Here is a 110,811-nt window from a genome sequence, read left to right as displayed (position 1 = left end):
AGACCGACAAGGCACAGGGTTATCGCGGCATCATCTGCCTCGCCATCGAGGCGGAGCGGCCGGGTTTCCATCGCGAGAAGCCGTTCGAGCTTCACGGTGGACACGCGATCGGCGTCGGCGGCTTCCGGCTGGTCGACTATTTCGCGCCGGACGAGGCGGTGCTGCATCCGCCCGGCAAGGCCTTCAAGGCCGCGCTGGCCGGCATCAACGGCGCCCGCGCCTATGTTGCGGCGATGTGCTGCAGCATGCTGCAGGCGTCGCTCGAGACGGCGGTGCGCTACACGCAGCAGCGCACGACCTTCGGCCAGCCGGTGATCGAGCATCAGGGTGTGCGCTGGAAGCTGGTCGATGCCGCGACCGACCTCGAAGCCGCGCGCCTCCTCTGCTACCGCGCCGCACGCCTGATCGACGAAGGCGCCGACGCCGTCCTGCCGGCGGCGCACGCCAAGAAGTTCGCGACCGACATGGCCGTGCAGCGCATCGCCGACTGCATCCAGGCGATGGGCGCCAACGGCCTGCGCGCCGACTATCCGCTGGCCCGCCATCTCGCGGGCGCCAAGATCGCGGCCTACACCGACGGCTCGATCGAGATGATGAACGAGCGTATCGGTGCGGGGCTGGGCGCGGTGTTCGGTACGCCGGCTTAAGTACGAGGAACGACGATCATCGGAGCGCGCCACTCCAGTGGCGCTCATGATCATGATTGCGCCACTGGAGTGGCGCGCTCCAATGAGGCTCCGTTAAGCGTTGTGGGCGCGCTTCAGCGCCTGGTCGAGATCGTCGAACAGGTCGCTGCTCTCCTCGACGCCGACCGATAGCCGCAGCAGGTCGGGCGGGCAGGGCGTGCCCGCTCCCTCGATGCTGGCGCGATGCTCGATCAGGCTCTCGACGCCGCCCAGCGACGTGGCGCGCTTCCACAGGCCGACCCTCGCCGCCGTGGCGATGGCTGCGCGCTCGCCGCCCTTGACCCGCACCGACAGCATGCCGCCGAAGCCGCCCTTCATCTGCTTCGCCGCCGCCGCGTGGCCCGCGAAGGAGGGCAGGCCGGGATAGAGGACCTCTTCCACCATCGGATGCTCGGCGAACTGCTCGGCTAGGTTCTGGGCCGACCTGCAGGCCCAGGCGACGCGCGGGAACAGCGTACGCATGCCGCGCATCAGCAGCCATGCCTCGGTCTGGCCGAGGATCGTGCCGAGCTGCGAGCGGATGGTCCGCAGCTTCGCCCAATAGGCATCGTCGCGCGCGCCGGTGAGCGCACCGGCGATGATGTCGGAATGGCCGTTGAGATACTTGGTGGCCGAATGCATGACGATGTCGGCGCCGTGCTCGATCGGTCGCGTCAGCACCGGTGTGGCCACCGTCGAATCGACGCCGAGCAGCGCGCCGGCCTTGTGCGCGATCTCGGCGATGGCGGCGATGTCGGAAACGCTCCAGGTCGGGTTCGCCGGGGTCTCGATCCAGACGAGCTTCGTGACCCCTGGCTTCACCGCCGCGGCCACCTGATCGGTCTTGTCGGTGTCGACGAACTCGATCTTGAGGCCCCACTGCGTGGCGAAGGTCATCAGCCAGTTGCGCAGGGCCCAGTACATGACTTTGGAAGTCACGACATGGTCACCGGGTGACAAGGCGAGGAAGCAGGCGGTCGCCGCACTCATGCCCGACGAAAAGATCAGCGACTTTGCGCCCCCTTCGAGGGCCGTGAGCGTTGCCTCGGCCTGGTCGAACGTGGGATTGTCGGCGCGCGCGTAGATGCGCCCAGAGCGATAGCCGTTGTCCTCGTCGCGGAGATAGGTGCTGGCCATGTGGATGGGCGGCACGACGGCCTTGGTGACCGGGTCGATCCATCCCATCGCCTGGGCTGCGAGGGAGGCGGAAGCATATGTTTTCTCGGACATCGGGGCACCATCGGCTTACGCGAATCTTACGCTGAACGCGCCCTTATAGCGCATCGCAGCTCTTGAAATGAGGATGCACTAGTAGCTTCATATCTAGTGATTTGCTTGCAATATCTTTAGAGTCGGCAAGGTTGCCGACGAGACGGCAAATACTCGCTGGGGAGTCAGGAATGGACGGTCAGACCCTGCACACGAAGCAGCTCAATACGGCCGGTCGCGGTGACCGCGTCGCCCGGACGCGCGAATCGATCGTGGCCTCGGCCTTGGCCCTTGCCGCGGCCGGGCAGGTCGCGCCGATCGTGCGCGACATCGCCCAGATGGCCGGTGTCTCGGCCCGCACCGTGTTCCAGCACTTCGCCGATACTGCCGAACTCTACGTCGCCGTCCTCGGCCGCGTCCTGGCCGCCCTGGTCGGGGAAGCGCCGGAACTCGCGTCCGCCGGTCCGGTCGAGCAGCGCGTCGCCAGCCTGATCAACCAGTGTGCGGACCGCTACGAGCAGCTCCGCCCGATGTGGACCTTCGTCGAGACGCTGCAGCGCCGGTCGCCGGAAGCGGCTGACATGATCTCGCAGATCTATAGCGCCAACACCGCGCAGCTCTCCCAGGCGTTCGGTCCCGAACTGGCGGCTCTGCCCGCGGAGTCGCGGCAGCGGACCCTGACCGCCCTGGCCCTGGCCATCGCACCGGAAAGCTGGGTCGTGCTGCGCCAGCGCCTGGGCCTGTCGGTCGAGCAGGCGCGGGAAGAGCTCGGCTTCGTCGTACAGTCGGTGTTCGCGACCGAGGCCGCGCGCCGCTAGCGGCTCGAGGGCCCTGCGCCGCTGCCGGCGGCGCGGGCCAGCCTTTCGAGTGCGCGGTCGTTGAGACCGAGCTCGCCGAGGTGGGCGACCGTATTCATCACGTAGTCGAGGCTGCTGCCCGTGGCACCGTGGCCCTGGCGGATGAGCCGAAGCGTTTCCGCCTCTGGCAGCTTCCCGGCGAACTGCCGGTGGGTGCGATCGGCGAGATAAACCAGCGATGGCACGACACGCCCATCGTCGAGCCGGATCGGTCGCACCGTCTCCACGTACACGCCGTCATTGTCGATCTCGCGGTGGATCAGGTATCGCCGCACGTCGTCATAGGCAGCGGCCGGCAACCGGTGGGCCAGCCCGCGGCAGGAGCCGCCCGGCAGCAGGCCGAGCATGAGCCCCGGCGTTTCCGGCGTGCCGCGATAGTGCTCCGAGTAGATGCAGAAGGCGCGATGCCAGCCCTGGAGCCGCGCCGCCTGTGTCTCCGGCGTCGCGAAGCCCGGGTTCCACATCAGCGAGCCGTAGCCGAAGACCCACCGTGGTTTGGCGGTGGGCTTTGCCATGGCCATGCTCGCGCTAGGCCTGGTGCAGGTGGATCAGGGCGCGCCGGATCTCGCGCGTGCGCGTGAACAGGTCGAACAGCTTGTCGCCCTCGCCCCAGCGGATGGCGCGCTGCAGGTAGAAGAGATCCTCCTGGAAGCGCTGGAGCACCTCGAGCACGGCCTCGCGGTTGTTCATGAACACGTCGCGCCACATGGTGGGATCGGAGGCGGCGATGCGCGTGAAGTCGCGGAAGCCACCGGCGGCGAACTTCAGAACCTCGCTGTTCAGATGGCCGCCGAGATCGTCGGCCGTGCCGACGATCGTGTAGGCGATCAGATGCGGCAGGTGCGAGGTGATGGCCAGGATGCGGTCGTGATCCTTGGGGTCGATCCGTTCGACCTGGCTGCCGAGTCCTTTCCAGAAGGCTTCCAGTTTGTCGACCGCCGCGGCGTCGCTGTCGGGCAGCGGCGTCAGAATGCACCAGCGGCCCTGGAACAGGTCGAGCAGCGCGGCTTCGGGGCCGGAATTCTCGGTGCCGGCAACCGGATGGGCCGGCACGAAGTGCACGCCCTTCGGGATGTGCGGCGCCATGTCGGTGATCACGGTCTGCTTCACCGAGCCGACGTCCGACACGATGCAGCCGGGCTTCAGGCTCGACGCGATGGCCTTGGCCGCCGGGCCGCAGGCGCCGACCGGCGTGCAGACGATCACGAGGTCGGCGTCCTTGCAGGCCTCGCCAAGGTCGGTGCCGCAATGGTCGGCCAGCTTCAGCTTGTTGGCGAGCGCGGCCGTCTCGGGGCTGCGCGTTGCCGCCACGATCGTTTTCGCGAGACCGCGCTTGCGCGCCTCCAGCGCGATCGAGCCGCCGATCAGCCCGATGCCGATCAGCGCGATCTTGTCGAACAGGGGTTCGCTCATTTGCCTGCCGCCACGAAGCGGGCGAGCGAGGCCTGTACCGCCTTCACTTCCGGCTCGGTGCCGACCGTGATGCGCAGATGCGCGGGCAGGCCGTAGCCCGCGACCAGGCGCGGGATCAGCCCGTCGTTCATCATCCAGTCGTTCGCCGCCACGGCGCGTTCCTTCGGACCGAAGCCGACCAGCACGAAGTTGCCCACGCTCGGCACCGGCTCGAGGCCGAGCTTCGTCAGTTCGGCGCTGAGCCACGGCAGCCAGATGTCATTGTTGGTGCGGCTGGCGTCGGTGTGGGCGATGTCGTCGAGCGCCGCGATGCCCGCGATCTGTGCGGCCGAGTTGACGTTGAACGGCTGGCGCAGCCGGCTCATCACGTCGACGATTCCAGCAGGCCCGTACATCCAGCCGAGGCGCAATCCGCCCAGGCCGTAGATCTTCGAGAAGGTGCGGGTCATCACCACGTTCTCGGCCTGATCGACCAGCTCGACGCCCGAGTCGTAGTCGTTCCTGCTGACATATTCGGCATAGGCCGCGTCGATGATCAGCAGCACGTTCTTCGGCAGGCCGGCGTGCAGGCGGCGCACATCGTCCTTGGTGACGTAGGTGCCGGTCGGATTGTTCGGATTGGCGAGGCAGACGATGCGGGTCTTGTCCGTCACCGCCGCCAGCATCGCATCGATGTCGCTGCCATAGTCCCTGGCCGGCGCCGCGACCGGGGTCGCACCGACGCCCAGCGCGTTGATCGCGTACATCAGGAAGCCGTACTGGCTGTAGAGCAGCTCGTCGCCCGGGCCGCAGTAGGCGCGGACCAGCAGGTTCAGGATCTCGTCGGAGCCCGCGCCGCAGACGATGCGCGCCGGATCGAGACCGTAGTGGCGGCCCAGTGCCGCGCGCAGCTTCGCGGTGTCGCCGTCAGGATAGCGGTGCAGCTCGGAAGCCGCCTTGGCATAGGCCGCCATCGCCTTGGGCGAGGGCCCCAGCGCGCCCTCGTTGGACGAGAGCTTGGCGATCGTCTCCTTGCCTTCGATCGAATCCTTGCCCGGCACATAGGGCGCGATCTTCATGATGCCCGGACGCGGGGTGAGCGCGCTCATGCCAGTCTCCTGCGAAAGTTCAGTTCACGGTTTGGCGTCGATCGGCACGGCGTAGGCGCCGATGGCCGCCACGCAGCCTTTTTCCAGTCCCAGGGCCACTTCGAGGTCGCGCAGGCGCGGATCGTCGTCGACGATCACACCCGGCATCTCGACGAGATAGTGATGCACTCCGGCCAGGACCTGGTCCAGCGCCGACGTGAAGGCGGGAAGTCCCGCCTTGGCCAGCGCCGCGGCGATGCGGTCGCGGCTCAGGCCGTTCCTGGCCTCGATCGCCACGAGGGCGCGATCCGAACCGCTCGGCTCCGCGTCGATGCGGGCCAGCACGAAGGCCGAGATGCCCCGCGCACGCGCATTGGGCATCGCGAGGAAAGGCAGCCGGGCGATGACGGTCGGCAGGGTCGCATCCTTGCCGGCAAGCATGGGCCACCACGGAGTCGAGTCCGCCTCGAGCGGGGCCGGCACGACGCCGATGGTGGTCGTGCTGGCGCGCACGGCGGCCAGCACGCCGGCCGGCGTGTCGTGGGCGACAAAGGGGATCTGGCAGCCGAAATGATCCCGGGCGAGATCCCAGTAACCGGGCTGATCGTCCGGCCGGCAGATCGCAATCTTCAGGCCGGGCGTCTGGATGAGCGTGAAGGCGCTCATCATTTCCCGCCACATGCGATAGACGGCGGCCGACGGGAACGTCCCATCGTGCGCCGCCAGCCGCTTGCGCAGGACCTGGGCCTCGCGGCCCGGACGCAGCGCGAGACCGCCCGCCGGCTTGGCGGCAGAGATATGCCCGACGACCTCCGCGCGGCGGCGGATCAGGCCGTGCAGTTCGGTATCGATGGCGTCGATTTCCTGCCGCAAGCTGTCGAGACTGGGAGCGTCCATTAGGCCGTTTTTTCCTGTGCGCAGCGGCGATACTACGTCCGCACCGCCCGCGTAAAGGCAAACAAGCCGCAAGAGGCTTGCCTCCCGCCGCTGGCGACCGTATAGAGCCTCTCCGTGGAATTTGAGCCGACCGGCTTGCGGCCACGTTAAACACCGCTAAAAGGTCGGAGTGCTCGAAAAAGCCCCCGCCCTTCCGGTCGGGGGCTTTTTCGTTGGCTCCTGCGGGGGCTTTTTCGCTGGAGAGGGCATTGCTGGACGACCTCACCGATGCTGAACGCAAGGCGCTCGCCCAGTGTCGCCACGCGGTCCTGGGCGTGGACCGGCCGCTGCGCCTCGACTGCGGCGTCGATCTCGGTCCCTACCGGGTGGCCTATCAGACCTATGGGACGCTGAACGCCGACAAGTCGAATGCCGTCCTCGTCTGCCATCCCCTGACCTGCGACCAGTTCGTCGCCGACCGCCATCCGGTCACCGGCAAGGATGGCTGGTGGGAGAGCCTGATCGGGGCGGGCAAGGTGCTCGATCCCGATCGCTACTTCATCATCTGCATCAACGTGCTCGGCCATTGCATGGGCACGACCGGCCCGCAGGCGCACGATCCCGCGACCGGCCGGCCGTGGAACCTGCTCTTTCCGGTGGTGACCATCGGCGACATGGTGCGGGCGCAGGCGGCGCTGCTCGACCATCTCGGCATTCCCGATCTCTTCTGCGTCATCGGCGGCTCGATGGGCGGCATGCAGGTGCTCGAATGGGCCGCGAGCTATCCGAAGCGCGTCTTCTCGGCGGTGCCGATCGCCTGCGCGGCGCATCACTCGGCGCAGAACATCGCGTTCCACGAGGTCGGTCGCCAGGCAATCATGGCCGACCCGGAATGGAAGGGCGGCGACTACCGGCTGCACCAGACCAACCCGGCGCGCGGCCTCGCGGTCGCCCGCATGACCGCGCACATCACCTACCTCTCGGAGCAGGCGCTGCAGCGCAAGTTCGGCCGCTCCCTGCAGAACCGCGATGCGCTGGGCTTCGGCTTCGATGCGGATTTCCAGGTCGAGAGCTACCTGCGCCACCAGGGGTCGACCTTCGTGGATCGTTTCGACGCCAACAGCTATCTCTACATCACCCGCGCGATGGACTATTTCGACCTCGCAGGCGCACATGGCGGCGTGCTGGCGAATGCCTTCAAGGGTACGGCGACGCGGTTCTGCCTGATGTCCTTCAACAGCGACTGGCTGTTTCCGACGCGCGAGAGCCGTGCCGTCGTCCATGCGCTGAATGCCGCGGCCGCCAACGTGTCGTTCGTCGAGGTCGACAGCGACAAGGGCCACGATGCTTTCCTGCTCGACGAGCCTGAAATGTTTCGCACGCTCTCGGGCTTCCTGAAGGGGGCTGCTACGGTGCGTGGCCTCGGGAGTGCGTCGTGATGGCCGCGCCGATCCGCGTCGACCTGCAGCTCATCGCCGACATGGTGGAGCCCGGCACGCGTGCGCTCGATGTCGGCTGCGGCGACGGTGCGCTGCTGGCCCATCTCATGAATGGCAAGCGCGTGGATGCGCGCGGCATGGAGCTCAGCCAGGCCGGCGTGAACGCCTGCGTCGCCAACGGCCTGTCGGTGGTGCAGGGCGACGCCGATACCGACCTGCGCGACTATCCCGATGCCGCCTTCGACTATGTGATCCTGAGCCAGACCCTTCAGGCCACGCGCGAGCCGCGCCGCGTGCTGGAGCAGATGCTGCGCGTCGGCAAGCACGCCATCGTCTCCTTTCCCAACTTCGCGCACTGGCAGGTGAGGCTCAGGCTCGTGTTCGGCGGCCGCATGCCGGAGACCGCGTCGCTGCCCTACAAGTGGTACGACACACCCAATATCCATCTCTGCAGCATCGACGATTTCCGCGCCCTCTGCCGCACCATGGGCGTGCGCATCGAACGCGCCATCGTGCTGAACAGCAAGAGCCGTCGCATCAACCTGCCGCCGTTGCTCGCCAACCTGATCGGCGAGCAGGCGGTGTTCATGCTGAGACGGGATTAGCCCTTACAGGTCGAGCGTCTCCGCTGAGACCGCGAGATCCCGGCCCAGGAAGGTGCGGTCGTCCGGGCCTTGCTGGCCGTGGCCGATGCTCCAGGCGTCCGGCCAGTCCAGGCGCTCGGCGCCCCAGGCGGAGGCGGCCGACAGCGATGACCAGGCGTCGTCATCGGATAGGCGATAGAGCAGGCCGCCCGGACCCATGCCGGGATGGACGAGCAGCTGGATGTCGAACGGTGCATCGGCCGTCAGCGAGGGGCCTACCCAATAGTGAGGACTGCGGCCGGGCTCCGGTTCCAGGATCGCCAGCAGGCGTTGCGCCGGCCCGCTGAGGCCGACCCAGAAGGGCGCGCGGCGGCCGGGGGTGAACGCCGACAGGAATGTCTGGAGGGTGCTCGTGCCTGCAGCGGCGGCGCGGCCGGTGAAGCGGAAGGCGGCGATCCTGTCCCTGCCGAACCGTGCTTCATCCAGAGCACGCCAGTGCTCGACCGGCGGCATCTCCAGCGGCCAGGACAGGCGCTCGCGGACCACGCCGTCGGCATCGAGCACCTGATAGCGCAGGCCATCGTCATCCAGTGCCGCCTGGACGGCGTGGAGATACTCGATTCCCTCGGGCATGCGGTGGGCCGTGCCGGCGCCCGCGGTACAGATCTGCAGCACACCGCGATGGACCTGGACGTCGAAGGCGAGGATGTGGCCGCACAGATAGGCCCGCACGCCGTTCTCGCTCAGGATGTCCCAGAAGGCGGTCGCGTGCTCCGGGCCGACATCGCGCTGATAGGCGCCGGCGAAGCCGTTGACCGGATGCACCGGATGATGGCCCGCGACGATCTTGTGACGGGCATCGGCATTCTGGCGCAGCACGTCGCGCAACCAATCCGTTTCGACATGTCCCTCGCCGCCGAGCCCGGTCCACAGCGTATGGACGAACACCAGCAGCAGGTCGCCGCGACGCACCCAGTAGGACAGGCCTTCCTGTCCGGGAGGCCCGTTGCGCGGCAGGTGGTCGTGCACCTCGCGGAACACGTCCTCGCTCATCGCGTCGTAGGTCGCGTGGTTACTGGTCGTGTGCCACATCGGAATCGCCCGACGCTCGAGCCAGCCCATCTCTTCGTCGAGCCAGTGCCGCCACTGGCGACGCAGCGAGTCCGCGTCGGCCGTGTAGCCCGCGATCTCGTCGCCCAGGAACAGGATGAACTCGGGCGAGGGCGCAAGACGCCGGACGGAAGCATTGACGCTGGCGAAGGTGCGTTCATGCAGGGCACCGGCCACGCCGGAACAAGCATCGCCGTAGAAGACGAACTGATGGCCCGGCCCGCGCGGCATCAGCGCGGCAATCGACCGGCCGGTGGCGGGGCGCTCGTAGAATCCCTCGATCTCGTCTTCCTTCAGCTTCACGAAGCCATGGCGCAGATAGAAGCGGTCGGCCGGACTGCCGGTCAGGACTTCGAGTCTCACGGGCAGGCCGGTCTCGTCGGCCTCGGCCAGCAGCACCTTCAGGATCGCCGTGCCGAGGCCCGAGCCGTGCAGGCGGCGTTCGAGATAGAACGAATCGATGCGTATCTCGTGATCGTGCCGTCGGAAGCCGACGCAGCCGACGCGGATGCCCTCCTGCAGGATGAGCCGCATTCCTGGCTCGTCGAAATGGCCTCGAAACATGCGGCGCGATCGCTCGGGCGTATAGCGCCCGACCCGTTCGAGATGCTCGCGCATGACATCGGTCCGGATCGCCAGCAGGGGTTCGAAGTCGGCTTCGCTGACGGCGCCGAAGCGCCAGATCTCAGGCACGGACGGCGATCCGGGCAACGCGCGGCCTGGCGATCGCCAGCCAGTCCTTGGTGTCGAGTTCCATCGAGCGGTCGAGCCGGCCGGCGTTGAAGAACAGCGTCTCGTTGGCCAGCAGGTCTTCCTCGACGACGATCGAGATCGCAGGATCCAAGGCAAACGGCGGCACGGCGCCCATGACGCAGCCGGTCAGTTCCTGCGCCGTGTCCGGCGAGGCGAAACCGCACTTGCGTGCCTCGAAGAGCGCGGCGACCGCCGCGAAGTCGAGCTTGCGGCTGCCCGGGAGGATGGCCAGCACATGACGCTTGCCACCGCCACCGCCGCGCACGTCCAGCACCATCGCCTTGGCGGCCTGGTCGGGCCGGTTGCCGCGAATGGCGCTGATGGCTTCCGACTTGCCCTCGTGCACATGCTCGATGATGCGGAAGTTCGCCTGGGCGTCGGTGAGAAGCGTTACCAGCCGGTCGAAGACTTCACCCGTCTTGATCTCAGCGTCCACGGATCACCTTCTCCGACAGGATCTTCAAGGCCTCCTCGAGGCTCGGCACCTGGCCGTCGGCCGGGGCGATGTGGGCATCGACGGTACGGCGATGGCTCTTCTCGATGGATTCGGTCATCAGCGGATCGACGCCGGTCTCGCGCAGGGTCTGGGCGACCAGCCCCATCTCTTCCCAGCGGCGGTGGGCATGAACGACATGCGTCTGCACCAGCATGGTGATGAAGCCGGCGAGGCCCATCGAATCGGCATCGCCCAGGCAACCCAGCACCTCGTCGAGGATGCCCTGTCGCTGCGCGGCGACCAGCGCCTCGACGCCCAGCGCCTCGATGCCCTTCACGAGCGTGCTGCGCAGCATCTTCACCGACGACGCGCTGCCGGGCTTCGGTCCCAGCAGGGTGGCGACGAAGCCGTTGTCGTTCATCCAGGCCACCGCCTCGGCGGCGTCCTCGCCCGCCACCAGCATCGGCGCCTTGATGCCCTGCTTGAAGAAGCCACCCATGACCGCGATGTCGATGTAACGGCCGGCGCCCTTCTCGATCTCGGCGCGATCCTCGTCCGACATCCTGCCGGTGACGGTGCAGAGGTCGAGATAGTGCGCGCCCCTTTTCAGCAGCGGGGCAGCGGACCGGGCGGCCGAGAGCGCGTGCTCGCCCTGGACGGCGCAGATCACGAGATCGGCTTCGCCCAGCGCCTCGGTGTAGCTGTCGCTGATCGCCACATCGAGGCCGCGCGCGACCCTGCCCAGCGCCGTGCCGCGCGGATCCTTGTCGAGAGCGGTATCGATCGCAATGACGCGGCGCGGGGCGTTGTCGCCGGGCTTCGATGGCCCGCGCCAGGCGCCCTCGGCCGTGAGGCCACGCGCGATGGCGGATCCCGCCTCGCCAAAACCCAGCAGCGCGATCACGCGCGGAGAAAATGCCATGTCGTTCTTTCTTCCCGGAAATCAGGAGGCGGGCTTGTCGCCTTCCTCGGCGTTGCGCGCGGCGCCGACGACCTGCGGGGTGTCGCGCGAGCTGGCGATCCGCAGCTTGGGTCGCACGGGGACGGCCTGCGGCTGGCTGCGCTCCGCAATGCCGGCATAGAGCTGCTTGCCGGATTCGATGACGTTCACGCCGCCGAAACGGCCGAGCCACCGCTGGCCGAAACGCTCCACCGTCGGCGCCATGCGCGTCATCAGGCGCGAGCGGGTCGGCGGCATGTAGAGCGCGCGCGTCTGGCGCAGCGGCGCGAACATGTTGGCGCGAAGCAGCGCGTTCAGCTGTCCCGCGGAATAGGGATGGCCCTGGTAGAAGGGCGAACGGTCGACCTGCGACCAGAAGCCCGTGCGTGTCGGCGCGACGACGACCATGCGGCCGCCATCGGCCATCACGCGCCAGATCTCGCGCAGCATCGGGCGCAGCTGCTCGGTGCATTCGATGGCATGGACCAGCACGACCCGGTCGACGGACCGGTCGGGCAGCGGCAGGTCGAGCTCGTCGACCAGGGTCGCGAGGTTGCGGCCCTCGCGCGGCCAGCGCGTGACGCCCTGCTGGGCGGGCATGAAGGCGAGCGTCCGGCCGGCTTCTTCCATGAAGGGGCGCAGCAGCGGTTGCGCGTAGCCCAGCCCGAGCACCGTCTCGCCGCGTACATTCGGCCAGATTTCGCGCAGGCGCGTGCGCAGGAGCCGCTGGGTCATCTGGCCCAGTGTGCTGCCGTAGAATTCCTCAAGGTCGAGGACGTCGCTCCACATGCTCGCCAGTGTAGCAGAAAGCCGGCCGGACGGACCATGGCCGGCGCAGGTCAGCTCTGCTAGCGTTGCATTATGAGCACAACGCTAGACATCATCCGTATCCCGGTCCTGAACGACAATTACGTGTGGTTGATGCGGGAACTGCAGAGCGGCGCCGTGGCCGTCGTCGATCCCGCCGTGGCCGGACCGGTCCTCGCGGAGGCCGAGAAGCGTCGCTGGAAGATCACGCATATCCTGAACACCCACCACCACGGCGATCATGTGGGCGGCAACCTCGAGATCAAGAAGGCAACCGGCTGCACCATCGTCGGCCTGCGCCAGGATCGCGCCCGCATCCCCGGCATCGACGTCGAGGTCGACGACGGCGACCGCTACCGGGTCGGCGAGGCCGAGGCCGAGATCTTCTTCGTGCCCGGCCACACGAGCGGCCACATCGCCTATGCGTTCCGCGAGCAGAAGGCGCTGTTCTGCGGCGACACGCTGTTCGCGCTCGGGTGCGGCCGGATGTTCGAGGGCACGCCGCAGCAGTTCTGGACATCGCTCAGCCGGCTGCGCGCCCTGCCCGACGACATGCGCGTCTATTGTGCGCATGAGTACACGCAGTCGAACGCCCGCTTCGCGCTGACCGTCGAGACTGGCAACCAGCAGCTCAAGGCGCGCTCCGCCGCGATCGATGCGGCGCGTTCCAGGGGCGAGGCGACGGTGCCCTCGTTGCTCGGCGAAGAGAAGGCCACCAACCCGTTCCTGCGCGTCGACGTGCCGGCGGTCCAGGCTGCGGTCGGCCTCGCCGGCGGCGATCCCGTCGCGGTGTTCGCCGAGGTGCGTCACCGCAAGGACGTGTTCCGCTAGGCCCCGATCCGCACGCCGTCGAGGGCCGACACTTCTTCCGGTGTCGGCGGTTGCCAGATCGTTTCGATGAAATCGAACATCGGGCGCGTGACCTTCACGCGGAAGGTCTCGCCCTGCCGGTCGTTGCGCCGCTCGACGCGACGCCAGCGTTCCGTGACATCGATGTCGAGGAAATGCAGGCGCACGCCGACGCCGGCCGCCATGGCCCGTTCGGCGATGCGACGACGCTGGTCGGTTCGCTGAAGGCCGAGATCGAGGATCGAGGGGACGCCGGTAGGGGCGAGTTCGAGGGCCGTCGCCAGGATCTGCTGCTCGCAGCGCAGCACACGTTCCTCGATCCATGGCCAGCTTACCTGCGGCGGCGTGTCGGGCGCGAACAGCGTCACCATCCAGTCGTCGATCGACAGGTGCAGTGCCCCGAGCTGCTGGCGCAGCTTATTCGCGTAAGTGGTCTTTCCGGCGCCGGTCGAGCCGCAGATGAGATGGATCACGACAAGTCTCCCGGCTGGCCGGCGGTGAGGCGGCCCAGCAGATCGGCCAGGGTCGCGATCTCCGCCTTGGCCCAGCGGTCGCGGAACAGGTCGGCCGCCATGCGCTCCAGCGTCGCCCGGGCCTCACCGACCAGCCGCTGGCCCGCCTCGGTCAGCACGACGTAGGCGAGGCGGGCGTCGCGCGGATCGGCCTCGCGGCCGACACAGCCCAGCTTCTCCAGGGGGGTGGTCATGCGGGTGACGGTCGAAGGGCTGACATGCAGGCGCTTGGCGAGGTCGATGCGGCTCAGCCGATGCAGGGGCGCCCGCTCCAGGTGCATCAGCAGCAGCACTTCCCTGAGGGCAAGTCCGTGCACGGAGCCGAGTTCGCCGGCGAAGCGCTCTTCGAGACGCGCGTTGGCGCGCAGCAGATTGAGTGTGGCGGAGAAGGAAGGCGTGTTCATCGGCCGAATATGGGCCGATATATTTCCATATGCAAGTATATTGGAATCAATATGCGCGTGATTGCCTCATCGGCGGACCAGACAGAAGTAGCCGCTGACCCCGAGCGCCAGGGCGAGCGCGGCGTAGAGCGGCCCCTGCGGGATGTTGAGGAAGAGCCACGGCGCGGTGAGGGGGCCGACGGCGGCGCCGAAGTCGCGCCAGGTCGAGTAGCTCGCCTGGCTGGAAAGGACGGTCCCGTGGCCACGTTCGATCACCAGCACCGGGATCAGCGTGTTGAACATGCCGCGAGTCATGACGATCATCAGCGCGCCCAGCAGCTCGTGATCCGCCGCGATCAGCACGAAACCGCCGACCAGGAGGGCCGCAGTCGCGATGGCGATGCGCCGCGCCCCGAACCGGTCGCCGATCCAGCCGCCGATCGGCCCGGTCGTGACTTCGACCAGCCAGCGCAGCGCCAGCAGCAGCGCCGTCGCCATCACCGCGGCGACGGAGGTGATCGAGTCCTTCATCAGGAAGGCGAGCGTCAGCAGGAACACGCCGTCGCCCGCGAAACCCATGACGAAACCCCACACTTCGAGGCGATGCGGGATCGGGAGCTTGAGGCCCTTCTTCGTGAGGGGTTCCCGCGGCAGGCGTGGCAGGACGATCGCCGCGCCGAGGGCGATCAGCGTCACCGCGCCATAGATCAGGAACACCGGGCGGGCGCCGAGCTCGAGCACGATCCAGGCGCCGCCGACCAGCGACAGGGCCTGGACGAGTCCGATCGCGGCGCGGCTGGCGCCGACCCGCTTGCCGGCATTGGCGCGATCGCTGACGGCATAGGCCAGCGTCGCGAGATTGAGCGAGGCGTAGGAGATGCCCCAGAGGATGCGCGCCAGGACCTGTGCCGTCGGATCGTCGATCAGCCCGTAGACCGTGGTCGAGATGGACGAGCCCAGCGCGCCCGCGATCATCAACGCGTGCGGACCGATGCGCTCGCCGAAATGGGCGACGCCGGAGTTGGCAAGGAGGCGGATCCAGCGGTTGAGCGACAGCAGCACGCCGACCATCGCCAGCGAGAGGCCGAACTCCTGATGGTAGAGGGGCAGCACGGCATAGAGCAGCGTGTCGCCAATCATGCAGACGGCGATCACCAGCCCCGGCAGCGCCATGCTGACCGGGGGAGCGCCGCGAGAGGCGGCCGCGCTCACGCTGCGAGGGTCATGGGGCGCGCAGCACCAGCGCCTCGTGCAGGGCCGCGGCGCAGAGGGTGGTGCCGCGCCGGGCGCCGTGCAGCAGCATCGGCGAGCTGAGGAAACCGTGCAGCATGCCGCCGAACTCGACCAGGTCGGCCTGCGTGCCTTCCTGCTGCAGCCGCCAGGCATAGGCGCGGCCTTCGTCGCGCAGCGGATCGTAGCCGGCGGTGACGACCAGCGCCGGCGGCAGGCCGGCGAGCGAGGCCGCGCGCAGCGGCGAGACGCGCCAGTCGCCGCGATCCGCCTTCTCGGGCGTGTAGTGATCGAAGAACCATTCCATGGTGATGGCGTTCAGCCCGTAGCCGTCCTCGAAATGCCGGTAGGATTCGGCGCGGGCCACGGCATCGGTCACCGGATAGGCGAGGAGCTGCATCAGCAGCTTCGGTCCGCCATGGTCGCGCGCCCAGATCGAGACGGCGGCCGCGAGATTGCCGCCGGCGCTGTCGCCGCCGATCGCGAGTCGCGTGGGATCGATGCCGACCGAGCCACCGTTGGCGGCCACCCATTGCAGCGCTGCCACGACATCGTCGAAGGCGCCGGGGAAACGCGCCTCCGGTGCGAGGCGGTAGTCGACATGCAGGACGGCGATGCCGGCCTCGATCGCGAGTTGGGCGCAGAGCACGTCGTGGCTGTCGAGATTGCCGAACACCCAGCCGCCGCCATGCGCATAGACCAGTGCCGGCAGTTTCGCATCGGCGGCCGCCGATGCCGGGCGATAGATCCGGACGGGCAGCTCTCCCGCCGGACCGGGGATGGTGCGATCCGCGACCGTCACCCCGGCGGGGCGCGGGCCCTGCGCACCGGGGCGCAGGGAAAGATAGAGATCGCGGGCCGCTTGCGGGCTCAGCGTGTTCCAGGCCGGCCGGTTCGCGGCCGCCATCAGGTCGATCAGCCGCTGGGATTCCGGATCGAGAGCCATTCCACCCACTCCATTGAAAACATTCGTTGCACTCTAGCAGCCCGCGCCCCTATTTCGTCACGAGGCGAATGGTAAGGTGTGCCATGACATTCGAACCGGACTACAGCGCACCCTCGTCGGCCAAGCCTCCCTGGTGGCGGCGAAGCTGGGATCGCGTGCGGGGATGGCGCCCGGGCCTTTCGACTTCCGTCCCATCGTCAGGCGGTCGCAAGGTCTGGGGATGGACATGGCGCATCGTCGTCCTGCTGCTCATCCTGTACTATCCGGTCGGCGCGCTGGTCACCGAGGATATCGACGACGATCCGCAGTTCACGGCACGCGGCGTTGCGCCAGGTGAAAGCAAGGCGGTCGCCACCGCGGCCGATCTCGTCACCCGCGAAGTCGACGTCCACACCTGGACGCCGATGATGCCCTTCTTCACGCCGGCCGGGCTGCTCGACAACATGCCGAACTTCCAGCGCGGCATCATGTCGGCGCTGGGCCGCTTCAGCACCGAGCTGATGGACCAGCTCGGCCGCACGCGCGGATCGAGCCAGACCGACCGTGACCTCGAACAGGCGCGTGGCTTCCTGAACGAACAGCCCAATATCTGGCTGTGGCAACCCAGCGTGTCGCTGCTGCCCTCGACGACCTCCGCCCAGAAGTATCGCGCCGGCCGCGACCGGCTGATGGCCTACAACAAGCGGTTGGGCACAGGGCAGGCGGTGTTCGAGCGACGCGCCGACAATCTGCAGGCGCTGCTCGACCGCATCGCCAACGACCTGGGCTCCGACTCGGCGGCGATCGACCAGCACGTCATCGAGAAGGCAGGGGACCTGTTCGACGCACGGTGCGACGACATCTTCTATTTCAACAAGGGCCGTCTCTACGTCTACTACCTGCTGCTGCGCGATCTCGGCGTGGATTTCCAGAACGTCATCCGCGACCGCGAACTCACCACCGCCTGGAACGGCACGGTCGATACCTTCCGCATCGCGGCCCAACTCGACCCCTGGATCGTCTGGAACGGCTATCCCGATGCCCTGCTGATCCCCAATCACCTGCTCGCGCAGGGCTTCTACCTGCTGCGCGCCCGCACGCAGCTGCGCGAGATCACCAACATTCTGCTGAAGTAGGCCTCAGCGTGGAGATCTATCTCCCCATTGCCGAGCTTTCGATGAACGTGTTCCTGCTGCTGGGCCTCGGCGCCGCAGCGGGCCTTCTGTCGGGCATGTTCGGCGTCGGTGGCGGCTTCCTCGCCACGCCGCTGCTGATCTTCGTCGGCATCCCGCCGGCAGTCGCGGTCGCCAGCCAGGCTAACCAGGTGGTGGCCAATTCGATCTCCTCGCTGCAGGTGCAGTGGCGGCGCGGCAACGTCGACCTGCGTATGGGGCTGGTGCTGCTGGCGGGCGGCATGCTCGGCTCGTCGGCCGGCGTCTGGCTGTTCACCTACCTGAAGCGCATCGGCCAGATCGATTTCGTCATTGCGGTGCTCTACGTCGTGATGCTGTCGACGATCGGCCTGCTGATGATGTTCGAGAGTCTCAGCACCTATTTCAAGCGCCGACGCAATCCCGACGCGCCGCGTGGCAAGCTCCATACCCACTATCTCGTGCACCGGCTGCCCCTGAAGCTGCGCTTCTACAAGTCGAAGCTCTACATCAGCGCCCTTCTGCCGATCGGGCTGGGCTTCCTCATCGGCGTCCTGTCGGCGATCCTGGGCGTCGGCGGCGGCTTCGTCCTGGTGCCGGCGATGATCTACCTGCTCGGCATGCCGACGGCGGTGGTGATCGGGACGTCGAATTTCCAGATCCTGTTCGTGGCGGCCAACGTCACCTTCCTGCAGGCCGCGACCAACGGCACCGTCGACGTGGTGCTGGCGCTGCTGTTGATCCTGGGCGGCGTCGTCGGCGCGCCGATCGGCGCGCGGCTGGCCGCGAAGCTGCCGGGCGTGGCGTTGCGCGCCCTGATGTCGCTCCTGATCCTGCTCGTGGCCGCCGAACTCCTGACCGAACTGCTGCGCACGCCCAGCTCGCTTTATTCGCTGGGCACCCGCGAGGTGTTGCCGTGAGGTCGTCGGGTCTCCTGGCCTGTCTTGCGATCCTCGTGGGCGCGACCGGCGCCCTGGCGCAGGGCCCGCGCCTGGAGCCGGCACCCGGAGCGCTGCCGGCGCCGACCATCGGCGGGCCGCCCGATGCCGTCGCGCCGCCTTCGGTGCCGAACGAGCCGACGACGCCCGACCTGATCATGGATCTCTCGCTGGCCCGCGTGTCGATCACCTCGGCCTTCCAGGGCGAGAGCATCCTGCTGTTCGGCATGTTCGACCCGCCCGGCGAGATCGTCGTGGTCGTGGCCGGCCCGCCCGCTCGCGAGACGGTGATGCGCAAGCAGCGGTTCCTCGGGATCTGGCTCAATACCGGACGGCAGGCGTTCGACGATGTGCCGGCCTATTACGCCATCGCGGCCAGCCAGCCGCTGCAGCGCCTGCTGGCGCGCGGCGCCGGCGGCGAGATCCTGTCGCTCGAGGACCGGTTGTCCAGCCTGAAGCCGGCGACGCCCCGCGACGCCGCGGAACTGGCCCGCTTCCGCGCCGGCCTCGTCGAGGTGAAGCGGCGCGAGGGCCTCTACCCGGCGGCCATCGGCCAGGTGACGGTGCAGGCCGGCCGGCTGTTTCGCGTCGACCTGCCCTTCCCGTCGCGGCTGCCGGAAGGCGTGTACGACATCCGGGTCTATCTGTTGCGGGAGGGGAAGATCGTTGCGGCCGTGTCGCGGCCGCTGCCGGTCGGCAAGGTCGGCTTCAGTGCCCAGCTCGCAGGCTGGTCGGCGCATGAGGGAGCCCTGTACGGCGTGGGCGCCATCCTGATGGCGCTGCTGGTCGGCTGGCTGGGCGGCGCTGTCATGCGACGTCTCTAGAAGGCGGCGTCTCTAGAAGATCGAAGGGAGAGGGCCATGAACGAGCAGCTCAAGACCGGCGAACGCGTCTTCCTGGTCGTCGTCGACGAGAGTCCGGAGATGCGCAATGCCCTGCGCTATGCCTGCCGTCGCGCCAAGCGCACCGGCGGCCGGGTGGCGATGCTGTACGTCATGGATCCGCCCGAGGGACAGCAATGGGGATCGGTGGTCGAGCTGATGCGCGAGGAAGCGCGCCAGCAGGCCGAGACCGTCGTGGCCCGACATGCCGACGTGGCGGTTTCGATGACCGGCCAACCCCCCTCGATCTACATTCGCGAAGGCAAGAGCCGTGACGAACTCGCGAAGCTCCTCGGCCAGGATCGTTCGATCTCGGTCCTGGTGCTCGGCAGTGCCTCGGGCAGCGACGGTCCGGGGCCGTTGGTGACGGCCTTCACGGGCAAGTCCGGAGGGCAGCTTCGCATCCCGTTGACCATCGTTCCGGGCGCTCTCACCGAGGCGGAGATCGACGCAATCTCATGAGCCGTGCGCGTGGTTTGTCGTCCGTGATGCGGCGATCTGCGCACAAATCTTCTTTGTGTACAATTGAAGCATAAAGGTTGCGTTGGGAATTTCGCAGTGTATTGCATTGATAAATATTAATAATATTTGATTATTCCATAATATTTATACAGAGCGTCTCAAGAATCGTCTTGATCGACTTGGCCCCGGTTCCTACGTCCGAAGCCATCGAGTGGGGATGGAGACGTCCTGATCCCCAGCCTGAGCGATGCCGAGGGGTTCGCCCCGAAGCATTCGAACCGGAGGTAGGTTTGTTTATCCAGACCGAGCAGACGCCCAATCCGTCGACCCTCAAGTTTCTTCCTGGCCGTGTGGTCATGGAGAAGGGGACCGCGGATTTTGCCAACGTCGAGGCCGCCACGCCGTCACCGCTTGCCAAGAGGCTGTTTGCGGTGGAAGGCGTTGAGCGCGTGTTCTTCGGCTCCGACTTCGTGACCGTCACCAAGTCGGCGGACCGGGATTGGCAGATCATGAAGCCGTCGATTCTCGGCGGCATCATGGAGCATTACACGTCCGGCGATCCCGTGATCGCCGATGAAGACGCGGCGGCTTCCGTCGCGGCGGACGACGACGAGGTCGTTGCCCAGATCAAGGAACTCCTCGACACGCGTGTCCGGCCCGCAGTGGCCCAGGACGGCGGCGATATCGTGTTTCACGACTTCCGCGATGGCATCGTCTACCTGCACATGCAGGGATCGTGCTCGGGATGCCCGAGTTCGACGGCCACGCTGAAGATGGGAATCGAGAATCTTCTGAAGCACTACGTGCCGGAAGTAGTGGAAGTCCAAGCGGCCCAGTAGGCCGCTTCAGCTCAAGCGTCGCGTTGAGATGGTGTTCGCGGGCCCCGCAGGGCCCGCGGGGCAACCCGTTCGTGCGCGCAAACGAAATGAAGAGTGTGGCATGCAGTTGACGTTACGGCCCGCGATCGAGCGCGGGCGCAATTATGCTTTTCCCGCCGCCTGGGCCGCCGTGCTGGCAACCGGTGTGGTCCTCTACAAGCCCCTGCCCTCGGTCGATGCGGCGCCTTATCTCTCGTTCGGCGTTGGCAGTGCCGAAGCTCGTGAAGTCGATCCGGCCAGCCTCTTCGTCCTCGAGGCCGAACCCGCCGCTCTCACCTTCGTGCGCCATGAACTGAGCGAGCCTGACGACGTCGCCCATCGCTCGGTGCGCGATTCGTCCGGCAGCCACGGTCGTTTCGCGGCGCCGGGCAATGCCGTCCGCCGCCAGGTGCAGGTGCGGGCGATCAGCCCGCGCACCGCCGACGAACTCGCCGGCTTCTTCCGCGACGTCTCCTATACGCTCACCGACATCCGCCAGGGCGAGGCCGTGCCGCCGTACAAGGTCGACCGCGTGCCGGCCGATCTCGGCAGCAAGGACGGCAACGAGCGCAAGATGCTGTTCATCACCGCGCTCCTCCCCGTGATCCTCGAGGTCAACCAGCGCGTCCTCGCCGATCGCGAGCAGCTTCTCTATCTGCGCGACAAGCTCTATTCGACGCCGCAGATGCTGACGGCGATCGAGCGCATCTGGCTCGACGATCTCGCCGACCGCTACGATACGTCACCCGACAAGATCGACGAGCTGATCCGGCGCGTCGACATCGTTCCGCCCTCGATGGCGATCGCCCAGGGCGGCGTCGAATCGGGTTGGGGCACGTCGTTCGCGGCGCGCACGGGCAACGCCCTGTACGGTCAGATCCAGGCCGTCGGCCGTCACAATGTCTCGGTACCGTGGAAGCCCGGGGCCGGCATGCCGCAGCCCTTCACCGACGTGGGCGAGGCGACCGACGCCTATGTCGCCAACCTCAACACCCATCCCGCCTATGCCGGTTTCCGCAGCGAGCGAGCGGCGATGCGCGAGCGCGGCGAGGATCCCGACGGCTTCCGCCTGATCGGCTCGCTGCTGCGCTATTCCGAGCGCGGCCAGGGATACGTGCAGTTCGTCCGCCAGATCATGCGCGAGAACGACCTGCGCGACTTCGACAGGGCCAAGCTCTCCGGATTCTGAGAAAGCCCGGCGCTGCATCATCGGTCACATCATGGGGCGGGGCAGGTCGGCATCGGCGACCAGCGGATAGCGCCGCGCGTCGAACAGCTGATAGTGCCACCATTCATTGCGATAGAAGTCCCAGCCTGCCGACGTCATCAGGCCCATGAGCAGCAGGCGATTGCGCTGCGCCTCGACGGAGATGTCGGTGCGTCCATGATGCGATAGCGGCGTGAAGGCATCGAACGCGGTGCCCATGTCGAGTTCGTTGCCGTCGGCGTCGAGCAGGCTGAGGTCGACGGCCACGCCGCGCGAATGGGGCGAGCCGCGGCGGGGATCGGCGATGAATTCGGGGTCGGGATTCACGTTCCACAGGGCCCACTGCGCTTCCACGGGCCGCAGCGCGTCGAAGATGCGCAGCCGATACCCGAGCGGCCGGGCGAGATCGATGGCGGCCGCGAGCTTGTCGGCCGCCTCCCTGTGCAGCCAGCATTCGGCGTTCCGATATACCGGCCGCCCCGTTAGATTTGCATCCGTCGCATAAGCCAGCGTCACGTCGACGTCGAAGTCGGGCGGAGCGATCGCAACAATGTCGAGCTTCATGACACTACAATGCCGAGCCGCCTCCCCCAGCGCCAGCGTCCCGCGCGGTCGCCGTCCGTGAGCACCGTGCTGGCCTTCGATTGCGCCGTGAGCGGGCAGGGCGTCGCGGTCGTGCGCGACGGCGTTTGCCTGGTAAGTCTGTTCGAGGAAGGGCGTGAGCAGGCGGCGCGACTTCTGCCGGCGATCGCCGCCGCGCTGGAGCAGGCCGGCGTGGCGCGGACCGGGCTCGACCTGATCGCGGTCACGACCGGGCCCGGCAGCTTCACCGGCGTGCGCGTGGGCTTGTCGGCCGCCCGCGGCCTCGCCGTCGGCCTCGGGATTCCCCTGGCCGGCATTCCCACCACTGCGGTGCTGCGAGCGCAGGCGCCGTCGACGGAACGGCTGGTGGTCGCGGCCGTCGACACGAAGCTCGGCGACTGGTTCGCGGCCGTTGGCGACGATCCAGCACCCTTCGCGGCGACGGCGGCGGACCTCGCGGTGCGTCTCGCCGGGCATGAATGCCTGATCGTTGGAAAGGATGTGGCGCCGCTCGCCGCCTCCCTGATGGCCGCCGGCGTCGACGCCGTTGCTCGGGACGGGCAGCCCGATCCCGCCGTGCTCGGCCGCCTGGCCCTCGTGGACGGCGTCGAGACCTGGCGGGGGCGGAACCTCGCCGATGGCCTGCCCCGGCCGCTCTACCTGCGCGGCGTCAACATCACCCTGCCGGACGGTGCCCGCCGCACGGTCGAGTGACGGGGTGAGCCGATGACTGCTGGGTTCGTCCTCAATCCCTTGCGCGCGGTCGACCTCGACCGGGCATCGCGCCTCCACCGCGAGGCATTCGAGCCCTTGGGTGAGCCCGGCTGGACGCGGCAGGACATCGCGGGCCTGCTGGCCTCGCCGGGTGTCGCGGGCTTCCTGCTGATGGCGGACAACCTCGACGTCGGCATGGCCATCTGCCGGACGGCTGCCGACGAGGCCGAGCTTCTCACCGTCGCGGTCGGCCGCGCCCATCGCCGCCGCGGCGCTGCCAGGCGGCTTCTCGGCGCGGTGATCGACCGGGTGCGGGGCGACGGTGCGCGGACGCTTTTCCTTGAAGTCGGTGCGGATAATCCCGCTGCCCTGACGCTCTACAATTCGTTGGGCTTCGAGACCGTCGGACGACGGACTGCCTACTATAGGCGCGGGGACGGGCCGCCGGCCGACGCCTTCGTCATGCGCCTCGATTTCAGCTGATCAGAGGCGGCGAATGGTGACGATGTGGATATCCCCGTCCGCCTCGATGCCCAGGATGGTGTGGCCTTCATCCCTTGCGGCACGCGGGACATTGCGCAGCGGCTCCTCGCCGCGCAGGCGTACGGCGAGGATTTCCCCGGGCTGCATGCGCTCGAGCCGCAGCTTGGTCCGCACGAAGGTCATGGGGCAGACCTCGCCGGTAATGTCGATGTCATCGTCGGCCTGTATGGACATGTCCAACTATACCCGGAACGCCTGCCAGTGTAGGGTAGGTGGGCATGCCAGACCGAAAGTCCAAACTCGAAGTCCTATGCGCAGAGCGCGGCCTCAAGATGACCGATCAGCGACGCGTGATCGCGCGTGTCCTCTCGGATGCGTCGGATCACCCCGACGTCGAGGCCGTGCATCGTCGTGCGACGGCGATCGATTCCAACATCTCCATCGCGACGGTGTACCGGACGGTGCGGCTGTTCGAGGAAGCGGGCATTCTCGCCAAGCACGATTTCGGCGACGGCCGGGCGCGCTACGAGGAGACGCCCGAGGAGCACCACGATCATCTGATCGACATCCAGAGTGGGAAGGTCGTGGAGTTCCACAACGACGAGATCGAGGAGCTTCAACGGAAGATCGCCGAGAAAGCCGGGTACCGGCTCGTCGGCCATCGTCTGGAACTCTACGGTGTTCCCCTGGATGGAAAATCCGAGCGCCAAAAATAAGTGGACGCGCCCCTCGCCAGCCCGATAATGGGCTCATGATCGGGGCGGCCCCCTTGCGGATTAATCATGCGCATCGACCGCGTTGACAGCGAAGCCGAGCTTCTTGGACCACCCGTCTCCAATGCGGAGATCGTGAAGGTCGTCGCTGGCGATTTCGAAGTTCGCCTCGCACAGACTGGGGCTGAAATCGAAGCCGCGCAGGCGCTGCGTTTTCGCGTTTTCTATGAAGAAATGACGGCGCATGCGTCGCCGGAGATGCAGGCGCTCCGCCGCGACTTCGATCCGTTCGACGACGTCTGCGATCACCTGCTGGTGCTCGACCGCCGCCGCGGCGAAGGACCTGAGGGGATCGTCGGCACCTATCGTCTGATCCGCCGCCCGGCGGCCGCGAAGATGGGCCGCTTCTATTCGTCGGCCGAATACGACATCCAGAAGATGATCGACTATCCGGGCGAGGTCCTGGAACTCGGCCGGTCCTGCATCGAGCGCGACGCCCGCAACACGGCGACCATGCAGATGCTCTGGCGGGGCATCGCCCTCTACGCCTACCACTACAACATCCAGGTGATGTTCGGCTGCGCCAGCCTGCCCGGCATCGATCCGGAGCAGCACGCCCAGGCGCTGTCCTATCTCTATCACCACCATCTCGCGCCGCCCGAGATCCGCGTGCGCGCGCTGCCGAGCCGCTACGTGAAGATGGATATGCTCGAGCCCGGCAGCTACGACCCGCGCAAGGCGATGGCGCGCGTGCCGCCGCTTATCAAGGGCTACCTGCGGCTGGGTGGTTTCGTCGGCGACGGCGCCGTGATCGATCACGAGTTCAACAGCACCGACGTCTTCATCATCGTGAAGACCGAGCTGGTGACGGAGAAATACATCCGCCACTACGAACGCGGGATGCGTGAGTAGCGCGGCGGACGTTCCTTTCGCCGTGACGTGGATCGGTTCCCCCCTGCGTGGCGCTTTTCGGCTCCTGAGCTATCTGCTGCTCACGCTGGTGATGCTGCCGTTCCATTTGCTGGCCCTGGCGTTCCGGGTCACGCCGGTCATCCGCTGGCTGCCGGTGATGTACCATCGCACGGTCTGCGTGATCCTCGGCATCAAGGTGAAGGTGAATGGCGAGCGGTCCACGGTCACGCCGACGCTGTTCGTCTGCAATCACGTCTCCTATCTCGACATCGAAGTGCTGGGCGGCCTCATCCCCGGCTGTTTCGTGGCGAAGGCCGAGGTGGCGACGTGGCCGTTCTTCAGCACCCTGGCCAAGGCCCAGCGCACCATCTTCGTCGAACGACGGTCCAACAAGACCAGCAGCAGTCGCGACGCGATGATGCAGCGGCTGAACACCGGCGACAATCTCATGCTGTTCCCCGAGGGGACCAGCAGTGACGGCACGCGCGTGCTGCCCTTCCGCAGTGCCCTGTTCGCCGTGGCGCAACTCAGGCGTGACGACAGGCCCATCGTCGTGCAGCCGGTGGCGATCTCCTACACCCGCCTCGATGGAATCCCGCTCGGCCGCTACTGGCGGCCGCTCTTTGCCTGGTTCGGCGATCTCGACCTGGTGCCGCACCTTTGGCAGATGGTCTGCCTCGGCGAAACGCAGGCGGTGGTGACCTTCTTTCCGCCGATCGACATCGACCGCCTGGGCGACCGCAAGAAGCTGGCGGAATACTGCCATCGCCAGGTCTCGTTCGGCGTGCAGTCGGCGAATTCCGGCCGGCCCGAATTGATGCCTTCCCTGACGGAGCCGGTGCCGACCGGCCCCCGGCCCTGAGGCCCCCAACCCTGAAGCCCGCGACCCTGCCCCCTCGACCCTCATGGTCGGCGGTGATAGAAACCGCCCGTTCCAGCACCGGAGACCGATGAAGGACGTCCGCACCGACGGGCAGCCCAAGCGCGTGTTCATCCGCACCTATGGCTGCCAGATGAATGTCTACGATTCCGACCGCATGGCCGACGTCCTGCGGCCGCTGGGCTATGCCCTGGCCGATGGGCCCGAGCAGGCCGATCTGGTCGTGCTGAACACCTGCCACATTCGCGAGCATGCCTCCGAAAAAGTCTATTCCGAATTGGGCCGGCTGCGTGCCGCGAAGACCGAGCGCCGGGCGGAGGGTCGCGACCTGACGATTGCCGTCGCCGGCTGTGTGGCCCAGGCCGAGGGCGAGGAGATCATCCGCCGTCAGCCCGCCGTCGACATCGTCGTCGGTTCACAGGCCTATCACCGCCTGCCCGAACTGCTGGCGCAGGTGGCGCGCAAGGCGGCGGGCAGCGATGCCGGCCGGCGCCAGCCGGGCGCGGGCATTCTCGACACGGAGTTTCCGCCCGAGAGCAAGTTCGATCACCTGCCGTCGCCGCAGGGCATCCGCGCGGGTTCGGCGTTCCTTTCCATCCAGGAAGGCTGCGACAAGTTCTGCACCTTCTGCGTCGTGCCTTACACGCGCGGCATGGAGTATTCGCGACCGGTTTCGGCCGTGCTCGCCGAGGCGCGGCAGCTCATCGAAGCGGGCGCGCTGGAGCTCACGTTGCTCGGGCAGAACGTCAACGCCTATCACGGCGAGGGCCCGGACGGCTCGACCTGGTCCCTCGCGCGCCTGATCCGCTCGATCGGCGAGATCCCGGGCCTGGCGCGCCTGCGATACACGACCTCCCATCCGCGGGACATGGACGACGACCTGATTGCGGCGCACGGCGACGTCCCGCAGCTCATGCCTTACCTGCACCTGCCGGTGCAGTCGGGGTCGAACCGCATCCTCGACGCGATGAATCGCCGGCATGATCGCGATCTCTATCTCCGCATCGTCGACCGTCTGCGCAACGCCCGTTCCGACCTCGCGTTGTCGTCCGACTTCATCGTTGGCTTTCCAGGTGAAAGCGATGCCGATTTCGACGACACGATGCGCCTGATCGAACAGGTGGGCTTCGCCTCGGCCTATGCCTTCAGATACAGCCGCCGGCCGGGCACACCCGGCGCGGCGCTGGGCGACCAGGTGCCGGAGAACGTGAAGGTGGCGCGGCTGGCCGCGCTGCAGGCGCTGATCGGCCGACAGGCGCGCGACTTCAACGAATCCAAGGCGGGTTCCACCGTGCCGGTGCTGTTCGCCGAGGCCGGCCGCAAGCCCGGGCAGATCATGGGCAAGACGCCATGGCTGCAGTCGGTCTATGCCCAGGGAGATCCGCGCCTGTTCGGCCACATCGTCGACGTTCGGCTGATCGAGGGTTACGCCAACAGCCTTCTCGGCGAGATCGTCGTTGGTCCCTACGAGGTGGCCGCGTGAGCGACCAGGTCACCGGCACGCGCGCCGCCGACGTCCGGCGCATGACCTTCGACGACAACGCGCTGCTGGCCGTGCTCTACGGCAATCACGACCGCAACCTTGTGCGTATCGAGCAGCTCGCCAACGTGCAGCTGGCTGCCCGCGGCAACCAGCTTGCCATCTCCGGGACACCGGACGATGCCGCGATCGCGCAGAAGGCGATCTCGGGTCTCTACGAGAGGCTGAAGCGCGGCCTGTCCATCGAGAGTGCCGACATTGACGCCGCGATGCGCTTCGCGCGCAGCGGCGCCGAGGGGGGCGACACGGAGAGCATCCGCACGCGCAAGCGCACGATCCAGGCGCGCACGCCCGGACAGCGCGGCTACCTCGCGGCCCTGCGCGAGCGCGACATGGTGTTCGCGCTGGGCCCCGCCGGCAGCGGCAAGACTTACCTGGCGGTCGCCATGGGTGTTTCGCTGCTGCTCGCGGGCAAGGTCGAGCGGATCGTGCTGTCGCGTCCCGCCGTGGAGGCTGGCGAGCGGCTGGGCTTCCTGCCCGGCGACATGAAGGAAAAGATCGATCCCTATCTGCGGCCGCTCTACGATGCGCTGCACGACATGATCCCGGCCGAGCAGATTGCGCATCGCATGGAGTCGGGCGAGATCGAGATCGCGCCGCTTGCGTTCATGCGCGGGCGCACGCTGGCGCACTGCTACGTCATTCTCGACGAGGCGCAGAACACGACACCGATGCAAATGCGCATGTTCCTGACGCGCCTCGGCGAAGGCTCGCGCATGGTCATCACCGGCGACCCGAGCCAGACCGACCTGCCCAACAACCAGAAGTCCGGCCTGAACGACGCGGTCGAGACGCTGTCGACTGTAGAGGGCGTGCGCTTCGTGCGGCTCACCTCCCAGGACGTCGTGCGGCATGACCTCGTGACCCGCATCGTGGATGCCTATGACGCCCGCGACAAGAAAACCAAAGGCTAGGCCGTCGCTCCGCTGCACGGTCGTCGTCCTCGACGAACGCTGGATCGAGGTGTTGCCGGAGGCGGAACGGCTTGCCCGGCGGGCGTCGCGGGCCGCCTTCGCCGGCGCGCGTCGCAGTGGCCGCCGCTCGCTCAACGTCGCGTTGGAAGCCGACAAGGGCGTGCGGGCGCTCAATGCGCGCGACCGCAAGAAGGACAAGCCGACCAACGTCCTGTCCTATCCGTCGGGCGAACGCGAGTTCCTCGGCGACATGGTGCTGGCGCGCCAGACCGTGTGGCGCGAGGCGCGCGAACAGCGCAAGTCGCCGGCCGACCATTTCACCCATCTGGTCGTGCATGGAACGCTGCATCTGCTCGGCTACGATCACGAAACCGGCGAGGACGATGCGGAGCGCATGGAGGCGCTCGAGCGCCGCATCCTGGCGAAGCTCGGGATCGCCGATCCCTATGCCTTGGATCGTCAGCCTGCCGAAAAAGCCGGGGTCGGGGCCGATAAACGAAATAACCGAAATAATCGGAACAAACGAAACCAAGGTCGCACCCCCTGATTCCCGGGGTGATGACCGCCGACTGCTTACATTGCCGTCAGTCCTTCTGAGAAACCCGCTTTGGTAGGCTGTCAGAGCATCTCGAGCGGCTGCTTCGTCCTGGGCGGCGGGAAGGCGCGATCGAGCTCGGCCAGGATCTGCGGCGTCAGCTTCACCTCGAGGGCCGCGAAGTTTTCCTTCAGCCGTTCGCGGCTGGCGGATTTCGGGATCGTGACGACGCCGGGCTGGGCGAGCAGCCAGGCCAGGGCCAGCTGGGCGGGCGTGCAGCCCGCTTCATCGGCAAGGTTCTTCAGCGCCGCCTTGCGCAGCAATCCGCCCTGGTCGAGCGGCGAATAGGCCATCAACGGGATGGCGCGCATGCGCATCCACGGCAGCAGGTCGAATTCCGGGCCGCGGCGCGACAGGCAGTAGAGAACCTGGTTCGTGGCGTTCAACCCCTTGTCGACTTCGGCAGCATCCTCCATGTCGTCGAGGTCGAAATTGCTCACGCCGAAATCGCCGATCTTCCCGGCGTCCTTCAGCCTGTGAAACGCCTCGAACGTCTCCTCGAGGCGCGCGCCGCCCCGCCAGTGCAGCAGATAGAGGTCGATGCGCTCTAGCCGCATGCGCTTCAGGCTGCGCTCGCAGGCCGCGATGGTGCCGGCGCGCGAGGCATTGTGCGGATAGACCTTGCTTACGATGAAGGGGCGGGCGCCGCGACCCGCCAGGGCGTCGCCCACGATCTCCTCGGCGCCGCCTTCACCGTACATTTCGGCGGTGTCGATCATGGGATAGCCGAGATCGAGGCCATATTTCAGGGCGTCGAGCTCCCCGGCGCTGCGGCGCGCACTCTCGCCCATGCGCCAGGTGCCGAGGCCCAGCACGGGCATTTCCGCTCCGGAAGGCAACTTGCAGGAACGCATCAGGAACTTCCAGTGATTGCAACGCGGGGCCGATAGCCTATCTTACGAGCCATGCCTGACTCCACAGCGCACAGTACCAGGCCGGGCATCAGCCCGGCCTCGTCGACTGAGCCACTGACGACCCCGGCTCCATCGCCGGTCGCCCCTGATGTCCCTTCGAGCGGCGGGCTGTTGCGCGCCATCCTGCGGCGCCTGCGCCGCAGGGAGAAGAACGAAGCTGTCCGCGAAGCTATCGAGGAGCTGATCGAGGAGACGCCCGAGAGCGATACGCCGATTAGCGAGGACCAGCGTGTCCTTCTCGCCAACATCCTGAAGCTGCGCGACAAGACCGTCGCGGACGTCATGGTGCCCAGGGTCGACATCGTGGGCATCGCCGCCGACACGCCGCTCGACGAGGTGGTGCGGCTGATCCAGGCCGAGGCGCATTCGCGGTATCCGATCTATCGTGAGTCGCTCGATGACGTGATCGGGATGATCCACATCAAGGACGTGCTGGCCTACTGGGGCACGTCGAAGAAGTTCAATCTCCGCGACATCCTGCGGCGCGTCGTGTTCGTGGCGCCGACGCTGCCGGTGCTCGACATGCTGCTCGACATGCGCCGCTCGCGCACGCACATGGCGCTGGTGGTCGACGAATTCGGAGGCACCGACGGACTCCTCACCATCGAGGATCTCGTCGAGGAGATCGTAGGCGAGATCGAGGACGAGCACGATGTCGCGCAGACGCCGGCAGTCGCGCGCCGCGTCGACGGCACGATCGACGTCAATGGGCGCACGCCGATCGAGCTGCTCGAAGAGGAGATCGGTAAGGTCCTGTCGGAGGACGAGCGACGCGAGATCGATACGGTGGGCGGACTGATCTTCTCGCTGCTCGGCCGCATTCCCGAACGCGGCGAGGTGGTTCGTCATCCGTCGGGCGTGGAGTTCGAGATTCTCGATGTCGATCCGAGGCGCATCCGCCGCCTGCGCGTCCGGCCGCCGGCCACGGCGCCGGCTGCCTGACCATCGAATGACGCGATGACCCTCAAAGGCTGGCGGGCCGCAGGTGCCGCCTTCGTGGCCGGCGCGCTCGCCGCTCTGGCAATGCCGCCGCTCCACTGGCTGCCGCTCGCGGTCCTGGGCGTCGTGGCCTTCGTCTGGCTTTGGGATACCGCATCCGGACCAAAGAGTGCCCTGCTGCGGGGATGGGCCTGGGGGACCGGCCATTTCGCCGTCGGCTCCTACTGGATCGTTGAAGCCTTCTTCGTGCCCCCGGCCGACTACGCACCGCTCGGTCCGCCCATCGTCATGGGGCTTGCCGCTCTCCTGGGATTCTTTCCGGCGATGGCGGCGGGTGCGGCGAAATGGGCCGCCCTGCGCTGGCCCTCGATGGGTGGCCGCTATTGCCGGCTGCTGCTGCTGGCCATCGCCTGGACGATCGCGGAATGGCTGCGCGGTCACGTCTTCACGGGCTACCCGTGGAATCCGCTGGCGCATGTCTGGGCCTTCGCGACGCCGTTGCTCCAGGGTGCGGCGCTGTTCGGCGTCTATGGTCTTGGCCTGCTCACCTTCATGATCCTGGCCGCTCCCGCTGCGGGCTGGCGCGCGTCGATCCTGGCCCTCGTCGTCGCCGGCGGCGCGGGCTTTGCCGGGCAGGCTGCCATGGCGCCGGTCGATACGGCAGGAGACGGGCCGTTGGTCCGCATCGTCCAGCCCAACACGCCGCAGGCGGAGAAATGGCGACCCGACAAGCGCACGCCACACATGGCGAGGCTGCTCGAACTCAGTCGCCGGGATGGCTTCGACAAGGTGGCGGCCGTGATCTGGCCGGAAACGGCACCGCCGTTCGTCATCGAGCCGGGGTCGCCGGCGCTCGAGGTCATGGCGAAGGCCGTGCCGCCCGGCGGCTACCTCCTCACCGGTGCGGCGCGCGGCACGCGCAATCGTGAAGACGGGGTCTGGAATTCCCTGCTGGTCGTCGACGGTGAGGGCGAGATCGTCGCCACCTACGACAAGGTCCATCTCGTTCCCCTGGGCGAATACATCCCGTTCCACAAGCAACTCGCCCCGGTTTCGGGCTTCATCGGACGCGGCTCGTTCGAGGTGGGGGAATCGCGCCTGACGCTCGATCTGCCGCGCCTGCCGTCCTTCTCGCCGATCATCTGCTACGAGGTGATTTTCCCGGCGGCCGTCACCGGCCCGGAGGAGCGGCCGCGCTGGCTCCTGAACGTAACCAACGATGCGTGGTTCGGCCTTTCAAGCGGCCCCTACCAGCACCTCGCCAGCGCGCGCGTGCGGGCGGTGGAGGAGGGGTTGCCGATGCTCCGCGCCGCCAATACCGGGGTCTCGGCCGTGATCGATGCCTATGGCCGCGTGCTGGCCGCTCTCGACATGCAACAGGACGGCATCATCGACCATCGGATTCCCGCCGCGCGGGCGCCGACGCCCTATGGCCGCTGGGGCGATGTGACCCTTCTGGGCCTCCTGATGCTTGCGGTTGCCTTACTCGTTGCAATGTCTCGTTTCAGATGGCCTGAAAAAACAGGCAATTCAAAGCCTTAACGCGCAGGGGTCGCTTGCATTCCGTTGAATTGGGGATTAGGTAATATGCAGACGGCGCGTGTAGATATGCATTTTTGCACACGAGGTCTTGGCAGCAGTCGCTGCACGCCATTCGGCCATTATTGGGTCCTATGCGCGTTCTTTGGAGAGTTGACTGGGTAAGGAGCAGGGGATCCATGGCGAGATCGCATCCCGTTGACGTTCATGTCGGAGCGCGCATGCGCCAGCGGCGTACTCTCCTCGGCATGAGCCAGGAGAAGCTTGGGACGGCGGTCGGCCTTACCTTCCAGCAGATCCAGAAGTACGAGCGGGGCTCCAACCGGATCGGTTCGAGCCGCTTGTTCGAATTCGCCAAGGTCCTCGACGTACCCGTGTCCTATTTCTTCGACGAGATGCCCTCGAACGCCCTGTCGGGCCGGCCGATGTCTGGACGCGGCAAGAAGGGCGGTTTCGGAGAGGCCGGCACGCCGTTCGAGCAGGAGAAGGATCCGCTGATCAAGAGGGAGACCCTCGAACTCGTCCGCGCTTACTACAAGATCCGCGAGAGCAGGGTCCGCAAGCGCATCTTCGAAATGGTGAAGGCGGTGGGTGCGGCCAGCCACGCCGAAGCCGTCGGCACCCGCAAGGGCGCCAGGGCGCGCGACTAGGGACGCTGGAATTCGCCACGCGATCCTCTTGATTTTCGCCTGTTTTTGGCGTTTCTAGCGAACCGCGGCTCCGGTGGTCGGAGTCGCCGCGGACGGATTTGGACGACTTGCCACCGCGAAAATAAAGGCTAAGCCGGCCGTTGGCGGCATCACCGCCCTGCCCGGAGTCCAGTGCACTTTGGGAGGGATCGTTGGCGCTCAAGGATTACATCTTCACCAGTGAGTCGGTTTCGGAAGGCCATCCGGACAAGGTCGCAGACCAGATTTCCGACGCCATCCTCGATGCTTTCATCGCCAACGACGTCAAGCTCGGCCATGCCGACGACAGCCACGCCAACACCCGCCTCGGCTGCGAGACGCTCGTCACCACCAACAAGATCGTGATTGCCGGCGAAGGCCGTGCGTCCGAGCCGTACATGAAGAAGTACGGCAAGAATACCGTCGTCAATCGCGAGGCGATCGGCGAGATCGCGCGCAACGTCGTGCGCGACATCGGCTACGATCAGGACGGCTTCTCCTTCCACGGCGCCGACGTCGAGGTGCTGCTGCACGGCCAGTCGCCCGACATCGCGATGGGCGTCGATGCCAAGAAGAAGGGCGGCAATCTCGGTGAGCAGGAAGGCGCAGGCGACCAGGGCCTGATGTTCGGCTTCGCCTGCCGCGACAGCGAGGAATACGAGAAGGGCTCGTTCATGCCCGCCCCGATCTTCTTCTCGCACAAGATCCTCGAAGTGCTGAGCAAGGCCCGTCGCTCGGGTGAACTCGGCGACCTGCAGCCCGACGCCAAGAGCCAGGTGACGGTGCGTTACGTCGACGGCAAGGCCGTCGGCGCCACCAAGGTGGTGGTCTCCACGCAGCATCGCGAGACGACGGCGAAGGGCAAGAAGTACAACTCCGCCATGATCCGCGAGATGATCGCCGGTCACGTCGAGAAGTCGCTGCCCAAGGGCTGGATGCCCAAGAAGGCCTCGGACTTCTTCGTCAATCCGACCGGAAACTTCGTCGTCGGCGGCCCCGACGGCGACTGCGGCCTGACCGGCCGCAAGATCATCGTCGACACCTACGGCGGCTATGCGCCGCACGGCGGCGGCGCCTTCTCCGGCAAGGACCCGACCAAGGTCGACCGTTCGGCGGCTTACGCCGCGCGCTACCTGGCCAAGAACGTCGTGGCCGCCGGTCTCGCCGACCGCTGTCTGATCCAGGTCGCCTACGCGATCGGCGTCGCCGATCCGATGTCGCTCTATGTCAACACCGAGGGCACCGGCAAGGTCGACGAGCGCAAGCTCGAGAAGGTCCTGTCGGAACTGTTCCCGCTGCGTCCAACCAACATCCGCCGCTCGCTGCAGCTCAACAAGCCGATCTATCAGCGCACCGCGGCCTACGGTCATTTCGGCCGCAAGCCGGAGAAGGACGGCGGATTCTCTTGGGAGCGCACCGATCTGGTGGCCGAGCTGAAGCGCGCTTTCGGCGCCCGCTAGGGCCCTCGATCATCCAAAAGCAGGGGCGCGCGACGCGGGTCGCGCGCCCTTTGCATTAGGAAATACCCCTAGGTCGTTGAAACAAGGGGTGTTTCTGGTACCCTCGGGATATGGCTCCTCTCGAGAACGGAAGCTTCCAGCAGTCCGTATGGGACGAAGCGGGCCGCCCCCGCGTCGATTCCCTGATGAGGGCCCTGCTCTACCTGGCCCAGCAGGTGGGCAGGCCGGTCAGCGAAGCCGATATCCGCCGTCTCACGACAGTTCCCGCCACGGGCCTCGACGAGGCTGCCTTCCTGACCGCGGCGGTTCGGCTCGGCCTCGAAAGCGAGGCGGTCGATCTCGCATCCCGTTCACTCGGCGAACTGCCGCTCCCCTTTGCCCTTCTTTCCGGCGGCGGACGTGTCCATGTCGTCGTCTCGGGCCGCGCCAACAACTGGACGATGCTCGATGTCATGGAGGGCCGCGTCTGGCAGGCGACGGCGAAGGAAGTCGGCGTACTCGGCTCGCGGGCGCTGTTGCTGCGCCCGCCGCTTGGACCTGTTCCGTCGGCGCAATGGTACGCGCCCTTGTGGGCGCGTGTGCGCCCGGTCCTGTTCAAGCTCGCCGCCGCTTCGTTCGCCATCAACGTGCTCGGGCTTCTCACCCCGCTTTTCATGATGCTGGTCGTCAACATGGTGACCGGACGGCATCTGCCTGATGGCCTCCCGTCGATGATGATGGCGCTGTGTGCGGGGATGTTCGTCGCCTATGCCGCCGATTTCGGCCTGCGTGTCGCGCGCGGCTGGCTGTCGGCCAGGACCGGCGCGCGCCTCGACGTGCTGATGAGCGCCGAGGTGCTGCATCACCTGATGGCCTTGCCCTACCGGCATTTCGAGCGCACGCCGTCGGGCGTCATCGCCGAACGGCTGCGCCAGCTCGACGTGCTGCGCGGCTTCTTCACCGGCCAGATGCCGGTGCTGGCGATCGACCTGCTGTTCGTCGTGCTCTTCCTGGCCGCTACCTTCACGATCAGCATGACCCTCGGCGTGGTCACGGCTCTCGCCATCCCGGTACTGATCGGCGTGTCGCTCGCCGGTCATCGCGTGCAGCGGCGGCTGGCGGACGAGAACTTCCAGGCGCTTGCCGCCAAGAGTTCGACGCTCACCGAGACCGTGGCCAATGCCGCCACGATCAAGGCGCTCGGGCTAGAGGCCGAGGTCGAGAAGCGATGGCAGGTGCGGGTCGAGCAGTCGGCCCGCACCAGTCAGCGCGCCAACAACCTCGTCAACATCGCCGCGAGCGCCTCGGGCACGCTGCAGCTCATGGCCTCGCTCGTCATCGTGATGATCGGCGTGGCCGAGATCGCCGATCACCGCCTGACGATCGGCGCCCTGATCGCCGCCAACATGCTGGCCGCACGGGCGCTGCTGCCGATGCGCCAGCTAGCGGGCGCGTGGCACCAGCTCCAGGCGGTGAGTGCCGCCTTCAAGCGCATCGACGAGCTGATGCGGGAAGCGCCCGAGGCGTCGCCGGGTGAATTCGCGCCGATGCCGGCCTTGTCCGGCGAGATTGCTCTCGATCGCGTCACCTGCCGTGTCCAGGATCGCGGTCCGCCGATCCTGCGCGAGGCCGATCTTTCGATCGGGGCGGGAGAGATCATCGGCATCGTGGGGCCTTCCGGGTCGGGCAAGACCACCATCGCCAACCTGGTGCAGGGCCTCGTGAGCCCGAGCGATGGCCGTGTCCTGGTCGATGGCACGGACATCGCCCACATCTCGCCCGCCCAGCTCCGGGCGCAGATCGGCGCCGTGCCGCAGGACGTCCAGCTCTTCACCGGCTCGGTCCGTGAGAACATCGCGATGGGCGTCATCGACAAGGATCCGGCCCGGGTGGCTGCCGTCGCGAAGTTCGTCGGCGCGCACGATTTCATCCAGCGCCTGCCGCAGGGCTACAACACGGTGCTCGGTGAGCGAGGGCAGGGCCTGTCGACGGGCCAGCGCCAGCTCCTCTGCATCGCCCGCGCGCTGATCCGCAATCCGCGCATCCTGATCCTCGACGAGGCGACCAGCGCGCTGGATCCCGCCACCGAGGAGCAGCTCCTGCGCCAGCTCAAGGCCAACACGCGGGGGCGGACCGTCATCATGATCACCCATCGGCTGGCCCCGCTGGCAATTGCCGATCGCGTGGCGCTGGTGATGGACGGCAGGGTCGAGCGAATCGGACCGCCGACCGAGGTCATGGCCTATGCCCGCATCCGCATGGCCGAGGCCAGTCGTGGGGCGGCGCGCCCCATGCCCGGCTGAGGCTCAGACGAAGTCGATGAACTCGGGATCTTCGAGGCGCGCCAGGCGCTCCGAGGCGAGACGCGCGCAGTCGACGAGCAGTGCCTTGCGTCGCACCGCCGCCACGGGCCGGCGCGGCGGATGGCGCAGGATCTCTGCCCCGTAGGCGTCGGCGACGATCAGACCGACTTCCTCGGCAATCAGCGACTGCGGGAAATCGACCGGCACGGCGAAGTAGAGCAGGTCGCACCAGGCAAGATAGTCGGGCCATTTCTGGTCGACCCGCCAATCCTCGATCGACGATTTCACCTCGACGATCGTGAGCTCGCCGCTGCCGGCGATCGCCATGATGTCGGCGCGCCGGCCGTCGGGTAGTGGCAGTTCGCGCAGGACGGAGCGGCCAGACTGTCGCATCAGGCGGCACGCGCCGCGGCAAACCGCCAGAGTGATGTCAGGGCGCGTCTGGCGCGCGGCGCTCTGGGGCGTATCCACCGCTGCCCACGTCAGCGCCGCACCGGCACGAGGCGCGGCGGCCCCTCGTCGCGTGGCAACTCATAGGTCGGCTTGAACGCCTGGGCCAGGGCCTCGCCGCGCTTGCGGTCGCGATCGGCCACCTTGTCGCCCGCCTTCTCGCGGACGGCGCGGGCTTCCGGATGCCCGCCGCGTTCGGCGAGGTACAGCCACTTGAAGGCTTCGACCGGATCGGTTGCTCCGGCAGTGCCGGTCAGCAGCATGACGCCCAGCGCCTGCTGCGCTTCGGTCAATCCCTGCTGGGCCGCCCGCGAGTACCAAAGTTGGGCCTGCACCGGATCGCGCGGCACGCCCGAGCCGGCGAGATAGGCATTGGCCAGCTTGAACTGACCCGACGGCACGCCGGCATTGGCCGCGGCCTGGTACCAGGCGATCGCCGATTGCAGGATCTTCTGGTTGGCCGCCTTGTCGCGCGTGGCTGGTGTGCGGACCGCCATGTCGCCCAGTGCCAGTGCCGCTTCAGGCACGCCGTTCTGCTGCGCCAGGACCAGCCAGCGCTGCGCGGCGGGGAGGTCCTGCTTGACGCCCGATCCCTCGGCCAGTGCCATGCCGTAACGCAGGGCCGCGAGCATGTGGCCCTTCTCGGCAGCCCGGCGGAAGAGGTCGGCCGCGCGCGTCGGGTCGGCCGATGCCGGTGGCGCGCTTTCCGACATGGCCCGTCCCAGCGCATAGGTCGCATAAACGTCGCCGTCGGCGGCCGCCTGCTCCAGCCAGGCGCGAGCCTGGACCAGGTCGCGTTGGATGCCCTGGCCGCGGAAGTAGAGCGTACCGAGATTGAGCTGGGCCCGGCGGTGGCCCTGCGCGGCGGCCTTCTCGAAGAGTTCTATGGCACGGGCCGGATTGCGCGGGATTCCGGCGTCGCCGTTGATGAAAACGAGCGCCAATCGATGCTGGCCTTCGGCCGAGCCCGCGTCGGCGGCGCGCTGGATCAGCTTCAGGCCCTCGGCCTTGGCGCCGCGGTCCATCAGCACGGCGCCCAGCCAGGCATCGGCATCGGCGCTGGGCGAGCCGAGGGCGCGCAGCGCCCGCTCGGCGGTGGCGGTATCGCCCTGGCGGTAGGCGACGACGGCGGCCCGCAGCGGTGGCGCGACGTCGGAGGCATCGGATGGCTGCTGGGCCTGCGCGACGGCGCTGGCGGCGATCAGGGCCGCGGCGAGCGCCGATCGCGCCGCGGTCATTTCGTCTTGAACGTATAGGCGAGCGCGGCTGCCTTGGCCTTCTCGGCTTCGGCGGCCGGCAGTTCGCGGGCCGCCTGCTCGAGCGCCAGGTTGGCGTTCGGGACGTTCCAGTGCTCAGCGATCGCACACCACTTGTAGGCTTCGAAGAGGCTCTTCGGCACGCCCTTGCCCTCGGCGTAGGCGCCGGCCAGCGGAATCATCGCCGGCAGATAGCCGCGTTCGGAAGCGTCGAGCAGAAGCGGCGTCGCCTTGTTGATGTCGAACAGCTTCGATTCGGCGTTTCCGTAGACGTAGAGGCCCAACAGGAACTGGGCGCGCGGGTCGCGCTCCTTGGCGAGGAGCTGCAGCTCCTTCTCGGCCGTCACGGGATCGCCTGCCTGCAGCGCCTTGACCGCTTCCTCCATGTCCGCGGCGGCGGGCTGGGCGGCGAGCAACAGGGCGGCGCCGGCGAGAGGCAGGGCGGCGCGGACGAAACGAACGAGATGCACGGAAGAAGCCTCCGGGAAGCACGGCGGGTATTGGCGGGACGACGCTTCGTCTAGCATGGAATTGAGGCCGAAACACGAAACCCGGAAGGCCTTGCGAACGAGGGAGGAACTCATGCTCGAACAACTTGCGGGCCTGGTGAATGGCGACGCGGCCCTGGTGCGGCGCGGCCGGCATCTCAGCGGCACTTTCCTGGTGGAGGCCCGGCCGCGGTCATGGCTGGTGCATGTGCTACGGGGCCGGATCGAAAAGGTCGAGGAAGGGCCCTTCGTCATGCCGTCCTGGCGCTTCGCCCTGCGGGCCGACGAGGCGAGCTGGCGGCGCTTCTGGCAGCCACGGCCAGCGCCAGGCGACCATGACCTGCTTGCCCTGGTCCGCCGCGGGCTCCTGAAGTTCGAAGGGGACCTCCAGCCGCTCATGGCAAACCTGCTCTACATCAAGGGCGTGCTCGAGGCGCCGCGTGGAGTGGCCCGGCCGAAGGGAGCCGCACGATGACCGCGGGGTTGGAGCCGATCGTCGGCCGCTACCTGTCGCTCGATTTCGACGGCCGGCGCTATCGCGTCTACTTCGAGGAGGCCGGCGAGGGCATCCCGCTGCTCTGTCTGCACACGGCCGGCGCCGATGGCCGGCAGTATCGCGGTGTACTCAATGATGCCGAGGTAACCAGGCGCTTTCGCGTCATCGCCTTCGACATGCCCTGGCACGGCAAATCCTCGCCGCCACAAGGGTTCGAGCGCGAGGAATACCGGCTGACGCGGGATTTCTACACCGCGTTCGTCGTGGCCTTCGCCGACGCGCTGGCGTTGCAGCAGCCGGTGTTGATGGGCTGTTCGATCGGCGGCCGCGTCGTCCTCAACCTCGCCGCTACCCATGCCGCTCGTTTCCGCGCGCTGATCGGGTTGCAGGCGTCGGCCCATGTTGCGCCCTATTACGACACCGACTGGCTGCATCATGCCGATGTCCACGGGGGCGAAGTGTGCGCCGGCATCGTTTCCGGGCTCGTCGGGCCAGACGCGCCGGGCGTCCATCGCTGGGAGACTCTCTGGCACTACATGCAAGGCGGCCCCGGCGTCTTCAAGGGTGACCTCCATTTCTACAAGGTCGATGGCGATCTTCGCCAGCGCATCACTTCGATCGATGTCAGCCGTTGCCCGCTGTTCCTGCTGACCGGCGAATACGACTACTCCTGCTCGCCGGCTGAGACGGAGGAGGTTGCCGCCTTGGTGCCGGGGGCGAGGTGCACGATCATGCCGGGACTGGGACACTTTCCGATGAGTGAGGATCCCGAGCGCTTCCTCGAACACCTCAGGCCGGTTCTTTGCGAAATCGAAGAAGCGTCGCAAAAGGCCGGATAATTGCAGCGAACCCGAGGTGTATGGGCGTGTCTTTCTCACGGCTGGGGCTAGTAACGGGTTGAGATACATCAGGATTTGGAGGCGCGAGGAACTATCTGCGCGTTTCCTGCGCTCCTTTTTTGATTATCTGAAACTGGAAATGTTCCGGAATTATTGGCCTTTTGACGGGGGCCTCCAAAGGAGATATGCAATATTGCAACTAACCGGGTGTCAAACCCGTGTTACATTGCCCTTCAAGTAATGCAGACAGCCCGCCGGCGGCCTCCCAAGCCGCTCAATCGAAGCCCCTTCCCACACACCCCAAGGCTTCGATTACCCCACACCCAGGCGGGCTTATAAGGAAGGCCGGTCGTTCCCCAAGCGACCGGCCTTTCGTATTTCCGGGCGCTGAAGCTACTCATCCATAATGAACGCAAGATGGTCAGCCTGCCCTTCGGGGGCATTGGTAATTGCCGAGCTCATGCAATGTCAGATCACCCAAAAATGCCTATCTAAAGTCAAGAAATGCAGAGAATCTGTAGGGTTCAATCTATAGTGATATGCATAATTGCAAGTTACGTGGATTTCGAGGGGTGCTAGAGTTCATTGCTAAAGCAAACTCTTTCGATTGGTTTCCAATGAAGATCGTCGGATTCGCGGTTGATGTGTCGCGCTCACGGGACGTACGCATCGTGCAAGGCCAGCGAATTCGACAATCCCTGATCCAGGCGACGCTGGACCTGATCCAGGCCGGCGATGTCGAGCCGACGTCAGGCGCCATTGCGACCATCGCCGGTCATTCGAGCCGGACGCTCTTCCAGCATTTCATCCGTCTTTCCGACCTCTATGCTGCAGCCTTCGATCTCGCCGTCAGCCGGGCCTTCAGGCCCGACCGTCAGGTCGACAGCGCGGCGCCGCTCGCCAGCCGAATTGCGCTTCTGGTTTCGGATCGGGCGCAACTCTTCGAGGAATGGCTGCCGGTATGGCACTTCGCGCAGCGGGTCCGTCTGGTCGCGCCGGCCGTCAGCACTGGCGTCTCCCATCTCCGTCGGCTCCTGCGTGAGCGGATCGCCGTATGGTTCGCCCCCGAACTCGACACATTGGACCCCGCGTCGCGTGATCACGCGCTCGATTCGCTCGATCGCACATTTGGCCTCGACAGCTGGATGAACATGCGCGAGCGGCAGCGCCTGTCGCCCATGCATGCATCGCGAGCCTGGCGATTCAACGCCGAGGCGATCGTCCAGCGGGCGCTTTCAGGTCCGGGCCTTTCGCCGGCGGCTGCCTGAAACAATGAAAAGGAGGCGAGAGACCGCCTCCTTTTCGTGTCGGATCGGACGGATAGGCCTAGTTGGCCTTCGCCTGGAACTTCTGGTGGCAGGCACCGCAGGCCTTGCCGGTATCGGCAAAAGCTGCTGCCAGTGCGTCGGCATTGCCCGAGCCGGCGGCCGTCGCGAGCTTGTCATAGGCCGCGTCGGCCGCCTTGCTGGCGGCTTCGAAGCCGGCCCAGTCGGTCCAGATCGCCGGCAGGGCGCGGGTCTCGCCCTTGTCGGACCCGGCCGGGAACATCTTCACGAAGGCTGCTTCCAGGGTCTTGAGCTTGGCGGCCTGCTCGACGGCGGCGGCGGTCGGACCCTTGGCGTCGACGATCGCCTTGATGGCGCGCATCGCGGCGGCGGTCTGCTTGCGATTGTCCTTGCGCTGGGCGATCACGTCGCCCTGGGCCATCGCGATCGTCGCGCCGCCCACCATCGCACCGGCCGCCAGGGCGCCGATCAATGCCACCACCAAAGTCTTCCTCATAGGCTCATCCCCTTTGAATTCCACGGTCGGCCAACAATTTATGCCTCGCCGACGACTTCTATGTTGCAGAGGTTGGCGCGGAAAGCGAACGGGTGCGTCGGCCATGATCCATCACGACTGCGTGTAGTGTCTTGGGCGTAGTCCTTGCCTAGAGCCATGGCGACTCGACTATTCTGTTGCCCCGCAGGGAGATGATGACCGATGGCCGGCAAGAGCGACAAGATCCTCGTCTGGGACGTGCCCGTCCGGCTGTTCCACTGGTTGCTCGTACTCCTCATGGCGACGTCCTATTTCAGCGGCCGGGCCGGCGGCGACTGGATGCAGCTCCATTTTTGGTCGGGCTACGCCATCCTGACCTTGCTGCTCTTCCGCATCGCCTGGGGGTTCGTCGGCAGCACCACCGCGCGCTTTTCGAGCTTCCTCAAGGGCCCCAAGGCGGCGTTCGCGCACGTCGCGCATCTGTTCCGAAAAGAGGGCCCGCACGACGTCGGACACAATCCGGTGGGCGGCGCGATGGTCCTCGTCCTCATCTTCGCCGTCCTGGCCCAGGTCGTGACCGGCCTCTTCAGCGCCGACACCGACACTGGCATGGTCAACGGGCCGCTTGCGCTCAAGGTCGCCGACAAGTGGGTCGAGCGGGCCACGGATTTCCATTCCTGGTGGATCAACGTGCTGCTCCTTCTGGTGGCGATCCACGTCGCAGCCGTCGCGCTCTATCTCGTCTGGAAGAGGCACAATCTGGTCGGCGCCATGATCACCGGCCGCAAGCGGCTCGACCAGGCGGTCGAGCCGGGAGCGCCCGCACCGCGGCTCAGCTTCGCGTCGAGCCGCCTTGCGGTCTCTGTCCTGCTAGCCTGTTCCGCTCTGGTCTATTTCATCGTCCGCGCGGGCGGGTGACCTGCTCGCGTGGCCTTGCTGGCCCGAAATCACCCCTCTAGGGTGACACTAACCACAGTGAAATTTGGATTTTGCACCATGAAATTTACCGGTACCGACTCCTATGTTGCCAGCGACGACCTGCGCGTGGCGGTGAATGCGTCCATCGCGCTGCAGCGTCCGCTGCTGATCAAGGGCGAGCCCGGCACCGGCAAGACGGTCCTCGCGCATGAGGTCGCCAAGGCGCTCAACGCCCCGATCATCGAGTGGCACATCAAGTCGACCACCAAGGCGCAGCAGGGCCTCTACGAGTACGACGCGGTCTCGCGCCTGCGCGACAGCCAGCTCGGCGACGAGCGCGTGAAGGACATCGGCAACTACATCAAGCGCGGCAAGATGTGGGAGGCCTTTACCGCCGAGAAGCGGCCCATCCTGCTGATCGACGAGATCGACAAGGCCGACATCGAGTTCCCGAACGACCTGCTGCTCGAGCTCGATCGCATGCAGTTCTACGTCTACGAGACGCAGCAGACGATCAAGGCCGAGCAGCGCCCGATCGTGATGATCACCTCGAACAACGAGAAGGAACTGCCGGACGCCTTCCTGCGCCGCTGCTTCTTCCACTACATCCGCTTCCCCGATCGCGAGACGATGACGCAGATCGTCGACGTGCACTTCCCCGACCTGCAACGCAACCTGCTGCGCGAGGCGCTGAACGTGTTCTACGACATCCGCGAAGTACCGGGCCTGAAGAAGAAGCCGTCGACCTCCGAGCTGCTCGACTGGCTGAAGCTGCTGATGGTCGAGGACATGTCGCCGGAGTCGCTGCGCTCGAAGGACTCCAAGCAGCTGATCCCGCCGCTGCACGGCGCGCTGCTGAAGAACGAGCAGGATGTGCACCTGTTCGAGCGTCTGGCCTTCATGGCGCGCCGGGAGCAGCGCCAGTAACCACTGCGGAGAGGAGAACGCGATGTTCGTGAATTTCTTCCTCGAATTGCGCAACGCCAAGCTGCCGGTCTCCATCAAGGAATATCTCGCCCTGATGGAGGCGATGGACAAGGGAGTGGCCGACTACAGCGTCGACGACTTCTACTATCTGTCGCGCGCCGCGCTGGTGAAGGACGAGCGCAACCTCGACAAGTTCGACCGCGTGTTCGGCGCCGTGTTCAAGGGGCTCGAGGCGCTGCCGGCCGAAGGCGTCGCCGCGGAGATCCCGGAGGAATGGCTGCGCAAGCTGGCCGAGAAGCTTCTCACCGAGGAGGAGAAAAAGCAGATCGAGTCGATGGGCGGCTGGGAGAAGCTCATGGAGACGCTGAAGAAGCGTCTCGAGGAGCAGCAGAAGCGCCACCAGGGCGGCAGCAAGTGGATCGGCACCGCCGGCACCTCGCCGTTCGGTGCCTATGGCTTCAATCCCGAGGGCGTGCGCATCGGTCAGGACAAGGGCCGCGAGGGCCGCGCCGTGAAGGTGTGGGACAAGCGCGAGTACAAGAACCTCGATGACACGGTCGAGATCGGCACGCGCAACATCAAGATCGCGCTGCGCCGCCTGCGCAAGTTCGCGCGCGAGGGCGCCGAGGTCGAGCTCGACATGCCCGACACGATCCGCTCGACGGCGCGCAACGCGGGCTACCTCGACATCAAGATGGTGCCGGAGCGGCGCAACAAGGTGAAGCTGCTGATCCTGTTCGACATCGGCGGCTCGATGGACGCACACATCCGCGTCTGCGAGGAGCTGTTCTCGGCGGCACGCTCGGAGTTCAAGCACCTCGAATTCTTCTACTTCCACAACTGCCTCTACGAGAAGCTGTGGAAGGACAATCGCCGCCGCCACGTCGACACCTTCTCGACGCAGCAGATGCTCCATACCTATCCGCCGGACTACAAGGTGCTGTTCGTCGGCGACGCCTCGATGAGCCCCTACGAGATCGCCTATCCCGGCGGCTCGGTGGAGCACTGGAACGAAGAGGCCGGCCAGGTCTGGATCCAGCGCGTGTCCGACACCTATCGCAGCATGGCGTGGCTGAACCCGGTGCCGGAACGTCACTGGAGCTACACGCCGTCGATCCAGCTCCTGCAGCAGCTGACCAGCAATCGCATGTTCCCGCTCACCCTGGGCGGCCTCGACAGCGCGATGAAGGAACTGAACAAATAAACGAGCGCTGGGGACGCGCCACTCGAGTGGCGCGCCTCCGGCAACAAGGGAGAAACGAAGATGAAGACCGGCCCGGCCGTCGCCGAAATCCTGAAGCGCGAGGGGGTCGAGTATCTCTTCGCCTATCCCGTCAATCATCTGATCGAGCACTGCGCCGCGATCGACATCCGCCCGATCATCGTGCGCCAGGAGCGCATCGGCCTGCACATGGCTGACGCCATGTCGCGCATGACCAAGGGCCGCAAGATGGGCGTGTTCTGCATGCAGAGCGGCCCGGGCTCGGAGAACGCCTATGGCGGCGTGGCCCAGGCCTACGGCGAATCGGTGCCACTGCTGGTCATTCCGGCGGGATATCCACGCCGCATCGCGCACGTGCCGCCGAACTTCAACTCGACCATCACCATGGCACATGTTGCCAAGCATGCCGAGCCGATCACCTCGGGCCAGGATATCGAGAACATCATGCGTCGGGCCTTCAGCCTGCTGCGCAACGGCCGCGGCTCGCCGGTCATCATCGAGTTCCCGGCGGAAGCCAACGGCGAGGACGCGCCCGATCCGCTGACCTACGAGCCGATCAAACCGACGCGTTACGGTCCCGATCCGGCGGCCGTGAAGGAAGCCGCCAAGGTGCTGGTCGAGGCCAAGCGCCCGGTGATCTATGCCGGTCACGGCGTGCACTGGGCCGAGGCCTATGACGAGCTGAAGGAGCTGGCCGAGCTGCTGGCGATCCCGGTCTGCACGTCGCTCCAGGGCAAGAGCAGCTTCGACGAGACCCATCCGCTGTCGCTGGGTTCCGGCGGCCGCGCCTATCCCCGGCAGGTCCGCCACTTCCTCGACAAGTGCGACGTGCTGTTCGGCATCGGCTGCTCCTTCACCGAGACGAACTTCGGCATCTCGATGCCGAAGGGCAAGACGGTGATCCACACCACGCTCGATCCCAACCATCTCAACAAGGACGTGCGCTGCCAGTACGGCCTGATCGGCGACGCCAAACTTGCGCTGCGCGCGATGATCGACGAGTGCAGCAAGCTGGTCGGGGGCAAGAAGCGCGATGCCGCGCCGGTCGTCGCGGAGATCAAGCCGATCGCCGACGAGTGGCTCAACGAGTGGATGCCCAAGCTCACCAACAACGAGGCGCCGCTCAATCCCTACCGCGTGCTCTGGGATCTCCAGCACACGGTCGACAAAGCCAACACGATCATCACCCACGATGCCGGCAGCCCGCGCGACCAGCTCTCGCCTTTCTGGAAGACGACGGCGCCGCACACCTACATCGGTTGGGGCAAGACCACGCAGCTCGGCTACGGGCTCGGCCTCGCCATGGGCGCCAAGCTCGCCTGTCCCGAAAAGCTCTGCATCAACGTCTGGGGTGATGCTGCCATCGGCTTCACCGGCATGGACTTCGAGACGGCGGTGCGCGAGCGCATTCCGATCATGTCGATCCTGCTCAACAACTTCTCGATGGCGATCGAATTGCACATCATGAAGGTCTCGACCGAGAAGTATCGTTCAACCGACATCTCGGGCGACTACGCCGCCATGGCGCGCGCCTTCGGCGGCTACGGCGAGCGCATCACCAGGCCGGAGGATATCATCCCGGCGATCAAGCGCGGCATCGAGCAGACCCAGAAGGGCGTGCCGGTGCTGCTGGAGTTCATTACTTCGAAGGAAGTGACGATCTCGACGCCGAAGTGAGCCGGGAAGGGAGGCCGCGATGACGAAGATCCTGACGCCCACGGGCGAACACGACGTCGCGGCGCATGACGGCCTCTGGATCAGTCCCGTCGATGCCGAGCGCGTCACCGGCTGGATGCTGAAGCCGGAAGGGATGTGCCGCGACGATCTCTGCGTGCCGTTGCCTGCTTCCGCGCTTGCGCCCAACGAGGTGGACCTCGAAGCCTTCTGGAAGAAGCTGGGCGGTCCCGTGATCGCAAGCGAGGCGCGCGACGTATGGGCGCTCGGAGCGCCGGCCGAGGAGCGCAACGCCGCGCTCGGTGGCCTGGAGGCGCCGGACTTCACCCTGCCGGATCTCGACGGCGTGCCGCGCTCGCTCTCCCAGCTGCGCGGCCGGAAGGTCTTCCTCGCCACATGGGCCAGTTGGTGAGGCTGCCGCTTTGACTTGCCCGTGTGGCAGGCCCTCTACGAAGAACTGAAGGACAAGGGGTTCATGGTCGTGGCCGTAGCGCAGGAGAGCCGCGGCGCCGAGCATGCGCGCCCGTGGATCGAGCAGGCCAAGGCGTCCTACTGGCAGCTGATCGACACCGACCATCGCCTCGAGGATCTCTACAATCTCGTGAACGTGCCTCAGGCGATCTGGATCGACGAGCAGGGCCGGATCGCGCGCCCGCCCGAGACCGCCGGATCGACCGATCATTTCCGGCGCATGGATCTGGCGACGCGCACCATGTCAGCGGAGGATCAGGCCGAGCGGCTGACGGCGCGACAGGCCTATCTCGACGCGGTGCGTGCTTGGGTGGCGACCGGTGCCCATGCCTTGCCGGCCGATGTGGCGCGCGCGAGCCTGCCCAAGGTCACGCCAGAAATCGCCGAGGCGCGGGCACGCTTTCGACTCGGGCTTTGGCTGCGCGCCAACGGCCGCGAAGCCGAAGGCGACCTGCAGCTGGCGGAAGCGAGCCGTCTGCATCCGGAGTCGTGGAGCCTGTGGCGCCAGGCAGCCGATCTAGATGAGGTAGGCAAGGCGTCGGGTCCCGACTTCTGGAAGCGCGTCCAGGCATTGGGCGATCGCCCGTACTATCCGCCTCCCAAACTCTAGAGAGAGTCCGATGCGCGTGTCCTGGACCGACCTCGGGAAACAGCGCGCCGACAAGGCGGACGGCAAGCGTGTCGAGATCACGGGTTTCGCCCTCGGGGCGAACTCATGGGGCGGACAGGATCGCTTCCTCTTGATGGCCGAGCCCGGCTGCTGCGAGGGCTGCGTGCCCAACAATCCGCTGGCGGTTGTCGAGGTGTTCGCGCGACGGCCGATGAAGATTGCGAGCGGAGCCCTGCGGCTGGGCGGCACTTGGCAGGTGTCGTTCGACGCCGACGGCTGGCGATATCGATTGCATGACGCCGAGATGGTGGCGGGAGTCACGCGCCGGGCCTTGCTGGCCGCGAGCCCGCTGTTCTGCCTTCCAGTGCCCGCGATGGCACAGGCAACGGACGGCATGGCTGTCGACCTGCACAGCCATGCCGGCAACCTGATCCAGATGAGCTTCGGTCGCGGCTCGTACTCGCCGGTGGCCGAGCCGATGCGTCAGGGTGGCATGTCCGTCGTTTCGCTGGCGGTCGTCTCCGATTCCCCGATCATCAAGCTCACCGATGGCCGGTTGCGGCCCGGTCGCGATCCGCGTCCGGGTGAGCTCTATTCGTTCAGCCAACGCTCGTTCCCGGCGCTGCACGTACTGGCGCGCGAGCAAGGCCTGCCGATCGTGAGGACCGCGGCGGAGCTACGGGCGGCGCGCGCGAGCCGGCCCTCGGTCATCGTCGCGTCGGAAGGTGCCGACTTCCTTGAAGGAAGGATCGAGCGCCTCGACGAGGCCTATCAGCGCTGGGCGTTGCGCCATCTGCAGCTTACGCACTACCGGCCCAACGAACTGGGCGACATCCAGACCGAGCCAAGCGTGCACGAAGGACTCACGGCCTTTGGCGCCGAGGTGATACGCCGTTGCAATGCGCTGGGCATCGTGGTCGATGTAGCCCACGGCACGTTCGAGCTCGTGAAGAAGGCCGCTGCCGTGACGACACGACCGCTCGTCCTCTCGCACACGTCGCTCATCACGCGGCCGGCTTCCTGGACGCGGCGCATCCTGCCCGATCATGCGAAGGCCATTGCCGCAACCGGAGGTGTCATCGGTATCTGGCCTGTCACGGCCTATTTCCCGAACATCGTCAGCTATGCGACCGACGGTTTCGCGAGGATGGTCGATGTCGTCGGTATCGATCACGTCGGGCTCGGAACCGACCAGCTGGGCCTCGTCGGAGCCAGTGCCATACCGAGCTATGCCGACTTGCCACAATTGGCAGCCGCCCTGCGCACCAGATTCAACGCCGAAGAAACGGCAAAACTGCTCGGCGGCAACTTCCGCCGCGTGTTCGAAGCCAGCGTCGGCTGAAGGCCATCAAACCTCCGTGAAAGCGGTACGGTTGCTTAGGCGGCGGCGGCGCGCTGGGCTACGCTATTTCCATATTTTCTGAACAATAGGAGACTGGGATGGCGGTCCTCAACGTCAACGGCAAGGCGGTCGAATACACTGCTGATCCGGATACGCCGCTCCTATGGGTGCTGCGTGAACAACTGGGCCTCACCGGCACCAAGTATGGCTGCGGCATCGCGCAATGCGGTTCCTGCACGGTCCATGTCGACGGCGCGCCCGTGCGTTCGTGCAGCATTCCGGTGAATGCGGTCGGCACGCAGAAGGTCGTCACCATCGAAGCGGTCGCGGACAATGGCGTGCTGAACAAGATCCAGAAAGCCTGGGTCGAGCTCGACGTGCCCCAGTGCGGCTACTGCCAGAGCGGCATGGTGATGGCGGCGACGGCGCTGCTGGCTGCCAAGCCAAACCCGACCGACGCCGACATCGACGAGGCGATGACCAACATCTGCCGCTGCGGCACCTACCAGCAGGTCCGCGCCGCCATCCACGCCGCGGCCAAGGCCTAGGGGAGGGACGCACCATGACGATCCAGACTTCGCTCGGCCGTCGCGGCTTCCTGGTCAGCGGCGCTGCCGTCGCCGGCGGCTTCTCGCTCGGCTTCCATCTGCCCTTCGACGAGAACGTGGCGCAGGCCCAGACCGTCAAGGAACTGAACGCCTGGGTGGTCATCCATCCCGACGACAAGGTGGTGATCCGGATTGCCCGTTCCGAGATGGGACAGGGTACGCTTACCGGCCTCTGCCAGCTCGTGGCGGAGGAACTGGACTGCGACTGGAACAAGGTCTCCTGGGAATATCCGACGCCCGGCGAGAACCTGAAGCGCAACCGTGTCTGGAAGAACTTCTCGACCGGCGGCAGCCGCGGCATCCGCGAGAGCCAGCAGTATGTCCGAGAGGGCGGCGCCATCGCGCGCGAGATGCTGATCGCCGCCGCGGCGAAGCAGTGGAACGTGCCAGCCGCCGAATGCAGCGCCGCCGACAGCAAGATCACGCACAAGGCTTCGGGCAAGACCGTGACGTACGGCGCAGTTGCCGCGGCGGCGGCCCTGCTCGAGCCGCCCAAGGACGTGAAGCTCAAGGACCCGAAGGACTGGAAGATCGCCGGCAAGCCGCTCAAGCGGCTGGACACTGTCGACAAGGTCACGGGCAAGCAGATCTACGGCATGGATTACACCATGCCTGGAATGCTGAATGCGACCGTCCGCGCCTGCCCCGTGATCGGCGGCAAGCTCAAGGACTTCGACGCCACCAAGGCCGAGAAGATGCCGGGCGTGAAGAAGATCTTCGCGATCGACGGCAACGCTGTCGTGGTCGTGGCCGACACCTACTGGCAGGCGAAGACGGCGCTCGACGCCGTCACGACCAACTGGGACGTCGGTGACCTGGGCAAGGTCTCGACCGAGACGATCAACGCCACGCTGAAGGAGGGCCTCGACGCCAAGGAAGCCTTCGTCGGCAACAAGGCGGGCGACGCCCAGAAGGCGATCGAGGGCGCGGCCAAGAAGGTCGAGGCCGTCTATAGCTTCCCCTATCAGCATCACGTCACCATGGAGCCGATGAACGCCACGGCGCGTTACACGGCCGACAAGTGTGAGGTCTGGTGCGGCACGCAAAACGGCGAGGCGGCCCTGGCCGCCGCGTCGGAAGCGGCTGGCCTGCCGATCGCCCGGTGCGAGGTCTACAAGCTGATGCTGGGCGGCGGATTCGGACGGCGCGGCCGCTCAGACTATGTGCGCCAGGCCGTGCTGGCTGCCAAGGAGATGCCCGGCACGCCGATCAAGCTCATCTGGTCGCGCGAAGAGGACATGACGCACTGCCAGTACCATCCCACGACGATGGCCAAGCTGACCGCCGGTCTCGACGCCCAGGGCAACCTGGTCGGGCTGCGCGTGCGCATCTCGGGCCAGTCGATCCTGGCTTCGCTGCTGCCGCAGAACCTGGTGAACGGCATGGATCCCGCCACATTCCAGGGCCTCATGCAGTCAGGCGTCGAGGCGGCGTATGGCTACGACATCCCCAATCTGATGATCGATCATGCTATGCGCAACCCGCACATCCCGGCGGGCTTCTGGCGCGGTGTGAACGTGAACCAGAACGCCGTCTATATGGAATGCTTCATGGACGAGCTGGCGGCGGCAGCCGGTCAGGATCCGCTGGCCTATCGCCTGAAGTACCTCAAGCCCAAGTGGGCCGCGGTGCTGAAGGCCGCCTGCGACAAGGCAGGCTACGGCAAACCGCTGCCCGCGGGCCGCTTCCATGGCATCTCGCAGGTCATGGGCTATGGCAGCTACGTCGCCGGCGTCGCCGAGGTCTCCGTGAGCCCCGACGGGCAGCTCAGGATCCACAAGATCACCGCAGCCACTAATCCGGGGCATGCGGTCAATCCGGCGCAGATCGAGCGCCAGGTCGCGGGCTCGTTCGTCTACGGCCTGTCGGCGGCACTGTACGGCGAGATCACCGTCAAGGACGGTGCAGTCGAGCAGACCAATTTCGACAGCTACAACGTGATGCGCATCGACGAGATGCCCGACGTCGAGACGGTCCTGGTGCCGACCCACGATTTCTGGGGCGGTGTCGGCGAACCGACCATCGCCGTCGCGGCGCCCGCCGTGCTGAATGCGATCGCCAAGGCGACGGGCAAGCGGGTGCGCAACTTGCCGCTGGCGAACAACGATCTGAAGAAGGGCGCCTGATGCATCGCGCGCTGCTGCCGGGCCTCGCCAGCATGATCCTGCTGGCCGGCCCGGCAACGGCGGCCGATGCGCCGCCGGGCGCCAGCTCCTGCACCGGCTGTCACGCCCCGAAGAAGGTCGCGGACTCGGTAATCCCGCACATCGCCGGCCGCAAGGCCGAGGACATCGTCTCCTTCATGCGCGAGTATCGTAGCGGCGCCTGGCCCTCGAGCGTGATGGGACGGATCGCCAAGGGTTTCGACGACCGGCAGACCGAGGCCATCGCTGCCTGGTTCGCTGCACAGCCGGAGTAGGGCATGGCGACGCGCCGGCGTTTCCTGAAGCTCACCGTCGCGGCCGGCCTCGCACCGGCTGTCGTTTCGGCGCAGGGCAAGGCCAAGGTGGTGGTGATCGGTGGCGGCTTCGGCGGTGCTACGGCGGCGCGCACCTTGAAGGCGCTGCAGCCGTCGCTCGACGTCACCCTGGTCGAACCCAATCCCGTCTACACCTCGTGCCCGTTCAGCAACTCGGTGCTCGCCAACCTGCGCGAGATCGACCAGCAGCAGTTCCGCTACGCCGGCATCAAGGGCGCCGGCGTCACCGTCGCCGAGACGAGCGCCACCGCGGTCGATTCCGATGCGAAGAGCGTGACCTTGGCCAACGGCAACAGGCTCTCCTACGACCGGCTTATCATGTCACCCGGCATCGATTTCACCTGGGGCGTCATCTCCGGCTACGACGAGGCCGCGGCGCAGAAGATGCCACACGCCTGGAAGGCCGGCGCGCAGACCGTGCTGCTGCGCAAGCAATTGCAGGCGATGGACGATGGCGGACTCGTCGTGATGTCGGCGCCGGCCAATCCCTTCCGCTGCCCGCCCGGGCCCTACGAGCGCGCCAGCCTGATCGCCTACTGGCTCAAGATCTGGAAGCCGAAGTCGAAGTTGCTGCTGCTCGATTCCAAGGATGCCTTCTCCAAGCAGCGCCTGTTCCAGAACGGCTGGGCTGAGCTCTACCCGGGCGTGATCGAATGGGTGCCGCTCAGTCAGGGCGGCAAGGTGACGTCGGTCGATCCCGCGACCCTCACCCTCACCACCGAGTTCGGATCGCACAAGGCTGCGGTCGCCAATGTGATCCCACCGCAGAAAGCCGGCGCCATCGCCACGCAGGCCGGCGTCGCCGACCGCACCGGCTGGTGCCCCGTCGAGCCGGTCGCCTTCGAATCGACCCTGCGGCCCAATATTCATGTGCTGGGCGATGCGGCCATCATGGGTGGCATGCCCAAATCCGCCTTCGCGGCCAATGCCCAGGCCAAGGTCTGCGCCGCCGCCCTCGTGAAGCTGCTGGCCGGTGAAAAGCCGCAGGATCCGATCGTGATCAATACCTGCTACAGCCTGGTTGCGGCCGACTACGGCATCTCGATCGCCGGCGTCTATCGCCCCGACAAGGGGCAGCTCACCGACATTCCCGGCGCCGGCGGCACCAGCCCGCTCGTGGCCGTGGGCGGGCTGCGCGGTCAGGAGGCGCTCTACGCGTCGAGCTGGTTCCGCACCATCACGGCCGAAACCTTCGGCTGATACGATGCGGAAGGTCGCCGTCCTCGCTTTCGCGCTCGCCGCCTGGCCCGCAGCGGCCCAACAGGCGACGCCGCAGATCGTCGACGATTCGATTCCCCGCTCGCTCACCGGTCGGCCGGGCGACCCGTCGCGGGGAAGGGCGATCGTCGCCAACCGCAGCGTCGGCCTCTGCCTGCTCTGTCATTCGGGGCCGATCTCCGAGGAGCGCTTCCAGGGCAACCTGGCGCCCAGTCTCGCCGGCGCGGGGTCGCGCTGGTCGGAGGGGCAGCTTCGCCTGCGCATCGTCGACGGGTCGCGTCTCAATGCCGACACGATCATGCCGGCCTATTATCGTACCGGTGGCCTGCAGCGGGTTGCCCGCAACTTCGAGGGCAGGCCGATCCTGTCGGCCGAACAGGTCGAGGATGTCGTGGCCTATCTCGTCACGTTGAAGGATTGAATGGACCGACGTCACTTTCTTGCCGGCACGGCCGCCGTTGTCGTTCTGCCGCTCGCGCCTGCGGCGGCGACGCCCGACGCCATGGCCGAGGCGATCCGGAAGGTGATCGGCATGGCGACGCCGATCGAAGGCCGCGTGAAGCTCGACGTGCCGCCGCTGGTCGAGAACGGCAGCACCGTGCCGCTCACCGTATCGGTCGAGAGCCCGATGACCGCCGACGACCACGTCAAGGCGATCCATGTCTTCAACGAGAAGAACCCGCAGCCCAACGTCTTTTCCGCGCGACTCGGGCCGCAGAACGGCAGGGCCGTCATCGGCACGCGCATCAAGCTGGGCGACAGCCAGCGGATCATCGCCATCGCCGAGACCAGCGACGGCAAATTCTGGAGCGCCGGCGCCGACGTGATCGTGACCCTGGCCGCCTGCCTCGAGGAGGCGACCTGATGTCGAACATCCTGGTGAACGCCCCGAAGACCGCGAGGCGTGGCGACGTCATCGAGATCAAGGCGCTGATCCTGCACCCGATGGAGACGGGCTTCCGGCCCGGTCCCAACGGCCGCATCATTCCGCGCAACATCATCGAGCGCTTCACCGCGACCTGGAATGGCGCGGAGATCTTCGCGTTGGATATGTCGCCCGCGATCGCCGCCAATCCATTCGTCTCCTTCTTCTCCCGGGCAAACGAGAGCGGCACCGTGATCCTGCGCTGGACCGGCGACGAGGGCTTCGCCGCCGAGCATCGGGTCGATATCGCCGTCGAATGAGCAGGTGGCTGCTCGTCGTTGGTCTCGGGCTGGTGTTCGCGGCCTCCTATGCGGCCGCGCAAGTTGGCGCGGACAAACGTCGCTCCGGCTACCAGGACATGGGCGAGGCCCTGCAGAAGATGCAGGACGACGACACCGCCAATCCCGGCATGCTGTTCGTCCAGCTCGGCGGCCAGCTCTGGGCGAAGCCCGTTGGCGCCGCCGACAAATCCTGTGCGGACTGCCACGGCGCCGCCGCCGCCAGCATGAAGGGCGTGGCCACGCGCTACCCCGCGATCCCGCAAGGCGGCGACCGTCCGGTCGATCTCGAGGGCCGCATCAATCTCTGCCGCGCCGAGCATCAGAAAGCCGACCGGCTGCCGCCCGAGAACCGTGACTTGCTGGCGCTCACCGCCTATGTCGCGCACCAGTCGCGCGACATGCCGATCACGCCACCCTACGACCACCGCCTCGACTCTTTCCGCCAGCAGGGCGCGGAGATCTATCGCCGCCGCCAGGGCCAGCTCAACCTCTCCTGCGCGATCTGCCACGACGACAATGCTGGCAAGAAGCTGGCGGGCGTTGTCATCCCGGAGGCGCATCCGACAGGCTATCCGATCTATCGCCTGGAATGGCAGGCGCTGGGCTCACTGAAGCGGCGACTGCGCAATTGCCTGGTCGGCATTCGGGCCGAAGCCTGGCCGCTCGATGCGTCCGAGTATGTCGCCCTGGAACTTTTCCTGATGGATCGGGCGAAGGGCCTGAAGCTGGAGACGCCCGCGGTCCGGCCTTGAGCGGGGCCGCAGGAGAAGAAATTCTCCCAAGGGTGTGAGCCGGAGCGATTCCTGCCGTTGTCGCCGCCGGATTCGACCGCGCGTTTCATTGCTGCAGGAGCGAACGCACCCGTACAGTTCGCCCATGCTCAGCCTTGCCAGCACCCTCGTCGCCCGGGCGGCCCGCCTGTTCCAGACGGCCTATGAAGAGCCCGCTCTCTGGACGGTCTCCGCAGATGGGCAAGTCGTCGGATCGCTGGTCTGCGAGGCGGGCATTTGGCGTCTTTCATGGTTCAAGGACGCCCCGCCGAGGCTGGTGAGCTATGCAGGGCGGGTCGATGGCGACGTCGAGGCACTCGCTATCGTTCTCACCGAGCGCCTGGGCGTTCCGGTGCGCCTGGAGTCGCTTCCGGTCTAGACTGGCCGCCCCGCGTTGACGGATTGATGAACATGGATGCCATCGACAAGAAGATCGTGGCGCTCCTCCAGGAGGATGCGAGCCTTTCGCTGGCGCAGATCGCCCATCGGGTCGGTCTTTCGCAAAGCCCCTGCTGGAAGCGCATCCAGCGGCTGGAGAAGTCCGGCGTCATCCTGAAGCGGGTGGCGCTGATCTCGCCCGAGGCGATCGGCATGGGGCTCACCGTGTTCGTGTCGATCGAGACCGGCGACCATTCCTCGGCCTGGCTCTCGAAGTTCGCGAGCACCGTCACGGCCATGCCCGAGGTGATGGAGTTCCATCGCATGGCCGGCGACATCGACTACATGCTGAGGGTCGCGGTTCCCGACATGCAGGCCTACGATCTGTTCTACAAGAAGCTGATCGACACGATGCCGCTCAAGAACGTGACCTCGCGCTTCTCGATGGAGAGGGTGAAGTCGACGACCGCCTATCCGATCGTCTCAGATCTCAAGCCCGTCCGTAAGCGGTAGGCATCGCGCGCGCGAAGAGGAGGCGGTCGAGGGCGAACTGGCCCGGCCCGAACTTGGCGAGATAGAGAAGGGCCACCGCCCAGACGCCGTGCGTGTCGAAGGCGTTGGGATAGACGAAGATCTCGATCACCAGGGTCATGCCCAGCAGGGCGAGCGCCGCCGGCCGTGTGAACAGGCCGAGGAAGAGCAGGATCGGCAGGCTGAGTTCCGCTCCGGTCGCCATGTAGGACGCAAGCTCAGGCGGGAGGAGCGGCAGCATATACTCTTCGCGAAACAGCGCGAGCGTCGTGCCGTCGGCCCAGCCGTCGAGCTTCAGCAGGCCCGAGCGCAGGAAGATCGTGCCGACGGACAGGCGCGCGAGGAGGGCCAGTAGTTCGTGCGGGATGCGGGCCAGCAGCGAGTCGAGACGCGAGAGCAGGGCGATCATCGGGATGTTCCTCAGGACAGGGTGGTGATGGCGCCGGCACCGAACAGCGTCGACAGCGTCGTTGCGAGATCGAAATCTGCATGGGCTCGAGATGCTGCCTCGGTGGCGGCGCCCAGTGCTTGCTCATGCGCCAGTTCGGCCACGAGCCGGTCCGCGCCCTGGGGCAATCGATGGACGAAGACCTCCAGGTGCGGTCGCGTCACCAGCGCCGTCTCGCCCGTCCAATCGGCCGCCGGAGGCTGAGGTGTCTCGTCATGCGTGTTGGTGGTCCAGATCGAGACGATGGGCCAAGGCGAGGCGATGACGGCCATAGCGGGATGCAGGCCGAGTTGCGCGGAGCCGAGCATTTCCGGAGGCAGCTCCGTGAGCAGGCCGATGTCGGCCGGACTGGCATCGGCGCTGTGGAATGCGACGAGGCGCGCCCATTCCAGCCGCGCGATATCGGGCAGGTAGGGCAGGTCCGCGGTGGGATCGAATCCCTCCAGAAAGTTCGCAAAGTTGGCGCCGTACTCGGCGAGGACGGGTGAGCGCGGCGGATGCCGCTCGATGAAGACGAGGGCCATGGCCGTGAAGAGCTCCTTGCCGACAAGGCGTTCCACGACCGGAAACCGTGCCGCGAGGGCGGCGGCCAGACTGGCCTTCACGTTGTTGCGGTAGATGCCGAACCTTCGCTCTCGTGTGGGCCCCAGGTCTCTTCGGATGCCGTCGGGTACCGACAAGGGGGCTTGAAGCACGGCCTGACCGAAGCGGTGCTGCAGGTCGGCGATACCGGTTCCGTCAGGCTGCGCGAGCATCGAAGTCTCCGGTCGCCTGCAGCACGGATTGAGCCTGCCGGACTTCGCCCTCGAGGTCCTGCCAGGCGGGCACCTCGGCATCCCATTCGATCAGCGTGGGGCGAGGGCCGTGGTGCGCAATCACCTCTCGAAAGAGACGCCAGACCTCCAAAGAGATGGTCCGGTCGTGCGTGTCGACGAACAACGTCTCGCCATCCCTCTCCAGCACGGCATGACCGGCGAGATGGATTTCGGCGACATGTTCGTGCGGGAAGCTCGCAAGATAGGTGCGGGCGTCGAAATCGTGATTGGCCGCGGAAACGACGACGTTGTTGATGTCGAGCAGCAAGCCGCAGCCGCTGCGCCTGGCGAGCGCATGCAGGAACTCCGTCTCCGGCATTTCTTCCCCGTCGAAGCGCAGATAGGTCGAGGGATTCTCGATCAGGATGCGTCTTCCGAGTGCCGTCTGCACTTCGTCGACATGGCGCGCCACCAGCGACAACGTGGCCTCGGTATAGGGCAGGGGCAGCAGATCGTTGAGGAAGATCCCGTCATGCGTCGACCAGGCGAGATGCTCCGACACGATGAAGGGCTGGTAGCGGTCCACCACCGCCTTCAGCCGGGCGAGATGGCCCGGCGCCATGCCATCGGCCGATCCGATCGACAGGCCCACGCCATGGACCGACAGCGGATAGAGCGCCCGTATGCGCTCCAGGAAGTGATGCGGCGGACCGCCAGCCCCCATGTAGTTCTCGGCATGCACCTCGAACCAGCCGACATCGGGCCGGGCGTCGAGAATATGCCGCTGGTGCTCGGGCTTCAGCCCGGCACCGGCACGAGGCAGGCGGTCCACCGTCACGGCGCGTCTTCCTTACATCGCGGTGAGCGTGCCCTTGCGCTTCTTGCCGTCCTTGAGGGTCACTTCCATGGTCACGCAGGATCCCTTGGCGACGGACTTCCAGGCCTTGGTGTCGTAGTCGACCTTGGACTGGCCGGCGCAGGAATTGTTGCCGGTCGCGGCGCAGTCGTTCTTGCCCGCCATCGAGATGCCGTAGCACTTCTCCTTGTCGGTGTTGGCGGTCTGGGCGTTGGCGCCGGACGACATCAGGGCGGCGGCGGCAACGGCGGCCGCGAGGGTGGCGGTGGTGGTACGATTGATCATGGACAGATCCTCCAGGGCTCTCGAGCCAATCTCGGCTCGCAAAGGATCATTCGGGTGCGCGAGGGTCGGCGTTACAGGCCGCCGCATTTCTTTTTCGCGCAAAGCGCCTGTAATGTTCGGGCCCTTCAACACGAACACGTGAAGGGTGAGTTCTGTTGTCCGATCCGGAAGATCTCGCCGTGCTCATGCGGGCAGCCCGGAAGGGGGATGACGAGGCGTATCGGCGCCTGCTGCTCCTCGTCGCTTCGTGGCTGCGTGCGGTAGCGTCGCGCGGCCTCGCGGCGGCCGGCCGTCCGAATGCGGATTGCGAGGACATCGTCCAGGAGACTTTGCTGGCCATGCATCTGAAGCGCGACACCTGGGACGAGACCCAGCCCTTGCAGCCCTGGCTTCGTGCCATCGCGCGCCACAAGCTGGTCGACCATCTGCGCCGCCGCGGCTTCACCGATCACGTCGATATCGACGATCATTCCGAAACACTCGCCGCGCCCGCAACCGCAGAGGAAGGAAGCGCCTTCGATGCCCGGCAGATGTTGGCCAGCCTGCCCGAGCGCCAGCGCCGGATCGTGGAAGGGATATCCATCGAGGGGCAGAGCGCGCGGGACGTCGGGTCGAGGATGGGCATGAGCGAAGGCGCCGTCCGGGTGACGCTTCATCGTGCCCTTCGCGCGCTGGCCGATGCCTATCGCAAGGACAGGACATGAAGACCGAGCAGCTCGTAGCATCCCTGGTCGCCGACCGCGCCGGGTCGGCGAAGCCGCTCGGACGTTCCGTGGGCCGGGCCGTCCTGGCGGGCGCGTTGGTGTCGCTCATGATCTTCGCGATCGAGTTCGGGCCGCGCGTCGATCTGTCGGCGGCCTTTGCGACCTGGCGCTTCGATCTCAAGCTCGTCCTGGTGCTGGCGGCCCTTGTGGCCGCCGCCGCTGCCTGCGTTGCGATGGCACGGCCGGTGACCACCGTGCGATGGCAGTGGGCCGTGCTGCCGGTTCTCCTCCTCTCGGCGGCGGCGCTCGGGACGGAACTCGCCGTCCTGCCGGCTGACACTTGGGGGGCGCGCCTGGTCGGCAGCAATGCGCTCGTGTGTCTGACCGCCATCCCGCTCTTTGCACTCGCGCCTCTGGCAGCGCTGCTCTTGGTGCTGCGCCGAGCCGCGCCGGCCTCTCCGGCGCTTGCCGGCGCGGCCGCCGGCGCGTTGGCCGCCGCGGCCGCCGCCGCGATCTATGCCTTCCACTGCTTCGACGACTCGCCGCTGTTCGTCCTCACCTGGTATCCGCTGGCGGCGATCCCCGTCGCTGTCGTGGGCGCTGCCGTCGGGCGCCGCCTGTTGCGCTGGTAACGGGCCTTTCGCCCGCCTCCCGCAGTGACTCGAAAAGCCGACGCGCCGGTCGCGGAAGACGCCGCGCGTCGCGCACATAGAGGGCGAGCTCGCGCATCGACCAGGCCTCCGTGAGGCGCAACATGGCGAGCGGCAGGGCACGACGGTGGCGCCGGGCGGTCGCCTCCGGAACGATTCCGACGCCGCCGCCCGCCGCCACCATGGCGCAGACGGTGTCGAGGCTGTTGACCCGCACGCGCAGCCGCAGCGCGCGGCCGAGGCGGGCGGCCTGCATGGCGAGATGTTCGTCGAGCGCGGTGCCGCGCGGCAGGCCGACGAAGTCGAGGTCGAGCAGTTCGGCAAAGCCGGTCTGTCGCTTGCTCGCCAGCCGATGGCCGGCCGGCACCGCCAGCACCAGCCGGTCGGTCCGGAAGGGATGGCTTTCCAGTCCCGGCACCAGCGCGGCCTGCGATCCGATACCGATATCGGCATCGCCCGCGGCGATGGCGGCGCCGATCGCCGGGCTCTCGCGGTCCTCGAGATCGATGTCGATCGTCGGGTTGGCGGCGAGAAAGGTCGCCAGCAGCGCCGGCAGGTGCTCCGACAGAGCCGACGTATTGGCGAGGATGCGGACGCTGCCCTTCAGGCCGCGCGAATAGGCGCCGAGATCGCCGCGCATCGTTTCCACCTGCTGCAGCACTATGCGGGCATGGTCGAGCAGGCTGCGGCCCGCGTCGGTCGGCTCGACGCCTCGCCTTCCGCGCTTCAGCAGTGGAACGCCGAGCTCATCTTCCATGCCGCGGATACGCGCACTGGCCGACGCGAGCGCCAGGTGCGCCCGTTCGGCACCATGCGTGATGCTCCCGGTTTGCGTCACATGCAGGAAGAGCCGCAGGTCGGTGAAGTCGAAGCGCAAGGAACAACTCCGTCAGCCTTCGTTCAGTCCGAAGGCATACTCCGTAATCTCCACATTGCGAAGCATCCGGGGTGCGGACGAGGGTGGGGGCATGGCGCTTTCGATCCTGACCTTCGTCCTCTCAGTCTTCCTTCTGGCCGGCTTCGCCAAGGGTGTCATCGGACTGGGGCTTCCCACGATCTCGATGGGCCTGTTGGCTGTGGTCCTGTCGCCTGTCGAGTCGGCGGCGCTGCTGATCCTGCCGTCGCTGGTCACCAATGTCTGGCAGATGATGGACGGGCCGCATCTCGGGGCTCTCCTGCGCAGGCTGTGGCCCTTGAACGTCGGAGTCTGCCTTGGGACGTGGGCGGGCACGGCCTTCCTGTCGGGGCTGGGCGGGCCGTACGGCGGCCCCACGCTCGGCATCGCGCTCATGGTCTATGCCGTCTCCGGACTGGCCGCACTCAAGCTGGCCGTGCCGGCCAATGCCGAACGCTGGATGGGCCCGTTCGCCGGGGCGAGCACGGGCGCGATCACGGCCGCCACGGGAGTCTTTGTGCTTCCCGCGGTGCCCTATCTCCAGGCGATCGGCCTCACCAAGGATGAACTGGTGCAGGCGCTGGGCCTGTCCTTCACCGTCTCGACCCTGGCGCTGGCCGTGACTCTGGCGGGCAGCGCCAGCCTGACGATGGGCCTGGCCTGGCCAGCCATCGCCGGCGTCGCGGTGGCTCTTGGGGGCATGCGGCTGGGACAGGCGGTGCGCGCCCGCCTGTCGCCCCGGACCTTCAGGTTGTGGTTCTTCGCCGGCCTTCTGGCACTCGGCGCCTATCTCGCAGCGCGCGGGCTCGCCTGAGCCGTCGATGGACGATCGGGGAGGGCGGGGCTAGCTTCCGGAACCGTTTTCATCCTGGAGCGTTTCCATGGCCGTGCACGCCCTCAAGACTTCAAAGGTTGCCAATCTCCGGTCGAACGTCTCGCCGGAAGAGTGGCAGGCCCGTGTCGACCTGGCCGCCTGCTACAGGTTGATCGACCTGTACGGCATGTCGGACCTGATCGCGAACCACATCTCGGTGCGCGTGCCCGGCGAGCCAGACGCCTTCCTGATCAATGCCTACGGCCTGCTCTACGAAGAGATCACCGCGTCAAGCCTGCTGAAGATCGACCACGAGGGCAATATCCTGGCGAAGCCGGAGTTCAACGGTGGCCTGGAGTACGGCGTCAACCGCGCCGGCTTCGTGATTCACAGCGCCATCCACATGGCCAAGCCCGACGTCGCCTGCGTGATCCACACACATACCTGGCCGGGCATGGCGGTCTCGACCATGGAATGCGGCCTGCTGCCCAATACGCAGACCTCGATGCGCTTCGCCAAGATCAGCTACCACGACTTCGATGGCGTCGTGCTCGACCTGGCGGCCCGCGAGGCGCTGGTGAAGAGCCTGGGCGACAACAACGCCATGATCCTGCGCAACCACGGTCTGCTGACGACCGGCGCGACGATTCCCGAGGCCTTCAACGCCATGCACCGGCTGGAGCTGAGCTGCAAGACGCAGCTCGCAGCCATGTCGTGCAACACCAAGCTGATCGACGTCCCGGCCGACGTGGTCGAGGCGACCTACATGAATTACCAGCCGAAGACCCGGCGGCCGTTCGGCCTGCTGGACTGGCCGGCTCTCCTGCGGAAGCTCGACCGGATCGATCCGGGCTTCCGCGACTGATTGGATACACCGCACAGCTCCATACGCGCCTTCGCCGCCGTCGCCAGTGGATACTGGACGGCGCCGGGGTATCGTGCCGTCGCCTGGATGCTCACCGGCGGCCTGGTCGTGCTCGGTGTCGCCAATGTCGGCATCGCGCTTTGGCTGAACATCTGGAACAGGGACTTCTTCAACGCCCTCGACAAGCGTGACGTCGAGGAGCTGATGAAGCTCCTCTGGGTGCTGGCCGCGATCGTCCTATCGGCGGGCGTCGCGGTGGCGATCCAGCTCCACATCAAGCGCCGTCTGCAGATCAACTGGCGCTCCTGGTTGTCGCACGTCACGGTGTTGCGCTGGCTGAGCGGCGGCCGCCAGTACCAGCTCGGCATGCTGGCCGACGAGGTCGACAATCCCGACGGCCGCATTGCCGAGGACATCCGCATCTCGACCGAACTCGCCGTCGAGTTCGCGCAGAGCATCCTGCAATGCGTGCTGCAGCTCTTCACTTTCCTCAGCGTGCTGTGGATCCTGTCGGGCACGCTGCCGATCAGCCTGTTCGGGGTCGAGCTCAACCTGCCGGGCTACATGGTATGGGCGGCGGTGGCCTATGCCCTGATCGGCTCGACGCTGACCTATTTCCTGGGCCGCGGCCTGATCCATGCAGGCAACGTACGGCAGAGCCGCGAGGCCGATTTCCGCTCGGGCCTGACGCGGGCCCGCGAACATGCCGAGGGTATCGCCCTGATGCGCGGAGAGGACGACGAACGCGACCGGCTGCGCGGCTCGCTCGTCGACCTCAAGTCCGCCTGGAACGTCCAGACTCGCGGCCAGGGCAATCTCTCGCTGCTCACGAGCTCTCTGGCCTATCTCGCGCCGATCGTGCCGCTGATCGTCGCCCTGCCACGCTATCTCGGCGGGGACATCGCGCTCGGCGGCCTGATGCAGACGGCGCAAGCCTTCTCCAGCGTGCAGTGGGCACTGTCCTGGCTGATCGACAATTTCCCGAAGTTCGCCGAATGGCGTGCCTCGACCGACAGGGTCGTGCATCTGCACATGGCGCTGACCGACCTCGAGGAAAGCAGCGAGGCGCCCGATGAGGCGCGCATCGTCGTGCATCCGGCGGGAGAGTCCGACAAGCTGGTCATGCGTGACCTCGGCGTGGCCCGTCCCAGCGGCGAAATGCTGGTGGCGGAAGCGGAGGTCGAGATCGTACGCCCCGAGCGCGTGCTGATCCGCGGCAAGTCGGGCAGCGGCAAGAGCACGATCATGCGGGCGGTGGCGGGCGTATGGCCATGGGGGCGCGGCGCCATCCACCTGCCGACCGGCACCATCACCTTCATGCCGCAGAAGCCCTATTTCCCGCTGGGAACGTTGCGCGACGCGATGCTCTATCCGGCCGAGCCGGAGGAGGGCATCAGCGACGAGGTGCTGCAGGACATGCTGCACAAGGTCGGTCTCGACCATCTGCGCGACCGGCTCGACGAGACCGAGCGCTGGGACCACATCCTGTCCGGCGGCGAGCAGCAGCGCGTGGCCTTCGCACGCGTGCTGGTCCACAGGCCCGACTGGATATTCATGGACGAGGCCACCTCGGCGCTCGACGAGGCCGGGCAGGAGAACGTCATGAAGCTCCTGATCGAGGAGCTGCCGGAAACCTCGGTGGTCAGCATCGGCCACCGGCCGGGCCTCGAGGTCTTCCACACGCGCGAGCTGACGCTCGAGCCCGGTGCCGACGGCACCCGGCTCCGGGCCGACCCGGGCCAGCGGTCGCTGGGCGACCTCTACCGCAAGATGGCGGCGGCCAGCCGCTCGGCGCCGCGCGACCCCGGCTTCTGGGCGAAGGTCCGGGCCAATCTTCTGGGCCGCTGAACCTCGGTCTTTTGTGAGGCCTGGATCGGCGTGATATTCCCACGGACACATGATCCGCTGGCTGTCACATCACGTCGGGTTGGCGAAGCCCTACCGGTTCGAGCGGACGATCGCGATCCTCGTGTCGCTGTCCATGGCCGTGGTGGCGGGCGCGATCGTGTGGCGCTATGGGCTCGCCGCGGAACTGGCGCCGGACTCGCCGCGTGTGCGGTACTACGCCTATGTCGCGATCCTGCTCGGGCTCGGCACCGTATGCGCTCCCTGGCCGCGCATCACGATGGTGGTGCTGTCGCTTGCGGCGATCGAACTCGGCCTCGGCCTCGGTTCCGTCGCCCTGACGCGTCACGACCTGGCGAAGAGCGACCTGCTGCCGTCCGGCGGGCCGCGCGAAGTGATCCGGACCTGGCATCCTCTTCTGCAGGCTGCCAACGTGCCGACATCGGCCAATGCTTCCGGCAAGTACCACGTCGATTCGCAGGGATTGCGCGGCCGGGAACGGTCGTCCGCGGAACTGCGTGACAAGAACGTCGTCGCCGTCTTCGGGGGGGCGACGACCGAGGATCTGGCCGTTCGCGACGGCGAGACCTGGCCCGAGCGGCTCGAAGCTTTGCTGGGCGAGACCTTCGCCGTGCTGAACCACGGGGTGACGTCCAACAGCACGGCCCAGATCGTGATCCGCACGGCATTCTACCAGCCGGCCTACGGCACCCAGCCCGATTGTGCAGTCTACTTTGTCGGCGGAGGGGATGTCGCCAATGCCCACATCCGCAACCTCGATACCGGCTACGCGGACTATCAGACGCCGTTCTTGATCGACGCTTTGGAGGTGCGCCGCGTCGAACGCCTGCTTCCGGCGGTGTCGCCGCTGTTGCACCTTGTCGGCCGGCTGGCGGCCTTCGCCTTCGATACCGCCCGGGCGCCGAACCCGGACGGGCTGGCGAGCGGCGACCCCGATCCGGCGCTCGAGGCGATCTTCACGCGCAATGTCCGGACGATCTCGTCGATCAACCGTCAGCGCGGCATCGCCACCGTCTGGATCGGCGAGGTTTTCGATCACGCGTCGCTCGAAGGGGCGAGCTGGCGCGGCAGCCTGTGGGCGCCCTATGTGAGGATCGGCGACCTGCGGGCGCTGCTCGCACGGCTGACGGGCATCCTGCAGCGTGAAGCCGCGGCACTCGGCGACACCTACATCGCCATCGACGACAAGCAGTTCGAGCCCGCTGACTTCTGGGATGGCGAGCACTTCTCGCCGACCGGCTCTGCCAAGTTCGCGGCGCTGATCGCGCCTCGGGTGGCGGAGGTATGCCGCAAGAAATAGAGAAGACCCGTCATCTCGACCGGAGCCGAGCCCCTCGAGTACCTCGGGGTAAACTCCGCGAGGCGGAGCGGAGAGATCTTCTCTCTACAAAATGCCGGCTTGTGGCCGATTAAAGGTCTCTCGTTTACAGCACCTCGTGGAAACCGATCGCGATCCTGTCCGGGCCGCGGGTGGCGACGCCGACGAAGGTCGCGCGCTCCAGCCATTTGAGCGTCGGCTCCGATGTCTCGAAGCGCGGCGCCGTGCGGAAGTGGTAGCTGCCGGGCGGCAGCAGCTCGCCCTTCGACATGCGCTCCAGGACTTCCGGACCAGCGACGCGCAGTCCCTCGTTCTGGACGTAGATCAATGCGCCCGTCCTGCTGCGGATCGTGTAGCGCGCCACCACCTCGATCGTGCCGTCGGAGCGCACGATCTGCCAGTCGGCGCCGCCGGGCAGGATCTCGCCTTCGAGGCGCGGGCCCCGCACCTCGCCGCCCAGGATATCGATGATGCGGCGATGGCCGCGGGCCGTCTGGCCGAGATCCTGGACCGGCCCGACCTTCGCCTTGATGGAAAAGGCGAAGCGCAGCGACGGCGCGGTCTCGATGAAGGTGTCGACCTCCATGTCAGGCCTTCTGCTTGCCGAGCAGATGGTCGGAGATGATGCGCTGCTGGATCTCCGACGTGCCCTCGAAGATCTTGGTCAGGCGCGCATCGCGCCAGTAGCGCTCGACGGCATGAAGCGTGGTGTAGCCGGCGCCGCCGAACACCTGCAGCGCCTCGGAGGTGACCCGCTCGGCCATCTCGGAAGCGTGGAACTTCACCATCGCCGCTTCCTTGTCACAGCGCCGCTTCTGGTCGATCTCGTCGCAGACGAAATACATGAGCTGTCGCGACGCCTCGATTTCGGTGGCCATGCGGGCGAGGCGGAAGCGGGTGTTCTGGAAATCGCCGATCGCCTGGCCGAACTGGCGGCGCTCCTGCGCATAGGCGGTGGCGTCTTCCAGCGCGCCGCGGGCGAGGCCGATGGCGCGGGCCGCGGTATGGGCGCGGGCGCGCTCGAGCCCGGCAGAGATGTAATAGAAGGCACGGCCTTCCTCGCCGATCAGCGCCGAGCCGGGCAGCCGGCATTCGTCGAAGGCCAGTTCCCAGGTCTTCCAGCCGAAGTAACCGATCTTGGGAATCGGCGCGCCCTTCACGCCGGGCGGGAGCGTGCCCCGGGGCTTCTCGATCAGGAAGGAGGAGAGGCCGACATGCTTGCGCTTGGGGTCGGGGGCGTCGGAAGTGCGGGCCACCAGCATGATGTAGTCGGCGCCATCGGCGAAGGTGCACCAGTACTTGTTGCCGGTGACAACCCAGTCGTCGCCGTCCCTGCGCGCGCGGCAGGATATGCTGCCGAGATCGGACCCGACATTCGGCTCGGACATGGCCGCGGCGCCCAGAAATTCACCACGGGCGGCGCGAGGAAGGAACACGGCGCGCTGGGCCTCGGTCATGCCGCGGCCGGCGCTGAGGCCATTGCCGCGGGCGATGATCGAGGCCACGCTCATCCAGCCGCGCGCCAGCTCCTCGGTGATCAGGCAGTATTCGAAGACGCCGAGGCCCATGCCGCCATATTGTTCGGGGATGACGATGCCGAAATAGCCCATGTCGGCCAGCTTCTGAATCAGCTCCGGCGGGATGTCGCCCTTCTCCGGATCGAGCCTGTTCGCGACCGGCAGCACTTCCTTCATGACGAAGGCGCGCGCCGTCTCCTGGATCATGCGGCGCTCGTCAGTCATGTAACCCATGGATTTTCCCCGTTTCTTGCATGAGCATTGTATCGGACTTGGAGGACATCACAGTGCGCAGATTTCTGCTCGGCACCATGGCGCTTTTTCTCTGTGCGGCATCCGTCGCTTTTCCGGCGTCGGCACAGGACTGGCCGACCCGCCCCATCACCATCGTCATGGGCTTTCCGCCGGGCTCCGGCACCGATGTCGTCGCGCGCGTCCTGCAGCCGCTGCTCGACAAGGCACTCGGCCAGCGCATCGTAATCGATTACAAGGCGGGCGCTGGCGGCAACGTCGCGTCCGATTTCGTCGCGAAGGCCAAGCCCGACGGCTACACCTTCCTGCTGGGCACGGCCGGCACGCACGGCATCAATGCCGCCCTCTACAGCAAGCTTCCCTTCGACGTGGAGAAGGACTTCACGCCGATCTCGACCCTGGTCGACGTGTCGAACGTGCTGGCGATCAATCCCAAGGCGATCGACGCCAGGGACGTGAAGGACTTCATCGCCAAGGTGAAGGCGGCGCCCGGCAAGTACAACTATGCCTCGACCGGCAACGGCGCCGGCACGCACCTGGCCTTCGCCGAATTCACCGCCAAGGCCGGGCTCGACATGGTGCATGTGCCGTACAAGGGCTCCCCCGACGGCATCCAGTCGGTGCTGAACGGCGACACGTGCTGCATCTTCGCCCAGGTGCAGATCGCCATGCCGCAGGCGGCGGCGGGCAAGATGAAGCTGCTGGGCGTCTCGACCAAGACGCGCGTGCCGGCGATCCCCGACGTGCCGACGATCGACGAGGCGGGCCTGCCCGGCTTCGAGAGCTACACCTGGTTCGGTCTCTTCGGCCCGAAGGGTCTCGATCCCGCGATCGCACAGAAGATGAATCTGGCGATCAAGGCCGCGCTGGCCGATCCCGATGTCCAGAAGAAGCTGGTCGAACTCGGCAACACGCCGCGCTATGAAACGATCGATCAGTTCCAGGCCACGGTGAAGCGTGATCGCGCCAAGTGGGCCGAGGTCGTCAAGACTGTGGGCGCCAAGGTCGAGTGACCGGAGCGGCCAGGAGGGGCATTCCGATGAAGAAGTTGCTTTCGGCGATGGCGATCGGGGGGGCGATGCTCCTACCGGCGGGCCAGGCCATGGCCGGCAAGGACCTCGACGCCGTGAAGGCGCGTGGCCAGCTCATCTGCGGCGTGGCCGTCGGCGGTATCGCCGGCTTCATGGTGGTCGACAACCAGGGCAAGTGGACTGGCATGAATGTCGACATCTGCCGGGGTGTCTCCGCCGCCCTCTTCGGTGATTCCGAGAAGGTGAAGTACGTGCCCTTGTCGGGCCAGCAGCGCTTCACGGCGCTGCAGGCGGGCGAGGTCGACCTGCTGTCGAACAACTCGACCTGGACCCTGACGCGCGACACCGCGCTCGGCCTCGATTTCGTGGGCGTCACCTACTATGACGGCCAGGGCTTCATGGTACCGAAGAAGCTCGGCGTGAAGAGCGCCAAGGAACTGAACGGCGCCTCGATCTGCGTGCTGACCGGCAGCACGTCCGAACTCAACATCGCCGACTATTTCCGCACCAGCAAGATGAGCTTCAAGCCGGTGCTGTTCGAGGATCCCGACCAGAGCCGCAGCGCCTTCTTCAGCGGCCGCTGCGACGCCTATTCCGGCGATCAGGCGCGGCTCTACGCGACGCGCATCGCCAATGCCCCCAACCCCGACGACTATATCGTCCTGCCCGAGGTCATCTCGAAGGAGCCGCTGGGACCGGTCGTGCGCCACGGCGACAACCAGTTCGAGGACATCGTGCGCTGGACGCAGTTCGCGATGCTCGAGGCCGAGGAGTACGGCATCACCTCGAAGAACGTCGACGAGATGCTGAAGAGCGACAATCCCGCGATCAAGCGCATCCTCGGCGTCACGCCGGGCATGGGCAAGGCGCTCGGGGTCGACGAGAAGTGGGTCTACAACATCATCAAGCAGGTCGGTAACTACGGCGAGGTCTTCGATCGCAACGTCGGCGCGGGCTCGCTTCTCAAGATCCCGCGCGGCCAGAACGCGCTGTGGACCCAGGGCGGTCTCCAATACGCCCCGCCGATTCGCTGATCGCGAAAGGCGTCAGTGCGGCTTCACCGGCTGGCGCAGGATGGTCTTGAGCCTGGACGGTGCGGTCTTGCGCGGGTCGCTCAGGTAGATCTCATGATGAGGGCCGGCAAAGGTCAGGCCCTGCACCGGCATGATCTCATCGTGCAGGCGGGCGAGGGCGGGGCCTTCGTCGTCATAGTTGCCGACATGCAGGGTCTGCAGCGAGCGGCCTTCAGTGAGCGGTTCGAGCCTCAGGCTTGATGGCGCGTCGCCGAGCTTCCGTTTCGCCTTCTCGATGGCGGCTTCGAAGAACGGCGGCGTGATGAAGTCCGGCGCCATGATCATCATGGTCCAGCGCCAGCGATCCTTGCGCCGGGCCACGAAGTCCGCCGGCTCGTCGGCCCACCAGAGGCCTTCCAGCGGAGGCACGACATAGTCCTTGCCGATCCCCTTGGCGGCAAACTTCAGGGCGTAGCTTACCGGGTAGAGCCATTCGATGGCCTGCCGGTAGGCCGGCGACGTGTTGGGATCGCCTTGGCCGTCGATCTTCACGAAGCCGAGCTGCGGCACGTCGACCTCGACAAAGCGGCCGGCGGGCGCCGTGTAGAGCCCCGCCAGCGCCTTCCTGAAGTCGATCTTGATCAAGCGGCGGTATCCTCGCGGATCATCGCCGCGCCCTTCTCGCCGATCATGATGGTGGGGGCATTGGTGTTGCCGGTCGTGAGGGTCGGCATCACCGAGGCGTCGATCACCCGCAGCCCCTGGATGCCGTGCACGCGCAGGCGGGAATCGACGACGGCGCGCGGGTCCTCGCCCATCTTGCAGGTGCCGACCGGGTGATAGAGCGTGTTGCCGGCGCGGCGGGCGTAGGCCAGCAGGTCGGCATCGGTCTTCACGTCGGGGCCGGGCTGGATTTCGCCCTGGCTGTGCTGGGCGAGCGCCGGCGCCGCGAAGATGCGGCGCGTATGGCGGAAGCCCCCCAGCAGGGCCAGCTCGTCGGTGTGCGTGGTGAGATAGTTCGGCTTGATGTGCGGCCGGGCGAAGGGATCGGACGAGGCGGCCATGATGGTGCCGCGGCTGTCGGGCTTCACGACGCAGACGACGCAGCTCATGCCCGGCTGCTCGTCGAGCTGACCGAACTTCAGCGGATGCGTGCTGCCCGGGGTGAACAGGAGCTGCAGGTCGGGCGAGGCCAGGCCCTCGCGGCTGTCACAGAAGACCTGCGCCGTCGTCACGCCAAAGGTGAGGGCGCCGCGGCCGGTGAAGGCGAAGCGCAGGATCTCCGGCAATACGCGCGGGAAACGCGAGACCTCGTTGACCGTCTCGGCGCCTTTGACGCGATGCACGACGCGCACGACATAATGGTCGATCAGGTTCGATCCGACACCGGGCAGGTCGTGCACGACCGGGATGCCGAGCGACTGCAGGTGCGCTGCCGGCCCGATGCCCGAGATCTGAAGGATGTGTGGTGAGTTGACCGCGCCCCCGGAGACGATGACCTCGCGGTTGGCCCGCACCTCGGTGAGCTTGCCGCCGCGCTGGAAGGCGACGCCGACACAGCGCTTGCCCTCGAACATCAGTTTGCCGCTTTGGGCGTTCGTCTCGACCCGCAGGTTGGGGCGGCCGCGTGCTTCGCGGAGATAGGTCTGCGCCGTCGAGCCGCGCCAGCGGCCGCGCCGGGTCATCTGCGAGTAGCCGACCCCGTCGCGTGTCTTGCCGTTGAGGTCGGGATTGAACGGGAAGCCGGCCTGCTGGGCGCCTTCGACGAAGCGATGGGTGAGGGGCAGGATGGTGCGATAGTCCTCCACCTTGAGCGGGCCATCCTGGCCGCGCACCTCCTTGTCACCGCCCTGCACGTACTGCTCGGACTTCATGAAGAAGGGCAGCACGTCATCGTAGCTCCAGCCGCGGCAACCCATCTGCGCCCAGCCGTCGAAGTCGGCTGGCGCGCCGCGGACGTAGAGCATGCCGTTGATCGAGCTCGAGCCGCCCAGCGTGCGGCCGCGCGGCCATTCGATGCGCCGGTCACCCGAGCCCTTCTCCGGCTCGGTCGTATAGTTCCAGTTCACCAGCGGATTGCGGATCAGCGAGCGGATGCCGGCCGGGATGTGGATCATCGGGTGCCAGTCGCTGGGGCCCGCCTCCAGCAGGATCACCGAGGCGCCGGTCTCGCTGAGGCGCGCCGCGACCGTGCAGCCGGCCGATCCCGCGCCGACGACCACATAATCCGCCTGCATTTTTCTTCCCCCCTCAGAGCGTGCCGGATCGCCTTTCGCGCGGCACGAAATAGTCGGTCGGCGCGAGTTCCGGATCCTCCTGAGCGTACATGTTCCGGACGTGCGTCTCGACGTCTTCGCGGAACAGCGCATGGGAGATCGACTGCACGAGGCGCGTCGAGCCGACAAACAGGCCGGGGATGTCGCCGGCGAGGGCGCCGTGGCTCAGGATGCTGCCCCAGTTGAAGAGGTGGATGTCGCCCATGTGGGGCGTGCGGCCAGGCACTTTCTCGATCAGCTCGAAGCCCGGACCGAGATAGGGATAGCGCGCCGCCTCGGCATTGGCAGCGGCTTCCGCCGACGTGCGACGGTCGCCCCACAGGGCTGCATTGGCGGCAAACGCCCCGAGTTCCGGGCGCCGCGCGAGATCGATGTCGAAGCCGGTGCCGAGCAGGACCGCATCGAAGCGCTCCGTGGCCTTCGTGGTCTTCACGGTGACGCCATCCTTGTCGACGATCATGTCGAGCCATGGCTCGGCGAAGCGGAAGGCGAAGCCCGGCAGCCGCTGCGCGCGCAATACGGATTCGTGCGGCGGCGGCGAACCGGCGGCCAGCATGTAGGTGTAGATCTTCCAGCGCCAATCGTCGTCCAGCATGCCCTGGCCACGTTGGAAACCGGGGAAGGACACGCCCTTCGACTTGTTGACCTGGGGCAGGTGCGGTCGCCGCGCATAGCAGATCGCCTCTGCCGCGCCGGCTTCCAGCGCCGTGCAGGCATTGTCGATCGCCGTCGCGAGCACGCCCAGGATGCCGAGGCGCTTGCCCTTGAGCCTGGTGAAATCGATCTTTTCCAGGGTGTGATAAACGCGGCCCTCACGTGAAGGATCTTCCGGATCGAAGGACGGGAAAGTCGGCCAGCGGAACCCGCCTGATCCGTCGCGCCCATTGGCCAGGACGAGCTTGCGCACGATAAGCGTTTCGCCGGTCGACAGGCTCGCCTGCAGGAAGTCGCCTGCGGCCACGACCTTGAGCAGCGAAACGCCGTTCTCGACCTTCAGGTCGACGACCTTACGCACCCACAGGAGATAGGAGAGCCAGTCGAGGCGCGGGATCTTGTAGAGCCTCTCCCAACCCTCGGCGCCGTACTGCGCCTCGTACCAGGCGCGGAAGGTGAGGGACGGCACGCCGAGATCGGGGCCGGTGAGATGCTTGGGCGAACGCAGAGTCGGCATGCGCGCCGTGGTGTTCCACGGGCCTTCATGGCCGTGCTGGTTGCGCTCGATCACGCGGATGTTGCGGATGCCCTCGCGCAGCAGCCCCCAGGCTGCGGTCTGGCCGCACATGCCGGCGCCGACGATCAGCACGTCGAGCACGGGCTGGCCGTCGGGGCCGGTCCTTTCCGGCACCCAGTTGGCCGGCGGATAGTTCAACCGCGCCAGGTCGTGGCGCGCGACCTTCTCGAGTTCGTCCAGGCCCGCCGAATGCCGCTCGACAATACCATCCATGCCGTGCTTCCGACCCTCCACGCATTTCCTTAGCAGGGCCGCCCCGATGATTGAACCGCGTGCCTCTGCGGCCTGTCGTATCACGGGGAGGAACTGGAAGGCTGGCGGCGATCATCTCCGGATGTCACGGGGCCTCCGGCGCCGGTACAATCGGAACGGGATCGCCGATCCGGAGCAAGGAAAGTCAAAGGGAGAGTAAGGAATGCGCGGACGTCAGGTTCTGTTGGAGACGCTGATCAATCACGGGGTCGACCGGATCTTCGGCAACCCCGGCACGACCGAGAGCCCTCTGCTCGATTCCCTGCTCGACTATCCGCTGCTCAAGTACATCGTTCACCTGCACGAGGGTGTTGCGACCGGCGCGGCCAATTTCTACGCCCAGGCCAGCGGCAAGACCGCCTTCGTGAACCTCCACGTGGCCCCCGGCCTCGGCAACGCGATCGGCGCGATCTACAGCGCGCTAAAGAACAATTCGCCGATGGTGGTGACGGCCGGCCAGCAGGACACGCGCATGCGCCTGCGCGATCCGATCCTCGGCCACGACCTCGCCGCCATCGCCGCGCCCGTCACCAAGTGGAGCGTGCAGGTCGAGCGCGCCGACGAATTGGGCCCGATCCTGCAGCGCGCCTTCAAGATCGCCAACGAGGCGCCGGCCGGTCCGGTGTTCGTGGCGCTGCCCATCGACGTGATGGAGCAGGAGACGTCCGTGCCAGCCGGCAAGCCCGGCCATTCCTACACCGCCGCACGTCCCGATCCGGCGGGCATCGCCGCCATGGCGAAGCTTCTCGCGGCCGCGAAGAGCCCGGCTATCGTGGCCGGTGATGACATTGCCCGCGCCGGCGCCGACAAGACCCTGGTCAAGCTCGTCGACAAGCTGGGCGCGTCGGTCTGGTTCGAGGGGCTGCGCGGCCAGAACTCCTTCCCGACCGATCACCCGGCCTATTGCGGCACCTTGGCCTTCGATGCGGCCGGCTTGGCCAAGCAGCTCGCGGGCAACGACCTCGTGCTGATGTTGGGCGGGCCCTTCTTCGAGGAGGTATGGTACGCGGCGGGCTCGCCCTTCGCGGCGGGCACCAAGGTGCTGCAGATCGAGGCGGGCGCCTCGCGGCTCGCCTACAATTTCGCGCTCGATGCCGGCGTGGTCGCCGATGTCGGCGCAGCGCTGGAAGCGCTCGATGCGGCGCTGACCGGCGTCGATGCGGCGGCCGCCGCCAAGCGCAACGAGGCGATGAAGGCCCGCAAGGCGGCCGACGATGCTGCCCAGAAAGCGAGGGTCGAGAAGGCCTGGGCGCGCACGCCGACGTCGATGGCGCGCGCCATGGCGGAAATCCGCGCAGGGTCACCGAAGGATGTCGTCGTGGTCGACGAGACGATCACCGCCAATCTCGACCTCTTCAAGACCTTCACCTTCAAGGGACCGGGCGACTATTACAGCGGCCGCGGCGGCGGCATCGGCCAGGGCCTCGCTGGGGCGATCGGCGTGGCGGTCGCGCAGACGAAGCGACCGATCCTCTGCGTATCGGGCGACGGCTCGTCGATGTACTCGATCCAGGCGCTGTGGACGGCGGCGCATCATGATCTGCCGATCGTGTTCGTCATCCTGGCGAACCGCGAGTACCGCGTGCTCAAGCACAATATCGACGCCTACCGGGCGCGCTTCGACGTGAAGTCGAACAAGCCCTACATGCACATGGACCTGACCGGCCCCACCATGGGCTTCGTCGATCTAGCCAAGGGCATGGGCGTCGCCGGCACCTACGTTGCCAAGGCCGACGACATCAAGGCGGCCATCGACGCCGCCTTCAAGTCCGGCAAGCCGCACCTCGTCGAGATCGAGATCGAGGGGAAGCGGTAAGAGGCTGGGGCGCGCCACTCCAGTGGCGCGAACACAAGTAAGAAGACGCGCCACTGGAGTGGCGCGCCCCCAGCGGTTCATTTCTGGAACGCCCGTACCTTGGCCTGGTGCGCACGGGCAGCGCCCGTCAGCATTGGCAAGTCGTTGCCGGACAGCAGGAACTTCATGCCCTTGTCGGTGTAGAGCTTGAGAAGCTCCTCCGTATAGGCGCCGCCCATGCCGGGCCATTTGCCGTGCTTGCGGCAGGCGGCGACGACCTTGTCGACGGCTGCCTGGACCTTCGGATTGCCGGTGTCGCCGGGGATGCCCATTTCCATCGACAGATCGCTCGAGCCGACGAGCAGGCAATCGATGCCAGGTACTGCCGCGATCGCCTCGGCATTCTCGACCGCCTTCGGCGTCTCGATCATCACCACGATCAGCGTGTTCTCGTCGGACTTCGTGGTCATCTCGCCCAGAGGCATCGGCTCGTAGTCGAACTGCGCCTGGCCGCCGCCCACCGAACGATGGCCGCGCGGCGGATAGCGCAGCTTGTCGGCGATCTCCTTCGCCTCCTCCGGCGTATCGACATGCGGGACGACGATGCCCAACGCGCCGCCGTCCAGCACACGGGTCGCCATTGTGAGTTCGCCATACGGCACGCGCACGATCGGCGCGATCCCCGAATCCTGCGCAGCAATGGCGATCTCGCAGGCCGTCTCGATCGACATGGATCCGTGCTCGAGGTCGATGAACAGCCAGTCGAAGCCGGCGGCCTTCATGACCTTCACGATGTCGACGTTGCGGACCAGCCGGATACCGATGCCGATTGACAGCTCGTTCTTCTTCAAGCGCGCCTTGGCGGCATTGACTGCGAACGCCATTCTCTCCTCCATTGGTTTGGACCTGCCCGGAGGAAGCTATTCGCCATGACCTTCAAAGTCGAACGGATCGACCATGTCGTGCTGCGCGTGCGCGATCTGCCCGCAATGGTGCGTTTCTACGAAGGGGCGCTGGGATTTCACGAGGAGCGGCGTATCGACACGCTGAGTCTTGTGCAGATGCGAGCAGGCGCTTCACTGCTCGACCTCATCGCCAACGACGCGCACGTGACAACGCGAAACATGGATCATCTGTGCTTCCGCATCGAGCCGTTCGATCGTGACGCCATCGTCATGCGGCTCGCGCCATTCGGCATATCGGTCGGCGAAACCGTCGAGCGCTACGGTGCGGAGGGTACCGGACCATCGGTCTATTTCCATGATCCGGAAGGGAACCAGATAGAACTCAAAGGTCCGTCGCTTTAAGGCTTGGCCATCTCACATGATGTGATAGCCTGCCGGCCAACGGGGAAGAACGAACACGCCAACGAGCGTGCCTCTGGGAGGATGAAAATGCGCAATCGCCTGGCAATCATTGCCGGCGGCCTTGCGGCCGCCGTCGTCATATCTACCCCTGCCTTCGCACAGAAGCAGGGCGGGACACTCCGTGTGTCCCATCGCGACAATCCGCCGAGTGCCTCAATCCACGAAGAGGCGACGATCTCGGTGAACATGCCGTTCATGTCGGTCTTCAACAACCTCGTGTTCTTCGATCCGAAGGAGAAGATCAACAGCCCCGACAAGATCGTGCCCGAGCTCGCCGAGAGCTGGGCGTGGAACGACGACAAGACGAAGCTCACCTTCAAGCTGCGCAGCGGCGTGAAGTGGCACGACGGCAAGCCGTTCTCGTCCAAGGACGTGAAATGCACATGGGACGCCCTGCGCGGTGACGAGAAGCAGGAGATCATCCGCAAGAACCCGCGCAAGGTCTGGTACAAGAACCTGAAGGAGGTCACGACCAACGGCGACAACGAGGTGACCTTCACGCTGGAGCGTGTGCAGCCCTCGTTCCTGTCGATGTTGGCCGCCGGCTATTCGCCGGTCTATCCGTGTCATGTCGATTCGCGGACGATGCGCTCGAAGCCGATCGGCACCGGCCCGTTCAAGGTCGCGGAGTTCAAGCGCAACGAGGCCATCAAGCTGGTGCGCAATCCCGACTACTGGAAGAAGGGGCGGCCCTATCTTGATGCGATCGAGTTCAAGATCGTGCCGAACCGCAGCACCCGCGTGCTGGGCTTCGTCGCCGGCGAATACGACCTCACCTTCGATTCCGACATCACCTTTCCGCTGCTGAAGGACGTGAAGGACCAGAAGAAGGATGCGATCTGCGAGGCGCGGCCGACCAACGTGCACAGCAACCTGCTGGTCAATCGCGACGCGCCGCCGTTCGACAATCCCAAGCTGCGCGAGGCGCTGGTCTATTCGCTTGATCGCACGCCATTCAGCGACATCCTGACCCAAGGCAACGACCTGCGTGGCGCGACCATGCTGCCGCCGCCGGCCGGCGTCTGGGGCATGACGCAGGACGAGCTCGAGAAGCTTCCCGGTTTCGGGCCGGACATCGAGAAGAACCGCGAGGTCGCGCGCGGCATCATGAAGGAACTGGGCTACGGCCCCGACAAGCCGCTCAAGATCAAGGTGTCGACCCGCAACATCGCCATTTACCGCGACCCGGCCGTCATCCTGATCGACCAGCTCAAGCAGATCTACATTGATGCGGAACTGGAGCCGATCGACACTACGATCTGGTACAACAAGATCCAGCAGAAGAACTATCAGGTCGGAATGAACCTGACGGGCGCCGGCCTCGACGATCCGGACGGCGTGTTCTACGAGAACTTCTACAGCACGTCGGACCGCAACTACACGGGGTACAAGAACCCCGAGATCGACAAGATGATCGACGAGCAGTCGGCCATGACCGACGTGAATAAGCGCAAGGCCATGGTGACGAAGATCGAGCAGGCGCTGCTCAAGGACGCGGCCCGTCCGCCGATCACGCATGGTGTCGCGAACACCTGCTGGGCGCCGGCCGTGAAGAACCTCGTCCTGCAGCACAACAGCATCTACAACGGCTGGCGTCTCGAAGACGTCTGGCTCGACAAGTAACGCCTGAGCGTACGGAGGCACGACGAGGATGGGAGCGTATCTTACCCGCCGCGTACTGTTGATGGTCCTGACTCTCTTCGGAATGTCGGTGCTCATCTTCGTCATGCTGCGCCTGGTGCCCGGCAACATCGCCGACATCCTCGTGGATTCGGCGGGTATCGCCGATCCCAAGGAGAAGGCCAAGATCGCCCGCGAGCTTGGCCTCGACCGGCCGATCTTCGATCAGTACCTGCAATGGGTCGGCGGCCTCGTGCGCGGCGACCTGGGCTTCGCCTACGTGTCCGAGCGGCCGGCCATCGAGGAGATCGCGCCGCGCATTCCGATCAGCGCCAAGCTTGCGGGCCTGGCGCTGTTCTTCTCGGTCATCCTCGGCGTGCCGCTCGGCGTCATCAGCGCCGTGCGGCAGAATTCGGGGATCGACTACCTGCTGCGCATCATTAGCCTGAGCGGCCTGTCGCTCCCGTCCTTCTGGCTTGGCCTGCTGATCCTCATGGCGTCGGTCCAATGGTTCGGCATGATCCCGATCTATACGAACGAGCCACGAAGTTTCATCGACGAGATGCTGTTGCTCAGTATCCCGGCCGCCGCTGTCGGATTCCGAAGTTCCGCTCTGATCATGCGCCTCACGAGATCGTCCATGCTCGAGGTGCTGCGGCAGGACTATATCCGCACGGCGCGGTCGAAAGGCGCTTCGCAGACGACGGTTAACTACGTGCACGCGCTCCGCAACGCGTTGCTGCCGGTCGTCACCATCATCGGCATCGAGGCGGCATTCCTCGTCGGCGGCCTGATCGTGACGGAAACGGTGTTCAATATCCCCGGCGTGGCGCGCTTCCTCGTCGAGGCCATCCTGTGGCGGGACTACCCGATCGTGCAGAACCTGGTGATGCTGATCGCCTTCTGCGTGGTCGTCGTCAATTTCCTGGTCGACATGGCCTACATGGCCCTCGACCCTCGCATCAAGTACGCGGACTGAGGGCACCCATGGCTGTCATCGACCATGATGCCGCGCTGGCCAAGGCCGGCGCCAACGTATCGGGCTTCTGGGGCCAGGCTGGCTTCCTTGCCCGCCGCTATCCGCTCGGCGCGGTGGGAGCGATCCTTGTCCTTCTCTTCGTACTGACGGCGCTGTTCGCCAACGTCATCGCGCCGCACGATCCGCTGTCGACCAATTCGCGTGCCTCGCTGGCTGCACCGGGCGGCGCCTACTGGCTGGGCGCGGATTTCATGGGCCGCGACATGTTCAGCCGCATCGTCTACGGCGCGCGAATCTCGCTGGCCGTTGCCGTCGGCGCCACCCTGCTGGGCGGTATCCTGGGCGTGCTGATCGGCCTGATGTCCGGCTTTATCGGCGGCTGGCTCGATCTCGCGACCCAGCGCGTGATGGACATCATGCAGTCGCTGCCGCTGCTGGTGATGGCGCTGGTCATGGCCGCGTCGCTGGGGCCGTCGCTGGAAAACACGATCATTGCAATCGCGATCCCGCTGGTGCCGAGCGTGGCGCGCGTCGTGCGGTCGAGCACCCTGTCGCTGCGTGAGCAGCCCTTCGTCGAGGCGGCCCGTGCCATCGGTATGGGCGAGATGCGAATCGCCCTCCGGCACGTCCTGCCCAACACGCTGGCGCCACTCATCGTCCTCGGCACGGCCCAGCTCGGCTCGGCCATCCTGACCGAAGCGTCGCTTTCCTTCCTCGGCCTCGGCATTCCCGAGCCCTATCCGTCCTGGGGCCGCATGCTCTCGGAGTCGGCGGCAGAGTATGTCCGCACGGCACCGTGGCTCGTGATCTTCCCCGGTGTCGCCATCAGCCTCACGGTGTTCGGCACCAACCTGCTGGGCGATGCCCTGCGTGACATCCTCGATCCGAGACAGCGTACATGAGTTCTCTTCTGGAAGTGTCGGACCTCGGCACGTGGTTCTATACGCGGCAGGGAATCGTCAAGGCGGTCGATGGCGTCGACTTCGAGGTCGCCGCCGGCGAAACCCTGGCGATCGTCGGTGAATCCGGCTGCGGCAAGAGCATGACCGCGCTCTCGCTGATGCGGCTCATCCCCGATCCGCCGGGACGCATCGTGTCCGGCTCGATCAAGCTCGCCGGCCGCGACCTGCTGAAGATCTCCGAGGAGGAGATGCGCGATGTGCGCGGCAACGAGATCTCGATGATCTTCCAGGAGCCGATGACGTCGCTCAATCCGGTGATGACGATCGGCAAGCAGATTTCCGAAGCGCTCATCCTGCACCGCGACATGGACCGCAAGCAGGCGATGAAGCGGGCGATCGAGATGCTGGACCTCGTCCGCATTCCCGAGCCCGCACAGCGCGCGAAGGAATATCCGCACCAACTGTCGGGCGGCATGCGTCAGCGCGCGATGATCGCCATGGCTCTGGCCTGCAATCCCAAGGTGCTGATCGCCGACGAGCCGACGACCGCGCTCGACGTCACCATCCAGGCCCAGATCCTCGAGCTGATCGTCGAGCTGCAGCGCGAGTTCAGCGCGGCGGTCCTGCTGATCACCCACGATCTCGGCGTCGTCGCCGAGACCGCGCATCGGGTGATCGTCATGTATGCCGGTCGCAAGGTCGAGGAAGCGACGGTGGGCGAGCTGTTCGCCCGGCCGCTCCACCCCTACACGGTCGGCCTGATGAATTCGATCCCGCGTCTCGACCTGATGCGCGGGCAGACCGATCGTACCAATGAGCGCCTGCAGGAGATTCCTGGCATCGTGCCGCCGCTGTTTGCCCTGCCGCCCGGGTGCGCCTTCGCGCCTCGCTGCAGCAAGGCAGATGACAAGTGTCGCGCCGAGCGTCCGGCCTATGAGGAGAAGCAGCCCGGTCACTGGGCCGCTTGCTGGCACACACATGGTTAGCGCAAATCCCCCCGTCATCGAGGTCAAGGACCTCAAGAAGCACTTCCCGGTGAAGAAGGGCCTGCTGCGCCGGACGGTCGGCCAGGTCTATGCCGTGGACGGTGTCACCTTCACCGTACGCGCCGGCGAGACGCTCGGTCTTGTGGGCGAGTCGGGCTGCGGCAAGACCACGGCCGGTCGCGCCGCCATGCGCCTGGTCGAGCCGACCTCCGGCTCGATCAAGGTCGAAGGCAAGGAGATCATCGGCCTGTCGAAGGCCGAGCTGCGCCCCTACCGGCGGGAGATGCAGATCATCTTCCAGGATCCGTTCTCGTCCCTCAACCCGCGCATGACGGCGGGCGACATCGTGGGTGAGCCGCTGCTGGTCCACGGCGTCGCCAATGCGAAGGAGCGCCAGGAGCAGGTCGCGGCGCTTTTCGCACGGGTCGGCCTGCGCCAGGCGCAGATGAAGAACTACCCGCACCAGTTCTCGGGCGGTCAGCGGCAGCGCATCGGCATCGCCCGCGCCCTGGCGCTCGGGCCGAAACTGATCGTGGGCGACGAGCCGGTCTCCGCGCTCGACGTTTCCATCCAGGCGCAGGTCATCAACCTCCTGATGGAGCTGCAGGCGGAGCGCCGGCTCTCCTACCTGTTCATCTCGCACAACCTCGCGGTGGTGGAGCATATCAGCCACCAGATCGCGGTGATGTATCTCGGCCGCATCGTCGAATATGCCGACACGCGGTCGATCTTCACCAATGCACAGCATCCCTATACGGAAGCCCTGCTGGCGGCCGTCCCGGTGCCGGATCCCGCCATCAAGCGGAAGAAGATCGTGCTCCAGGGCGATGTACCCAGCCCCGTGAAGCCGCCGTCGGGATGCCATTTCCACACGCGCTGCCCCTATGCCGTGGCGCGCTGCAAGGTCGAGGCGCCTCCGCTGCGCGAAATCGCACCAGGGCATCACGTTTCCTGTCATCTGCGCTAGACTGTCTCCCGAAAAGGGAGACAGAAACGCCATGGCCATTTGGGATTACATCATCGTGGGCGGCGGGTCCGCCGGTTGCGTGCTGGCCAACCGCCTGACCGAGGATGCCAACGTCAAGGTCCTGCTGCTGGAAGCGGGGCCGCGCGACAAGTCGATGTGGATCGATATCCCGGCGGGCTTCACGAAGCTTCTGAACCACGAGAAGTTCAACTGGAACTTCCAGATGGAGCCGGAAGAGGGAATGGCCGGGCGCAGCATTCCCTGTCCGCGCGGCCGCACACTGGGCGGCTCGAGCTCGATCAACGGCATGCTCTACGTGCGCGGCCAGCCCCTCGACTATGATACCTGGGGGCAGTTCGGCAACCGCGGCTGGTCCTATTCGCAGGTGCTGCCCTACTTCAAGAAGTCCGAGAACTACGAGCCGGGCGGCGACGACAGCCGCGGCCGGGGCGGCCCGCTGAATGTCGCGCAGATGTGCGACACGCACGAGCTGTGCGATGCCTTCATCGATGCGGCCGAGGCGAGCGGCTATCCGAAGAACAAGGACTACAACAACGGCAACCAGGAGGGCTTCGGCTACTTCCAGGTGACGATGAAGAACGGCAAGCGCCAGTCGACGGCACGGGCCTTCCTCGATCCCGTGCGGTCGCGTCCCAACCTGACCATCGAGACCGACGCGCTGGTCAGCAAGCTGATCCTCGAGGGCAAGCGCTGCGTCGGCGTCTCCTACAGCGTGCACGGCCAGGCCAAGGAGGCGCGTTGCGGGCGCGAGGTCATCGTCTCGTGCGGCGCCGTGCAGTCACCCGGCGTGCTCGAGCATTCCGGCATCGGCCAGCCCGAGCTGCTGCGCAGCCACGGCATCGAGGTGAAGCACGAGCTGAAGGGCGTGGGCGAGAATTACGGCGATCACTTCGCGCCGCGCATGAACTGGAGGGTGAAGCTGCCGATCACGCTCAACGAGCGCACGCGCGGCATCAACCTCGTGAAGGAGGTGGTGCGCTACTACACGTCTGGTCGCGGCGCGCTCGCGCTCACCGCCGGTGTCGTCTACGGCTTCGTGCGCACGCGGCCGGGCCTCGACTCCCCCGACATGCAGTTCCACATGGCGCATGCCAGCTACGATACGGCGCAGAAGCGCGATCTCGAGCGCGAGCCCGGCATGACGGTCGTCATCGGCCAGTGCCGGCCCGATTCGCGTGGCTCGATCCACATCAAGTCGGCGATCCCGGGCAGCGCGCCGGCCATCCGGCCGAACTTCCTGTCGGCCCAGACCGACCGCGACGCCACGGTCGCCGGCATGCAGATCGCCCGCAAGATCGTCTCGCACCCGTCGATGTCGAAATACATCGCCTTCGAGAACAATCCCGGCGACAAGGTGCAGACCTATGACGAGTGGTTGAGCTTCGCCCGCGGCAACGGCCAGACGACCTATCACGTCATCGGTACCTGCAAGATGGGCTCGGATCCTATGGCCGTGGTCGACGACCGGCTGCGGGTTCACGGGATCGCCGGGCTGCGGGTGATCGACGCCTCGATCATGCCGACGGTTCCCTCGGGCAACACCAACGCCCCCACGATCATGGTTGCCGAGAAGGGCGCGGACATGATCAAAGAGGATGCCAAGGCGGGCCTCAGGGCTGCCGCCTGAGGCTGAATATGGGGGACTCGATGAAGCCTGTGAGGTCCATTCTCGCCCTGCTGGCGATCGGCGGCCTGTTGGCGGCCTGTCACGGCTACGATCCCAAGACCGAATCGAAGCGCGACATGCTGGCCGATTCGGGCTTCAAGGTCGTCTCGCTGAAGACGCCGGGGCAGGCGGCTTCGTTCAAGAAGCTGCCGCCGCACAAGCTGGTGCGGAAGACCTACAATGGCAAGCCGGTGTGGGTGTACGCCGACCCGACCATGTGCGGCTGCCTCTACATGGGCACGCAGGACAACTACAACGCCTACATCAAGGAGGCGTCGAAGCAGATGATCTCCACCGCGATGCGCGCCAATTTCCAGGACGATCCCTATAGTCCGACCGGCATGGACATGGCCGTCGACAGCGACTGGGATTGGGGCGAGTGGGGCAACCCGGGCTATTACGGCCTGCCCTACTGAGGGCCATCTGAAACCGAAACGCCCGGCGGAGCGATCCGCCGGGCGTTTTTCTTTTGGGGGCAGGGGCGGGAAGCTACTTCGGCTGAGTCGCCGGTACGCCGAGCGAAAGCATCAGACGGTTGGCCCAGTTGAAGAACGAGGCGGCGCCGATCAGGTCGGCGATGGCGGCATCGTCGAGGCCGACGGCGCGCAGGCGCTCGACATGCTCCCTGCCGAAGGTCAGCGGCAGGGTCGTCAGCGCCACGGAGGCGGCGACGATTGCATCCCAGCGTTCGTCGAGCTTGGCATCGACGCCTTCGTCGAGCAGGCGCTGCACGTCGTCGACGCGTTTGGAATAGGTCGCGGCGAAGCGGGCATGGACGGAGGCGCAGTAGATGCAGCCGTTGAGCCGCGACGTCGCGGCGGCGGCCAGCTCGCGCTCGGCGCGCGGCAGGCCGGCCTCGGGGTTGTAGAAGATGTCCTTGTCAGTCCGCGTGCGGGCCTCCAGCACGTCGGGATCGCGCGCCAGCAGTCGGAAGTACGGCGACTTCACGCGGGCCGCGTCGACCAGGCTCCTGATGTGGTGCTCGGTCATGTCGGCTTCGGCCATCGGCTCGAGCCAGGGCAACCAGTCGAGCATGTCGCGGGTGAAGACCACCGGCTCGGTGTGCGGCGGCGGGGTCAGGGTCTTTTCGGTGCTCATAGGGTGCTCGCGAGGACGCCCAGGCCGGCCACGACCCGGATCTGGTAGGACAGGAAGGAGACGAGCTGGGAGACCGTCACGATGTCGTCGGTCGACCAGCCGGCGTCGAGCAGCGACTGCAGGGATGCCGCCGATGCGTCGCGCGGATGGAACACCAGCATGTGCGTGTGTTCGAAGGCGGCTGTCAGGCGCGGGCCGAGAGCTGTCCGTCCGGCATCGCTCACTCTCCACGTCGGGCCCGGCGCGTCCTCGACCGAAAGCGGCCCCTTGGGAAAGTGGCCGTAGGGTCCCTTGGTCTTCGCGGCCGTTACTTCGGTTGCGATGGCGGTGCGCAGAGCCGCGGGCAGCTTGGCGGTATAGTAGGCATCCGTCTTCGGCTCGCCATGCAGGCCCGCGACGAAAGCCGCGATCGCATGGCGCTCGTCGGCGCTGACGCCGCCCAGGTCCTTCGGCTCGAAGAGAGAGGTGTAGCTCGCCTGAGCGTGCTTGCGCGCCTCGGAGCGCTGGGCGCGGATCGCGTCCAGCCTGGAACCCGGCGCGATATCCACCAGGCCGTCGATCACGTCTGTCATGCGACTTGTCTCGTCCCCGCTTTGATTTCCGGCACCCAGCCCAACGCCGGTGCCACCTTCTCGGCAAACAGCTCGATCGACCGCAGGATATACGGGTGCGGCGGATCGATCGAGTGGACCTGCATCGTGAGATCGGTCGAACGCTGCAGGGTGGAGTCGGCCTGCAACGACGCGATCACCTCGTCGGGCGTGCCGATATGTACGTCCATGGCCCTGATCAGGTCGCCGACCAGGCTGCCCGACGTGAAATTTCCGGTGGACGCCAGCCGGTGGCGCAGGCGCGACAGGCCGATCTCGGCGAGGCGCATCGCCTCGTTGCGGTCGTCGGCCACGAAGACGGTCCGCGAGGCGAGAATCCGCGGCTCGACGCCCTTGGGCAGCGCCTCGAGATAGGCGTCCAGCATCGGGTTCTGGATGTCCGCGAGCGACGCTTGCGGCGCCTCGGGCGGGCGCGGCTGGGTGCGTGACAGCATCAGCCCGTCGCCCGCCAGGCCGGCTCGTCGCGCACCCGACTCAGTGAAGGTCGCCTGCCAGATGCGATCGACCAGGGTCGGGCTCGACGGATAGAGCTTGTCGCCGCCGGCTAGCGTGCCGCCCGACCAGGCGGTCTTCAGCAGGGCGAGGTTGTCGTCGAACAATGCATGGCGCCGGTCGCTGTCGAGGCCGAAGGTGGTGAAGGCCGTGAGATTGCCGCCCGGCCCGACGCCCACTTCGAGACGGCCGCCGCTCACCAGGTCGGTGACGACGGCATCCTCGGCGACGCGGATCGGCAGTTCGAGGGGAAGGGTGACGATGCCCGTGCCGAGGCGGATACGCGACGTGTGGGCCGCGGCATGGGCCAGGAACACGAACGGGGCCGGCAGGCCGCCTTCGCCCTCGTGGAAATGATGCTGGGCGATCCAGGCCGAATCGAAGCCGAATTTCTCGGCGTGCCGGATCTGCTCGGTGGCGAGACGGTACCGTTCGGCGGCGTCCACCTGGTCGAGCAGGCGGGTGAAGAAGCCGAGGCGCTTGATCGGAAACGTCGTCATGGACTCAACCTTGGTGGAAGTTCGGGCGGAACGGCAAGTGCGGGCCCATCAAGGACCGGTAGTCCTCGGCCCGGGATCGCGTCGATCAGCTCGCGTGTATAGGCGCTGTCGGGGCGGCCGAAGACGGTCTCGATCGGACCGCCATCGACCTGCCTGCCCTTGTGCATGACCGACACGGTGTCGGAGATCTGCCGCACCACGGCGAGGTCGTGCGAGACGAACAGGTAGGTGAGGCCCAGCGTCTTCTGCAGCTCGTCGAGCAGGGACAGGATCTGCGCCTGCACCGTGACGTCGAGCGCCGAGACCGCCTCGTCGAGTACCAGCACCCTCGGATCGAGCACGAGGGCGCGGGCGATGGCGACCCTCTGCCGCTGGCCGCCCGACAGGGCGCGCGGGTGGCGTTCGAGGAAATTCTCCGAAAGGCCGACGCGTGCCAGCATGTCGCGCACCTTGCGGGTGCGGTCGGCGGCGGGAATCGGCTCGAAGTTGAGCAGCGGCTCCTCGACGATGCGGGCGATGGTCTGGCGCGGATCTAGCGAGCCATAGGGGTTCTGGTAGACGAGCTGGATGTGCTTGCGGAACTGGCGCAGCTTCTCGCCCTTCAGGGTCGTGAGGTCGACGCTGTCGACCAGGATGCGGCCGGCCGTGGGCTTGATGAAGCCGACGATGCTGCGGATCGCCGTGGTCTTGCCCGAGCCCGATTCGCCCACGATGGCGTGTGTCGTGCCGCGCCGGACCTTGAACGATACATTGTCGACGGCGCGGAACGATTTGGCTTCGCCGCCGGTCACCGGGAAATCGTGCGTGAGGCCCGTGACCTCGATCGCGAAATCCTGGTTGTCGGCCAGGGCACGCACCGGCCTTGGCTTGCCGAGCGACGGCGCGTCGGCCAGCAGGCGGCGCGTATAGGCGCTGCGCGGTGCGGCCAGTACTTCCTTCACGGGCCCCTGTTCCTGGATGCGGCCATGCTGCAGCACCACCAGACGGTCGGCGCGGTCCGCCGCGACGCCGAGATCGTGTGTCACCAGAAGCACGGCCGTGCCGCTCTCGCGGCGCAGCTCGTCGATCAGGTCGAGGATGCGCCGCTGCACCGTGACGTCGAGCGCGCTGGTCGGCTCGTCGGCCACGATCAGCGCCGGCTTGAGCGCGACGGCGATGGCGATCAGCACGCGCTGCTTCATGCCGCCCGACAGTTCGTGCGGATACTGCCTGGCGCGCATCTCGGCCGGCGTCAGGCCGACCCGCTCCAATAGCTCGATGACCCGCGCGTGGATCGCCTTGCGGTCGCCGCGCTTGTGGATCTGCAGCACTTCGGCCAGCTGCGAGCCGATGGTGCGCACCGGATTGAGCGAACTGCCGGGATCCTGCGGGATCAGGCTGACGACGGCGCCGCGAATCGAATCCAGCCGCCTCTGCGACCACTTCGTAATGTCGGTGCCGTTGAGGCGAATGATACCGCCCTCGACCTGGCCGTTGCCGGCCAGCAGGCCGAGCGTCGCCTGCGCCGTCGTGGTCTTGCCGGAGCCTGATTCGCCCACCAGCGCCACGACCTCGCCGGGCGCGACGCTGAAGGAGACGCCGTGTACGACGCGCTGTTCGCGGTCGCCCGTCTTGTAGGCAATTGCCAGATCATCGACCTGGAGGATGGGGGTCGCGGTCATGGCGCAGTCCTGCCCATCGCCTTGCTGATCCGGTCGGCGGACAGCACGACCAGCACGACGACGAGGCCGGGCGCCGCGGTGAGCCACCAGGCGCGCGACAGGTAGTTGCGGCCCTCGGCGATCAGCAGACCCCATTCCGGTGTCGGCGGCGGCGCCCCGTAGCCCAGGAAGCCCAACGTCGAAATCGCGAGAATGGCCGAGCCGAACTGGAGCGCGGCCAGCGCGATGACCGAGGTCAGCGAGTTGGGCAGGACGTGGCGATAGAGGACGGCCCAGAAGGTGCCGCCGCTGCCGAAGGCCGCCTCGACATACTCGCTGCGCCGCACCCGCACGACTTCCGAGCGCGCGAGGCGGGCAAAGCGTGCGACCGAGACGGCGCCGACGGCGATGGCGACGTTGATGGTGCCGAAGCCCAGCAAGACGATGATGCTGAGCGAGAGCAGAAGCGACGGCACAGCCAGCATCGAATCGACCAGGCGCATGATCACCGCGTCGATCCAGCCGCCGCGTGCGCCGGCGATCAGGCCGAGCAGCGTGCCGAACAGAAGCCCGACCGTGACGGCGACGAACGCGCCGGACAGCGAATGCCGCGCGCCGTAGACGATACGGGCATAGAGATCGCGGCCGAGCCCGTCGGTGCCCAGTACATGTTCGGCGCTTGGCGGACGCAGCTGCTCGCCCGGCACGCCCTCGGTGCCGCTGTAGCCGGTGAAGAGCGACGGAAGGGCAGCCCAGGCGAGGACGATGAACACGACCGCCCAGGCGAGCGCCAGGGTGACCGGCACGCGCTTCAGCCGTGTCGTCCAGGCGGGCCGGATGTCGGCGCTGGCGCCGCTTGCGGTCTCAGCGGTCATGCCGGTGCTCCCGATTTCGAGCCGAGCCGGGGATCGAGCACCGGATAGAGCAGGTCGACGACCAGGTTGATGGTGACGAAGGCCAGAGCCGAGATCACGACGATGGCCTGCAGCACGGCGGTGTCGTGGTTGCCCACGGCCTGGTAGGTGAGGCCACCCAGGCCGCTGAGGCCAAACACCGCCTCTGTGACGACGGCGCCGGCCAGCAGCTCGCCGAACAGCACGCCGGCAATGGTGAGGGTCGGCATGATCGCATTGCGCGCCACGTGTCGCCACAGAACCCAGTTGCGCGAGGCACCCTTGGCGCGGGCAACGGCGACGAAAGGCTGCGCCAGGGTCTGGTCGATGTTGCGCATCAGGATCTGCGCCAGCGGCGCGGAGATCGGGATGGCCAGCGTCAGGATCGGCAGGACCAGTTTCTCGACCGGGCCGGGACTGATGACCGAGACCAGTCCGAGCTGGAAGGAAAAGATCTGGATCAGCATGATGCCGAGCCAGAAGACCGGCACGGAAATGAACAACGACGGCAGCGACTGCAGCCCGGCCCGCAGCCACTCCATGCCGACCATGTTCGAGACGGTCGCCAGGATGATCGTCAGGATCAGCGCCGCGGCGAAGGCCAGCGAGGCGAGCAGCAGGGTTGGCGGCAAGTTGGTCGCGAGTTGCTGGCTGACCGGTACGCCGGCCTGGATCGAGATGCCGAAGTTGCCGGTGAGGAAGTTGCCGACGGTCGTGAGATAGCGCTCCCACAGCGGCCGGTCCGCGCCGTAGGAGGCGCGGATTTCGGCGATCTGATCGGCCGTGAGACCCATGTCGGGGCTCATGAACTTGATCATGATCGCATCGCCCGGCAGCACCTGCAGCAGCAGGAAGGCCGCCGTGAAGGTGAGCGCCAGCACGGCCAGCGCCTGCCCGAGCCGGCCGAGGAGATAACGCGCCATGACCGGCCCTGCGCCTACTTCGCGATCCAGGTCGCGTAGAAGCTCGGCCGGCCGACGGCCTCGAAGGTGAAGTCCTTCACCTTGGGCGAGGCGGCAAAGGCCTGCGGCTCCTCGAAGATCGGGATCGTGTAGCCCTGGTCGATCACATAGGCCTGCACCTCACCCACCAGGGCGATCCGCTTCACTGGATCGGTGGCGGCGGCGATCTCTTCCAGCAGGCCGTTCAGCTTCTCGTCGACGAAGGTCTGGACCTTGTTGCTGACGCCGCCCTTCTGCAGCAGCACGTTGCGCGTCGTCGGATAGTACTGGCTGCGGATCACGTCGGGATCGGCGCGACCGACCATGGCCGGCGCCACGGGCGTCTTCATCGGGTCAAGGCTGTCAGCGACCCGACTGCCGGCGTCGCCCGCCAGCACGTTCAGCTTCACGCCGACCTTGGCCCATTGCTGGGCGACGAGCTGCAGGGTCTCCTTGTTCTGCGGCTGCGGCGGAGACTCATAGGCCTGGAGCACCAGCTCCTTGCCATCCTTCTGGCGCAGTCCCTTCGGACCGATCGTCCAGCCGGCTTCGTCGAGCAGCTTGGCCGCAAGCACCGGATCGTAGGCGAGCTTGGCCGACTGGTCGACATAGCCCTGGGCCGTCGACGCGATGATTGACTTGGCCTGCGGATAGTTGGCCGAGAACAGCGTCGCCACGATCTCCTTGGCGTTGGTGGCGTGCAGCAGCGCCTTGCGCACGCGGATGTCGGAGACGAGGGGGTTGTCGGGCCGGAACACGACCGTATTGTTCACCCCACGCGTCGGGGCGGCATAGACGATGAAGCCCTTGGACTGGACCTGCTTCTCGTCATAGGCCTGGACCTGGCGGATGACGTTGGCCTGGCCCGCCAGCAGTGCGCCGATGCGTACGCTGTCCTCGGGGGTCACGACGTACTTGATGCCGTCGAGGTTGGCGCGGCCCTGGTGGGCGAGCTTCGCCGGACCCCACTTGTAGTCCTTGCGCGCTTCCATCACGAGCTCGCGGCCAAGCACTTCGCTCTTCACCACGAACGGGCCGGAGCCGATGATCTTGGTGGCGTCGCCCAGCGCGTCGAAGGGCAGGGCCAGCGTCTTCAACGACACCAGTCCGGAGCCGATCACCGACGTGCCCTGCAGGAAGCCGACCGACGGCCTGGTGAAGAAGAATTTCACGGTCAGCGGATCGACGACCTCACTGCCCTTGTAGTTGGTGATGACTTCGGAAATCGGCTGCTTCAGCGCCTTGTTGCCGAGCCCGTAGGTGTCGAAGTTCTTCGCGACGGCCGCGGCGTCGAGCGGCGTGCCGTCGGAGAAGGTGACGCCGGGCCGGATCTTGAACGTGTATTCGGTCGCATCGGCATTGACCGTCCAGCTCTCGGCGATCCACGGCTCGATCTCGAGTGTCTTGGGATTCTGGTAGGTCAGCTTGTCGGTGATCTGGTTGAGCACGCCGCCGTTTGGATAGAAGCCACCGGCCGGCGGGTAGAGGTTGGTGTGCGGCTGCTGCTCCAGATAGATCAGCGTCCCGCCCTTGGTGACCGCCGTCTGCGCTGTGGCGCTTCCTGCGAGGACGGCGATAGATGCGAGCGACGCAAACGCGCCGGCCAGAAACCGCTGGTACTTCACCTGAATCACGACAACCCCCTCGAGCCTTTAGGGCACGGGAGACGCCATGCAGAATTTGGGCCGAATCTCGCCGTGCGAGCGGGATATATGGCCGCCAAGGTCCGGTAATTACACAGAGCAGATTGTCAAATTAATCGGCCCGGCGGAGCAGATCTTGCTGTCCGCCCCGCCGGGAAAGGGAAAAATTATCCTCCGAGGAGAGACGCCGAAGGCTGCAGCTCCTTGCGCTCGACCTTCTTAACGATCTCGGTGAGCTTGGCGTGGGTCGGCGCCTTGACGCCGATGAAGTCGCCGCGCTCGGCGATGTAGCCGTTCATGAACTCGATCTCGGTGCGGCGTCCCTTGAGGATGTCCTGGGCCATCGAGGGGCGCTGGATGTCGGCGCGCGGATTGGGATTGGTGTTGGAGCCGGGTCGCAGGATCGCCTCGACCTCGTCGAGCGCCGCCTTGTCCCCTTCGGATGCGCGCGCCAGGAGTTCTGGCTCGAACTTGCCGATCTTCTCGATGTGATAGCCCAGCGCCTGGCCGACCCTCACCGCCTCGCCGCCCAGCTTGATCGAGAAGCGGCGCACGGCGTCGTTGCGGTCGCAGTCGATGCCGGTCATGCCGGTGGCGGCCGAGACGCCGTTCTTCATGCCGTTCTGGCAGAGCTTGGACCAGCGCTCGCCCCACAGGTTGGTCGTGGTCTTGGCACTGTCGATCATGCCCACCATCTCGCGCAATTCCTCGACCCGCTTGGTGATACGGCCATGGACCTCGCCGACGCGGAACACGGTGTGCTTGTCGCCGCCCTTGGAGACGGTGCGGCGGATCTTGCCGGCCTCGTACATGTCGACCGAGATCAGCGAGGCGACCATGCCGACGGTCTTGCCCCAGCCGACGACACCCGCGATTCTCTCCTCGTTCAGGCAGTTCTGCAGGGAGACGACGTAGCCGTCGGGCGCCAGATACTGCTTGATCAGCGCGGTCGCCCATTCGGTGTCGTAGGACTTCATCGACACGAAGGCGATGTCGATCGGCTTCTGGCGCGACAGGTCCTGCATCTCGGTGAGATGCATGGTCTTGGCCTTGGTGACGGTGAATTTCTCCTCCGGCGTCACGCCGTCCAGTTCGAGTCCGTTCCTGCGGATGGTCTCGATGTTCTCCGGCCAGAAGTCGATGAGAGTGACGTCGAGGCCTGCCTGCGCGAGGTATCCGCCGACATAGCCGCCCAGAGCGCCGGTGCCGACGACTGCGATTCTCTTGCCCATCCTGATCTCCCTTGAAGCGGTTCGTTAAGGCGCGACGCGCGGTTCCTTGCGCGCGCGGTCGAGATAGCGTTCGCCGTCCTCGGCCAGCAGCAGCCGGTCGTCCATGAGTTGTGCGACCACGGCCTGGACCCGGGCGACATAGTCTGCGCCGCTCCTGTAGCGTTCGGCGATCGAGGGCCGAGGATCGCCTGCGGCTTCGCGGGCCGCTCTGTCGATCGGCAGCGGCAGGCAGCTTCCGTCGCGGTCGGCGAGCTCGCCTGCAGGGTAGGGCGGCTTGTATTCGTTCCAGCCGGTATAGGTCGCCAGCGGCACGGCGATATCGGGGAGGCGGATGCCGGCCACTTCGTTACCGTCGGCGTCGACCTTGCTGACGAGGGTGCGATACGTCTTGTCGGATGGGGCGGGTTTCACCCAGTCCCCCGGCGGCGCCACTTTGTTGGTGGTGCGCACGATCGCGGCGCCGGGCACGGCGGGAAAGCCGGTCTTGTCCGGTTCGACCAGTGTCCCGTCGGCCAGCGTCGGCACGCGGCTGGGCGGCGGCACCTTGCCCGACACGACCCACTCGTCGAGCGCCACGAGGAGGGCGCGGATCGCCGGCATCGGATTGTGCGGGTTGCGCGGATTGACGTTTGGACCGGGGTCCGTCGTCGCGCCGTTGCGGCCGCCATGCTGCGTGCCTGCGATCATGTACACACGCGAGTTCTCGGGCAGCGTGACGTCCCGGATGCCGAGCGGATCGGTGTGCAGGAGCGAGGCGCCCTTCTGCCAGTATTCGGTCGAGGTGTTGGTCTCGATCAGCAGCGGATCGCTGCCGTCGCCCCGGAACAGCGACCCGCTTTTGCCCGTCAGCGGATCGCTCTGCGTCGCGGTCGAGAACGGGAACTCGTTCTCGGGAAAGCCGTGATCCTCATGCTGGGTGTTGGTGCGCGCCGGCTGGGCAAAGGGCGTATTGAAGAAGATGCGGCCAACGCCCGCGATGTGACTCAGGATGCCGTCGAACACGCGACGTCCCTGTTCGTCGTGATTGAAACCTTCGGAGATGTGATTGCGCAGGTAGCGGCCGGCCTGCGAGAAGCCGATGGCCAGCGTATGCGTGATAGGCTCGCCCGTGGCCTTTACTGCCTCGGGTGAATGGCGAAGCCAGCTCACCACGTCGCGCGTCGCCGCGAAGCCCAGGCCCTGGACCTTGGGATTCTTCGCCTCGTAGTGGAACTCGTAGAGGAAGCCCGGCCTGGGCTGGGTGCCCTCGCGCAGTCTGATCGAGCGGGCATCGACGAACGACCACTGGTTCAGGGGCAATTCGCGCGGCTCGTCATCGGCGCGCTCGCGCACGGTGAGGCGGGCCCGCGGCTGTTCGAGCGTGGCGGCCTCATGCGACAGCTTGAACGTCTCCAGCACGCCAAGCCGCGTGCCGGAGACCCATTCCTCGCGGACCGTCTGCATGATCGCCTGGCCGCCGTTGGTCGCGATCGGTGCTGTCAGGGCGAGGCCCATGTTGGCGCGCGGCGCATCGGGGTCCCAGCCCGACCACACGATCGTGTAGCCCAGCCGCAGCGGGAAGGCATTGCCGAGATCGGCCAGGGTCTTCGGGTCGTTCACGCCCTGCGGCCCGTCGGCAATGTTGCCGAACAGCATCTTGCGGCCGCGATTGTTCACCTCGTAGAGGATCCGCCCGCGGCCGCGCTTGGAATCCTGGGGCCGCAGGATGAACACACTGGTCGCGTACTCGACCCTGCCGGCGGCATTGCGCGGCGCCTTGTCGATCAGGGCGATGCCGCTGTTGGCCGGCAGCGCCGGATCGACTTCGCCCCGGGCGACGGCGATGACGCGCTCGTATGCGCCCGCCTCGCCGAACGACGCACCGTCGGCGAGCGGCTCGACCTTCTCGATCTCGAAGGAGAGAAGCACTAGGCCCTGGCTTCCGCCTGGACCTCTTCCGCGGGGAAATTCAGTTCCACGCCGACGCCGTCGGGATCGTAGAGAAAGATCTGCGCGGCGCCGGTGCGAGGCACGATCTGCTCGCGGAACTTCACGTTCTTCGACTGCAGGCGCTTGCGTACGCCGGGCAGGTCGCTGGCGGCGAAGGCGATGTGGTCGAAGCGGCCCGTGTCATCAAACTTCTTCTCGGTGCCGCGCACGACGATGCCTTCGCGTGGCTTGCGTTCGCCCAGCAGATGCACGGTGGCCACGCCGCCGGAATAGAGCCAGTAGCCGGGAAAGCCGAGCGGCGGGCGGTCGCCGTTCTCCAGTCCGAGCACGTCGCAGTAGAAGTCCTTGGTCGCTTCGAGGTCGGACGGCTCGATCGTGTAGTGCTGAAGAGGGCCAAGCGGCATGGTCGGTCTCCGGGAGTGGATCAGACGAAGGTGAGGTCGGCGTCGGCGCCCATCATCCAGGCGCCCACGGTCTCGAAATGGGAAAGCCGGCCCTGCAGCTGCTGGGTCACGGTATGGATGTCGCGGAACCGGCGCTCCAGCGGATGATTCTCGAAGATCGCCGTCGCGCCCGCCGCATTGTAGGCGAAGTCGACGGCGTCCTTGGCCTTGTGGATGGCGTTGGTCGCGGCCATGCGGACGGTGATGCGCTGCTCGACCGTGATCGTGTTGCCGGCCGAGAGGTCCTTCCAGATGCCGGCCATCGACTGCAGCACGAAGGCGCGCGCGGCCCGGAGATTGACCTCGGCCTGGGCGAGGTTCGACTGCACGACCGCATTGTCGCGAATCGGGCTCTTGAGGCCGCGCGGGACTTTGTTGCGGGCGACGTCGAGGAAGCAGTCGAGTGCGCCGCGGGCGATGCCGCAGGCCACGCCTGCGAAGCCCACCTGGTAGCAGGTGCCCGCGCCCATCCGGTAGAGCGGGCCCGGCTCGCGGCACTCGAACTCGAATTCGCGCGTGATCGAATGGTCGGCACGCACGAAGAAATCGGTGAGCGCGAACTGGTCGCTCGCCGTGCCGCGCAGGCCCACCGTGTTCCAGATGTCCGTCCACTCGACGTCGCCGGAGCGCACCAGCATGGTGCGCTCCTGCTGCCGGCCCTTGTCGTCGAGCCGCGGCGAGCCGTCGGCCTTGAAGATCGGGCAATGGGCGCCGAGCCAGGTGGCGTGGCGGCCGCCCGAGGCAAAGGCCCAGACGCCGGTGACCCGGTAGCCACCCTCGCATTCGACCGCCCTGACCTTGGGGCCGGGACCCCAGGCCAGCACGGCGCGGGGATCGTCGCCGAAGATCGCGCGGGCGACCGGCAGGTCGAGATAGGCGGCCGACATGGCACAGCCGCCGGCCTGGCTGAGACACCAGGCAGTCGAGGCGTCGCCGCGGGCGATCGTCTCGATCACATGGAAGAAGGTCATGGGATCGGTCTCGATCCCGTCCGACGAGCGCGGCAGCAGCAGGCGGAACAGCCGCGCCTCGTGGAGCTTGTCGAGCAGCGCCGGCGGCAGCCGGCGCGTCTCCTCGATCTCGTTCGAAGCGGCCTCGACTTCCAGGCGGAGGGCCTCGGCACGGGAGATCACGGCCGGATCGCCGGCGAGATCGGCGGCAGATGGGATCAGCGTGTCCAAGAGCATGCTCCTCTGACGTTGATGTGCATCAGGCCGTCACCAGTTCCCTGTCGATCTGCGCGATCGACTTGCCCTTGGTTTCCAGCCCGAAGAAATAATAGACCGCCCCGGCCATCAGGAACCAGCAGCCGAGGTAGAGAAAGGCCGTCGGGATCTGCGGCAGCGGCACGTCGGGCTTCAGGTAGTTGTTCGACCCGACGATCAGCGCGAGACCCAGCGGCCCGATGATCTTGCCGATGCCGCCGAAGCCGTAGGCCGAGCCCATGCCGGTGGTGCGCAGGTGCGAGGGCCAGACTTCCGCCGCATAGGGCCCGACGATCGCGAAACCGCCATCGGCGAAGAAGAAGGCCAGCGCCAGCAATAGCCACAGGGCCGAAAGCCCCATGATCGTGGCATTGTAGTTGTAGCCCGCCACGATGATGAGCACGCCTGCGCCCAGCCCGATCAGTCCGCCGCCTGCGCGCCGTCCGATCGCGTCGGACAGGTAGGAGAAGGACAGGCGGCCGATGAAGCCCATGACCGTGAGCAGGATCATCATCTTGGCCGCTTCCTGTGGCGTCACCTTCAGGAGCAGCACGAACAGGGAGGGTGCCCACAGCGTGACGCCATAGACGCCGGTCTGGGCGCCGGCATTGCCGAGCCATGAGACGAGCAGGCTGCGCGGATACTTGAAGAGCTCGAACCAGCTCACCTTGGACGGTTCGACGGCGGGCGCGCTGGGCAGGGGCAGCGACTCGGGCTTCACCTGCAGCGCCCAGGCGAGCGACTTGCGGGCCTCTTCGTAGCGGCCCTGGCGGACCAGCCAGACGGGCGATTCCGGCACCCACAGGCGGACCAGCAGGACGAGAACCGACGGCAGCACGCCGATGGCGAACAGCAGGCGCCACTGGTCGGCGCCCATGAAGGCGCCCAGCACCGCGCCGAGGCCGACACCGAGCGGGATCACGCAGGTGACCAGGCCGCCGACCCAGCCGCGCTTGCGCGCCGGCACGAATTCCTGGACAGCGGAAGGTCGACGCAATAGAGGCCGCCGACGCCGAAGCCCACGAAGAAGCGCATGATGGTGATGTAGATCCAGCCGTTCTCCGGTGTGAAGTAGAGCAGGCCGGTGGCGATCGAGAAGTTCAGCACGGTGCCGATGAACACCTTGCGGCGACCGATGCGGTCGGCGAGCCAGCCCCAGATATAGGCACCGAGGATGGCGCCGATGCCCGACGACAGCAGCACGATGGCCGACTGTCCGAAGGTGAGTTTCCAGGGCCCGATCAGGAAGGCGAGAACGAAGCCGATGAGAAAGTAGTCGAAGAATTCGAGAGCATCGCCGATCACCGCCGCGGCGATGATCTTCTTCTGGTTGCCGGTCAGTTTGGTCTGCCGGTCGAGAACGTCGAACATGGCATTTCCCCCGTGCGCTTTTGTTTGGGGGCGCTTGCCGCGCACTGTTCACGCGTCCCTGGCGGTTACGCTACGCCCCGCGACGCCGCAGCGGCAAGGTTGGGCCTTCCGGCGTGTTTGCCCGTCGAAATGCATCGCTGCATGGCAGCCCACTCCTTTGCTAAGGAGGGGGAGACCAAGGGGGAGAGATTCGTCATGCACTGGACCGACCGCCGGAAGCGCTTCCGGACGCTGCTCGCGGGCGAGCGCTGTGTCCATCCGGGCTCCGTTTTCGACCCGATCTCGGCGCGCATTGCCGAGGACCTGGGCTTCGAGATCGGCATGTTCGCCGGCTCCGTCGCCTCCATGACCGTGCTGGGGGCGCCCGACCTGATCGTGCTGACCCTGAGCGAATTCGCCGGCCAGGCCTACCGCATCAACCGGGCCGGCAACCTGCCGCTCATGGTCGATGCCGATCACGGCTATGGCAACGCGCTGAACGCCCGCCGCACCGTGGAGGAGCTGGAGACCGCGGGGGTTTGCGGCCTCAGCCTCGAGGATACCGATCTGCCGATGCCGTACGGCACCACGGCGCCGCGGCTGATCTCGATCGACGAGGGCGTGGCCAAGATGAAGGCGGCCCTCGGCGGCCGGCAGGACCCCTCGCTCTGCATCGCCGGCCGCACCAGCGCGATCACCATTACCGGCCTCGATGATGCGATCGCCCGCGGCAAGGCCTATGAGGCAGCCGGCGTCGACGCCCTGTTCTTCGTCGGCGTGCGCACCCGGGCCGAACTCGACGCGATCTCCGGCGCGACCACGCTGCCGATCATTCTGGGGGGCGTGTCGGGCGACCTCACCGATCTCGCCTATCTGGGGGCACGCCGCGTCCGCATCGCGCTGCAGGGCCACCAGCCCTTCGCCGCGGCGGTGAAGGCCGTGTACGACACGCTGAAGGCGCTGCGCGATGGCACGCAGCCGTCGAAGCTGCAAGGCGTGGCGAGCCCGGAACTGATGAAGAAGGTCACGCGCGACGCCGACTACGCGCGCTGGACCAAGGACTTCTTGGGCGGCTGAAGGCCGAGTGTAGCTCGGCCCTCAGCCCGTCGGAACGAGCGTGACGGCGACGCCGTAGGAGTGGGAGTCGCCGCCCAGGATGACGCCGCGCAGAGGGCTCACGTCGGAGAAGTCGCGGCCCCAGGCAACGGCGACGTGATCCTCGTGCGCGATCAGGTCGTTGGTCGGATCGAGATGGACCCAGCCCGCCTCCGCGCCGCACCACACGGCCACCCAGGCGTGGCTCGCGTCGGCGCCGCGCAGGGCGAGTTCCTCCCGGGAGTGGACGGTGCGGATGTACCCCGAGACGTAGCCGGCTGCGAGTCCGTGCGCGCGCAGCGCCGCGATCTGCACATGGGCGAAATCCTGGCAGACGCCGGCCTTGCCCGCGAAGACGTCGGCGAGCGGCGTCGAGATGTCGGTGGCGCCGGGGTGATACTCGAAGTCGGCCTTGATGCGCGAGGTCAGCTCGCGCGCCGCCTCCAGGATGGGACGTCCCGCGGTAAGGGACTGCGCGCCATAGGCACGTAAAGCCTCGACACTCGGCACGAGCGGCGATTCGTGGACGAACTCGCTGGCCTCGACATTCTGGGGAAATCCGTCGCCGAGAAGAGATGCCCTTATGTCTTCCCAGGGTGGGGTCGAGGCGGCCGCCGGCGGCTCGGGAAAGCGCACCTCGACCTCGGCTCGCACCTCGATGTCGAAGCGCGTGTGCGGCTTGTCGATCCGGTAGATGTCGATGAGGTTGCCGAAATGATCGATATGCTGCGCGGCGAGCGCCGGCAGCGGGTTGGTGACGATGCTGATCGAGTTGACCTTCTGTCCGACAAAGTCGCGGGCGCGCAGGTGCGCGATGTGGTGTGCCGAATCCACCGTGCTGGCGTAGGTGTAGGTCGTGCGGTGCGAGAGAAGGTAATGCACGCTCAGTCTCCGCCCGAGGAGCCCACGGCCTGGGCCGCCGGCACATGGGAGAAATAGGCGCGGGTGATCGCTTCGGAAAGCTTGTCGAGCTGCTGCTCCGTGTCGGACGCGACGTCGCGCAGCATGGCGAGGGCCAGGCCCTCGTGTCGCCATGCCTGCTCGTCGCCGCCGAACTGGCGCACGACGGCTTCGAGATCCACCTCCAGCGATTCCGGCGGCGCGATGACCCGCACCCCTGAGGCGCGGGCGAGATAGTCGAGATGGCCCTTGATGGTGCGCAGCTGGAACACCAGGCCGCGCGGATTGGCATCGTCGAGGATCACGAGGTCGAGCACGGGGGCCGGCTGGAGCTGCCCGAGATAGCGCGTGCGGTAGGTGATGGTGCTGTCGCACAGTTCCAGTGCGAGGCGCATCGCGGCGTCCCAGTCGATCGGCGAGAGGGTGAAGGGCCCGAGCGCGCCGGTCAGCACGTGCAGCGCGCGCTCGATACGACGGCCGAGATCGAGGAACCGCCAGCCGGTGCCGCGCGTCATGTTCTCCTGCGCCAGGCCCGAGAGCGTGGCGACGAAGCGCACGATCTCGTCGAGGGCTGCGAGCAGCGGGTCGAGGTTGCCGCGCGCGGCCAGCAGGCGCTTGCGCACCTCGATCATCTCCGGTCCGGCGGCCGTCGTCATGTCGATGGAGAAGCGGTCGCGCATCGTGGCGGTGAGCCGCTGGATGCCGTCGAGCACGGTGGCGAGACCGCGATCGTCGGCGGCGACGGTGGCCAGCCCCTGCTGGAACAACGCGCTCTCGGGCGGCGCCAGGGCCGACGAGTGATCCATCAGGTTGGCCTGGTCGAGGAGCCGGCCCAGCATTCTGAGTTCGACTGCGTCGCGCGGGCCGACGGCACCTTGCGCCACGCGCGCCGCCGTGGTGCGCAGCAGTCGCGCATCGTTGTCGAGACGCTCGATGTAACGGCCGAGCCAGAAGAGATTGTCGGCAACGCGGCTCTGCAGGTCGGCGCTGCCCCGCTCCACGCTGAGCTGGTGGAAGCGCCGGGTCGGCGGGAGCTGCACATCGGCCGCGTCTTCCGCCAGGACCCAAACATCCTTCAGCGTGCCGTGCAGGCGCCCCAGCGAGCGCAGCGCGGTGTCGCCGTCGGGCTCGCGGGCGATGCCGCCTGGCAGCACATGATAGGTATCGTGGTCGGCCACCACGAAGACACGCAGCACGACTGCCGACGGCACGAGCGACTTGCCGTCCCATTTGGGCGTGAGCGACGGCGTCATCGGATACTGGGCGACGAACTGGCCGGGATTGGCGCGGATGCGCTCGACCAGCGCCTTGCGCTCCGCGGTCTCCAGCATGCCTACGATGATCGGCTCGCGGTCCTGGCCGAGGCAGGGCCGCACGATCATGAGATCGAGATTGGCCAGGGCGAAACTGAGGGCCGCCGGCTCGCCCAGCCACCAGACATCGAGCGACGGCAGTTCGAGCTTCTCGCCCAGCAGACGCTCGCTCAGCCGTTCGAGGAAGGGCATCAGCGCCGGCGTCTCGACGACGCCCGAGCCCAGCGCGTTGGCGAGCGAGATCTTGCCGCTGCGCGTGGCCTCCACGAGGCCGGTGACGCCCAGCGCCGAATCGGCGCGCATCTCCAGCGGATCGGCGAAGGAGCTGTCGAGGCGCCGCAGCAGGACGTGGACGGGACGAAGGCCGGCCAGCGTCTTGATCGAGACCTGGCCGTCGCGCGCGACCATGTCGCCGCCCTCGACCAGCGGGACGCCCAGCACGCGCGACAGGTAGACGTGTTCGAAATAGGTGGCCGAGAGCGAGCCCGGCGTCAGCACCGCCATGTTGGGGTGTGCCACCGCAGGCGGCGCCATCGAGCGCAGCGACTCCTGCCAGCGATCGACGAAGGGCCGGAGATGGCGGACGGGAATGGAGCGGAAGGCCTCCGGCAGGCTGCGTGCCAGTACGCGGCGCATTTCGAGGGCATAGCCCACTCCCGCGGGAAGTTCGGTATGATCGGCCAGGACGTGCCAGCGTCCGTTCCCCAGCCGCACCAGGTCGACCGCATAGTTGCCGAGGTAACGTCGCGGCGCGGCGCCGTCCGTGACCCGGGCAGGCCGCTGGAAATGCCGGTTGGCATGGACCAGCATCGGCGGCAGCAGCTGCTGCTTCAGCAGCGTCTGCGGGCCATAGATGTCGGCCAGCACCTCGTCGAGGAGCCTCGCGCGCTGGATCAGGCCGGCCTCGAGACGGGACCATTCGTCGGGCGCAATGACGAGCGGCAGCGGGTCGAAGGTCCAGCGCGCCGCGCCGCGATCGTCCAGCAGGTTGACGGTGGCGCCCGATTCCGCGAGCTGCCGGCGCGCGCTTTCCACGCGCTCGCCCAGCCCGTTGGGGAGCGAGCGGATGACGCTCAGGATGCCTTGCCAGTGATAGCGGATCGACTTCTGGCCGGTGACCAGTTCGTCGTACGCGCTCGCCGGCGAGGAAGAGAGGCCGCGCAACGACTCCATGGGCCCGGAAACAGAAGAGGAAACGAACGGTCGGACTGCCTGTGAGGCGGGCGAACTATAGGCCTTGGGCCCGCCGCAGGTCGAGCGTCAGCGGATGTTCGGGATTGTCGAGCGGTCGCGGTTCCGGCGAGGGGCCGCCGGTATGTCCGATGGCGAAGAAGCGGGCACGGCGGCGCGCCTCGGCCTCGTTGGCGTTGACCGGCATGCGGTCGTAGTTGCGGCCCCCAGGATGGGCCACGTGATAGGTGCATCCGCCGATCGAGCGGCCGCTCCACGAATCGTGGATATCGAAGGTGAGGGGCGCATGCACGCCGATGGTGGGGTGCAGCGAGTTCGCTGCCTGCCAGGCGCGATAGCGTACACCCGCGACGTATTCGCCGGCCGTGCCCGTGGCGCGCAACGGCAGCTTCCAGCCATTGCAGGCGATGACGTGGCGTTGGTCGTTCAGCCCGGCGACCTTGACCTGTAGGCGCTCCACCGTTGAATCGACGTATCGCACCGTGCCGCCGCCGCCCGGCTCCTCGCCCAGCACGTGCCAGGGCTCGAGCGCATGCCGCAACTCGAGTTCGAGTCCGCGCTGGGCCACTTCACCCAGTCTCGGAAAGCGGAACTCGAAATGCGGGGCGAACCACTCGGGTGCGAATTCGTAACCCGCCTCGGCGAGGTCGGAGAGCACGTCGTTGAAGTCCTGCCATACGAAATGTGGCAGCATGAAATCGTCGTGCAGCCGGGTGCCCCAGCGGCTCAGTGGCCGCTCGTAGGGGCGTTCCCAGAACCTGGCGACGAGGCCGCGCAGCAGCGCCTGCTGCGCCACGCTCATGCGCCAGTGCGGCGGCATCTCGAAGGCGCGCAGTTCCAGCAGCCCGCGCCGGCCGGCGGCGGAATCCGGCGTGAACAGCTTGTCGATGCAGAATTCGGTGCGATGGGCGTTGCCGGTCGCGTCGACCAGCAGGTTGCGGAACACGCGATCGACCAGCCACGGCGGCGTCTGGCGGCCCGGGGCGATCTGGCGGAAGGCGATCTCCAACTCGTGCAGCGCGTCGTTGCGCGCCTCGTCGACCCGCGGATGCTGGCTGGTCGGACCGATGAACAGGCCGGAGAAGAGATAGGAAAGCGACGGGTGGTTCAGCCAGTAGCCCAGCAGGCTCTTCAACAGGTCGGGCCGTCGCAGGATCGGCGAATCGGCGGCGGAGGGGCCGCCCAGGACGACGTGGTTGCCGCCGCCCGTGCCGGTGTGGCGGCCGTCGATCATGAATTTCTGGGCACCGAGCCGGGTCGTGCGTGCTTCCTCGTAGACGATCTCGGTGCGCTCGACGACCTCGGTCCAGGTCGCGGAGGGGTGGATGTTGACTTCGATCACCCCGGGATCGGGCGTGACGCTGAAGTGCAGGACCCGCGAATCGCCGGGCGGCGTATAGCCCTCGATGAAGATCGGCTGGCCCTGCTCCTCGGCCGTGTCCTCGAGCGCGGTCACGAGGTCGAGATAGTCCTCCATGCGCTCGGTCGGCGGCATGAAGACGTGGAGGTGACCATCGCGCGGCTCGAAGGCCATCGCGGTGCGCACGATGCCGGCGGCCGAACTGCCGACGGCCGGCCCCAGGCCCGTGTTCGGCGCCAGCGCGCGGCGCCATGCCTCGCGGCGGGCTTCGGCATCGCCGGCCGTATCGCCTGCAAGGCCGGGTTCCTGGCGGCGCAGCACCGGTGCACGCCGGAAGGCATCGAGCGGCGGCAGGTCGGGATGCGGCGCCATCGGGTCGGGTTCGACGATGTAGTCGGTGTCGCCCGGCGCCGCCCAAGGCAGCGAGTCGAGCGGCAGTCGGTAGCCGATCGGCGAATCGCCGGGGATCAGGTAGCACTTCTCGGAGCGCAGGAACCAGGGACCGCTCTTCCACCGTGGGGCATGCCCATTTCCGGAGCCATGTCCGTTGCCGCGCCCGTTATGATCCCGAATGACCGGCAGCACGTAGCCGACCGAGCTTTCGAGGCCCTTCTCGAAGACCCGCGCCAGACGCTCGCGCTCCAGCGGATCCTTCACCTTCGCTTCGTCGACCACGACATTGCTGGGCAGGCGCCGTTCGCGCCAGAGGTAGTACCAGGTGTCCTCGTAGGCCGGGAAAAGATAGTCCGGGTCGAGTTGCAGGCGCTGCGCGAAGGCGAGCGCGAAGCGGTGCGCCGCCTCGACGGTGGCGCCGACCGGCTTGCTCTCCAGCGCATAGAGTTGCGGATTGCGCCAGATCGGTTCGCCGTCCTTGCGCCAGTAGCAGCCCAGCGCCCAGCGTGGCAGCTGCTCGCCGGGATACCATTTGCCCTGGCCGAAATGCAGCAGCGGTCCGGTCGCGAACCGGCTTGCGAGCTTGCGGAACAGCACGCCCGCCAGCCGCCGCTTCTCGGGCCCCAGCGCCAGTGTGTTCCATTCAGGCCCGTCCATGTCGTCGACCGACACGAAGGTCGGCTCGCCGCCCATGGTGAGCCGCACGTCGTGCTTGCCGATGTCGTTTTCGATCGCCTCGCCGACTTTGAGCAGCGTGGCCCATTGCTCCTCAGTATAGGGCTTGGTCGTACGCGGCGTCTCGCGCACGCGCGTCACCGTCATCGCATGCTCGAACTCGACCTCGGCCTTTTCGAGGGCGCCCTCGATCGGCGCCGCGCTCGACGGCTCGGGCGTGCAGGCAAGTGGGATGTGGCCTTCGCCGGTCAGCAGGCCGGAAGTGGGATCGAGGCCGATCCACCCGGCGCCCGGCAGATAGACCTCGCACCAGGCGTGGAGGTCGGTGAAATCGTGCGTCGGACCTTCCGGGCCCTCGAGCGGCTTCTCGTCGGCGACGAGCTGGATCAGGTAGCCCGAGGCGAAGCGCGCGGCGAAGCCCAGGTGGCGCAGGATCATGACCAGCAGCCAACCGGTGTCGCGGCACGATCCCTTGGCGCGCCCGAGCGTCTCCTCGCAACTCTGCACGCCCGGCTCCATCCGGACGATGTAGCCGATCTCGCGCTGCAGCCGAGCGTTCAGCCCGACGATGAAATCGACGGTGCGCTGCTCCTTGCGGTCGACCACCGCGAGCCAGGCCGCCAGTTTCGGTCCTGGCGGTTCCAGCTTGCGGAACGGCGCAATTTCCTCGGCCAGCCCGGGGTCGTAGGCAAAGGGCCACGTCTCGGCCGAGGGCTCGAGGAAGAAGTCGAACGGGTTGATGACCGACATATCGGCCACCAGGTCGACCGTGACGTCGAACAGGTCGGTCTTCTCGGGAAAGACCAGCCGGGCCAAGTGGTTTCCCTGCGGATCCTGCTGCCAGTTGATGAAATGCTGGGCCGGCGTGACCTTCAGCGAATAGGACAGGATGGGCGTCCGGCTATGGGGTGCCGGACGCAGACGGACGATCTGCGGCCCCAGTTCGATGGGTCGGTCGTACCGGTAGGTCGTCCGATGATGCAGCGCGACTTGGATGCTCATGACGGCCTGCTGTTTCGCTCCGAAGACAGACTAAGCAAGCGACATGCCACTAAGCAAGGAAGTGGCGCTATGTTCGTGTCATGATCCTTTTTTGACTGGACCTCTCAGGATGACCAACTACTTCGATCTCACGGGCAAGGTCGCCCTCGTCACCGGCGGCAGCCGCGGGCTGGGCTACCAGATGGTGAAGGCATTCGCCGATCATGGCGCCGACATCTTCATCACCAGCCGAAAGCTGGAGACCTGCGACAAGGTCGCGGCCGAGGTGCGGGCGATGGGCCGCAAGGCGGCAACATATGCCTGCAACGTCGCCAATTGGCAGGAACTGGACGGCATGGTGGAGGCGGCCTATGCGGCGTTCGGGAAGATCGACATCCTGGTGAACAACGCCGGCTCGTCGCCGCTGGCGCCCTCGTCGCTCGAAACCTCCGAGCAGTTGTTCGACCGCATCGTGTCGCTGAACTTCAAGGCGCCGTTCCGCCTGATGTCGCTGGTCGGCAGCCGCATGGCGGCGGGCGAGGGCGGTTCGATCATCAACGTCTCCAGCGCCGGGGCCCTGCGTCCGCGGCCGCAGATCGCGCCCTATGCCGGCGCCAAGGCGGCACTCAACGCGCTGACCGAGGCCTTCGCCTTCGAGTACGGGCCGAAGGTGCGGGTGAACACGATCTCGCCCGGTCGTTTCCTGACCGATGTCTCCAAGGCGTGGCCAGAAGAGCACAAGGCCAACCCGACGGCGGCGCTCAGGCGCAGCGGCCAGCCCGAGGAGATCGTGACGGCGGCGCTCTATCTGGCGTCGGCCAAGTCGAGTTTCACTACCGGATCGCTGGTCCGGGTCGATGGAGGAATAGCCTGATGAAAATGAAAGCCGGCGTTCTCACGGTCTGCGGTGCGCCCCGCCCCTTCGCGACGTCGAAGCCCATCCAGGTCGTCGAGGTCGATCTCGATCCGCCGGGCGAGGGCGAGGTCCTGGTCAAGGTGGGCGGCGGCGGTCTCTGCCATTCCGACCTGTCGCTGATCAATGGCGACCGGCCGCGCCCCGTGCCGATCGTGCTGGGCCATGAGGGCTCCGGCGAGATCGTCGAAGTGGGCGCCGGCGTTCACGACGTGAAAGTGGGCGACCATGTCTGCTTCACCTTCAACGTGAGCTGCGGCCGTTGCCGGCGCTGCCTCGAGGGCCGTCCCTACATCTGCGAGCGCTCGATCAGCCCGCGCGCGGCGGGCCAGCTGCTGTCCGGCCATCATCGCCTGCACATGGACGGCAAGCCGGTGAACCATCATTCGGGCGTTTCCTGCTACGCCGAGTATGCCGTGGTCGACCGCGGTTCGATTGTGGTCATCGACAGGAGCCTTCCACTCGACGTAGCGGCGCTGTTCGGCTGCGCCGTCGTGACGGGCGTGGGAGCCGTCGTGAACACCGGCAGGATCGAGCCGGGCAGCTCCGTGGCCATCGTCGGCCTGGGCGGTGTCGGCCTCAGCGGCCTGATGGGCGCGGTGCTCGCGGGCGCCGGCCGCATCGTGGCCATCGATCTCTCCGATGAGAAGCTCGGCCTTGCCCGCCAACTCGGCGCGACCGACACGGTGAACGCCAAGGACGTCGATCACGTGCAGCAGGTGCGCGACCTCACCAATGGCGGCGTCGACTATGCCTTCGATCTCGCCGGCACCATCAAGGCGATGGAGACGGCCTACCTCGTGACGCGCTGGGGCGGTACGACGGTCACCGCGGGCCTCTCGCCCATCGTCGCCGACTTCTCGTTCAAGCAGAGCATGCTGGTCAGCGAGGAGAAGACGATCAAGGGTTCCTATATGGGAAGCTGCGTGCCGGTGCGCGACATCCCGCGCTTCATCGCGCTTTACCAGCAGGGCAAGCTGCCGGTCGACCGCATGGTCAGCCAGCGCATCGGCTTCGACCAGCTCAACGAGGGCTTCGACCGCCTGCAGGACGTCGCCACCGTGCGTCAGGTCCTGGTGCCGCACGGCTAGTTGGCGCATCCATCGGCTTGCCAGTCGCGACATAGAAAGCAGTCGCTCGAGCGATCATCGGGCTGAAACATGAAGGCCCTATCACTCGTCGATGGTCACGCGATTGGCATCGACAATCCGACGATGGTTCGGCCGGGAACTGGTGATCGACGGCCGGGAATTCTACATCGTCGATTATGACGAGGGCGCCCTTGCCGGCGGGGAAACCGCACAGGCGCCCTTGGATCACCTGTTCGCGTCGTTCTTGCGGACGGGTAGCGGGCGGCCTCCCGGATTGGAATCCATACAGGGCTGGTCTCTGGCGCAGAGGAAAGTGGCCTTGGAAGCCATCGCGAAGTGCCAGTCACGACTTTCAGGCATCGACGTCATGGATGAAAGCCAGCTCACTCGATTCCTCGTCGAAGCCCGGGCAGCGGCGTCGAGGGACACTCTGGATGGGTTGGCGCAGCGATTCACCATGAAGTGGCATGAGGCGAACTATCTCGCCTACATCCATCTGAGAGCATCGGCCTCCGCCACCGTACTGTGACCCGGCTTCGTTCCGTGGCGCGGTCGTCATAAGACTTTCTCGAGCCTGTGCTTCACTAGAGCTTATGATCTTCGCGGGATTGGCCCGCGACTGCATGCCCCCAAAGCTGCGAGCGAACGAGCCCCGACGTGGCGACCAGACCGAGAAGCGGCGCAAAGGCGGCCGTCACCTTGCGCCAGTTGCGCGCCTTCCTTCTGACCGCCCAGAACGGCAGCGCCTCGATGGCGGCGCGTAGCCTTGGCGTCACGCAGCCGGCCGTCAGTCAGCAGCTGCAGGAGCTGGAGACGGTGCTGCGCGTTCGCCTGATCGAACGGGTGGGTATCCGCATGCTGCCGACGCCCGCCGGCCGCGCGATGATCGAGCCGGTGCGGCGTGCCTTCGCCGCGCTCGATCAGGTCGAGCCAGCCATCGCGCCGTTCCGCGAAGCCGATACGGGCCTGGTTCGCCTGGGTACGGGCGCTACGGCCTGCATTCATTTCCTGCCCGAACCGCTTGCCCGCGCGCAGGCGTCAATGCCGAACCTGCAGCTGGTCGTGGTGACGGGCAACACGTCCGATATCGTCTCCGGTGTCGAGGAGGGCGCCATCGATGTCGGGCTGGTGACCGCAGACGAGCTCAGGTCGAACCCGTCGATCCACCTGGAACACGTCTTCGACGAGGAGCTGGTCGCCATCTTGCCGAAGCGACTGGAACATCAGGTTCCCGGCCGGTTGCAGCCGCACGATTTCTCGCACCTGCCGCTGATCCTGTTCGACCCGGCAGGCCGCACGCGCGACATCGCCGATGGCTGGTTTCGGACGGGGGGCGTGACCCCTATCCCCACCATGGAGCTGGGCAGCATCGAGGCCATCAAGGTGCTGGTGGGCGCCGGTCTGGGCGTCTCGCTGGTTCCCGATCTGGCGACGGGATCGATGCCCGATACGATCGTCAGGCGCCGTCTCGCGCAGCCGGTGCGCCGCCGCCTTTCGCTGATATTGCGCACCGACAAGGTGCTCGACTCCGGGCTGCGGGCCCTCTTGTCCGAGATCCGTGCATCGGCGGAGTCCCTGCAACAACGCCACCCATGCTCATGTCTGGATAAGCAGCGGTGATACCTTGCGATAAGCAAGGCCTCGGGCTTTGTTATCAAAGCGTATTCTTCGCCCCTTAGTCTCTGTGCATCGACGTTTCACGCGCATGGAGGCGAGGTCTTGAACCAACCGAACAGCACGCCCGGGCTCGACCCGGCGCCTGGTCCCATCGGCGGCCGGCTGGCTTGGAAGAGCGCCGATCTCGCTGCGGACAAGTCGTGGATCCACCGCCTGACCGAGGCCGAGGTGGACGAGTTGGAAGCGGCCGCCACTCACTCCCAGGCCGTCGTCGGCGACATCCTGGATCTGCGCCGCGAGCACTTCCCTCTGTCGACCCTGGCCACAAAGATCGCCACCCTGCGTGCCGACATCATGGATCGCTACGGCTTCGGCTATCTGCGCGGCCTGCCGGTGCACAAGTATGATCGCGACACGATCATGCGCATGTACTGGGGATTGGCCTCGCATCTCGGCGACGTCGTTCCGCAGAACCGCAACGGGCACATGATCGGTCATGTGATCGACATCGGGACGAAGGTCGACGACTACAACAAGCGCCTGACCCAGACTTCGGCCGGCCTGTCGTTTCATTCGGACTCCTGCGACGTGGTCGGCCTGTGCTGCCTGCATACGGCGATGGCAGGAGGCGAGAGCGCGCTGGTCAGTGGTATCGCCGTGCACGACGAGATGATGCGGCGGGCTCCGGATCTCTGCCGCGCGCTCTATCAGCCGGTCACCGTCGATCGCCGGGGCGAGGTGCCGGAAGGCAAGTCCCCCTGGATGCGCATTCCGGTGTTCATGTGGCAGGGCGGTACCTTCACGGGCTACGCGCCTCTGCTCGAGTACCTGAAATCGGCACGCCGCTTTACCGACGCGCCACCCATGACCGATCAGCAGTGGCAGGCGGTCGAGCTGTTCTTCTCGATCTGCGCCGACCCGGCTTTTTCGGCGAAGATTCCGTTCGAGGCCGGTGATTTCCAGTTCGTGCACAACCATGTCGTGTTCCATTCGCGCACCGCGTTCGAGGACGGGCCCGATCCCGCGAAGAAGCGCCACCTGATGCGCATCTGGATCTCGCTGCCCGACGGGCGCGAGCTCCATCCCGCGATCGCCGAGCGCTGGGTCCATATCGAGCGCGGCACGGTGCGGGGCGGCGTCAACATTCCCAACCGCAAGGCGCTCACCATTCCGATGGAACCGCTGACGCCAGCCTTCGCGTGAACAGGCGTTTGTTTCGGGGGTAGCGTGCCGGCTCTCAGCGTACGAGGCGTCTTCAAGTCGTTCGGCTCCGGGGCCGTGCTGGCGGATATCGATCTTACCGTTGCAGAAGGGGAGATCGTGAGCCTGCTCGGCCCCTCGGGCTGCGGAAAGTCGACCCTGCTGCGGATCGTTGCCGGTCTGGAGCGCGCCGACCGCGGCATGATTCAGATCGGGTCGCGCGACGTCTCCAGCCTGCCGCCGGGCGCCCGCAACGTGGCGATGGTTTTCCAGTCGCTGGCTCTTTATCCGCATCTCACCGGCCGGCAGAACATCGCCCTGCCGCTGCGCGCCCGCCGGTTGACCCGGCTGCAACGGATGCTCGGCCCGTTGCGGCTCTCGCCGTCGGTGCGGTCGATCGAGCGCGAGATCGACGGCGCGGTCGACGACATCGCCGGCCGTCTC

114 protein-coding genes and 1 riboswitch (2 of these 115 cut by a window edge) are annotated in these 110,811 nt (G+C 66.6%); of the genes, 67 read left to right on the top strand and 47 right to left on the bottom strand.

The window, feature by feature from the left end; all coding sequences use genetic code 11:
- On the top strand, positions 1-647 hold the 3' portion of the coding sequence (locus tag Q0Q48_RS01895) for an acyl-CoA dehydrogenase family protein (protein WP_295133019.1). 511 nt of this gene lie to the left of the window's left edge; the window shows 647 of its 1,158 coding nt (coding positions 512-1,158); the start codon falls outside the window, past its left edge; the stop codon is at positions 645-647.
- A gap of 93 nt (positions 648-740) precedes the next feature.
- On the opposite strand, the gene Q0Q48_RS01890 is transcribed toward Q0Q48_RS01895, so the two are convergent.
- Positions 741-1,895 carry an aminotransferase class I/II-fold pyridoxal phosphate-dependent enzyme gene (locus Q0Q48_RS01890; RefSeq protein ID WP_295133016.1) on the bottom strand — a complete coding sequence of 385 codons (1,155 nt, stop codon included), beginning with the start codon at positions 1,893-1,895 and terminating at the stop codon, positions 741-743.
- 170 nt (positions 1,896-2,065) lie between these two features.
- Between Q0Q48_RS01890 and Q0Q48_RS01885 the strand changes: the two genes are divergently transcribed.
- Entirely contained in the window at positions 2,066-2,692 is a 627-nt protein-coding gene (locus Q0Q48_RS01885; protein ID WP_295133013.1) for a TetR/AcrR family transcriptional regulator, read from the top strand.
- On the opposite strand, the gene Q0Q48_RS01880 is transcribed toward Q0Q48_RS01885, so the two are convergent.
- From Q0Q48_RS01880 to Q0Q48_RS01865, 4 genes are read right to left on the bottom strand one after another with little or no spacing between them, the layout of a single operon-like run.
- Positions 2,689-3,246 (bottom strand): gamma-glutamylcyclotransferase, encoded by a 558-nt coding sequence (locus tag Q0Q48_RS01880; RefSeq protein ID WP_295133009.1) that lies wholly within the window; start codon positions 3,244-3,246, stop codon positions 2,689-2,691. The genes Q0Q48_RS01885 and Q0Q48_RS01880 overlap by 4 nt on opposite strands.
- A gap of 13 nt (positions 3,247-3,259) precedes the next feature.
- Entirely contained in the window at positions 3,260-4,144 is an 885-nt protein-coding gene (locus Q0Q48_RS01875; RefSeq protein ID WP_295133006.1) for a prephenate/arogenate dehydrogenase family protein, read from the bottom strand.
- Positions 4,141-5,232, bottom strand: a complete 1,092-nt coding sequence (hisC, locus tag Q0Q48_RS01870) for a histidinol-phosphate transaminase (RefSeq protein ID WP_295133003.1) — start codon at positions 5,230-5,232, stop codon at positions 4,141-4,143. The genes Q0Q48_RS01875 and hisC overlap by 4 nt, the downstream gene beginning before the upstream one ends.
- A 24-nt stretch (positions 5,233-5,256) precedes the next feature.
- Positions 5,257-6,108 (bottom strand): chorismate mutase, encoded by an 852-nt coding sequence (locus Q0Q48_RS01865; RefSeq protein ID WP_295132999.1) that lies wholly within the window; start codon positions 6,106-6,108, stop codon positions 5,257-5,259.
- A 104-nt stretch (positions 6,109-6,212) separates the two neighbouring features.
- Positions 6,213-6,288, top strand: a riboswitch (SAM riboswitch).
- 71 nt (positions 6,289-6,359) lie between these two features.
- Here Q0Q48_RS01865 and Q0Q48_RS01860 point away from each other — a divergent pair.
- On the top strand, positions 6,360-7,526 hold the full coding sequence (locus Q0Q48_RS01860; protein WP_295133758.1) for a homoserine O-acetyltransferase: 1,167 nt from the start codon (positions 6,360-6,362) through the stop codon (positions 7,524-7,526).
- Entirely contained in the window at positions 7,526-8,131 is a 606-nt protein-coding gene (metW, locus tag Q0Q48_RS01855; protein WP_295132996.1) for a methionine biosynthesis protein MetW, read from the top strand. Before Q0Q48_RS01860 ends, metW begins: the two co-directional genes overlap by 1 nt.
- A 3-nt stretch (positions 8,132-8,134) precedes the next feature.
- Here the strand turns inward: metW and Q0Q48_RS01850 are convergent, their stop codons facing one another.
- The 4 genes from Q0Q48_RS01850 to Q0Q48_RS01835 are packed head-to-tail and all read right to left on the bottom strand — an operon-like array spanning position 8,135 to position 12,138.
- Entirely contained in the window at positions 8,135-9,913 is a 1,779-nt protein-coding gene (locus tag Q0Q48_RS01850) for a GNAT family N-acetyltransferase (protein ID WP_295132994.1), read from the bottom strand.
- Positions 9,906-10,409, bottom strand: coding sequence for a YbaK/EbsC family protein (locus Q0Q48_RS01845; protein ID WP_295132991.1), 504 nt, complete (start codon positions 10,407-10,409; stop codon positions 9,906-9,908). Before Q0Q48_RS01845 ends, Q0Q48_RS01850 begins: the two co-directional genes overlap by 8 nt.
- Positions 10,399-11,331: a DUF1932 domain-containing protein gene (locus tag Q0Q48_RS01840; RefSeq protein ID WP_295132988.1), complete on the bottom strand. Its 933-nt coding sequence runs from the start codon at positions 11,329-11,331 to the stop codon at positions 10,399-10,401. Before Q0Q48_RS01840 ends, Q0Q48_RS01845 begins: the two co-directional genes overlap by 11 nt.
- Before the next feature lie 21 nt (positions 11,332-11,352).
- Positions 11,353-12,138 (bottom strand): methyltransferase domain-containing protein, encoded by a 786-nt coding sequence (locus tag Q0Q48_RS01835; RefSeq protein WP_295132985.1) that lies wholly within the window; start codon positions 12,136-12,138, stop codon positions 11,353-11,355.
- Positions 12,139-12,210: 72 nt separating this feature from the next.
- Between Q0Q48_RS01835 and gloB the strand changes: the two genes are divergently transcribed.
- Positions 12,211-12,987, top strand: a complete 777-nt coding sequence (gene gloB, locus Q0Q48_RS01830) for a hydroxyacylglutathione hydrolase (protein WP_295132982.1) — start codon at positions 12,211-12,213, stop codon at positions 12,985-12,987.
- Here gloB and Q0Q48_RS01825 read toward each other — a convergent pair.
- From Q0Q48_RS01825 to Q0Q48_RS01810, 4 genes are all read right to left on the bottom strand, one after another.
- Positions 12,984-13,478, bottom strand: a complete 495-nt coding sequence (locus Q0Q48_RS01825) for an ATP-binding protein (RefSeq protein WP_295132980.1) — start codon at positions 13,476-13,478, stop codon at positions 12,984-12,986. The two genes, gloB and Q0Q48_RS01825, sit on opposite strands and share 4 nt — an antisense overlap.
- On the bottom strand, positions 13,475-13,921 hold the full coding sequence (locus tag Q0Q48_RS01820; protein ID WP_295132977.1) for a MarR family transcriptional regulator: 447 nt from the start codon (positions 13,919-13,921) through the stop codon (positions 13,475-13,477). The genes Q0Q48_RS01825 and Q0Q48_RS01820 overlap by 4 nt, the downstream gene beginning before the upstream one ends.
- Positions 13,922-13,987: 66 nt before the next feature.
- Positions 13,988-15,112 (bottom strand): MFS transporter, encoded by a 1,125-nt coding sequence (locus tag Q0Q48_RS01815; protein WP_295132974.1) that lies wholly within the window; start codon positions 15,110-15,112, stop codon positions 13,988-13,990.
- Between the two features lie 10 nt (positions 15,113-15,122).
- Positions 15,123-16,076: an alpha/beta hydrolase gene (locus Q0Q48_RS01810; protein WP_295132972.1), complete on the bottom strand. Its 954-nt coding sequence runs from the start codon at positions 16,074-16,076 to the stop codon at positions 15,123-15,125.
- A gap of 83 nt (positions 16,077-16,159) precedes the next feature.
- Between Q0Q48_RS01810 and Q0Q48_RS01805 the strand changes: the two genes are divergently transcribed.
- The 6 genes from Q0Q48_RS01805 (at position 16,160) to Q0Q48_RS01780 (ending at position 21,533) form a co-directional block, all read left to right on the top strand.
- Entirely contained in the window at positions 16,160-17,191 is a 1,032-nt protein-coding gene (locus Q0Q48_RS01805; RefSeq protein ID WP_295132969.1) for a DUF2333 family protein, read from the top strand.
- A gap of 8 nt (positions 17,192-17,199) precedes the next feature.
- Positions 17,200-18,126, top strand: a complete 927-nt coding sequence (locus Q0Q48_RS01800) for a sulfite exporter TauE/SafE family protein (protein WP_295132966.1) — start codon at positions 17,200-17,202, stop codon at positions 18,124-18,126.
- Positions 18,123-18,968, top strand: coding sequence for a TIGR02186 family protein (locus tag Q0Q48_RS01795; protein ID WP_295132963.1), 846 nt, complete (start codon positions 18,123-18,125; stop codon positions 18,966-18,968). The genes Q0Q48_RS01800 and Q0Q48_RS01795 overlap by 4 nt, the downstream gene beginning before the upstream one ends.
- 36 nt (positions 18,969-19,004) lie before the next feature.
- Positions 19,005-19,487: a universal stress protein gene (locus Q0Q48_RS01790; RefSeq protein ID WP_295132960.1), complete on the top strand. Its 483-nt coding sequence runs from the start codon at positions 19,005-19,007 to the stop codon at positions 19,485-19,487.
- 290 nt (positions 19,488-19,777) lie between these two features.
- Complete coding sequence (locus tag Q0Q48_RS01785) at positions 19,778-20,326, top strand: NifU family protein (protein WP_295133755.1); 549 nt, start codon at positions 19,778-19,780, stop codon at positions 20,324-20,326.
- A gap of 100 nt (positions 20,327-20,426) precedes the next feature.
- A complete protein-coding gene (locus Q0Q48_RS01780) occupies positions 20,427-21,533 on the top strand; it encodes a glucosaminidase domain-containing protein (RefSeq protein WP_295132957.1) in 1,107 nt (368 codons plus the stop codon).
- A 24-nt stretch (positions 21,534-21,557) separates the two neighbouring features.
- On the opposite strand, the gene ddpX is transcribed toward Q0Q48_RS01780, so the two are convergent.
- A complete protein-coding gene (ddpX, locus tag Q0Q48_RS01775) occupies positions 21,558-22,115 on the bottom strand; it encodes a D-alanyl-D-alanine dipeptidase (RefSeq protein WP_295132954.1) in 558 nt (185 codons plus the stop codon).
- 9 nt (positions 22,116-22,124) lie between these two features.
- Between ddpX and tsaB the strand changes: the two genes are divergently transcribed.
- The gene (tsaB, locus tag Q0Q48_RS01770) at positions 22,125-22,847 is read left to right on the top strand and encodes a tRNA (adenosine(37)-N6)-threonylcarbamoyltransferase complex dimerization subunit type 1 TsaB (RefSeq protein WP_295132951.1); all 723 of its coding nucleotides are present in this window, start codon (positions 22,125-22,127) and stop codon (positions 22,845-22,847) included.
- Positions 22,848-22,859: 12 nt separating this feature from the next.
- Entirely contained in the window at positions 22,860-23,330 is a 471-nt protein-coding gene (locus Q0Q48_RS01765; RefSeq protein WP_295132948.1) for a GNAT family N-acetyltransferase, read from the top strand.
- Here the strand turns inward: Q0Q48_RS01765 and Q0Q48_RS01760 are convergent, their stop codons facing one another.
- A complete protein-coding gene (locus Q0Q48_RS01760) occupies positions 23,331-23,564 on the bottom strand; it encodes a sulfurtransferase TusA family protein (protein ID WP_295132945.1) in 234 nt (77 codons plus the stop codon).
- Positions 23,565-23,608: 44 nt separating this feature from the next.
- On the opposite strand from Q0Q48_RS01760, the gene Q0Q48_RS01755 reads away from it, so the two are divergent.
- The 6 genes from Q0Q48_RS01755 (at position 23,609) to ybeY (ending at position 28,836) form a co-directional block, all read left to right on the top strand.
- Positions 23,609-24,046 carry a Fur family transcriptional regulator gene (locus Q0Q48_RS01755; protein WP_295132942.1) on the top strand — a complete coding sequence of 146 codons (438 nt, stop codon included), beginning with the start codon at positions 23,609-23,611 and terminating at the stop codon, positions 24,044-24,046.
- Positions 24,047-24,112: 66 nt separating this feature from the next.
- The gene (locus tag Q0Q48_RS01750; RefSeq protein WP_295132939.1) at positions 24,113-24,955 is read left to right on the top strand and encodes a GNAT family N-acyltransferase; all 843 of its coding nucleotides are present in this window, start codon (positions 24,113-24,115) and stop codon (positions 24,953-24,955) included.
- Positions 24,948-25,817, top strand: coding sequence for a lysophospholipid acyltransferase family protein (locus tag Q0Q48_RS01745; protein ID WP_295132937.1), 870 nt, complete (start codon positions 24,948-24,950; stop codon positions 25,815-25,817). The genes Q0Q48_RS01750 and Q0Q48_RS01745 overlap by 8 nt, the downstream gene beginning before the upstream one ends.
- A gap of 88 nt (positions 25,818-25,905) precedes the next feature.
- Positions 25,906-27,318, top strand: a complete 1,413-nt coding sequence (gene miaB, locus Q0Q48_RS01740) for a tRNA (N6-isopentenyl adenosine(37)-C2)-methylthiotransferase MiaB (RefSeq protein WP_295132935.1) — start codon at positions 25,906-25,908, stop codon at positions 27,316-27,318.
- A gap of 41 nt (positions 27,319-27,359) precedes the next feature.
- Positions 27,360-28,289 carry a PhoH family protein gene (locus Q0Q48_RS01735; protein ID WP_295133752.1) on the top strand — a complete coding sequence of 310 codons (930 nt, stop codon included), beginning with the start codon at positions 27,360-27,362 and terminating at the stop codon, positions 28,287-28,289.
- A gap of 52 nt (positions 28,290-28,341) precedes the next feature.
- Entirely contained in the window at positions 28,342-28,836 is a 495-nt protein-coding gene (gene ybeY / locus Q0Q48_RS01730; RefSeq protein WP_366915266.1) for an rRNA maturation RNase YbeY, read from the top strand.
- A gap of 71 nt (positions 28,837-28,907) precedes the next feature.
- Here the strand turns inward: ybeY and Q0Q48_RS01725 are convergent, their stop codons facing one another.
- A complete protein-coding gene (locus Q0Q48_RS01725; protein ID WP_295132932.1) occupies positions 28,908-29,705 on the bottom strand; it encodes an aldo/keto reductase in 798 nt (265 codons plus the stop codon).
- A gap of 84 nt (positions 29,706-29,789) precedes the next feature.
- Here Q0Q48_RS01725 and Q0Q48_RS01720 point away from each other — a divergent pair, with 84 nt between their 5' ends.
- The 5 genes from Q0Q48_RS01720 (at position 29,790) to Q0Q48_RS01700 (ending at position 36,686) form a co-directional block, all read left to right on the top strand.
- Positions 29,790-30,740, top strand: a complete 951-nt coding sequence (locus tag Q0Q48_RS01720) for a hemolysin family protein (protein ID WP_295132928.1) — start codon at positions 29,790-29,792, stop codon at positions 30,738-30,740.
- 15 nt (positions 30,741-30,755) lie between these two features.
- Positions 30,756-32,279, top strand: coding sequence for an apolipoprotein N-acyltransferase (gene lnt, locus Q0Q48_RS01715; RefSeq protein ID WP_295132925.1), 1,524 nt, complete (start codon positions 30,756-30,758; stop codon positions 32,277-32,279).
- A gap of 131 nt (positions 32,280-32,410) precedes the next feature.
- Positions 32,411-32,926, top strand: coding sequence for a helix-turn-helix transcriptional regulator (locus tag Q0Q48_RS01710; RefSeq protein WP_366915265.1), 516 nt, complete (start codon positions 32,411-32,413; stop codon positions 32,924-32,926).
- Between the two features lie 191 nt (positions 32,927-33,117).
- Complete coding sequence (gene metK, locus Q0Q48_RS01705; protein ID WP_295132918.1) at positions 33,118-34,404, top strand: methionine adenosyltransferase; 1,287 nt, start codon at positions 33,118-33,120, stop codon at positions 34,402-34,404.
- Between the two features lie 110 nt (positions 34,405-34,514).
- Positions 34,515-36,686 (top strand): peptidase domain-containing ABC transporter, encoded by a 2,172-nt coding sequence (locus Q0Q48_RS01700; RefSeq protein WP_295132915.1) that lies wholly within the window; start codon positions 34,515-34,517, stop codon positions 36,684-36,686.
- A 3-nt stretch (positions 36,687-36,689) separates the two neighbouring features.
- On the opposite strand, the gene Q0Q48_RS01695 is transcribed toward Q0Q48_RS01700, so the two are convergent.
- The 3 genes from Q0Q48_RS01695 to Q0Q48_RS01685 are packed head-to-tail and all read right to left on the bottom strand — an operon-like array spanning position 36,690 to position 38,862.
- Positions 36,690-37,157 (bottom strand): MmcB family DNA repair protein, encoded by a 468-nt coding sequence (locus Q0Q48_RS01695; protein ID WP_295132912.1) that lies wholly within the window; start codon positions 37,155-37,157, stop codon positions 36,690-36,692.
- A gap of 11 nt (positions 37,158-37,168) precedes the next feature.
- Positions 37,169-38,374, bottom strand: coding sequence for a tetratricopeptide repeat protein (locus tag Q0Q48_RS01690; RefSeq protein WP_295132909.1), 1,206 nt, complete (start codon positions 38,372-38,374; stop codon positions 37,169-37,171).
- Positions 38,371-38,862 carry a hypothetical protein gene (locus Q0Q48_RS01685; RefSeq protein WP_295132906.1) on the bottom strand — a complete coding sequence of 164 codons (492 nt, stop codon included), beginning with the start codon at positions 38,860-38,862 and terminating at the stop codon, positions 38,371-38,373. The genes Q0Q48_RS01690 and Q0Q48_RS01685 overlap by 4 nt, the downstream gene beginning before the upstream one ends.
- A gap of 112 nt (positions 38,863-38,974) precedes the next feature.
- Between Q0Q48_RS01685 and Q0Q48_RS01680 the strand changes: the two genes are divergently transcribed.
- From Q0Q48_RS01680 to Q0Q48_RS01670, 3 genes are all read left to right on the top strand, one after another.
- Positions 38,975-39,355, top strand: a complete 381-nt coding sequence (locus tag Q0Q48_RS01680) for a hypothetical protein (protein ID WP_295132903.1) — start codon at positions 38,975-38,977, stop codon at positions 39,353-39,355.
- On the top strand, positions 39,352-40,215 hold the full coding sequence (locus tag Q0Q48_RS01675) for an alpha/beta hydrolase (RefSeq protein WP_295132900.1): 864 nt from the start codon (positions 39,352-39,354) through the stop codon (positions 40,213-40,215). The genes Q0Q48_RS01680 and Q0Q48_RS01675 overlap by 4 nt, the downstream gene beginning before the upstream one ends.
- Positions 40,216-40,754: 539 nt before the next feature.
- Positions 40,755-41,483, top strand: a complete 729-nt coding sequence (locus Q0Q48_RS01670; protein ID WP_295132897.1) for a hypothetical protein — start codon at positions 40,755-40,757, stop codon at positions 41,481-41,483.
- Between the two features lie 58 nt (positions 41,484-41,541).
- On the opposite strand, the gene Q0Q48_RS01665 is transcribed toward Q0Q48_RS01670, so the two are convergent.
- Positions 41,542-41,997, bottom strand: a complete 456-nt coding sequence (locus Q0Q48_RS01665; protein ID WP_295132895.1) for a cytochrome c — start codon at positions 41,995-41,997, stop codon at positions 41,542-41,544.
- Between the two features lie 201 nt (positions 41,998-42,198).
- On the opposite strand from Q0Q48_RS01665, the gene Q0Q48_RS01660 reads away from it, so the two are divergent.
- The 16 genes from Q0Q48_RS01660 (at position 42,199) to Q0Q48_RS01585 (ending at position 56,312) form a co-directional block, all read left to right on the top strand.
- On the top strand, positions 42,199-42,894 hold the full coding sequence (locus Q0Q48_RS01660) for a cytochrome b/b6 domain-containing protein (RefSeq protein ID WP_295132892.1): 696 nt from the start codon (positions 42,199-42,201) through the stop codon (positions 42,892-42,894).
- A gap of 78 nt (positions 42,895-42,972) precedes the next feature.
- Positions 42,973-43,821, top strand: a complete 849-nt coding sequence (locus Q0Q48_RS01655; protein WP_295132889.1) for a MoxR family ATPase — start codon at positions 42,973-42,975, stop codon at positions 43,819-43,821.
- Positions 43,822-43,843: 22 nt separating this feature from the next.
- The gene (locus Q0Q48_RS01650; RefSeq protein WP_295132886.1) at positions 43,844-45,025 is read left to right on the top strand and encodes a VWA domain-containing protein; all 1,182 of its coding nucleotides are present in this window, start codon (positions 43,844-43,846) and stop codon (positions 45,023-45,025) included.
- 60 nt (positions 45,026-45,085) lie between these two features.
- Positions 45,086-46,720: a thiamine pyrophosphate-requiring protein gene (locus Q0Q48_RS01645; RefSeq protein WP_295132883.1), complete on the top strand. Its 1,635-nt coding sequence runs from the start codon at positions 45,086-45,088 to the stop codon at positions 46,718-46,720.
- Between the two features lie 19 nt (positions 46,721-46,739).
- A complete protein-coding gene (locus tag Q0Q48_RS01640) occupies positions 46,740-47,798 on the top strand; it encodes a TlpA disulfide reductase family protein (protein WP_295132880.1) in 1,059 nt (352 codons plus the stop codon).
- 10 nt (positions 47,799-47,808) lie between these two features.
- Complete coding sequence (locus Q0Q48_RS01635) at positions 47,809-49,140, top strand: membrane dipeptidase (RefSeq protein WP_295132877.1); 1,332 nt, start codon at positions 47,809-47,811, stop codon at positions 49,138-49,140.
- A 98-nt stretch (positions 49,141-49,238) separates the two neighbouring features.
- The gene (locus Q0Q48_RS01630; protein WP_295132874.1) at positions 49,239-49,688 is read left to right on the top strand and encodes a (2Fe-2S)-binding protein; all 450 of its coding nucleotides are present in this window, start codon (positions 49,239-49,241) and stop codon (positions 49,686-49,688) included.
- Positions 49,689-49,702: 14 nt separating this feature from the next.
- A complete protein-coding gene (locus Q0Q48_RS01625) occupies positions 49,703-51,874 on the top strand; it encodes a molybdopterin cofactor-binding domain-containing protein (RefSeq protein WP_295132871.1) in 2,172 nt (723 codons plus the stop codon).
- Positions 51,874-52,167 carry a cytochrome C gene (locus Q0Q48_RS01620; RefSeq protein WP_295132868.1) on the top strand — a complete coding sequence of 98 codons (294 nt, stop codon included), beginning with the start codon at positions 51,874-51,876 and terminating at the stop codon, positions 52,165-52,167. The genes Q0Q48_RS01625 and Q0Q48_RS01620 overlap by 1 nt, the downstream gene beginning before the upstream one ends.
- Before the next feature lie 3 nt (positions 52,168-52,170).
- A complete protein-coding gene (locus Q0Q48_RS01615; protein WP_295132864.1) occupies positions 52,171-53,427 on the top strand; it encodes an NAD(P)/FAD-dependent oxidoreductase in 1,257 nt (418 codons plus the stop codon).
- A gap of 4 nt (positions 53,428-53,431) precedes the next feature.
- A complete protein-coding gene (gene soxX / locus Q0Q48_RS01610) occupies positions 53,432-53,866 on the top strand; it encodes a sulfur oxidation c-type cytochrome SoxX (protein ID WP_295132861.1) in 435 nt (144 codons plus the stop codon).
- Positions 53,867-54,310: a SoxY-related AACIE arm protein gene (locus Q0Q48_RS01605; RefSeq protein WP_295132858.1), complete on the top strand. Its 444-nt coding sequence runs from the start codon at positions 53,867-53,869 to the stop codon at positions 54,308-54,310.
- On the top strand, positions 54,310-54,630 hold the full coding sequence (soxZ, locus tag Q0Q48_RS01600; protein ID WP_295132855.1) for a thiosulfate oxidation carrier complex protein SoxZ: 321 nt from the start codon (positions 54,310-54,312) through the stop codon (positions 54,628-54,630). Before Q0Q48_RS01605 ends, soxZ begins: the two co-directional genes overlap by 1 nt.
- Complete coding sequence (soxA, locus tag Q0Q48_RS01595; protein WP_295132852.1) at positions 54,627-55,403, top strand: sulfur oxidation c-type cytochrome SoxA; 777 nt, start codon at positions 54,627-54,629, stop codon at positions 55,401-55,403. The genes soxZ and soxA overlap by 4 nt, the downstream gene beginning before the upstream one ends.
- A 124-nt stretch (positions 55,404-55,527) precedes the next feature.
- Positions 55,528-55,800 (top strand): hypothetical protein, encoded by a 273-nt coding sequence (locus Q0Q48_RS01590; RefSeq protein ID WP_295132850.1) that lies wholly within the window; start codon positions 55,528-55,530, stop codon positions 55,798-55,800.
- Between the two features lie 32 nt (positions 55,801-55,832).
- Positions 55,833-56,312: an Lrp/AsnC family transcriptional regulator gene (locus Q0Q48_RS01585; protein ID WP_295132847.1), complete on the top strand. Its 480-nt coding sequence runs from the start codon at positions 55,833-55,835 to the stop codon at positions 56,310-56,312.
- Here the strand turns inward: Q0Q48_RS01585 and Q0Q48_RS01580 are convergent.
- Genes Q0Q48_RS01580 through Q0Q48_RS01565 form a run of 4 tightly spaced genes read right to left on the bottom strand, consistent with a single transcriptional unit; the run spans position 56,290 to position 58,674 of the window.
- Entirely contained in the window at positions 56,290-56,739 is a 450-nt protein-coding gene (locus Q0Q48_RS01580; RefSeq protein ID WP_295132843.1) for a DoxX family protein, read from the bottom strand. The genes Q0Q48_RS01585 and Q0Q48_RS01580 overlap by 23 nt on opposite strands.
- A gap of 11 nt (positions 56,740-56,750) precedes the next feature.
- Positions 56,751-57,533, bottom strand: a complete 783-nt coding sequence (locus Q0Q48_RS01575; protein WP_295132840.1) for a DNA-binding domain-containing protein — start codon at positions 57,531-57,533, stop codon at positions 56,751-56,753.
- Complete coding sequence (locus Q0Q48_RS01570; RefSeq protein ID WP_295132837.1) at positions 57,517-58,371, bottom strand: DUF692 domain-containing protein; 855 nt, start codon at positions 58,369-58,371, stop codon at positions 57,517-57,519. The genes Q0Q48_RS01575 and Q0Q48_RS01570 overlap by 17 nt, the downstream gene beginning before the upstream one ends.
- Before the next feature lie 12 nt (positions 58,372-58,383).
- Positions 58,384-58,674: a DUF2282 domain-containing protein gene (locus Q0Q48_RS01565; RefSeq protein ID WP_295132830.1), complete on the bottom strand. Its 291-nt coding sequence runs from the start codon at positions 58,672-58,674 to the stop codon at positions 58,384-58,386.
- Between the two features lie 155 nt (positions 58,675-58,829).
- Between Q0Q48_RS01565 and Q0Q48_RS01560 the strand changes: the two genes are divergently transcribed.
- Both Q0Q48_RS01560 and Q0Q48_RS01555 read left to right on the top strand, forming a co-directional pair.
- Positions 58,830-59,378, top strand: coding sequence for a sigma-70 family RNA polymerase sigma factor (locus Q0Q48_RS01560; protein ID WP_295132827.1), 549 nt, complete (start codon positions 58,830-58,832; stop codon positions 59,376-59,378).
- Entirely contained in the window at positions 59,375-60,010 is a 636-nt protein-coding gene (locus Q0Q48_RS01555; protein WP_295132825.1) for an NrsF family protein, read from the top strand. Before Q0Q48_RS01560 ends, Q0Q48_RS01555 begins: the two co-directional genes overlap by 4 nt.
- Here Q0Q48_RS01555 and Q0Q48_RS01550 read toward each other — a convergent pair.
- Positions 59,934-60,905, bottom strand: a complete 972-nt coding sequence (locus Q0Q48_RS01550; RefSeq protein ID WP_295132822.1) for a LysR substrate-binding domain-containing protein — start codon at positions 60,903-60,905, stop codon at positions 59,934-59,936. The two genes, Q0Q48_RS01555 and Q0Q48_RS01550, sit on opposite strands and share 77 nt — an antisense overlap.
- A gap of 91 nt (positions 60,906-60,996) precedes the next feature.
- Here Q0Q48_RS01550 and Q0Q48_RS01545 point away from each other — a divergent pair, with 91 nt between their 5' ends.
- The 4 genes from Q0Q48_RS01545 to Q0Q48_RS01530 all read left to right on the top strand — a co-directional run bounded on the left by Q0Q48_RS01545 (position 60,997) and on the right by Q0Q48_RS01530 (position 65,768).
- Entirely contained in the window at positions 60,997-61,737 is a 741-nt protein-coding gene (locus Q0Q48_RS01545; RefSeq protein WP_295132820.1) for a sulfite exporter TauE/SafE family protein, read from the top strand.
- Between the two features lie 67 nt (positions 61,738-61,804).
- Positions 61,805-62,602 carry a class II aldolase/adducin family protein gene (locus Q0Q48_RS01540; protein ID WP_295132817.1) on the top strand — a complete coding sequence of 266 codons (798 nt, stop codon included), beginning with the start codon at positions 61,805-61,807 and terminating at the stop codon, positions 62,600-62,602.
- Positions 62,603-64,450, top strand: a complete 1,848-nt coding sequence (locus Q0Q48_RS01535; RefSeq protein WP_295132814.1) for an ABC transporter ATP-binding protein/permease — start codon at positions 62,603-62,605, stop codon at positions 64,448-64,450.
- A 49-nt stretch (positions 64,451-64,499) separates the two neighbouring features.
- Positions 64,500-65,768, top strand: coding sequence for a hypothetical protein (locus Q0Q48_RS01530; RefSeq protein ID WP_295132811.1), 1,269 nt, complete (start codon positions 64,500-64,502; stop codon positions 65,766-65,768).
- A 124-nt stretch (positions 65,769-65,892) separates the two neighbouring features.
- Here the strand turns inward: Q0Q48_RS01530 and Q0Q48_RS01525 are convergent, their stop codons facing one another.
- A complete protein-coding gene (locus Q0Q48_RS01525) occupies positions 65,893-66,372 on the bottom strand; it encodes a DUF3237 domain-containing protein (protein ID WP_295132808.1) in 480 nt (159 codons plus the stop codon).
- A gap of 1 nt (position 66,373) precedes the next feature.
- Positions 66,374-67,537 (bottom strand): acyl-CoA dehydrogenase family protein, encoded by a 1,164-nt coding sequence (locus Q0Q48_RS01520; RefSeq protein ID WP_295132805.1) that lies wholly within the window; start codon positions 67,535-67,537, stop codon positions 66,374-66,376.
- A gap of 53 nt (positions 67,538-67,590) precedes the next feature.
- On the opposite strand from Q0Q48_RS01520, the gene Q0Q48_RS01515 reads away from it, so the two are divergent.
- Positions 67,591-68,568, top strand: coding sequence for a tripartite tricarboxylate transporter substrate binding protein (locus Q0Q48_RS01515; RefSeq protein WP_295132802.1), 978 nt, complete (start codon positions 67,591-67,593; stop codon positions 68,566-68,568).
- 26 nt (positions 68,569-68,594) lie between these two features.
- Entirely contained in the window at positions 68,595-69,620 is a 1,026-nt protein-coding gene (locus tag Q0Q48_RS01510; protein ID WP_295132798.1) for an amino acid ABC transporter substrate-binding protein, read from the top strand.
- Positions 69,621-69,632: 12 nt separating this feature from the next.
- Here the strand turns inward: Q0Q48_RS01510 and Q0Q48_RS01505 are convergent, their stop codons facing one another.
- From Q0Q48_RS01505 to Q0Q48_RS01495, 3 genes are read right to left on the bottom strand one after another with little or no spacing between them, the layout of a single operon-like run.
- Positions 69,633-70,244, bottom strand: coding sequence for a GyrI-like domain-containing protein (locus Q0Q48_RS01505; protein ID WP_295132795.1), 612 nt, complete (start codon positions 70,242-70,244; stop codon positions 69,633-69,635).
- Positions 70,241-71,836 (bottom strand): GMC family oxidoreductase N-terminal domain-containing protein, encoded by a 1,596-nt coding sequence (locus Q0Q48_RS01500; RefSeq protein ID WP_295132792.1) that lies wholly within the window; start codon positions 71,834-71,836, stop codon positions 70,241-70,243. Before Q0Q48_RS01500 ends, Q0Q48_RS01505 begins: the two co-directional genes overlap by 4 nt.
- A 13-nt stretch (positions 71,837-71,849) precedes the next feature.
- Positions 71,850-73,319: an NAD(P)/FAD-dependent oxidoreductase gene (locus tag Q0Q48_RS01495; RefSeq protein WP_295132789.1), complete on the bottom strand. Its 1,470-nt coding sequence runs from the start codon at positions 73,317-73,319 to the stop codon at positions 71,850-71,852.
- Between the two features lie 202 nt (positions 73,320-73,521).
- On the opposite strand from Q0Q48_RS01495, the gene Q0Q48_RS01490 reads away from it, so the two are divergent.
- Positions 73,522-75,174: a thiamine pyrophosphate-binding protein gene (locus Q0Q48_RS01490; RefSeq protein ID WP_295132786.1), complete on the top strand. Its 1,653-nt coding sequence runs from the start codon at positions 73,522-73,524 to the stop codon at positions 75,172-75,174.
- 77 nt (positions 75,175-75,251) lie between these two features.
- Here the strand turns inward: Q0Q48_RS01490 and Q0Q48_RS01485 are convergent, their stop codons facing one another.
- On the bottom strand, positions 75,252-76,037 hold the full coding sequence (locus tag Q0Q48_RS01485) for an aldolase/citrate lyase family protein (RefSeq protein ID WP_295132783.1): 786 nt from the start codon (positions 76,035-76,037) through the stop codon (positions 75,252-75,254).
- A gap of 45 nt (positions 76,038-76,082) precedes the next feature.
- Between Q0Q48_RS01485 and Q0Q48_RS01480 the strand changes: the two genes are divergently transcribed.
- From Q0Q48_RS01480 to Q0Q48_RS01445, 8 genes are all read left to right on the top strand, one after another.
- Complete coding sequence (locus Q0Q48_RS01480) at positions 76,083-76,460, top strand: VOC family protein (RefSeq protein WP_295132780.1); 378 nt, start codon at positions 76,083-76,085, stop codon at positions 76,458-76,460.
- Between the two features lie 87 nt (positions 76,461-76,547).
- Positions 76,548-78,143 carry an ABC transporter substrate-binding protein gene (locus Q0Q48_RS01475; protein ID WP_295132777.1) on the top strand — a complete coding sequence of 532 codons (1,596 nt, stop codon included), beginning with the start codon at positions 76,548-76,550 and terminating at the stop codon, positions 78,141-78,143.
- 28 nt (positions 78,144-78,171) lie between these two features.
- Positions 78,172-79,119 carry an ABC transporter permease gene (locus Q0Q48_RS01470; RefSeq protein ID WP_295132774.1) on the top strand — a complete coding sequence of 316 codons (948 nt, stop codon included), beginning with the start codon at positions 78,172-78,174 and terminating at the stop codon, positions 79,117-79,119.
- 8 nt (positions 79,120-79,127) lie between these two features.
- Positions 79,128-80,021, top strand: a complete 894-nt coding sequence (locus Q0Q48_RS01465) for an ABC transporter permease (RefSeq protein ID WP_295132771.1) — start codon at positions 79,128-79,130, stop codon at positions 80,019-80,021.
- On the top strand, positions 80,018-81,007 hold the full coding sequence (locus Q0Q48_RS01460) for an ABC transporter ATP-binding protein (protein WP_295132768.1): 990 nt from the start codon (positions 80,018-80,020) through the stop codon (positions 81,005-81,007). Before Q0Q48_RS01465 ends, Q0Q48_RS01460 begins: the two co-directional genes overlap by 4 nt.
- Positions 81,000-81,974 carry an ABC transporter ATP-binding protein gene (locus tag Q0Q48_RS01455; protein WP_295132764.1) on the top strand — a complete coding sequence of 325 codons (975 nt, stop codon included), beginning with the start codon at positions 81,000-81,002 and terminating at the stop codon, positions 81,972-81,974. The genes Q0Q48_RS01460 and Q0Q48_RS01455 overlap by 8 nt, the downstream gene beginning before the upstream one ends.
- Positions 81,975-82,005: 31 nt before the next feature.
- Entirely contained in the window at positions 82,006-83,622 is a 1,617-nt protein-coding gene (locus Q0Q48_RS01450; protein ID WP_295132761.1) for a choline dehydrogenase, read from the top strand.
- A gap of 20 nt (positions 83,623-83,642) precedes the next feature.
- Positions 83,643-84,077 carry a hypothetical protein gene (locus Q0Q48_RS01445; RefSeq protein ID WP_295132757.1) on the top strand — a complete coding sequence of 145 codons (435 nt, stop codon included), beginning with the start codon at positions 83,643-83,645 and terminating at the stop codon, positions 84,075-84,077.
- A gap of 73 nt (positions 84,078-84,150) precedes the next feature.
- Here Q0Q48_RS01445 and Q0Q48_RS01440 read toward each other — a convergent pair whose 3' ends face one another.
- From Q0Q48_RS01440 to Q0Q48_RS01380, 13 genes are all read right to left on the bottom strand, one after another.
- The gene (locus Q0Q48_RS01440) at positions 84,151-84,759 is read right to left on the bottom strand and encodes an alkylhydroperoxidase domain protein (protein WP_295132754.1); all 609 of its coding nucleotides are present in this window, start codon (positions 84,757-84,759) and stop codon (positions 84,151-84,153) included.
- On the bottom strand, positions 84,756-85,331 hold the full coding sequence (locus tag Q0Q48_RS01435; protein WP_295132752.1) for a CMD domain protein: 576 nt from the start codon (positions 85,329-85,331) through the stop codon (positions 84,756-84,758). Before Q0Q48_RS01435 ends, Q0Q48_RS01440 begins: the two co-directional genes overlap by 4 nt.
- Positions 85,328-86,362, bottom strand: coding sequence for a putative FMN-dependent luciferase-like monooxygenase (locus Q0Q48_RS01430; RefSeq protein ID WP_295132748.1), 1,035 nt, complete (start codon positions 86,360-86,362; stop codon positions 85,328-85,330). Before Q0Q48_RS01430 ends, Q0Q48_RS01435 begins: the two co-directional genes overlap by 4 nt.
- Complete coding sequence (locus Q0Q48_RS01425; protein ID WP_295132745.1) at positions 86,359-88,023, bottom strand: ABC transporter ATP-binding protein; 1,665 nt, start codon at positions 88,021-88,023, stop codon at positions 86,359-86,361. The genes Q0Q48_RS01430 and Q0Q48_RS01425 overlap by 4 nt, the downstream gene beginning before the upstream one ends.
- On the bottom strand, positions 88,020-88,877 hold the full coding sequence (locus Q0Q48_RS01420) for an ABC transporter permease (protein ID WP_295132742.1): 858 nt from the start codon (positions 88,875-88,877) through the stop codon (positions 88,020-88,022). Before Q0Q48_RS01420 ends, Q0Q48_RS01425 begins: the two co-directional genes overlap by 4 nt.
- Positions 88,874-89,818, bottom strand: coding sequence for an ABC transporter permease (locus Q0Q48_RS01415; protein WP_295132739.1), 945 nt, complete (start codon positions 89,816-89,818; stop codon positions 88,874-88,876). The genes Q0Q48_RS01420 and Q0Q48_RS01415 overlap by 4 nt, the downstream gene beginning before the upstream one ends.
- A gap of 14 nt (positions 89,819-89,832) precedes the next feature.
- Complete coding sequence (locus tag Q0Q48_RS01410) at positions 89,833-91,413, bottom strand: TIGR04028 family ABC transporter substrate-binding protein (protein ID WP_295133748.1); 1,581 nt, start codon at positions 91,411-91,413, stop codon at positions 89,833-89,835.
- 233 nt (positions 91,414-91,646) lie between these two features.
- A complete protein-coding gene (locus tag Q0Q48_RS01405) occupies positions 91,647-92,711 on the bottom strand; it encodes a ketopantoate reductase family protein (RefSeq protein ID WP_295132736.1) in 1,065 nt (354 codons plus the stop codon).
- A 24-nt stretch (positions 92,712-92,735) separates the two neighbouring features.
- Positions 92,736-94,619: an alpha/beta hydrolase domain-containing protein gene (locus Q0Q48_RS01400; RefSeq protein ID WP_295132731.1), complete on the bottom strand. Its 1,884-nt coding sequence runs from the start codon at positions 94,617-94,619 to the stop codon at positions 92,736-92,738.
- Positions 94,619-95,044: a VOC family protein gene (locus Q0Q48_RS01395; RefSeq protein ID WP_295132727.1), complete on the bottom strand. Its 426-nt coding sequence runs from the start codon at positions 95,042-95,044 to the stop codon at positions 94,619-94,621. The genes Q0Q48_RS01400 and Q0Q48_RS01395 overlap by 1 nt, the downstream gene beginning before the upstream one ends.
- A gap of 20 nt (positions 95,045-95,064) precedes the next feature.
- A complete protein-coding gene (locus Q0Q48_RS01390; RefSeq protein ID WP_295132724.1) occupies positions 95,065-96,264 on the bottom strand; it encodes an acyl-CoA dehydrogenase family protein in 1,200 nt (399 codons plus the stop codon).
- Positions 96,265-96,292: 28 nt separating this feature from the next.
- Complete coding sequence (locus Q0Q48_RS01385) at positions 96,293-97,255, bottom strand: MFS transporter (RefSeq protein WP_295132721.1); 963 nt, start codon at positions 97,253-97,255, stop codon at positions 96,293-96,295.
- Positions 97,207-97,659: an MFS transporter gene (locus Q0Q48_RS01380; RefSeq protein WP_295132719.1), complete on the bottom strand. Its 453-nt coding sequence runs from the start codon at positions 97,657-97,659 to the stop codon at positions 97,207-97,209. Before Q0Q48_RS01380 ends, Q0Q48_RS01385 begins: the two co-directional genes overlap by 49 nt.
- 195 nt (positions 97,660-97,854) lie before the next feature.
- On the opposite strand from Q0Q48_RS01380, the gene Q0Q48_RS01375 reads away from it, so the two are divergent.
- Positions 97,855-98,715: an isocitrate lyase/PEP mutase family protein gene (locus Q0Q48_RS01375; RefSeq protein ID WP_295132716.1), complete on the top strand. Its 861-nt coding sequence runs from the start codon at positions 97,855-97,857 to the stop codon at positions 98,713-98,715.
- Between the two features lie 21 nt (positions 98,716-98,736).
- On the opposite strand, the gene Q0Q48_RS01370 is transcribed toward Q0Q48_RS01375, so the two are convergent.
- From Q0Q48_RS01370 to Q0Q48_RS01360, 3 genes are read right to left on the bottom strand one after another with little or no spacing between them, the layout of a single operon-like run.
- Positions 98,737-99,615 carry a transglutaminase family protein gene (locus tag Q0Q48_RS01370; RefSeq protein ID WP_295132713.1) on the bottom strand — a complete coding sequence of 293 codons (879 nt, stop codon included), beginning with the start codon at positions 99,613-99,615 and terminating at the stop codon, positions 98,737-98,739.
- A gap of 2 nt (positions 99,616-99,617) precedes the next feature.
- On the bottom strand, positions 99,618-102,119 hold the full coding sequence (locus Q0Q48_RS01365) for a circularly permuted type 2 ATP-grasp protein (RefSeq protein WP_295132709.1): 2,502 nt from the start codon (positions 102,117-102,119) through the stop codon (positions 99,618-99,620).
- Between the two features lie 55 nt (positions 102,120-102,174).
- On the bottom strand, positions 102,175-105,567 hold the full coding sequence (locus Q0Q48_RS01360; RefSeq protein ID WP_295132706.1) for a DUF2126 domain-containing protein: 3,393 nt from the start codon (positions 105,565-105,567) through the stop codon (positions 102,175-102,177).
- A gap of 109 nt (positions 105,568-105,676) precedes the next feature.
- Between Q0Q48_RS01360 and Q0Q48_RS01355 the strand changes: the two genes are divergently transcribed.
- The 6 genes from Q0Q48_RS01355 to Q0Q48_RS01330 all read left to right on the top strand — a co-directional run.
- Positions 105,677-106,420, top strand: a complete 744-nt coding sequence (locus Q0Q48_RS01355) for a glucose 1-dehydrogenase (RefSeq protein ID WP_295132702.1) — start codon at positions 105,677-105,679, stop codon at positions 106,418-106,420.
- Complete coding sequence (locus tag Q0Q48_RS01350) at positions 106,420-107,550, top strand: zinc-binding dehydrogenase (protein ID WP_295132698.1); 1,131 nt, start codon at positions 106,420-106,422, stop codon at positions 107,548-107,550. The genes Q0Q48_RS01355 and Q0Q48_RS01350 overlap by 1 nt, the downstream gene beginning before the upstream one ends.
- A gap of 91 nt (positions 107,551-107,641) precedes the next feature.
- The gene (locus tag Q0Q48_RS01345) at positions 107,642-108,079 is read left to right on the top strand and encodes a hypothetical protein (protein WP_295132695.1); all 438 of its coding nucleotides are present in this window, start codon (positions 107,642-107,644) and stop codon (positions 108,077-108,079) included.
- Positions 108,080-108,207: 128 nt separating this feature from the next.
- Positions 108,208-109,170, top strand: a complete 963-nt coding sequence (locus Q0Q48_RS01340) for a LysR family transcriptional regulator (RefSeq protein WP_295132692.1) — start codon at positions 108,208-108,210, stop codon at positions 109,168-109,170.
- Between the two features lie 99 nt (positions 109,171-109,269).
- A complete protein-coding gene (locus Q0Q48_RS01335) occupies positions 109,270-110,370 on the top strand; it encodes a TauD/TfdA family dioxygenase (protein WP_295132689.1) in 1,101 nt (366 codons plus the stop codon).
- 24 nt (positions 110,371-110,394) lie between these two features.
- A protein-coding gene (locus Q0Q48_RS01330) for an ABC transporter ATP-binding protein (protein ID WP_295132686.1) crosses the window boundary here: on the top strand, positions 110,395-110,811 show its 5' portion. 741 nt of this gene lie beyond the right edge of the window; only the first 417 of its 1,158 coding nucleotides appear in the window; it begins with the start codon at positions 110,395-110,397; its stop codon lies beyond the right edge, outside the window.

The sequence above is a fragment of the uncultured Reyranella sp. genome (genome assembly GCF_945957355.1).
Taxonomy (GTDB): Bacteria; Pseudomonadota; Alphaproteobacteria; order Reyranellales; family Reyranellaceae; genus Reyranella.
This window is presented reverse-complemented; position numbering and strand designations above follow the sequence as displayed.

Coding starts and splice junctions, on each gene's coding strand:
- Q0Q48_RS01890 (WP_295133016.1), bottom strand. CDS start 1,895: ATGTCCGAGAAAACATATGCTTCCGCCTCCCTCGCAGCCCAGGCGATG.
- Q0Q48_RS01885 (WP_295133013.1), top strand. CDS start 2,066: ATGGACGGTCAGACCCTGCACACGAAGCAGCTCAATACGGCCGGTCGC.
- Q0Q48_RS01880 (WP_295133009.1), bottom strand. CDS start 3,246: ATGGCAAAGCCCACCGCCAAACCACGGTGGGTCTTCGGCTACGGCTCG.
- Q0Q48_RS01875 (WP_295133006.1), bottom strand. CDS start 4,144: ATGAGCGAACCCCTGTTCGACAAGATCGCGCTGATCGGCATCGGGCTG.
- hisC (WP_295133003.1), bottom strand. CDS start 5,232: ATGAGCGCGCTCACCCCGCGTCCGGGCATCATGAAGATCGCGCCCTAT.
- Q0Q48_RS01865 (WP_295132999.1), bottom strand. CDS start 6,108: ATGGACGCTCCCAGTCTCGACAGCTTGCGGCAGGAAATCGACGCCATC.
- metW (WP_295132996.1), top strand. CDS start 7,526: ATGGCCGCGCCGATCCGCGTCGACCTGCAGCTCATCGCCGACATGGTG.
- Q0Q48_RS01840 (WP_295132988.1), bottom strand. CDS start 11,331: ATGGCATTTTCTCCGCGCGTGATCGCGCTGCTGGGTTTTGGCGAGGCG.
- Q0Q48_RS01835 (WP_295132985.1), bottom strand. CDS start 12,138: ATGTGGAGCGACGTCCTCGACCTTGAGGAATTCTACGGCAGCACACTG.
- gloB (WP_295132982.1), top strand. CDS start 12,211: ATGAGCACAACGCTAGACATCATCCGTATCCCGGTCCTGAACGACAAT.
- Q0Q48_RS01820 (WP_295132977.1), bottom strand. CDS start 13,921: ATGAACACGCCTTCCTTCTCCGCCACACTCAATCTGCTGCGCGCCAAC.
- Q0Q48_RS01810 (WP_295132972.1), bottom strand. CDS start 16,076: ATGGCTCTCGATCCGGAATCCCAGCGGCTGATCGACCTGATGGCGGCC.
- Q0Q48_RS01805 (WP_295132969.1), top strand. CDS start 16,160: ATGACATTCGAACCGGACTACAGCGCACCCTCGTCGGCCAAGCCTCCC.
- Q0Q48_RS01790 (WP_295132960.1), top strand. CDS start 19,005: ATGAACGAGCAGCTCAAGACCGGCGAACGCGTCTTCCTGGTCGTCGTC.
- Q0Q48_RS01780 (WP_295132957.1), top strand. CDS start 20,427: ATGCAGTTGACGTTACGGCCCGCGATCGAGCGCGGGCGCAATTATGCT.
- ddpX (WP_295132954.1), bottom strand. CDS start 22,115: ATGAAGCTCGACATTGTTGCGATCGCTCCGCCCGACTTCGACGTCGAC.
- tsaB (WP_295132951.1), top strand. CDS start 22,125: ATGCCGAGCCGCCTCCCCCAGCGCCAGCGTCCCGCGCGGTCGCCGTCC.
- Q0Q48_RS01765 (WP_295132948.1), top strand. CDS start 22,860: ATGACTGCTGGGTTCGTCCTCAATCCCTTGCGCGCGGTCGACCTCGAC.
- Q0Q48_RS01760 (WP_295132945.1), bottom strand. CDS start 23,564: ATGTCCATACAGGCCGACGATGACATCGACATTACCGGCGAGGTCTGC.
- Q0Q48_RS01755 (WP_295132942.1), top strand. CDS start 23,609: ATGCCAGACCGAAAGTCCAAACTCGAAGTCCTATGCGCAGAGCGCGGC.
- Q0Q48_RS01750 (WP_295132939.1), top strand. CDS start 24,113: ATGCGCATCGACCGCGTTGACAGCGAAGCCGAGCTTCTTGGACCACCC.
- miaB (WP_295132935.1), top strand. CDS start 25,906: ATGAAGGACGTCCGCACCGACGGGCAGCCCAAGCGCGTGTTCATCCGC.
- Q0Q48_RS01735 (WP_295133752.1), top strand. CDS start 27,360: ATGACCTTCGACGACAACGCGCTGCTGGCCGTGCTCTACGGCAATCAC.
- Q0Q48_RS01725 (WP_295132932.1), bottom strand. CDS start 29,705: ATGCCCGTGCTGGGCCTCGGCACCTGGCGCATGGGCGAGAGTGCGCGC.
- Q0Q48_RS01720 (WP_295132928.1), top strand. CDS start 29,790: ATGCCTGACTCCACAGCGCACAGTACCAGGCCGGGCATCAGCCCGGCC.
- lnt (WP_295132925.1), top strand. CDS start 30,756: ATGACCCTCAAAGGCTGGCGGGCCGCAGGTGCCGCCTTCGTGGCCGGC.
- Q0Q48_RS01710 (WP_366915265.1), top strand. CDS start 32,411: ATGCGCGTTCTTTGGAGAGTTGACTGGGTAAGGAGCAGGGGATCCATG.
- Q0Q48_RS01700 (WP_295132915.1), top strand. CDS start 34,515: ATGGCTCCTCTCGAGAACGGAAGCTTCCAGCAGTCCGTATGGGACGAA.
- Q0Q48_RS01690 (WP_295132909.1), bottom strand. CDS start 38,374: ATGACCGCGGCGCGATCGGCGCTCGCCGCGGCCCTGATCGCCGCCAGC.
- Q0Q48_RS01680 (WP_295132903.1), top strand. CDS start 38,975: ATGCTCGAACAACTTGCGGGCCTGGTGAATGGCGACGCGGCCCTGGTG.
- Q0Q48_RS01675 (WP_295132900.1), top strand. CDS start 39,352: ATGACCGCGGGGTTGGAGCCGATCGTCGGCCGCTACCTGTCGCTCGAT.
- Q0Q48_RS01670 (WP_295132897.1), top strand. CDS start 40,755: ATGCATAATTGCAAGTTACGTGGATTTCGAGGGGTGCTAGAGTTCATT.
- Q0Q48_RS01665 (WP_295132895.1), bottom strand. CDS start 41,997: ATGAGGAAGACTTTGGTGGTGGCATTGATCGGCGCCCTGGCGGCCGGT.
- Q0Q48_RS01660 (WP_295132892.1), top strand. CDS start 42,199: ATGGCCGGCAAGAGCGACAAGATCCTCGTCTGGGACGTGCCCGTCCGG.
- Q0Q48_RS01655 (WP_295132889.1), top strand. CDS start 42,973: ATGAAATTTACCGGTACCGACTCCTATGTTGCCAGCGACGACCTGCGC.
- Q0Q48_RS01650 (WP_295132886.1), top strand. CDS start 43,844: ATGTTCGTGAATTTCTTCCTCGAATTGCGCAACGCCAAGCTGCCGGTC.
- Q0Q48_RS01645 (WP_295132883.1), top strand. CDS start 45,086: ATGAAGACCGGCCCGGCCGTCGCCGAAATCCTGAAGCGCGAGGGGGTC.
- Q0Q48_RS01635 (WP_295132877.1), top strand. CDS start 47,809: ATGCGCGTGTCCTGGACCGACCTCGGGAAACAGCGCGCCGACAAGGCG.
- Q0Q48_RS01630 (WP_295132874.1), top strand. CDS start 49,239: ATGGCGGTCCTCAACGTCAACGGCAAGGCGGTCGAATACACTGCTGAT.
- Q0Q48_RS01625 (WP_295132871.1), top strand. CDS start 49,703: ATGACGATCCAGACTTCGCTCGGCCGTCGCGGCTTCCTGGTCAGCGGC.
- Q0Q48_RS01620 (WP_295132868.1), top strand. CDS start 51,874: ATGCATCGCGCGCTGCTGCCGGGCCTCGCCAGCATGATCCTGCTGGCC.
- Q0Q48_RS01615 (WP_295132864.1), top strand. CDS start 52,171: ATGGCGACGCGCCGGCGTTTCCTGAAGCTCACCGTCGCGGCCGGCCTC.
- soxX (WP_295132861.1), top strand. CDS start 53,432: ATGCGGAAGGTCGCCGTCCTCGCTTTCGCGCTCGCCGCCTGGCCCGCA.
- Q0Q48_RS01605 (WP_295132858.1), top strand. CDS start 53,867: ATGGACCGACGTCACTTTCTTGCCGGCACGGCCGCCGTTGTCGTTCTG.
- soxZ (WP_295132855.1), top strand. CDS start 54,310: ATGTCGAACATCCTGGTGAACGCCCCGAAGACCGCGAGGCGTGGCGAC.
- soxA (WP_295132852.1), top strand. CDS start 54,627: ATGAGCAGGTGGCTGCTCGTCGTTGGTCTCGGGCTGGTGTTCGCGGCC.
- Q0Q48_RS01590 (WP_295132850.1), top strand. CDS start 55,528: ATGCTCAGCCTTGCCAGCACCCTCGTCGCCCGGGCGGCCCGCCTGTTC.
- Q0Q48_RS01585 (WP_295132847.1), top strand. CDS start 55,833: ATGGATGCCATCGACAAGAAGATCGTGGCGCTCCTCCAGGAGGATGCG.
- Q0Q48_RS01580 (WP_295132843.1), bottom strand. CDS start 56,739: ATGATCGCCCTGCTCTCGCGTCTCGACTCGCTGCTGGCCCGCATCCCG.
- Q0Q48_RS01575 (WP_295132840.1), bottom strand. CDS start 57,533: ATGCTCGCGCAGCCTGACGGAACCGGTATCGCCGACCTGCAGCACCGC.
- Q0Q48_RS01565 (WP_295132830.1), bottom strand. CDS start 58,674: ATGATCAATCGTACCACCACCGCCACCCTCGCGGCCGCCGTTGCCGCC.
- Q0Q48_RS01555 (WP_295132825.1), top strand. CDS start 59,375: ATGAAGACCGAGCAGCTCGTAGCATCCCTGGTCGCCGACCGCGCCGGG.
- Q0Q48_RS01545 (WP_295132820.1), top strand. CDS start 60,997: ATGGCGCTTTCGATCCTGACCTTCGTCCTCTCAGTCTTCCTTCTGGCC.
- Q0Q48_RS01540 (WP_295132817.1), top strand. CDS start 61,805: ATGGCCGTGCACGCCCTCAAGACTTCAAAGGTTGCCAATCTCCGGTCG.
- Q0Q48_RS01530 (WP_295132811.1), top strand. CDS start 64,500: ATGATCCGCTGGCTGTCACATCACGTCGGGTTGGCGAAGCCCTACCGG.
- Q0Q48_RS01525 (WP_295132808.1), bottom strand. CDS start 66,372: ATGGAGGTCGACACCTTCATCGAGACCGCGCCGTCGCTGCGCTTCGCC.
- Q0Q48_RS01520 (WP_295132805.1), bottom strand. CDS start 67,537: ATGGGTTACATGACTGACGAGCGCCGCATGATCCAGGAGACGGCGCGC.
- Q0Q48_RS01510 (WP_295132798.1), top strand. CDS start 68,595: ATGAAGAAGTTGCTTTCGGCGATGGCGATCGGGGGGGCGATGCTCCTA.
- Q0Q48_RS01500 (WP_295132792.1), bottom strand. CDS start 71,836: ATGCAGGCGGATTATGTGGTCGTCGGCGCGGGATCGGCCGGCTGCACG.
- Q0Q48_RS01495 (WP_295132789.1), bottom strand. CDS start 73,319: ATGGATGGTATTGTCGAGCGGCATTCGGCGGGCCTGGACGAACTCGAG.
- Q0Q48_RS01490 (WP_295132786.1), top strand. CDS start 73,522: ATGCGCGGACGTCAGGTTCTGTTGGAGACGCTGATCAATCACGGGGTC.
- Q0Q48_RS01485 (WP_295132783.1), bottom strand. CDS start 76,037: ATGGCGTTCGCAGTCAATGCCGCCAAGGCGCGCTTGAAGAAGAACGAG.
- Q0Q48_RS01480 (WP_295132780.1), top strand. CDS start 76,083: ATGACCTTCAAAGTCGAACGGATCGACCATGTCGTGCTGCGCGTGCGC.
- Q0Q48_RS01475 (WP_295132777.1), top strand. CDS start 76,548: ATGCGCAATCGCCTGGCAATCATTGCCGGCGGCCTTGCGGCCGCCGTC.
- Q0Q48_RS01470 (WP_295132774.1), top strand. CDS start 78,172: ATGGGAGCGTATCTTACCCGCCGCGTACTGTTGATGGTCCTGACTCTC.
- Q0Q48_RS01465 (WP_295132771.1), top strand. CDS start 79,128: ATGGCTGTCATCGACCATGATGCCGCGCTGGCCAAGGCCGGCGCCAAC.
- Q0Q48_RS01460 (WP_295132768.1), top strand. CDS start 80,018: ATGAGTTCTCTTCTGGAAGTGTCGGACCTCGGCACGTGGTTCTATACG.
- Q0Q48_RS01455 (WP_295132764.1), top strand. CDS start 81,000: ATGGTTAGCGCAAATCCCCCCGTCATCGAGGTCAAGGACCTCAAGAAG.
- Q0Q48_RS01450 (WP_295132761.1), top strand. CDS start 82,006: ATGGCCATTTGGGATTACATCATCGTGGGCGGCGGGTCCGCCGGTTGC.
- Q0Q48_RS01445 (WP_295132757.1), top strand. CDS start 83,643: ATGAAGCCTGTGAGGTCCATTCTCGCCCTGCTGGCGATCGGCGGCCTG.
- Q0Q48_RS01440 (WP_295132754.1), bottom strand. CDS start 84,759: ATGAGCACCGAAAAGACCCTGACCCCGCCGCCGCACACCGAGCCGGTG.
- Q0Q48_RS01435 (WP_295132752.1), bottom strand. CDS start 85,331: ATGACAGACGTGATCGACGGCCTGGTGGATATCGCGCCGGGTTCCAGG.
- Q0Q48_RS01430 (WP_295132748.1), bottom strand. CDS start 86,362: ATGACGACGTTTCCGATCAAGCGCCTCGGCTTCTTCACCCGCCTGCTC.
- Q0Q48_RS01425 (WP_295132745.1), bottom strand. CDS start 88,023: ATGACCGCGACCCCCATCCTCCAGGTCGATGATCTGGCAATTGCCTAC.
- Q0Q48_RS01420 (WP_295132742.1), bottom strand. CDS start 88,877: ATGACCGCTGAGACCGCAAGCGGCGCCAGCGCCGACATCCGGCCCGCC.
- Q0Q48_RS01415 (WP_295132739.1), bottom strand. CDS start 89,818: ATGGCGCGTTATCTCCTCGGCCGGCTCGGGCAGGCGCTGGCCGTGCTG.
- Q0Q48_RS01405 (WP_295132736.1), bottom strand. CDS start 92,711: ATGGGCAAGAGAATCGCAGTCGTCGGCACCGGCGCTCTGGGCGGCTAT.
- Q0Q48_RS01395 (WP_295132727.1), bottom strand. CDS start 95,044: ATGCCGCTTGGCCCTCTTCAGCACTACACGATCGAGCCGTCCGACCTC.
- Q0Q48_RS01380 (WP_295132719.1), bottom strand. CDS start 97,659: ATGTTCGACGTTCTCGACCGGCAGACCAAACTGACCGGCAACCAGAAG.
- Q0Q48_RS01375 (WP_295132716.1), top strand. CDS start 97,855: ATGCACTGGACCGACCGCCGGAAGCGCTTCCGGACGCTGCTCGCGGGC.
- Q0Q48_RS01365 (WP_295132709.1), bottom strand. CDS start 102,119: ATGGAGTCGTTGCGCGGCCTCTCTTCCTCGCCGGCGAGCGCGTACGAC.
- Q0Q48_RS01360 (WP_295132706.1), bottom strand. CDS start 105,567: ATGAGCATCCAAGTCGCGCTGCATCATCGGACGACCTACCGGTACGAC.
- Q0Q48_RS01355 (WP_295132702.1), top strand. CDS start 105,677: ATGACCAACTACTTCGATCTCACGGGCAAGGTCGCCCTCGTCACCGGC.
- Q0Q48_RS01350 (WP_295132698.1), top strand. CDS start 106,420: ATGAAAATGAAAGCCGGCGTTCTCACGGTCTGCGGTGCGCCCCGCCCC.
- Q0Q48_RS01345 (WP_295132695.1), top strand. CDS start 107,642: ATGGTCACGCGATTGGCATCGACAATCCGACGATGGTTCGGCCGGGAA.